The 81,498-nt window shown below is 72.9% G+C and carries 61 protein-coding genes and 2 pseudogenes; 43 read left to right on the top strand and 20 right to left on the bottom strand.

Annotation, left to right across the window (positions count from 1 at the left end):
- Positions 1-60: 60 nt before the first annotated feature.
- Positions 61-1,854, bottom strand: a complete 1,794-nt coding sequence (locus ACFWA7_RS15820; protein ID WP_385823410.1) for an FAD-dependent oxidoreductase — start codon at positions 1,852-1,854, stop codon at positions 61-63.
- Positions 1,855-2,020: 166 nt separating this feature from the next.
- Here ACFWA7_RS15820 and ACFWA7_RS15815 point away from each other — a divergent pair, with 166 nt between their 5' ends.
- Together ACFWA7_RS15815 and phsA are read left to right on the top strand one after the other, a co-directional pair.
- Entirely contained in the window at positions 2,021-2,437 is a 417-nt protein-coding gene (locus tag ACFWA7_RS15815; protein WP_385533417.1) for a YchJ family protein, read from the top strand.
- 67 nt (positions 2,438-2,504) lie between these two features.
- Entirely contained in the window at positions 2,505-4,340 is a 1,836-nt protein-coding gene (gene phsA / locus ACFWA7_RS15810; RefSeq protein ID WP_385823408.1) for an O-aminophenol oxidase PhsA, read from the top strand.
- A gap of 41 nt (positions 4,341-4,381) precedes the next feature.
- On the opposite strand, the gene ACFWA7_RS15805 is transcribed toward phsA, so the two are convergent.
- Entirely contained in the window at positions 4,382-6,460 is a 2,079-nt protein-coding gene (locus tag ACFWA7_RS15805; protein ID WP_385533422.1) for an MDR family MFS transporter, read from the bottom strand.
- Positions 6,461-7,719: 1,259 nt separating this feature from the next.
- On the opposite strand from ACFWA7_RS15805, the gene ACFWA7_RS15800 reads away from it, so the two are divergent.
- From ACFWA7_RS15800 to ACFWA7_RS15775, 6 genes are read left to right on the top strand one after another with little or no spacing between them, the layout of a single operon-like run.
- Entirely contained in the window at positions 7,720-14,748 is a 7,029-nt protein-coding gene (locus tag ACFWA7_RS15800; RefSeq protein ID WP_385823406.1) for an SDR family NAD(P)-dependent oxidoreductase, read from the top strand.
- 1 nt (position 14,749) lies between these two features.
- A complete protein-coding gene (locus tag ACFWA7_RS15795; protein WP_385823404.1) occupies positions 14,750-19,243 on the top strand; it encodes a beta-ketoacyl synthase N-terminal-like domain-containing protein in 4,494 nt (1,497 codons plus the stop codon).
- On the top strand, positions 19,240-19,590 hold the full coding sequence (locus ACFWA7_RS15790) for an acyl carrier protein (RefSeq protein ID WP_385533431.1): 351 nt from the start codon (positions 19,240-19,242) through the stop codon (positions 19,588-19,590). Before ACFWA7_RS15795 ends, ACFWA7_RS15790 begins: the two co-directional genes overlap by 4 nt.
- Positions 19,584-20,453 (top strand): alpha/beta fold hydrolase, encoded by an 870-nt coding sequence (locus ACFWA7_RS15785; protein ID WP_385823402.1) that lies wholly within the window; start codon positions 19,584-19,586, stop codon positions 20,451-20,453. The genes ACFWA7_RS15790 and ACFWA7_RS15785 overlap by 7 nt, the downstream gene beginning before the upstream one ends.
- Positions 20,450-21,682 carry a glycosyltransferase gene (locus ACFWA7_RS15780; protein WP_385823400.1) on the top strand — a complete coding sequence of 411 codons (1,233 nt, stop codon included), beginning with the start codon at positions 20,450-20,452 and terminating at the stop codon, positions 21,680-21,682. Before ACFWA7_RS15785 ends, ACFWA7_RS15780 begins: the two co-directional genes overlap by 4 nt.
- Positions 21,669-22,727: a class I SAM-dependent methyltransferase gene (locus tag ACFWA7_RS15775; RefSeq protein ID WP_385533438.1), complete on the top strand. Its 1,059-nt coding sequence runs from the start codon at positions 21,669-21,671 to the stop codon at positions 22,725-22,727. Before ACFWA7_RS15780 ends, ACFWA7_RS15775 begins: the two co-directional genes overlap by 14 nt.
- A 9-nt stretch (positions 22,728-22,736) precedes the next feature.
- Here the strand turns inward: ACFWA7_RS15775 and ACFWA7_RS15770 are convergent, their stop codons facing one another.
- Positions 22,737-23,807: an ATP-dependent DNA ligase gene (locus ACFWA7_RS15770; protein WP_385823398.1), complete on the bottom strand. Its 1,071-nt coding sequence runs from the start codon at positions 23,805-23,807 to the stop codon at positions 22,737-22,739.
- Between the two features lie 65 nt (positions 23,808-23,872).
- Between ACFWA7_RS15770 and ligD the strand changes: the two genes are divergently transcribed.
- Positions 23,873-24,898, top strand: a complete 1,026-nt coding sequence (ligD, locus tag ACFWA7_RS15765; protein WP_385823396.1) for a non-homologous end-joining DNA ligase — start codon at positions 23,873-23,875, stop codon at positions 24,896-24,898.
- Between the two features lie 7 nt (positions 24,899-24,905).
- On the opposite strand, the gene ACFWA7_RS15760 is transcribed toward ligD, so the two are convergent.
- Both ACFWA7_RS15760 and ACFWA7_RS15755 read right to left on the bottom strand, forming a co-directional pair.
- The gene (locus ACFWA7_RS15760) at positions 24,906-26,552 is read right to left on the bottom strand and encodes a serine/threonine-protein kinase (protein ID WP_385823394.1); all 1,647 of its coding nucleotides are present in this window, start codon (positions 26,550-26,552) and stop codon (positions 24,906-24,908) included.
- A gap of 370 nt (positions 26,553-26,922) precedes the next feature.
- Entirely contained in the window at positions 26,923-27,669 is a 747-nt protein-coding gene (locus ACFWA7_RS15755) for an IclR family transcriptional regulator (RefSeq protein WP_385533450.1), read from the bottom strand.
- Between the two features lie 120 nt (positions 27,670-27,789).
- Between ACFWA7_RS15755 and ACFWA7_RS15750 the strand changes: the two genes are divergently transcribed.
- From ACFWA7_RS15750 to ACFWA7_RS15735, 4 genes and pseudogenes are all read left to right on the top strand, one after another.
- Entirely contained in the window at positions 27,790-27,993 is a 204-nt protein-coding gene (locus ACFWA7_RS15750; protein ID WP_385823392.1) for a hypothetical protein, read from the top strand.
- 167 nt (positions 27,994-28,160) lie between these two features.
- Complete coding sequence (locus tag ACFWA7_RS15745; RefSeq protein WP_371655689.1) at positions 28,161-28,427, top strand: WhiB family transcriptional regulator; 267 nt, start codon at positions 28,161-28,163, stop codon at positions 28,425-28,427.
- Positions 28,428-28,569: 142 nt separating this feature from the next.
- A pseudogene (locus ACFWA7_RS15740) lies at positions 28,570-28,674 on the top strand (hypothetical protein); the annotation flags it as partial.
- Positions 28,675-28,735: 61 nt separating this feature from the next.
- Positions 28,736-28,909, top strand: a complete 174-nt coding sequence (locus ACFWA7_RS15735) for a GMC oxidoreductase (protein ID WP_385823390.1) — start codon at positions 28,736-28,738, stop codon at positions 28,907-28,909.
- A 106-nt stretch (positions 28,910-29,015) separates the two neighbouring features.
- Here the strand turns inward: ACFWA7_RS15735 and ACFWA7_RS15730 are convergent, their stop codons facing one another.
- From ACFWA7_RS15730 to ACFWA7_RS15720, 3 genes are all read right to left on the bottom strand, one after another.
- Positions 29,016-29,990 carry an acyl-ACP desaturase gene (locus ACFWA7_RS15730; RefSeq protein ID WP_385533457.1) on the bottom strand — a complete coding sequence of 325 codons (975 nt, stop codon included), beginning with the start codon at positions 29,988-29,990 and terminating at the stop codon, positions 29,016-29,018.
- Between the two features lie 175 nt (positions 29,991-30,165).
- Positions 30,166-31,806 carry an ABC-F family ATP-binding cassette domain-containing protein gene (locus tag ACFWA7_RS15725; protein ID WP_385823388.1) on the bottom strand — a complete coding sequence of 547 codons (1,641 nt, stop codon included), beginning with the start codon at positions 31,804-31,806 and terminating at the stop codon, positions 30,166-30,168.
- Between the two features lie 301 nt (positions 31,807-32,107).
- Positions 32,108-32,524 carry an SsgA family sporulation/cell division regulator gene (locus ACFWA7_RS15720; RefSeq protein WP_385533463.1) on the bottom strand — a complete coding sequence of 139 codons (417 nt, stop codon included), beginning with the start codon at positions 32,522-32,524 and terminating at the stop codon, positions 32,108-32,110.
- Between the two features lie 243 nt (positions 32,525-32,767).
- Between ACFWA7_RS15720 and ACFWA7_RS15715 the strand changes: the two genes are divergently transcribed.
- Positions 32,768-33,865: a WD40/YVTN/BNR-like repeat-containing protein gene (locus ACFWA7_RS15715; protein ID WP_385823386.1), complete on the top strand. Its 1,098-nt coding sequence runs from the start codon at positions 32,768-32,770 to the stop codon at positions 33,863-33,865.
- Here ACFWA7_RS15715 and ACFWA7_RS15710 read toward each other — a convergent pair.
- Positions 33,862-34,161, bottom strand: a complete 300-nt coding sequence (locus tag ACFWA7_RS15710) for a YciI family protein (protein ID WP_385823384.1) — start codon at positions 34,159-34,161, stop codon at positions 33,862-33,864. The genes ACFWA7_RS15715 and ACFWA7_RS15710 overlap by 4 nt on opposite strands.
- A gap of 215 nt (positions 34,162-34,376) precedes the next feature.
- Between ACFWA7_RS15710 and ACFWA7_RS15705 the strand changes: the two genes are divergently transcribed.
- Positions 34,377-35,078 (top strand): endonuclease V, encoded by a 702-nt coding sequence (locus ACFWA7_RS15705; protein ID WP_385533472.1) that lies wholly within the window; start codon positions 34,377-34,379, stop codon positions 35,076-35,078.
- A 118-nt stretch (positions 35,079-35,196) separates the two neighbouring features.
- Here ACFWA7_RS15705 and ACFWA7_RS15700 read toward each other — a convergent pair whose 3' ends face one another.
- Entirely contained in the window at positions 35,197-36,351 is a 1,155-nt protein-coding gene (locus ACFWA7_RS15700) for a saccharopine dehydrogenase family protein (RefSeq protein ID WP_385823419.1), read from the bottom strand.
- 262 nt (positions 36,352-36,613) lie between these two features.
- Between ACFWA7_RS15700 and ACFWA7_RS15695 the strand changes: the two genes are divergently transcribed.
- From ACFWA7_RS15695 to ACFWA7_RS15675, 5 genes are all read left to right on the top strand, one after another.
- Complete coding sequence (locus ACFWA7_RS15695; protein ID WP_385533474.1) at positions 36,614-36,997, top strand: MmcQ/YjbR family DNA-binding protein; 384 nt, start codon at positions 36,614-36,616, stop codon at positions 36,995-36,997.
- A gap of 134 nt (positions 36,998-37,131) precedes the next feature.
- On the top strand, positions 37,132-38,286 hold the full coding sequence (locus ACFWA7_RS15690) for a CaiB/BaiF CoA transferase family protein (RefSeq protein ID WP_385533476.1): 1,155 nt from the start codon (positions 37,132-37,134) through the stop codon (positions 38,284-38,286).
- A complete protein-coding gene (locus ACFWA7_RS15685) occupies positions 38,283-39,425 on the top strand; it encodes an acyl-CoA dehydrogenase family protein (RefSeq protein WP_385533479.1) in 1,143 nt (380 codons plus the stop codon). The genes ACFWA7_RS15690 and ACFWA7_RS15685 overlap by 4 nt, the downstream gene beginning before the upstream one ends.
- Positions 39,426-39,446: 21 nt before the next feature.
- Positions 39,447-40,661, top strand: coding sequence for an acetyl-CoA C-acetyltransferase (locus tag ACFWA7_RS15680; protein ID WP_385533482.1), 1,215 nt, complete (start codon positions 39,447-39,449; stop codon positions 40,659-40,661).
- A gap of 49 nt (positions 40,662-40,710) precedes the next feature.
- On the top strand, positions 40,711-42,885 hold the full coding sequence (locus ACFWA7_RS15675; RefSeq protein WP_385823417.1) for a 3-hydroxyacyl-CoA dehydrogenase NAD-binding domain-containing protein: 2,175 nt from the start codon (positions 40,711-40,713) through the stop codon (positions 42,883-42,885).
- 86 nt (positions 42,886-42,971) lie between these two features.
- Here the strand turns inward: ACFWA7_RS15675 and ACFWA7_RS15670 are convergent, their stop codons facing one another.
- Positions 42,972-43,709: a MerR family transcriptional regulator gene (locus tag ACFWA7_RS15670; protein ID WP_385533484.1), complete on the bottom strand. Its 738-nt coding sequence runs from the start codon at positions 43,707-43,709 to the stop codon at positions 42,972-42,974.
- Between the two features lie 99 nt (positions 43,710-43,808).
- A complete protein-coding gene (gene sph / locus ACFWA7_RS15665; protein ID WP_385533487.1) occupies positions 43,809-44,798 on the bottom strand; it encodes a sphingomyelin phosphodiesterase in 990 nt (329 codons plus the stop codon).
- 240 nt (positions 44,799-45,038) lie between these two features.
- On the opposite strand from sph, the gene ACFWA7_RS15660 reads away from it, so the two are divergent.
- The gene (locus tag ACFWA7_RS15660) at positions 45,039-45,896 is read left to right on the top strand and encodes an oxygenase MpaB family protein (RefSeq protein ID WP_385533490.1); all 858 of its coding nucleotides are present in this window, start codon (positions 45,039-45,041) and stop codon (positions 45,894-45,896) included.
- A 22-nt stretch (positions 45,897-45,918) separates the two neighbouring features.
- Here the strand turns inward: ACFWA7_RS15660 and ACFWA7_RS15655 are convergent, their stop codons facing one another.
- Together ACFWA7_RS15655 and ACFWA7_RS15650 are read right to left on the bottom strand one after the other, a co-directional pair.
- Positions 45,919-46,953, bottom strand: coding sequence for a LacI family DNA-binding transcriptional regulator (locus tag ACFWA7_RS15655; RefSeq protein ID WP_385823382.1), 1,035 nt, complete (start codon positions 46,951-46,953; stop codon positions 45,919-45,921).
- A 139-nt stretch (positions 46,954-47,092) separates the two neighbouring features.
- The gene (locus tag ACFWA7_RS15650) at positions 47,093-48,586 is read right to left on the bottom strand and encodes a M1 family metallopeptidase (protein ID WP_385823380.1); all 1,494 of its coding nucleotides are present in this window, start codon (positions 48,584-48,586) and stop codon (positions 47,093-47,095) included.
- Between the two features lie 190 nt (positions 48,587-48,776).
- Between ACFWA7_RS15650 and ACFWA7_RS15645 the strand changes: the two genes are divergently transcribed.
- Together ACFWA7_RS15645 and ACFWA7_RS15640 are read left to right on the top strand one after the other, a co-directional pair.
- Positions 48,777-50,771, top strand: coding sequence for a Xaa-Pro dipeptidyl-peptidase (locus ACFWA7_RS15645; RefSeq protein WP_385533498.1), 1,995 nt, complete (start codon positions 48,777-48,779; stop codon positions 50,769-50,771).
- Positions 50,768-52,067 (top strand): annotated as a pseudogene (locus ACFWA7_RS15640) (M14 family metallocarboxypeptidase). Before ACFWA7_RS15645 ends, ACFWA7_RS15640 begins: the two are co-directional and overlap by 4 nt.
- Positions 52,068-52,076: 9 nt before the next feature.
- On the opposite strand, the gene ACFWA7_RS15635 reads toward ACFWA7_RS15640, so the two are convergent.
- On the bottom strand, positions 52,077-53,048 hold the full coding sequence (locus ACFWA7_RS15635) for an NAD(P)/FAD-dependent oxidoreductase (RefSeq protein ID WP_385823378.1): 972 nt from the start codon (positions 53,046-53,048) through the stop codon (positions 52,077-52,079).
- Positions 53,049-53,113: 65 nt separating this feature from the next.
- On the opposite strand from ACFWA7_RS15635, the gene ACFWA7_RS15630 reads away from it, so the two are divergent.
- The gene (locus ACFWA7_RS15630) at positions 53,114-54,130 is read left to right on the top strand and encodes an oxidoreductase (protein WP_385823376.1); all 1,017 of its coding nucleotides are present in this window, start codon (positions 53,114-53,116) and stop codon (positions 54,128-54,130) included.
- 109 nt (positions 54,131-54,239) lie between these two features.
- The gene (locus ACFWA7_RS15625; protein ID WP_385533508.1) at positions 54,240-55,877 is read left to right on the top strand and encodes an ABC-F family ATP-binding cassette domain-containing protein; all 1,638 of its coding nucleotides are present in this window, start codon (positions 54,240-54,242) and stop codon (positions 55,875-55,877) included.
- 564 nt (positions 55,878-56,441) lie between these two features.
- Here the strand turns inward: ACFWA7_RS15625 and ACFWA7_RS15620 are convergent.
- Positions 56,442-58,829, bottom strand: a complete 2,388-nt coding sequence (locus ACFWA7_RS15620) for a Tex family protein (RefSeq protein WP_385823415.1) — start codon at positions 58,827-58,829, stop codon at positions 56,442-56,444.
- A 66-nt stretch (positions 58,830-58,895) separates the two neighbouring features.
- On the bottom strand, positions 58,896-59,759 hold the full coding sequence (locus ACFWA7_RS15615; RefSeq protein ID WP_385533511.1) for a hypothetical protein: 864 nt from the start codon (positions 59,757-59,759) through the stop codon (positions 58,896-58,898).
- 122 nt (positions 59,760-59,881) lie between these two features.
- Between ACFWA7_RS15615 and ACFWA7_RS15610 the strand changes: the two genes are divergently transcribed.
- Positions 59,882-60,844, top strand: a complete 963-nt coding sequence (locus ACFWA7_RS15610; protein WP_385533514.1) for a GlxA family transcriptional regulator — start codon at positions 59,882-59,884, stop codon at positions 60,842-60,844.
- A gap of 32 nt (positions 60,845-60,876) precedes the next feature.
- Positions 60,877-61,512: a DJ-1/PfpI family protein gene (locus tag ACFWA7_RS15605; protein ID WP_385823374.1), complete on the top strand. Its 636-nt coding sequence runs from the start codon at positions 60,877-60,879 to the stop codon at positions 61,510-61,512.
- A 20-nt stretch (positions 61,513-61,532) separates the two neighbouring features.
- On the opposite strand, the gene ACFWA7_RS15600 is transcribed toward ACFWA7_RS15605, so the two are convergent.
- On the bottom strand, positions 61,533-62,288 hold the full coding sequence (locus ACFWA7_RS15600) for an enoyl-CoA hydratase/isomerase family protein (RefSeq protein WP_385533520.1): 756 nt from the start codon (positions 62,286-62,288) through the stop codon (positions 61,533-61,535).
- A 666-nt stretch (positions 62,289-62,954) separates the two neighbouring features.
- Between ACFWA7_RS15600 and ACFWA7_RS15595 the strand changes: the two genes are divergently transcribed.
- Positions 62,955-63,455, top strand: coding sequence for an ATP-binding protein (locus tag ACFWA7_RS15595; RefSeq protein ID WP_385823372.1), 501 nt, complete (start codon positions 62,955-62,957; stop codon positions 63,453-63,455).
- Here the strand turns inward: ACFWA7_RS15595 and idi are convergent.
- The gene (gene idi, locus ACFWA7_RS15590) at positions 63,430-64,023 is read right to left on the bottom strand and encodes an isopentenyl-diphosphate Delta-isomerase (protein ID WP_385533524.1); all 594 of its coding nucleotides are present in this window, start codon (positions 64,021-64,023) and stop codon (positions 63,430-63,432) included. The two genes, ACFWA7_RS15595 and idi, sit on opposite strands and share 26 nt — an antisense overlap.
- Positions 64,024-64,215: 192 nt before the next feature.
- Complete coding sequence (locus ACFWA7_RS15585) at positions 64,216-65,157, bottom strand: cation diffusion facilitator family transporter (protein WP_385823370.1); 942 nt, start codon at positions 65,155-65,157, stop codon at positions 64,216-64,218.
- Between the two features lie 442 nt (positions 65,158-65,599).
- Here ACFWA7_RS15585 and ACFWA7_RS15580 point away from each other — a divergent pair, with 442 nt between their 5' ends.
- The 15 genes from ACFWA7_RS15580 to ACFWA7_RS15510 form a co-directional block, all read left to right on the top strand.
- Complete coding sequence (locus tag ACFWA7_RS15580) at positions 65,600-67,438, top strand: DUF5941 domain-containing protein (protein WP_385823412.1); 1,839 nt, start codon at positions 65,600-65,602, stop codon at positions 67,436-67,438.
- On the top strand, positions 67,435-68,172 hold the full coding sequence (locus ACFWA7_RS15575) for a sugar phosphate nucleotidyltransferase (RefSeq protein WP_385533533.1): 738 nt from the start codon (positions 67,435-67,437) through the stop codon (positions 68,170-68,172). The genes ACFWA7_RS15580 and ACFWA7_RS15575 overlap by 4 nt, the downstream gene beginning before the upstream one ends.
- On the top strand, positions 68,160-69,221 hold the full coding sequence (locus ACFWA7_RS15570) for an iron-containing alcohol dehydrogenase family protein (RefSeq protein WP_385533536.1): 1,062 nt from the start codon (positions 68,160-68,162) through the stop codon (positions 69,219-69,221). The genes ACFWA7_RS15575 and ACFWA7_RS15570 overlap by 13 nt, the downstream gene beginning before the upstream one ends.
- Positions 69,199-69,978: a CDP-alcohol phosphatidyltransferase family protein gene (locus ACFWA7_RS15565; protein ID WP_385533539.1), complete on the top strand. Its 780-nt coding sequence runs from the start codon at positions 69,199-69,201 to the stop codon at positions 69,976-69,978. Before ACFWA7_RS15570 ends, ACFWA7_RS15565 begins: the two co-directional genes overlap by 23 nt.
- The gene (locus tag ACFWA7_RS15560) at positions 69,975-70,859 is read left to right on the top strand and encodes a glycosyltransferase family 2 protein (RefSeq protein ID WP_385533541.1); all 885 of its coding nucleotides are present in this window, start codon (positions 69,975-69,977) and stop codon (positions 70,857-70,859) included. The genes ACFWA7_RS15565 and ACFWA7_RS15560 overlap by 4 nt, the downstream gene beginning before the upstream one ends.
- 100 nt (positions 70,860-70,959) lie before the next feature.
- Positions 70,960-71,841, top strand: coding sequence for an ABC transporter permease (locus ACFWA7_RS15555; RefSeq protein WP_385533544.1), 882 nt, complete (start codon positions 70,960-70,962; stop codon positions 71,839-71,841).
- Positions 71,834-72,637, top strand: coding sequence for an ABC transporter ATP-binding protein (locus tag ACFWA7_RS15550; RefSeq protein ID WP_385533545.1), 804 nt, complete (start codon positions 71,834-71,836; stop codon positions 72,635-72,637). Before ACFWA7_RS15555 ends, ACFWA7_RS15550 begins: the two co-directional genes overlap by 8 nt.
- A gap of 428 nt (positions 72,638-73,065) precedes the next feature.
- The gene (gene hpnC / locus ACFWA7_RS15545; RefSeq protein WP_385533548.1) at positions 73,066-73,959 is read left to right on the top strand and encodes a squalene synthase HpnC; all 894 of its coding nucleotides are present in this window, start codon (positions 73,066-73,068) and stop codon (positions 73,957-73,959) included.
- Positions 73,956-74,906 (top strand): presqualene diphosphate synthase HpnD, encoded by a 951-nt coding sequence (gene hpnD, locus ACFWA7_RS15540; protein ID WP_385823368.1) that lies wholly within the window; start codon positions 73,956-73,958, stop codon positions 74,904-74,906. The genes hpnC and hpnD overlap by 4 nt, the downstream gene beginning before the upstream one ends.
- A 136-nt stretch (positions 74,907-75,042) precedes the next feature.
- Positions 75,043-76,440: a hydroxysqualene dehydroxylase HpnE gene (gene hpnE, locus ACFWA7_RS15535; protein ID WP_385533554.1), complete on the top strand. Its 1,398-nt coding sequence runs from the start codon at positions 75,043-75,045 to the stop codon at positions 76,438-76,440.
- A complete protein-coding gene (locus ACFWA7_RS15530; protein ID WP_385823366.1) occupies positions 76,437-77,540 on the top strand; it encodes a polyprenyl synthetase family protein in 1,104 nt (367 codons plus the stop codon). The genes hpnE and ACFWA7_RS15530 overlap by 4 nt, the downstream gene beginning before the upstream one ends.
- A gap of 111 nt (positions 77,541-77,651) precedes the next feature.
- A complete protein-coding gene (gene shc, locus ACFWA7_RS15525; protein ID WP_385533560.1) occupies positions 77,652-79,637 on the top strand; it encodes a squalene--hopene cyclase in 1,986 nt (661 codons plus the stop codon).
- A complete protein-coding gene (locus tag ACFWA7_RS15520; protein WP_385533563.1) occupies positions 79,637-80,290 on the top strand; it encodes a 1-hydroxy-2-methyl-2-butenyl 4-diphosphate reductase in 654 nt (217 codons plus the stop codon). The genes shc and ACFWA7_RS15520 overlap by 1 nt, the downstream gene beginning before the upstream one ends.
- 5 nt (positions 80,291-80,295) lie before the next feature.
- Positions 80,296-81,318: an adenosyl-hopene transferase HpnH gene (hpnH, locus tag ACFWA7_RS15515; RefSeq protein ID WP_385533566.1), complete on the top strand. Its 1,023-nt coding sequence runs from the start codon at positions 80,296-80,298 to the stop codon at positions 81,316-81,318.
- Between the two features lie 4 nt (positions 81,319-81,322).
- A partial coding sequence (locus ACFWA7_RS15510) for a flavodoxin-dependent (E)-4-hydroxy-3-methylbut-2-enyl-diphosphate synthase (protein WP_385533604.1) occupies positions 81,323-81,498 on the top strand: 176 nt, incomplete at its 3' end.

The following is an 81,498-nucleotide window of genomic DNA, read 5'->3' as shown; positions in this document are numbered from 1 at the left end:
GATCCCCCGGACGGCCGCCGCCCGGCGCCCCGTTGGGGCCCCGGCGGCGGCCGAGCCGTGTCAGCCCACGTCGAAGACGTTGGGCAGCCCGAGGCGGTAGCGGAAGCGGTCGTCGCGTTTGAACAGATCCAGCTCCGGGGCACTGTAGAGCGAGGCCACCGGGCAGCGCGGGGCGGCCGAACCGGCCCGGTCGAGCAGCGCGTTGGCGGCGAGGCGGCCCGAGGTGTTGGCGCCCTCCATCGTCGCCAGGTCGATGGGGACGGCCACGTAGTCGCCCGCCAGATAGAAGTTGGGGATCCTGGTGCCCGCCGAGGGGCGGTTGTGGAACGTGCCGACCGGGTGGATGAGCAGCTCGTCCTCGTTCCTCGGCTCGGGGGTGCCGATGCCGGAGACGCCCGGGTCCAGGAACCACGAGTGCAGCCTGCCGTCGCTGAGCACGGTCCTGCCGGTGTCGTTGACCGCGGCCTTCAGCTGCGCCCACACCTCGCGCGCGACCTCCTCGCGGGTGCACTGCTTGGCCGTCTTCCCGTACAGCATCCCGGGCTTGTCCCACTCGGAGATGTCCACCGAGAGGCAGTCCACCACCGTGCCGTCGCCGTAGTCGGTGCGGAAGTCGTGGTGCGGCCAGTGCTCGGCCTGGGCGATCGCGGTGAGCGACCAGGGGGAGTCGATGCAGTCGAAGTGGCCGTGCACCCCGTCGGGCCGCTCGGTCAGATAGAACTGGATGCCGGTCATCCAGTCGGTGCGCAGCTTGTCGCAGCGGGCCAGCTGCGGGTCGGCCGCGCGCATCGCGGCGCTCCAGGCGGGCCGGGCGTGCTCCACCGGGAGCGCGCAGACGTAGTGGTCGGCGCTCACCGTGCGGCGCACCCCGCCCAGGTCCTCGACCACCGCCCCCGTCACCTTCGTGCCGTCGTACGCGAACTCCCGCAGGGTCCAGCCCAGTTGGAACTCCACGCCGAGGGTGCGCAGATGGGCGGCCCAGGGGTCGATCCAGGCCTCGTTGGTGGGCGCGTTGAGGATGCGGTCGAGGGGGCCGTCCGCGCCCCGGCCGAGTGCGTTGAAGACGAACGCCTCCAGGAGCGAGCCCACCGTGCGGGTGCTGGCCTCCTCCGCCTTGGTCGCCACGATGTTGCGGGTGACGCCGACGGCGAGGATGCGCTGGTACTCGTAACTCATCTTGCCCGCCTTGGTGAACGTCCACCAGGGCGTGGCCTCCCACTGGTCGTTGCGGCGCTCGTCGCAGCTGGTCAGGAAGGTGACGAGGCGGTCGGCGAAGTACGCGACCTCGCGCGCGGGCAGCCGCTGGAAGGTGCCGAGCACCCCGGTGAGGGCGCGCCGCAGCGCGTCCAGGGTGAGCTGCCGCGGGGTGCCGGACCAGGGCAGCGGCAGACGCAGGTCCTCGTGGCCGGTCCGGGCGAACATCATCTCCTTGGGTGCGATCAGGTTGTCCCAGACGCCGTGCGCGTTGCCGGGGAAGGGGATCCGGCGCATCGTGTCCGGCAGGTTGTGGTAGATCCCGGGGATGAACCGGAAGCCGTGCTCGGCCGGGAGCGGGCCGCGGCCGCCCCGGGCGCTGTCCGGCACGTCCATGCTGCGCGCCTTGCCGCCGAGCGCCCGGCGCTCGTAGAGCGTGACGCGGAAGCCGCGTTCGGCCAGTTCGTGGGCGGCGGTCAGACCGGCGACCCCGCCGCCGAGCACCACCACCGACTGCCCGGCCGCCGGGGCGGCCCCCGGGCGTGCCGCGGCCGCGGCGGGGACCGCCGCGTCGAGCCCCAGGGCGGTGGCCGCGCCCGCCGCCGTCCCCGCGACGAACGTGCGCCTCGTACTGCCCGAAGTGCTGCCCGAACGCTCCATGGTGCCCCCTATTACCGGTGGTAACGGTCACGTCGGCGCAGGAGCATACGGATGCGGCGGTCAAGCCGGAAGAGGCAATCGAGCCCAGTGTTCCGTGGGTGCACGGCAGTTGCGGCCGCCACCGGCCGTGCCGTGCGCGGCCGGGTGGATGTGGTCAGATAGGGGCATGGCTCGACGCACTCCCCGCCCCGCCCGCCCCCAGCCCCCCAAGGACTGCCCCTGCGGGCTGCCCGCGCCGTACGCCGAGTGCTGCGGCCGCTACCACGCCGGGCAGGCGGCGCCCACCGCCGAAGCGCTGATGCGCTCCCGCTTCAGCGCCTTCGCGGTGCACGACGAGCCGTATCTGCTGCGCACCTGGCACCCCGACCACCGGCCCGCCGGCGTCGACTTCGACCCGGGGATGCGCTGGACCCGTCTGGAGATCCTGGACACCAAGGACGGCAGCGCCTTCCACACCACCGGCGAGGTCGCCTTCCGCGCCCACTACACCGAGGGCGGCGGCGAGGGCTCGCTGCACGAGCGGAGCCGCTTCGTCCGGCACGAGGGCGCCTGGGTGTATCTGGACGCGGTGTTCACGGGCTGAACCGGATCGGCGCTCTCGGCGTCCTTCCCCATGTATGCGGTCGTAATTGTCCGGATCAGGGGGAAAAATGTCCGACATCGCCGGGGACGAACTCGTCCCGTACACCGACCGGTTACCGATTCCCGAGGTGCTGCGGCCCGCGAAGGCCGATGTGCGCCGTGAGACCGAGATCGCCGTCCGCCCCACCTGGGTGCGGCTGCACAGCCAGCTGCCGCCCACCTTGATGTGGGGCTACAACGGCACGGTGCCCGGCCCCACCATCGAGGTGCGGCGCGGCCTGCGCGTGCGCATCGCCTGGACCAACCGGGTGCCGCGCGGCAGCGAGTACCCGGTCACCGCCGTCGAGGTGCCGCTGCGCCCGCAGGGCACCCCGCCCGCCACCACCGAGGCAGGCCGCGGGGGCGTCGGGGCCAGTGCGGACGTGGCCGCGCTGCCCGCCTGGACCGTCACACACCTGCACGGCGCCCAGACCGGCGGCGGCAACGACGGCTGGGCAGACAACGCGGTGGGGGAGGGCGACGCCCAGCTCTCCGAGTACCCGAACGACCACCAGGCCGTGCAGTGGTGGTACCACGACCACGCCATGAACATCACCCGGTTCAACGTGTACGCCGGGCTGGTCGGCACATATCTGGTGCGCGACGACGAGGAGGACGCCCTGCGACTGCCGTGCGGGGAGCGGGAGATGCCGCTGATCCTCGCCGACCGCAACCTCGACACCGACGAGGACGGGCGCCTCAACGGGCGGCTGCTGCACAAGACGATCGTCGTCGACCCGAAGAACGCCGAGACGGGCCGGCCGGTCTCGGCCCCCTTCACCGGCCCGTTCACCACGGTCAACGGGGTCATCTGGCCGTACCTCGACACCGACGCCGCCTGGTACCGCTTCCGGCTCGTCAACGCCTCCAACGCGCGCATCTACGACCTGGTGCTCCTCGACGAGGAGGACAACCCGGTGCCCGGCGTGCTCCACCAGATCGGCAGCGACGGCGGACTGCTGCCCGCCCCGGTGACGGTCGGCTTCGACGCGGCGCTGCCGGTGCTGACCGTGGCACCCGCCGAGCGCATGGACCTGCTCGTCGACTTCCGCGAGCTGGCCGGCCGCAGCCTGCGCCTGGTCAACAAGGGAGCGGGAAAGCCCGCAGGGGTGCCCGACCCGGTGAACAACGTCCGCTATCCCCAGGTGATGGAGTTCCGGGTACGCGAGTGCCCCGAGCCCGACGCCTTCGTCCTGCCGCAGGTGCTCTCCGGCTCCTTCCGGCGGTACGAGCACGCGCGGCTGCACCACGGCCACCGGCTGGTCGTGCTCACCCCGCCCGGCACCGTCGGGGGCGGCGGCCACCCGGAGATCTGGGAGATGGCCGAGGTCGCCGAAGGCCCGACCGGTCCGGCGGAGGGGGTGATCCGGCTCCAGGGCGCCGACGGCACGGTGAAGACGTACCGGCGGATCTCCCGCACCTTCAACGACGGCCTCGGGTTCACCGTCGCCGAGGGCACCTTCGAGCAGTGGAGCTTCCTCAACCTCGGCGGTCCGGTCCACCCGATGCACATCCACCTCGCCGACTTCCAGCTGATGGGCCGTGACGCGTACACCGTGGACGGCTTCGACGCGAAGCTGGGCGGCACCCGCGAGCCGGTGGCCTACGACGCGGGCCGGCCGGTCCCGCTCGCGCCCAACGAGCGCGGCTTGAAGGACGTCTTCCGGGTCCCGGCGGGGCAGCTGGTGCGGGTGCTCGGCCGCTTCGACGGGGCGTACGGGCGGTTCATGTACCACTGCCATCTGCTGGAGCACGAGGACATGGGCATGATGCGGCCGTTCGTGGTGGCTCCGCCGGAGGCGCTCACGTTCGACCACGCGGGCGGGCACGGCGGCCACGACGGCCACGGGGGACGTTCGGGCTGAGGCACGGGGGCTCCTCGGGTCGGGGTAGGGGCGCGGCCGGGTCAGGACCGGGTCGCACCCACCGTCTCGCGGTCGGCCGGGGGCAGACCGTTGGCCAGGTCCTCGGCGAGCAGCCGCTTGGCGATGGCGTCGGCGGCGGCCCGCAGCTCCGCGCTGCGCGGCCGGCCCCGGTCCCGCTCCAGCTGCTCGTTGAGCCAGTCCGACCAGGACGCGCTGATCGCGCCGACCTCGCGCCGCCCGCCCTCGGTGAGCGAGAAGTAGGTGCCCTCGCGGGTGAGGAACCCTTCGTCGACCATCCGCTGGAAGACCGGCACCAGCACCTCCGGCGGCACATGCCGACGGGCCGCGATCAGGCCGAGGCTCGCGTGCCCGACCATCCTGGTGAACAGCTCGACCTGCATCACCGCCCAGGCGCCCGCCATGTCGAGGCGGGAGTCGGAGCGGGTCACGATGTGGCGCGCGGTGTCGATGCCCGTACTGCGGACGATCTTGCCGACCGACAGCTCCAGGAGTTTCTGCGAGTCGCCGGTCGACGGCTGCGCGAAGCCCTCGCCCATGTCGGTCGAGGAGGAGCGGGCGGTGTCGCGCAGCTCGACCTGCTTGAGGAACAGCGCCACCACGAACCCGACGGCCGCCACCGGCACGGTCCACAGGAACACGGTGTGCAGCGAGTCCGCGTACGCCTGGACGATCGGCTCGGCCGTGGCCGAGGGCAGCGACTTGAGGCCCTCGGGGGACTGCGCGGCCCTCGCGAGCGCTGCCGGGTCCGCCCCGCCCGCCTTCGCCGCCGCCGCGATCCCGTCCGACAGGTTCGGCTTGAGGGTGTTGGTGTAGATGGTGCCGAAGACCGCGGTACCGAACGAGCTGCCCAGCGTACGGAAGAAGGTCACGCCCGATGTCGCGGTGCCGAGGTCGGCGTAGTCGACGGTGTTCTGCACGGCGATCGTCAGGACCTGCATGCACAGTCCGATGCCGAGGCCGAACACGAACATGTACAGCGACTCCAGCCAGGCGCCGCTGTCCGGTCCCATCAGCGAGAGCAGATAGAGCCCCACGCCCATCACCAGGGAGCCCACGATGGGGAAGATCCGGTACTGGCCGGTCTTGCTGACCACGTTGCCGCTGAAGATCGACGCGATCAGCAGCCCGACCACCATCGGCAGGGTGCGCACGCCCGAGACGGTCGCGGAGTCGCCGTCCACGTACTGGAGGTAGGTCGGCAGGAACGTCATCGCGCCCAGCATCGCGAAGCCCACGATGAAGCTGAGGACCGAGCAGACCGTGAAGACGGGGTTGCGGAACAGCCGCATCGGCAGCATCGGCTCGACGGCCCGGGTCTCCACCCAGCAGAACAGGGCCAGCGAGGCCACACCGCCCGCGAAGAGCGCGAGGATGGTGGGCGAGGTCCAGGCGTACTCGTTGCCGCCCCAGCTCGTCGCCAGGATCAGGGCGCTCGCCCCGGCCGCGACCAGGCCGATGCCGAGGTAGTCGATCACCGGCTTGGCGACCGACCGGATCGAGGGGATGTTGCGGGCGGCGGCGATGACCACCAGGACCGCGATGGGGACGTTCACATAGAACGCCCAGCGCCAGCTCAGATGGTCCGTGAACAGCCCGCCGAGCAGCGGCCCGATGACGGTGGACACGCCGAACACCGCGCCGATCGCGCCCTGGTACTTGCCGCGCTCGCGCAGCGGGATCACATCCGCGATCAGCGCCATCGCGGTGACCATCAGACCGCCCGCGCCGATGCCCTGGAGCGCCCGCCAGGCGATGAGCAGCGACATGTTGGTCGCGAGGCCGCACAGGAACGAGCCGGTGATGAAGACGACCGCCGAGACCTGGAAGACCACCTTGCGGCCGAAGAGGTCGCCGAACTTGCCGACCAGCGCGGTCGCGACGGTCTCCGCGAGCAGGTACGAGGTGACCACCCAGGACATGTGCGCGGCGCCGCCGAGGTCCGAGACGATCGTCGGCAGCGCGGTGCCCACGATCGTCTGGTCCAGCGCGGCCAGCAGCATCCCGAGCATGATCGTGCCGAAGACGATGTTCCGCCGGCGGACGTCCAGCACGGGCGGCGCGGTCGGTGCCGAAGGTGCGGTGTCGCTGGCAGTGGTCACACTGGCACCCTCACACCACCGCAGGTGGGGCGCATGCCCTGTAGGCCGTGCGGGTGAGCCCGCGGGCGGCCTCGCGGCGGTTCAGCCGGGCGGCGCCGCGCGGGCTCCGTCCGGCTCGCACGGGTACCGGCGCGCCCGTGCGCCGCAGCCCCGGCAGCGCCGGGACCGACGCGAGGAAGACCAGGGTGGTCGGGACGAAGGGCCAGGTGAAGGGACGGCTGGCGGCCGGGGGCAGAAGCGCGGGGGCGCGGGCCAGGCCGGGGCAAGAGGTGCGCTCCGGTCGGAACCTCCCACCCTCACCCGCCCGGCTCGGCGGATCCGGTGGGATTGATTTCTCGTTACGCGACGGTAGGTTGACGTCCCAGTAATTTCTCCGCACCACCCGCAAGTGCTCCGTACCACTCCGCCCTGAGCCGCGCAGAGGAGTCGACGCATGGGCGTACGGAAGGATCTGAGGACGGCCGTGCGCCGTGGTGGTCTCACCGGGCGCGCCCGGGCCCCTGAAGGCCAAGCGGCGGGCGGTGGCCGCCGCGTACGCCCACGAGATCGGGGAGCCGTACGGGCAGCGGTGACCGAGCAGGCGGGCGTGATCGCTTTCCGACTCCGACAGCCCGGCAGCGATTGCAATATGACGGCGCGTCAGATATGACGGAACGTCAGAGAAGGTGGGGAGCCCATGGGGAAGCCGGGACGGCCGATGAGGGCGCGGCGGGGCGCCAGGTCCTGTCGTCGGACTGGCGCCTGCCCCGCGACGCCTGGTAGGCGCGCTCGCCGCGTTGTCGGATCGCCCGAGTACGTCCAGCACACGGGCGATCCTCCGCCGTGCGATCGCACGCACCGGACGCCGCGGGGCCCGCCCTCCGGGCGGGCGGCGCCAGTTCGACGACAGGACCTAGGCGCCCTGGCAGGCGCTCCCCACGATCGGTAAGGTCGGCCCCGGCCGGGCGGCAGCCGGCCGCACCGCCCCGCAACGCACCACGCTCGCCCCGGTCCTCCCCGTCGGGCGGCGCCGTCGAGAGTCCCCGCCCCACCGTGCGACCCTGCGCCACCGCAAGTCCCGGCAGCGGTACGAGTCACGGCACCAGCGCAAGTCCCCGTATCAGCGCACCTCCGGCAGTGGTACGAGCTCCACCGGCGTCCCGGCGCCGCCGGACGGCCCGCCCCCCCGGCCGTCCGGCGGGCCCGCCGCCCCCGAGCCCCCGGCGCTCACCGCTGCCGTCACCCCCCTCGCAGCTCCATCGGTCTGATTCGGAGTGTTCATGACGCCCGTAGCGCCGAACCCTGAACTTGTCATCGGATTGAGCCCGTTAGGCCTGCCCGACCCGCGTCCGGTCGCCGCGGTCCGCCGGGCCGGCGGACTCGGAGTGCTGGATCTCGGGGCGGGCGACCGCCGCGCCAGGGAGGCGCTCGCACGCGTACGGAGCTGGACGGCGGGCGCGTTCGCCGTCCGGGTCGGGCCGTCCTGCGCGCTGACGCCAGAGGAGGTGGCCGAGGAGTGCGGCGGCGCCCTTCCGTCCGTGCTGCTGCTCGCCGCCGACGCGGACTGGAAAATCAGCCAACTGGCCGCCAAATGCCGGGTGTTGGCGGAAGTTGGAGACCGGGAGGAGGCTCGCCGGGCCGCGGCGGACGGCGCGTACGGGCTCGTGGCGCGCGGCAGCGAGTGCGGCGGCCGCAGTGGCGAGCTGAGCACGTTCGTCCTCCTCCAGGCGCTGCTCGCCGACCCGGCGTACGACCTGCCCGTGTGGGCCTGCGGGGGCATCGGTCCCCGTACGGCGGCGGCGGCCGTGGCCGGCGGCGCTGCCGGGGTCGTCCTCGACACCCAGCTGGCCCTGCTCGCCGAGTCCGGGATCGCGGACGAGGCGGCGGCCGCACTGCGCACGACGGACGGGTCCGGGACGAGCGTCGTCGGCGGCGTCCGGGCGCTGCGGAACGCGCGCACGGGCCTCCGACTCCCCGTCGGCCAGGACGGGTTCCTCGCCGCCCGGTTCGCCGAACGGTGGGGCACCGTGGCCGGTGCCGTGCGCGGGGTGCGCGAGGCCATTCTGGCCGCCGTGGGCGACCCGGCCGTGGCGCGGACCCTGGCGGCGGGCTCCACGATGGCGGACGCGCTCGGCACCCGTCTGCCGGTCGTGCAGGGCCCGATGACGCGGGTCAGCGACCGGGCGGGCTTCGCGGCGGCCGTGGCGCGCGAAGGGGCGCTGCCGATGCTGGCGCTCGCCCTGTCCGACGGCGAGCAGAGCCGCGCCCTCCTCGAACGGACCCGCGACGAACTGGGCGAACGGCCCTGGGGTGTGGGCATCCTCGGCTTCACGGACAGCCGGATCAGAGCGGAACAGCTGGCGGCCGTACGGGCGGTCCGGCCCACGCACGCGATCATCGCCGGGGGACGCCCCTCCCAGGCGGCCGACCTGGAGGCGGCCGGGATCAAGACGTTCCTGCACGTGCCGTCGGCCACGCTGCTCACCCAGTTCATTGACATGGGCATGCGTAGGTTTGTCTTCGAAGGCGCCGAATGCGGCGGACATGTCGGACCGCGCAACAGCTTTCCGCTCTGGGAAGCACAGCTGGCGGTGGTCGAGGAGTACGTGGCCCGCGCGCCCGGTACCGCGGGCGACTTCCAGGTGCTGCTCGCGGGCGGCATCCACGACGAGCGCTCCTCGGCCATGGCCGCCGCGCTCACCGCCCCGCTCGCCGCGCGCGGGGTCGCGGTCGGCGTCCTGATGGGCACCGCGTACCTCTTCACGGCCGAGGCGGTCGAATGCGGCGCGATCCAGCCGGTGTTCCAGCGCCAGGTGATCGCCGCCGGGGCCACCGCGCTCCTGGAGAGCGCCCCGGGCCACGCCACCCGCTGCGTCACCAGCCCGTACACCGCCGACTACGCGGCCGCCCGCGCGCGCCTGCACGCCGACGGCACCCCCGGCCGCCAGGCGTGGGAGGAGCTGGAGCGGCTGAACATCGGGCGGCTGCGGATCGCCAGCAAGGGAGTGGAGCGGGAGGGCGGCGAGCTGCGGCCCGTCTCCGAGCAACGCCAGCTGGACGCCGGGATGTTCATGGCCGGGGAGGTGGCCGTGCTGCGCTCGGCGGCCACGACCGTCGGCGCGCTGCACGACGCCGTGAGCCGGGGCGCCGCCGCCTTCGCCGGGCGGCGCGCGGCCGAGCTGGGCGAAGCCACCGGCACGGCCGAGGGCGTCGTCGAGGAGCCCGCCGCGCAGCCGCTCGACATCGCTGTCGTGGGCATGGCCTGCATGTTTCCGCAGGCCCCCGATCTGGCGACGTACTGGGCGAACGTCGTCGGCGGCGTCGACGCGGTCACCGAAGTCCCCGCCGACCGCTGGGACCCGGAGATCTACCACGACGCCACGGGGGAGCGCGCCGGTACGACCGCGTCGCGGTGGGGAGGCTTCCTGCCGCCGATCCCCTTCGACCCGTTCGCGTACGGCATCCCGCCCGCCTCGCTCGGCAGCATCGAACCCGTACAGCTGCTCGCCCTCGAAGCGGCCCGGCGGGCGCTGGAGGACGCCGGGTACGGCGACCGGCCCTTCGACCGCTCCCGTACGTCCGTGGTCTTCGGGGCCGAGTCCGGCAGCGACCTGTCCGGCGCGACCACCCTGCGCACGGTCCTGCCCGCCTATCTGGGGGAGATACCGGCCGCCGTCGAGGAGCAGTTGCCGACGCTCACCGAGGACTCCTTCCCCGGCATGCTCGCCAATGTCATCGCGGGCCGGATCGCCAACCGCCTCGACCTCGGCGGCGCCAACTACACGGTCGACGCGGCCTGCGCCTCCTCGCTCGCCGCGCTCGACGTGGCCTGCAAGGAACTTGCCTCCGGAACCAGCGAGTTGGTGCTCTGCGGCGGCGCCGATCTGCACAACGGGATCAACGACTACCTGCTGTTCTCGTCGGTGCGCGCCCTCTCCCCGACCGGTCGCTCCCGTACGTTCGACGCCTCCGCCGACGGCACCGTGCTCGGCGAGGGCGTGGCCTGCGTCGCGCTGAAGCGCCTGGCCGACGCCGAACGGGACGGCGACCGCGTCTACGCCGTGGTCAAGGGCATCGGCAGCGCCAGCGACGGCCGCTCCCTCGGGCTCACCGCGCCCCGGCCCGAGGGCCAGCGGGCCGCGCTGGAACGGGCGTACCGGGCGGCCGGGGTGTCGCCCGCCCGGGTCGGCCTGGTCGAGGCGCACGGCACCGGGACCGTGGTCGGCGACCGCACCGAACTGGCCACGCTGACCGCCGTGTTCACCGAGTCGGGCGCGGCGCCGGGCGGCTGCGCCCTCGGCTCGGTCAAGTCCCAGCTGGGCCACACCAAGTGCGCGGCGGGCCTGGCGGGCCTGATCAAGGCGGCGATGGCCCTGCACACCGGCATCACCCCGCCCACGCTCCACCTCAAGCAGCCGAACGCGGCCTGGGACGCCGCGACCAGCCCCTTCGCCTTCCACGCCGAGGCCCGGCCGTGGGCGGCACCGGTGGCCGAACGGATCGCCGGGGTCAGCGCGTTCGGCTTCGGCGGCACCAACTTCCACGCGGTGCTCCGCGCCCACGACGCGGACGCGCCACCGGCCCAGGGGTACGAGGCATGGCCCGCCGAACTGTTCCTGTTCCGGGGCGCCGACACGGCGGCGGCCGGACGGGAGGCGCGGTGGCTGCTGGGCGCGCTGGGTGAGCCGGGTGAGCCGGGCACGGGCCTGCGGCTGCGGGACGCGGCGCTGGTGGCGTCCCGGCGCGCCGAAACCCGCCCGGGACCGGTGCGGATCGCGGTCGTCGCGGAGAGCGTGGACGAGCTGCGCGGGCTCCTGCGGAAGGCGGGGGCCGGGGAGCGGGGGCGGGGGGTGTATCTGGCCGACGGGTCCGGGACGGACGGGCCCGAGTCGGGCGGCCTCTCCGGTGCGCCCGGGACGGACGCACTCGGGACGGACGCACTCGGGACGGACGCACTCGGGACGGACGGGCCCGGGACGGACGGGCCCGGGACGGACGGGCCCGGGACGGACGGGCCCGGGACGGACGGGCCCGGGACGGACGGGCCCGGGACGGACGGGTCCGAGTCGGGCGGCCTCTCCGGCGCACTGGGGACGGACGCACTCGGGACGGACGCGCCCGCGACGGACGAGCCCGGGGACAGCGCCCTCGGAGCCGACCCCAAGGTCGCCTTCCTCTTCCCCGGGCAGGGCAGCCAGCGGCCCGGCATGCTCGCCGAGCTCCTCGTCGCGTTCCCGGAGGCCGCGCAACTGGTGCGGCAGGGCGGGGCGTACGCCCATGCGCTCTATCCGCCGAAGGCCTTCGGCCCGGGTGCGGCCGACCGCCAGCAGGAGGCGCTGAAGGACACGCGGATGGCTCAACCAGCCCTGGGAATAGTCGGGCTGACGGCGAGTCACGTGTTGGAACGGGTAGGCGTAAGGCCCGACATGGCGGGCGGGCACTCCTACGGGGAACTCGTGGCCCTGGCGGCCGCCGGAGCCCTGACCCCGGACGCGCTGCTCGATCTGAGCGCCCGCCGGGCCGAGTCGATCCTGGATTCGCTCGGGGAGGACCACGGCGCCATGGCGGCGGTCACGGCCGCCCCCGCCGACGTGGAGCGCGTCCTCACCGAGGCGGGGCTGAGAGACCGGGTCGTCGCCGCCAACCGCAACGGCCCCCGGCAGACCATCGTCTCCGGCCCCACCGCCCTGGTGGACGAGGCGATGGACCACCTCCGGGGCGCGGGACACCACGTACGGCGCATCCCGGTCGCCTGCGCCTTCCACAGTCCGCTGGTCGCCGGTGCGGGCGAACGGTTCGCCCCGGTCCTGGCCCGGCACACGGTCAGGGCGCCGGAGTTCCCGGTCTGGGCCAACCGGACGGCCGCCGTCTATCCGGCCCGGCCCGATGGCGTACGCGCCGAACTGGCCGCGCAGATCGGATCCCCGGTGCGGTTCGCCGAGCAGGTCGAGGCGATGTACGCGGCGGGGGCGAGGGTCTTCGTCGAGGCGGGCCCCGGCACGGTGCTCACCGGCCTCGTCGGTCAGATCCTGGGCGACCGCCCGCACCTGGCGGTCGCCTGCGAGCCCCGCCCCGGCGCCGGGCTGCGCGGCCTGCTGGAGTCGCTGGCGCGGCTCGCGGTCGCGGGTGTGCCGGTACGCGCCGGGCGGCTCCTCCAGGGCCGGGGCGCGGTGACGGCGCGGCCGGAGCCGCCCGGCTGGACCGTGGACGGCCAACTGGTCCGCACCCGCTCCGGCGACCTGCTGCCCGGAGCCCTGCAACCGGCCCGACGGGTCAGTCTGGAGACGAGCACGGTGACGCGCGACAGCGATGCCCAGCATGACCTCATCGCCGACTTCCTGCGTACGACGCGCGAGCTGGTCGCGGCCCAACGGGACGTCCTGCTCACGCACTTGGGGGCGACGGGCGCGGCCGCCTCCCCGCCGCCGGTCCCTCCTCGTACGGAGGCCGCTCCGCAGGCCGTGCCCGCGGCCGTGTCCGAGGAGGCCCCGCCCGCCGAGGCCCCGCGCCCGGTCGTGGTGGACATCGAGCAGGCCGTGCTCACCGTCATCAGCGAACGCACCGGCTATCCGGCCGACATGATCGAACCCGATCTGGACCTCGAAGCGGATCTGAGCATCGACTCCATCAAGCGCACCGAGATCGTGGGTGAGCTGGCCCGCCACCTCGCGGGGACCCGTACCTTCGACGACGCGGAGATGGAGGAGCTGTCGCGGGCCAGGACGGTCGCCGCGATCACGGCGTGGATCACCGGGCACGAGACTCCGGCCGAGCCGAAGCCCATGCCCGAGCAGCCCGCGCTCGGCGAACCCGAACCGGTCCACGGCGTCGCCCCGCACCGCTTCCTCCTTGAAAAGACGCCCCTCGAACTGCCGCCCACCCCGCCGGACGCCTCTCTCCACGGCAGGCGCTTCGCCCTGCTCGGGGGCGGTGCCACCGCCGAGGAGCTCGCGGCCCGGCTGGTGGACAGGGGCGCGGAGGCTCTCTCGTACGACACCGACCGGCGGCTCGACCCGGCCGACGGCCCCCTCGACGGGGTCTTCCATCTGGGGGCCGTCGCCCCCGCGGCCCCGGCCGACGGCGGCGGGGCGCTGCTCCCCGGGGCCTTCGAGGTCTTCCGGGCCGCCCTGCGCCTCGGACCCCGGTGGCTGATCTGCGGCAGGACCGCGCCCGGCGCCGGAGAGGACGCGGGGGCGGGCCTGCACGGGCTGTTCCGGACCATCGGGCGGGAGTACGATGACGTCGCCTCCCGTGTCGTCGACCTCGACCCGGCGGCCCCGGCCGGGCAGCGGGCCGACTTCCTGCTGGCCGAGCTGTACGCCGAGGACCGCGCCCCCGTCGTCGTACGCACCGCCGCCGGGCGGTACGGGCACGCGCTCGTGGAGCGCGGCCTCGGCGCTCTGGCGCGGACCGGGGCCGGGCCCGCCGGGGACGGGGCCGCCGAAGCGGCGGCGCTCGGGCTCGACCGGGACTCCGTCGTCGTGCTCGCCGGCGGCGCGCGCGGGATCACCGCCGACTTCGCCCTGGCGCTCGCGGCGGCCTCCCACTGCCGGATCGAGCTCCTCGGCCGGACCCCGCTGCCCGCCGCACCCGAGGACCCGGAGCTCGCGGGCGCCGGCGACGCGGCCGCGCTGCGGGCGGTGTTCGCCGCCCGGGGCGACCTGGCCCCCGCCGCCATCGAGCGCGAGGTCAGGAACGTCCTCGCGGGCCGTGAAGTCGCCCACACCCTGGACCGGCTGGGGCGGCTCGGCAGCCCCGCCGCGTACCGCGTCGCCGACATGTGCGACGGCGGGGCCGTGGCCCAGGCGGTCAAGGAGATCCAGGCGGAGCAGGGGCGCATCGACGTGGTGGTGTACGCGGCGGGCGTGATCGAGGACCGGCTCATCGAGGAGAAGGACCCCGAGTCGTTCCGACGGGTGTACGCGACGAAGGTGGACGGCGCCCGCGCTCTGCTCGACGCCGCCTCCCAGCTCCCCCACGGCCCCCGGACGGCCGTGCTGTTCGGCAGCGTCTCCGCCGTACTCGGCAACCAGGGACAGTGCGACTACGCCGCCGCCAACGACGCGCTCGCGGGCCTGGGCGAGCGGTGGGCGCGGCGCACCGGGCGGCGGGCGCTGACCGTGCACTGGGGGCCGTGGGCGCCGTCCGCAGTGCACGGCGGCATGGTCACCCCGCACCTCGCCCGCGAGTACGCCCGGCGCGGTGTGGCCCTCATCGACCGCGAGGAGGGGGCGCTCGCCCTGCTGCGGGAGCTGGCCTGGGGCGACGAGTCGGCCACGTCCGTCGTCTACACGGCATCGGGCTGGTGAGATGGCCGACGACAGGCAAACCGTGGGGGAGCGTCAAGTCCCCGTCGCCATCGTCGGCATGGCCGTCCTGCTGCCCGGCGCCAAGGACCTGGACGCGTACTGGCGCAACCTCGTCGACGGTGTGGACGCCGTACGGGAGGTGCCCGAGGGGCGTTGGGACCCGGTCTACTACCGGCCCGGCGACCCCGGCGGCGCCGCCGACCGGATCTACTGCCGGCGCGGCGGCTTCGTGGACGGCCTCGCCGAGATCGACGCCGCCCGCTTCGGCATCATGCCGAGCTCGGTCGCGGGCACCGAGCCCGACCAGCTCATCGCGCTCTCGGTCGCGGCCCGGGCGATCGCGGACGCGGGCGGCGAGGAGCGGCTGCCCGAGCGCGGCCGGGTCGGGGTGGTCCTGGGCCGGGGCGGCTACCTCAACCCGGGCCTCGTCCGACTCGACCAACGGGTGCGCACGGCACACCAGTTGACGCACACCCTGGGCGAGCTGCTGCCCCACCTCGCCCCGGACCAGCTCGACCGGGTACGGGCCGCCTTCACCGAGACGCTGGGGCCCGAGCACCCGGAGTCGGCCATCGGGCTCGTCCCCAACCTGGCGGCGTCCCGCATCGCCAACCGCCTGGACCTGCGGGGCCCGGCGTACACGGTGGACGCGGCCTGCGCGTCCTCGCTGATCGCGGTCGACCAGGCGATCGGCGAACTGGCCTCGGGCCGCTGCGACCTGATGCTCGCGGGCGGCGTCCACCACTGCCACGACATCACGCTGTGGAGCGTCTTCGCCCAGCTGCGCGCCCTCTCGCCGAGCCAGCGCAGCCGCCCCTTCCACGCGGCGGCCGACGGCATCCTCATCGGCGAGGGCACCGGTGTCGTCGCCCTCAAGCGCCTCGCGGACGCCGAACGCGACGGCGACCGTGTGTACGCGGTGATCCGTGGCACCGGCGTCGCGGGCGACGGCCGCGCCGCCGCTCTGATGAACCCCGACCCGGGCGGCCAGACCCGAGCGGTCCGGCAGGCCTGGCGAGCGGCGGGCCTCGACCCGCGCGGCCCCGGCTCCCTCGGCCTCCTCGAAGCGCACGGCACCGGCACCCCGGCGGGCGACGCGGCCGAACTGGCCACACTGGCCGAGGTGTTCGGGCCTGGCGCGGACGGCGCGCCCGCGCCCGTCATCGGCTCGGTGAAGTCGATGATCGGCCACTGCATGCCCGCGGCGGGCGTCGCCGGACTGGTGAAGGCGGCCCTCGCCGTGCACCACGCGACCCTGCTGCCGACCCTGCACTGCGACGATCCGCACCCCGCCCTCGCCCGCACCCGGTTCCGCCCGGCGGCGGTCGCCCGCCCGTGGGAGGGGCCGCTGCGCCGGGCCGCCGTCAACGCGTTCGGGTTCGGCGGGATCAACGCCCATGTGGTCCTTGAGCAGGCACCGGGAGCCGTGCCCGCCCCACGCCGGGCGGCCGTGCGCGAACCGGAGCGGGTGCTGCGCCTGACGGCCGCCACGGCGGAGGACCTGGCGCGGCTCCTGGACGCGGACGACGCGACGGTACGGGAGCGGGGCGCCGCCCCGTGTCCGCAGGACACCCCGGACATCCCCGCCGCCCGGCTCGGCATCGTCGATCCGATCGCCAAGCGGCTGGCGCTCGCCCGTCGTGCGGTGGCCCAGGGCCGCTCGTGGCGCGGCCGCAGCGACGTGTGGTTCGCCCCGCGTCCGCTGCTGGGGAAGGCGGGCGGGGGCAAGGTGGCGTTCGTCTTCCCCGGTCTGGAGGCCGAGTTCGCGCCCCGGGTGGACGAGGTGGCCGAGCACTACGGGCTGCGGCTGCCGGGCCGTGCGTACACCGAGGCGACCGACGTCGCCCGGCACGGGCTCGGCGTCCTCCGCGTCGGCCGGGTCCTCGACGAGGCCCTGCGCGCGCTCGGCGTCCGGCCCGACGGGGTCGCCGGACACAGCGTCGGGGAGTGGACGGCGATGATCGCGGGCGGCATGTTCGCGGCCGGCAAGGCCGATGACTTCTTCGCCTCCTTCGACCCCGACTCGCTCCGGGTGCCGGGCCTGGCGTTCGCGGCGATCGGCGCCCCGGCGGCCCGGGTGACCGAGGCGCTCACCGACTGGCCCGATCTCGTCCTCTCGCACGACAACTCGCCCGGCCAGTCGATGGTGTGCGGCCCGGAGCAGCCGGTCGAGGAGTTCGCGGCGAAGCTCCGGGCCGAGCGCGTGATCTGCCAGGTGCTCCCGTTCCGCTCCGGCTTCCACACGCCGATGCTCGCCCCGTATCTGGGCCCCATGAAGAGGGGCGTGGACGCGGCGGAGATCCTTCCGCAGCGCGTCCCTGTCTGGTCCGGCACCACGGCGGCGCCGTTCCCGGCCGACCCCGGCGAGGTCCGCGCCCTGTTCGTCCGCCACCTCCTGGAGCCGGTACGGTTCCGGCCGCTCGTCGACGCCATGTACGCGGCGGGCTTCCGGGCCTTCGTCCAGGTGGGCACGGGCCGACTGACCTCGCTGATCGACGACACCCTCAAGACCCGCGACCACCTCACGCTGTCCGCCAACTCGCCCCGGCGCGGCGGCCTCGCGCAGTTGCTGCGGGTGGAGACGGGGCTGTGGGCGGAGGGGTACGCGCTCTCACCCGCCCGGCCGGACGGGCCGCGCTCCTCCGCCGCCCCGATCCCCCTCGACCTCGGAGCCGCGCTGGTCCCCCTCGACCCCCACCGCCTGGACGAGTTACGTGCCGAGCTGAGCCCCCGTACCGGGGGAAGGGCCGAACACCCGGGATCCACAGGCATGTTGGGAGACACGCTCACCCGCCGCCACCCCGTCGCCGCCGAGCTCGACGCGCTGATGCGGGAGACGGCGGACAGCGTGAAGGCCGTACTGGAGGCGGCGACGGCCCCGCCGAGGCCGACCACCGGCACACCGGCCGCACCGCAGAGAGCGCCCGCACCTGAAACGGCCGCCCCGCCCCCTGAGCACCGCACTCAACTCCGCGTCTCCACCGCCGACATGCCCTACCTCCTCGACCACTGCTTCTTCCCGCAGCGGCCCGGCTGGCCCGATCCCGCCGACCGGCATCCGGTCGTCCCCGCCACCACCGTCCTGCACCATCTGATGGCCGCCGCCGAACGGGCCGTGCCCGGGCAGCGGGCCGTCGCCGTCCATGACGTGCGGCTGGAGAAGTGGGTCAACGCCATCCCGGCCGTGGACGTGACGATCACCGCCCGGCCGGACGGTCCCGGACGGTGGGCCGTCGCGTTCGGGCCGTACGCCCGCGCGAGCGTCCACCTGGCCCCCGCCTACCCGGCCCCGCCGCCCGCGCCACCGCTGGACGCGGCCGACGAGCGCCCGCCCGGCATCGCGGCGGCCCAGCTGTACGAGGACCGGTGGATGTTCCACGGACCCGCCTTCCAGGGCGTCACCGCGCTGCGAGGGCTCGGGCCCGGCCACGTCCGGGGCACGATCACCACGCCGTCCGCGCCGGGCGCGCTCCTCGACAACGTGGGCCAACTCCTCGGCTACTGGCTGATGTCGACCCACCCCACCCGGACGGTGATCTTCCCCGTCGCCCTGGCGGCGGCCCGCTTCTTCGGGCCGCCCCCGCCCAGCGGGACCCCCGTCGACTGCCACGCCGTCATCACCTCGCTCACCGAGGACACCCTCCTCGCCGACGTCCGGCTCACCCTGCCCGACGGGACGGTGTGGGCGGAGCTCACCGGCTGGCGCGACCGCCGGTTCTCCGGGCTCGACGCACGCAGGTCCGGCGGCTATCCGGAACACCTCGCCCTCGCCGAGGCCCAGCCCGGCGGCTGGTGCCTGCTGCGGGACGTGTGGCCTGACCTGGCCTCCCGCGACCTGCTGATGCGCATGCAGCTGGGCCGGGCCGAGCGCGAGGCGTACGAGACGAAGCCGCCGCGCGGCCGTCGGCAGTGGCTGCTCGGCCGGATCGCAGCCAAGGACGCGGTACGGCGGTGGCTGTGGGAGCGCGGCGAGGGCGCGGTGTTTCCGGCCGAGATCGAGATCGTGAACGAGGAGTCGGGGCGGCCCCGTGCCGTGGGGGTGCACGGCCGTACGCTCCCGGCGCTCGACCTGTCCCTCGCCCACCGGGGCGACCTCGCGGTCGCACTCGTACGCCCGGCCGGGCCCGGCCCGTATCCGTACGACACCGGTGTCGGCATCGACGTCGAAGAGATCACGGACCGCACCCCCGAGACCCGCCGCGTCGCCCTCGGCCCCCGCGAACTCGTCCTCCTGGACCGGCTCGTCACCGGGACCGGGGAGTCCGAGGCCCTGTGGTTCACCCGGTTCTGGGCGGCCAAGGAGGCCGCCGCCAAGGCGGAGGGCACCGGGTTCGGCGGGCGGCCGCACGCCTTCGAAGTGACCGGTGCGGCCCCCGGCTCCCTCACCGTCACCGTCGACGGCCGCCGCCACCACGTCCATTGCACGCTCGTCGACCCCACCCATGTCGTGGCCTGGACCACGTCTGCGACGACCCTCAAGGAGAACACCCAGTGACCACCAGCGAACGGCTGCCCGGCCCCGTCCCGCTCGCCCCGCCGGACGAGGAGCAGGTCCTGGCCGAGATCGCCGGGCTGATCGTGGAGGTGCTCGGGGACTACGCCCCCGACCCCGCCGACATCCGCCCCGACACCCTGTTCGGAGACGACCTGGAGCTGGAGAGCATCGACCTCGTGATGCTCTCCGGGCATCTGGAGGAGCGGTACGGCGAGCGGGTCAACTTCGCCGAGTTCGTCGCCGGTCTGGAGATCGACGCGATCATCGCGCTCACCGTGGGACAGCTCGTCGCGCACGTGGTGCGGTGCCTGGGCGGGACTCCCGGACCAGGAGCCGTCCGATGGTGATGATCCGCGCCAACGGGCTCGGGCTGCACGTCCAGCGGCTGGCCCCCAGGGGCCGGCGCCCGCACGGAACGGCCGTGTTCATCCACGGCGCCTTCATCGACAGCCTCGCCAGCTACTACTTCACCCTCGGCCCGGTCTTCGCCGCCGCCGGATACGAAGCCGTCATGTACGACCTGCGCGGGCACGGCCGCAGCGAACGCCCGCCGTCCGGCTACACGCTGGAGGACTTCGCCGCCGACCTGGACGCGCTGCTCGACGAGCTGGACATCGACGCGCCGGTCCACCTCGTCGGCAACTCCTTCGGCGGCACGGTCGCCCTCGACTACGTGGTGCACCGGCCCGAGCGCGTCGCCACCGTCACCGTGATCGAGTCCGGTCCCGCCAGCCGGACCTGGTCGGACACCATGTCGGCGGCGCTGCGGCACGCCGGGGGCATGGCGGAGGACGACGCGCTGCTGTGGTTCACCGAGCAGTACGGCACGCTCTCCTCGACCCGTACCGGCGACACCCGCCACGACGCCCACATCCGCCGGCTCGGCCAGGCGGCGGGGCGGCTGGTGCGGTCCACCACCATCGCCGAGGACATTCCCGGCGGCCGGGTCCTCACCGACCAGCAGCTCGGCCGGGTGCGCTGCCCGGTGCTGCTGATCAACGGCCAGGAGGGCCTGGTGGCCGCCGAGGCCGCCCGGCTGCGGTCGCTGCTGCCGCGCTGCCGGGTCGCGGTGGTGCCGGGGCAGAAGCACTCGGTCCTCGTCGAGGCGTCCGACGCCGTCGGGGAGCTGGCCCTGAGCTGGATCCGCGACCACCCCCTGCCCGAGCACACCGCCGCGGCCGGGCCGAGCGAACCGGGCCCGGCCCGGTGAGCCGCTTCCTGTTCGTGGTGCCGCCGCTGACCGGCCACATCAACCCGGCCGCCGCCGTCGCCGCCGAGCTGACCGCCCGGGGCCACGAGGTGGCGTGGGCGGGCCGCCCGGAGGTCGTGGGGCGGCTTGTGGGGGAGCGGCCCCGGGTGTACGAGTGCGCCGGGCCGGACGGCATCGGCGGACGGCCGCCCGACCTGCGCGGAGTGGCGGCGCTGAAGTTCCTGTGGGCCGGCTTCCTCGGCCCGCTCGCCGGGGCGATGGCGCCCGGGGTGGCGGCGGCGGTCGCCGCGTTCCGGCCGGACGTGGTGGTGGCCGACCAGCAGACCGTGGCGGGCGCCCTGGTGGCGGAGCGGCTCGGCGTGCCCTTCGCGACCTCGTCGACCACATCGGCCGAACTCACCGACAGCATGGCCGGAATGCCGGGCGTGCACAGCTGGCTCACCGGGCTGCTCGGCGAGCTGAGGCAGCGCATCGGCGATCCGGCCGCCACCCACGACCCGCGCTTCTCCCCGGCTCTCACCCTCGCCTTCACCACCCCGGAGCTGACCGGCCCGTACACCACACCTCAGACGGATCTGCGCTTCGTCGGGCCGGCGCTGGCCGCCCGGCGCTCCGCCTCCGGGGACTTCCCCTGGCAGTGGCTGGACCTGGCGCCGGGGACGGCGGCGGTCCTGATCACGCTGGGGACGGCCAACACGGATGCGGGCGGCCGCTTCCTCACCGAGAGCGTCGCGGCGGTCCGCGCCCGCACCGGCCGGCTGCGGGCGGTGGTCTGCGACCCCGGAGGGCTGCTCGGGGCGATGCCGCCCGGCCCCGATGTGCTGATCAGGACGGAGCTGCCGCAAGTCGCCCTGCTTGAGCGGATGTCGGCGGTCGTCTGCCACGCGGGGCACAACACCGTCACCGAGGCGCTGTGGCACGGGGTGCCGCTGGTGGTCGCGCCGATCCGGGACGACCAGCCGGTCGTGGCGGCCCAAGTGGTGGGCGCCGGGGCCGGGTTGAGGGTGAAGTTCGCGCGGGCGGGGCGCGAGCAGATCGGCGCGGCCCTGGACGCGGTGGTGACCGAGCCCGGCTACCGGGACGCGGCCCGACGCGTCCGGGACGCGTTCCGCGCCGCCGGCGGCGAGTCGGCCGCCGCCACGCACCTCGAAAAGCTCGCCGCCGCGGCACCCGTCGCAGGACACCCCCGACAGAGCCCGACCGAGAGGGACGCACATGCCCGACAGTGAACGGATCGCCGACCTCCGCCCGTCGTACCAGGACGAGCTGGCCCGTGGCACGGGCCGCTTCTTCCTGCCGGCGCGCACCGACTGCCCGTGGTGCCTGGGCACGGACCTGCGCCGCAAGTTCCGCACCACGGACCTCATCCAGGGCAAACCCGGCGAGTTCGTCCTCGACCAGTGCCGCGGTTGCGGTCACATCTTCCAGAACCCGCGGCTGAGCCAGGAGGGCCTGGACTTCTACTACCGGGACTTCTACGACGGCCTCGGCGCCGAGACCACCGCGAAGATGTTCGAGGGCAACGGCAGCAAGAAGCGGTTCCGCCGCAGCGCCCGGGCGCTGCGGCGCGTCGCCCTGCCCGGCCGGTGGCTGGACGTCGGCACCTCGCTCGGCCACTTCTGCGCCACCGCCAAAGAAGTGCTGCCCGACACCGGGTTCGACGGTCTCGACATGGGCGAGGGTGTCGAACTCGCGGCCAAGGAGGGCCGGATCGAGGAGGCCTACCGGGGCCTTTTCGTGGACGTCGCCGACGAGATGGCGGGCCGCTACGACGCGGTCAGCATGTTCCACTACCTGGAGCACACCCTCGACCCGCACCGCGAACTCGCCGCCGCGCATACGGCGTTGGCCCCCGGCGGCCATCTGCTGATCGAGGTCCCCGATCCCGAGTCGCTGTCGGGGCGGCTGCTCGGCCGGCTCTGGCTGCCCTGGTTCCAGCCCCAGCACCTGAACCTCGTCCCGATGGGCAATCTGTGCCGGCGGCTGCGCGACCTCGGCTTCACCGTCGTGGTGGCCGAGCGGCGCGACGCCCACATCCCCGCCGACCTGGTGTGCGCCACCTGGTTCCTCTTCGACCGGCTGCTGCCGCGCGACGACGCGCCCTGGCGGGCCCGCCGCCCCGGCCGCGCCGCACGGGCCGTCCGGTTCGCGCTGGTGTGGGCGGCCGTGCCGGTGCTGATCGCGGTGTACGGACTCGACCAGCTGCTCAACCCGCTGGTGCGGCGGACCCGGTTCTCCAACGCGTACCGGGTGATCGCCCGCCGCGACGGGTGAGCGCGCCGGTCACCCGCCCGACAGCACCTCCGCCAGGTCGTAGCGGACCGGTTCCTCCAGCTGGGTGTACGTACAGCTGCCGGCGGACCGGTCCGGGCGCCAGCGGCGGAACTGGGCGGTGTGCCGGAAGCGGTCGCCCTCCATGTGGTCGTAGGCCACCTCGCACACCCGCTCCGGCCGCAGCGCCACCCACGACAGGTCCTTCTTGCCCGTCCAGCGGCTCTGCGCGCCCGGCAGCCGGGCGCCCTCGTGGGCGGCCGCGTCCAGCCAGGCCGCCCAGGGGTGCCCGCCGCCCACCGGGTCGTCCATCAGGAGCGGCGCCAGCTCCTCGACGAGCTCGGCCCGCCGCTTCATCGGGAAGGCCGCGCAGACGCCGACGTGCTGGAGGGCGCCGGAGCCGTCGTACAGGCCGAGCAGGAGCGATCCGAGGACCGGGCCGCTCTTGTGGAAGCGGTAGCCCGCCACCACCACGTCGGCCGTGCGCTCGTGCTTGATCTTGTACATCAGCCGGGCGTCCGGGCGGTAGCGCAGATCGAGCGGCTTGGCCACCACCCCGTCGAGCCCGGCTCCCTCGTACCGCTCGAACCATTCCTGGGCCTCTTCGGCGTCCGTGGTGGCGGGCGCCAGGTGCACCGGCGCCGTGACGCCCTCCAGGGCCCCGGTCAGGGCCGCCCGGCGCTCGCTCAGCGGGGTGTCGAGCAGCGAGTCGTCCCCGAGGGCCAGCAGGTCGAAGGCGACGAAGCTGGCCGGGGTCCGCTCGGCCAGCAGGTTCACCCGGGAGGCGGCCGGGTGGATGCGCTCGGTGAGCCGGTCGAAGTCGAGGCGGCCCTCGTGGACGATGACGATCTCGCCGTCCACCACACAGCGCTGCGGCAGCCGCTCCTTGAGGGCCTCGGCGAGCTCGGGGAAGTAGCGGGTCAGCGGCTTGCCGTTGCGGCTGCCGATGACGATCTCGTCGCCGTCGCGGTGCACGATCGCACGGAAGCCGTCCCACTTCGCCTCGTACTGCATCCCGGGCGGAATCCTGGCGACCGACTTGGCGAGCATCGGCTTCATGGGTGGCATCACCGGCAGATCCATGCCATTGATTCTCACCGGACTGTGCCGATATGCGCCATTTGCGGCTCACGCCTACCGTGGCCTGCATGGGCACGAGCAAGGGCGAGGCCGTCGAGCTGGACGTGGCCGGACGCGCCGTCCGGCTGTCCAACCCGAACAAGGTGTACTTCCCGGAGCGCGGCTACACCAAGCTGGACGTGGCCACGTACTACCTGGCCGTCGCCGACGGGATCACCCGCGCCCTGCGCGACCGCCCGACCACCCTGGAGCGCTACCCGGACGGCGTCGACGGCGAGTCCTTCTTCCAGAAGCGCGCCCCCAAGAACCTGCCCGAGTGGATCCCGACCGCCCGTATCTCCTTCCCCAGCGGCCGCCACGCCGACGAGATCTGCCCGACCGAGCCCGCCGCCGTCCTGTGGGCCGCCAACCTGGGCTGTCTCACCTTCCACCCGTGGCCGGTGCGGCGAGAGGCCACCGACCACCCGGACGAACTCCGCATCGACCTGGACCCCCAGCCCGGCACCGACTTCGACGACGCGGTCCCGGTCGCCCACGAACTGCGCGCCCTGCTCGACGAGTCGGGCATCAGGGGCTGGCCCAAGACGTCCGGCGGCCGCGGCATCCACGTCTTCGTCCCGATCGAGCCCCGCTGGACCTTCACCGAGGTGCGCCGCTGCGCCATCGCCCTCGGACGCGAGCTGGAGCGGCGCATGGCGGGGAAGGTCACCACCGCGTGGTGGAAGGAGGAGCGCGGCGAGCGGATCTTCGTGGACTACAACCAGACGGCCCGCGACCGCACCATCGCCTCCGCCTACTCGGTCCGCCCCAAGCCGCACGCCCCGGTCTCCGCGCCGCTGCGCTGGGACGAGCTCGACGACGTCCACCCCGAGGACTTCGACCTGAAGACCATGCCCGCGCGGTACGCCGAGGTGGGAGACATCCACGCGGACATGGAGGACCACGCCTTCGGCCTGGAGCCGCTCCTCGAACTGGCCGCCCGCGACGAGCAGGACCACCGGCTGGGCGACATGCCGTATCCGCCGGACTACCCCAAGATGCCGGGGGAGCCCCTGCGGGTGCAGCCGAGCCGGGCCAGGAAGAAGGAGTCCTAGCGACGCGTCATTGCGTGTCGAGGTCGGCCGTGACGATGGTGCCGTGGCCAACGGTGTACGTGCCGGCGAAGAACTTGTGCGTTCCGTCCGTCTGCAGCGCGTCGAGCCGCACGCCCACGGTGTCCCCGGAGACGGACTCGGCGGTGACCGTATCGGAGACGGTGGTGGAGAGGCCCTTGACGTAGGAGTCGTACGTGCCGCCCAGGTTCTTCCCCCCGAGCTCCCATGCGCGCGCGTAGTCCTTGGCGTTGATGGCGGCGAAGTAGTCCTCGACGACCTGCTGGGCGGGTGCGGTCGTGGCGGTCGTGGCGTTTGTGGCGGTCGGGGTGGTCGGGGTGGTCGGGGCGGTCGGTGGGACTGATGTCGGTGCGGGGCTGGATTGTGCCGGTGCCGGGATCTCGCCGGCCCGGCTGGGAGGGGTTTGTGTGGCCGTCCGGGTGACAACGCTCTGCGAGATGGCGGGCGCGGGCTGCGGGGTGTCCCGGGAGCCCAGGGTCATCACCGCGGCTGCGCCGCCGCCCGCCAGTACCGCGGCCAGTGCGGCCCCGGCGATCAGCAGCGACTTGCGCCGTCTGCGCCGGCCGTCGCCCGCGCCGCCCGGATGGTCGCCGTAGTCGCCCGAGGCCACCCGTACGGTCGGCGGGGTGGCCGCCCGATGGTCGTCGTATGCCGCCTGGCCGGACCCGGCCCGGTCGCCCGACGCGTAGCGCGGCGGCACCGGCGTGCGCGGTGGCGTCTGGGTCGCGTCCGGGGCGAAGCGCTCCTTGCCGCCGCTGTCCGTCGGCGGCGCCACCTGCGTGGGCGGATGCTCCGCCGCCCCGGGCGCGCTCACCGGCAGCCCGGCCGCCACATCGCCCAGCATCCGCTGTGCCTGCTCGGCTGTGACCCGCTCGTTCGGGTCCTTGCGCAGCAGCGCTTCTATGACCGGGGCGAGCGGGCCCGCGTGCCGGGGCTGAGGAAGCTCCTCGGCTACCACCGCCTGCAAGGTGCTCATCGTCGTGGTGCGGCGGAACGGTGACTGCCCTTCCACCGCGGCGTACAGCGTCACGCCGAGCGACCACAGATCGGACTCCGGGCCCGGCCGGTGGCCCATGGCACGCTCCGGGGCGAGGTAGTCCGGCGAACCGACGACGTCGCCGGTGCGGGTCAGGCCGCTGGAACCCCCCATGACGGCGATGCCGAAATCGCCGAGCAGCACCCGGCCGCCGCGCTCAAGCAGCACGTTGGCCGGTTTGACGTCCCGGTGGAGAACCCCGAGCTGGTGCGCCCGGTCCAGCGCCGACAGCAACTGCGCTCCGAGCCGGGCCGCGTCCCGTGGCAGCAGTGTCCCCTCGGTGGCAATGACGTCGGCGAGCGACTGGCCGTCGATCAGCTCCATCACGATCCAGGGTCGGCCGTCCTCTTCCAGCACATCGAATACGGTGACGACCCCCGGGTGTTTGACCCGCGCCGCGGCCCGTGCCTCCTGCTCCATGCGGGCGTGCAGCACCGCGAGCTCCTCGCGCGGCAGGCCGCTGACCGTCAGCTCCTTCACCGCCACCTCACGGCTGAGCCCCTGATCCTGCGCCCGCCACACAGTGCCCATCCCGCCGTGGCCGAGCTGTTCGACGAGGAGATACCGGCCGGCCAGCAGCCGTTGCGCATCGGCACTCATGGTGCTCCCGAGGCGTGATCGGGCAGGCGGGGGCACCGTGCAGATGGTGTACGCGTCGTCATGGTTCCTCACTTCCGCCGTCATGCGGCCGAGGATCCCGCCCCCTTCCATGCTGAGCCGCCTGCTCGGCGTTGTCGCGCCGAACCGCACTGCGCAGGCCATGCGTCGGAAGAAGAGTGCTCGTGATGACTCGGCGCCGCGGTCGCCTTCTGCCGGCCCGCGACGGGCCGCCCCCGGCTCCGGACGGCTCCGAAGCGGCCTGGACCCGTTGCCTGGGCCCTGTCGTCACCTTCCCGTCTGCCCCGCGCCCGCCGCCGGGCGGACGACGGGAAAGGTGACGGCAGGACCCGGGCGGCCCCCGGCCGCCCCGCTACGCCAGGGGCGGCCGGCGCTCGGCCGGGGGCAGCAGCAGTATCTCCAGCGCCTGGGCGCACGCGCGCGCCTGCGCCAGGAACCAGACGGCCCGCTCGTCCGTCATCACCACCGGCGCGGCCCGCAGCGACAGGGCGAAGCGGGCGTGGCCGGCACGGTCGAGGACCGGCACGGCCAGGGTGCGCGTCCCGTACGCCGCGCCGTACGCGCCGGGGACCGTCTCGCTCTCCTCGCGCGCGAAGCCGTCGGCCCGTACGTCCGCCAACTCCTCGTCCAGGGCCGCCGCTTCGTCCGGCCCGGGCCAGGCGAGCAGCACCCGGCCCGGCGCGGTCGAGCGCAGCGGGCGGCGCAGCCCGGCCATCGGGGGCACCGGGCCGCCCGCGACGGTCACCACGTGCGGGCCGCTGCGCAGCGCGAGGTCGGCGGCGGCGCCGGTCCGCGCGGCCAGGTCGGCCAGTTCGGGGGCGGCCAGGTGCAGCCCGCGCTGGTGGTACGAGAGGCGGCCGAGCTCGGTCATGGCGGGCCCGAGCCGGTAGCGCGCGGTCCGCACGTCCTGCTCCAGGAAGCCCGCCCCGACGAGCGTGCGGGCCAGCCGGTGCGCGGTGGAGACGGGTAACCCCAGACGCCGGGAGAGATCGGACGCGCTGAGGTCGGGGCCGTTGTCGTGGAAGGCGTGCAGCACCTCCAGGGCGCGCTGCACGGCCTGCGCGCCGGTCGGTGTGCGCACCGTGGTGGCGTCGGTCATATCGGCTCCCTGCCGGGTCGTGATCGTCGAAGGCTCCACACTACGGCCGGGCCATCTGGTCGCTCAGGGCAACGGCGAAGGCGGCCGGAACCGCTCCGGCCGTACTTCGAGGCGGACGACGTGGACGCGACCGTGGCCAGGGAGCAGGCGCGCGGCGGTGCGGTCCGGATGGCGCCGGTCGAGGTGGCGGGCGCGGGCGGCCCCGCCATGGCGGCCGAGCCGTTCGGGGCGCGCTTCGCCCTGATCAAGAGCGAGCCGCAGGACGGGGGCGGGGGAGTGAACGGGCAGGACGGGGGCGGCCGAGGGGCGTCGGGGCAGCCGTAATCGGCCAAAGACCGTGCGGCGCCAGGCCGCCCAGGCGGTGGCCTGCTCGCCGCGTGCCCCGCCGGCGCCGGGCGCGGCGCCGTTCGGGTGATCGCTTGACGCAAGCGGCGGGGGGCGTTCAACGATCATTGACCGGACGTTGATCCGGCCGGGCCAGCATGGATGTCATGTCGATCAACACCACTATCGCCGGGCAGGAACTCGCCTGGCAGGAGACCGCGTTGTGCGCCCAGGCGGGGCCCGAGTTCTTCTTCCCCGCCCCCGGGAGCTCGACGCGGGAAGCCAAGCAGCTCTGCGGCAGCTGTGAGGAGCGCCAGGCCTGCCTGGAGTACGCGCTGGCGAACGACGAGCGGTTCGGCGTCTGGGGCGGCCTCTCCGAGCAGGAGAGACTCCAGCTCCAGCGCAGCCGCGAACTCCAGCGCAGCCGGGCCTGACAGACCGAGCCACGAACCCGGCCGCCTCAGGAACGGCCGGGTTCCGCCGGCGGACGCGCGAGCCCGTTTCGGGGGCGGGCCGCGCGTCCGCGCTCTGGCACGTCCGGCCTACCTCACCGCCGAGGAGGACCTGCGCCGGCTGATGGTGGGGGTGCGCCGGGCGGAGCAGCTGCTCGCGACCGCGGCCCTGGCCGAGCACACGTCGGGGCCGCTGGCGCCCTACCCGGGCGTCGTCGACGACGAGGCGCTCGCGGCGGCGGTGCGCGGCTCCGCCGGGACGCTGTACCACCCGGTGGGCACCTTGCCGGATGGGCAGCGACGAGGGCTCGGTCACCGACCCCCGGCTCCGCGTGCGCGGCGCCGGGGGTCTGCGGGTGGTCGACGCCTCCGCCATGCCGCGCATCACGCGCGGCCACACGCACGCCCCGGCGGGCGCCCTCGCCGAGAAGGCGGCGGAGCTGATCCGGGAGGACGCGCGCTGATCCGGGAGGACGCGCGGTAGCGAGGATCAGCGGACCCGGCAGGTGAAGGCCGGGCGGCCGCGCTCACGCCGAACGGGGCAGGCCCCCCGTGCCGGGACCGTGGCCGTCAGGCCTTGCCGCGGGCCACCATCCGGGCCTTGCGCGCGGCGAGCTTCTCGTCGAACTTGCTCGCCTCCGCGTCGAGGCCGCCCATGTACAGGCCGAGCTCCTCCTGCGCCTTGAGACCCTCCGGGCCGAGCCCGTCGATCTCCAGGACCTTCAGGAAGCGCAGCACGGGCTGGATCACGTCGTCGTGGTGGATGCGCAGGTTGTAGATCTCGCCGATCGCCATCTGCGCGGCGGCCCGCTCGAAGCCGGGCATGCCGTGGCCGGGCATCCGGAAGCCGACGACCACGTCGCGTACCGCCTGCATGGTCAGGTCGGGAGCCATCTCGAAGGCGGCGCCCAGCAGGTTGCGGTAGAAGACCATGTGCAGGTTCTCGTCGGTCGCGATCCGCGCCAGCATGCGGTCGCAGACCGGGTCGCCCGACTGGTGGCCGGTGTTCCGGTGCGAGATGCGGGTGGCGAGCTCCTGGAAGGCCACGTACGCGACGGAGTGGAGCATCGAGTGCCGGTTGTCGGACTCGAAGCCCTCCGCCATGTGCGCCATACGGAACTGCTCCAGCTTGTCCGGGTCCACGGCGCGCGAGGCGAGCAGGTAGTCGCGCATCACGATGCCGTGCCGGCCCTCCTCGGCGGTCCAGCGGTGCACCCAGGTGCCCCAGGCGCCGTCGCGCCCGAAGAGGCTGGCGATCTCGTGGTGGTAGCTCGGCAGGTTGTCCTCGGTGAGGAGGTTCACCACCAGCGCGATCTTTCCTATGTCGGTGACCTTGGACTGCTGCGGCTCCCACGCCTCGCCGTCCTCGAAGAGGCCCGGGAAGTTGCGCGCGTCCGACCACGGCACATAGTCGTGCGGCATCCAGTCCTTGGCCACCTTGAGGTGCCGGTTGAGCTCCTTCTCGACGACCTCCTCCAGCGCGTACAGCAGTCGGGCGTCGGTCCACACGTCCGAACTGCCGAGGTGGGGGGAGGTGATCGTCACGAGGGTGCTCCAGGGGGACGGGAAGAGGGGACGGGCTACCTACGGCTACGTAGGTTACGAGACCGTAGGTTAAGCGCGCAGTAAGCCCCAGCCAAGTCCCGTCCTCCTCCCCCTTGACTACTCTCCGTTATTTTTGCAGGTCATAGCGTTTTAAACAGAGACAAGTCGGACAACCTCAATGGCCCTCCCTCACCTCCTCGGCCGTCGTGTCGCGCAGCTCACCGTCGAGCAGCAGCCACCGGGTGACCCCGATCGACTCCAGGAACGGCACATCGTGGCTCGCCACGATCAGGGCGCCCTCGAAGGCGGCCAGCGCGTCGGTGAGCCGCCGCACGCTCGCCATGTCCAGGTTGTTCGTCGGCTCGTCCAGCATCAACAGCCGCGGCGCGGGCTCGGCGAGCAGCAGCGCCGCGAGCGAGGCCCGGAAGCGCTCGCCCCCCGAGAGGGTCCCGGCCGGGCGGTCGGCCCGGGCCCCCTTGAACAGGAAGCGGGCGAGCCGCGCCCGGATCGCGTTGCCGGTGGCGCCGGGCGCGTACCGCGCCACGTTCTCCACCACGCTCAGCTCGTCGTCCAGCACATCGAGGCGCTGTGGCAGGAACCGCAGCGGCACATGCGCCTCCGCCTCGCCGGCCGCCGGTGCGAGCTGCCCGGCGAGCGCCCGCAGCAGGGTCGTCTTGCCGGCCCCGTTGCGGCCGACGAGCGCGATCCGCTCCGGTCCGTGGATCTCCAGGTTGCCCAACGCCCGCTCCGCGTACGGCAGCCGGAGGTCACGCAGGGTCAGGACGCCCTGGCCCGGGTGGACCTTGGTGTACGGGAGCTCGATGCGGATCTCGTCGTCGTCCCGGACCGCGTCGGCCGCCTCGGTGAGCCGGCCCTGGGCCTGGGCGAGGCGCTCGGTCTGGAGGATGCGGTGCTTGCCCGCCGACACCTGGGCCTCGCTCCTGCGCCCGTTGGCGACGATCTTCGGCACCCGCTTGTTCTCGTAGCTCTTCTGGGCGAACCGTTTGCGCCTGGCCAACTTGACGTGGGCGTCCGCGAGTTCGCGCCTCTGCCGCTGGACGTCGGCCTCGGCGGTCCGCACCATCCGCTCGGCCGCCTCCTGCTCCACGGCCAGCGCCTCCTCGTACGCCGAGAGGTTTCCGCCGTACCAGGAGACCTCGCCGTCGTGCAGATCCGCGATCTGGTCGACCCGGTCGAGGAGTTCGCGGTCGTGGCTCACCACGACCATCACTCCGGGCCAGGCCGCGACGGCGTCGTGGAGCCGCCGACGGGCCCGCAGATCCAGGTTGTTGGTCGGCTCGTCGAGCAGCAGGACGTCGGGGCGGCGCAGCAGCAGCGCGGCAAGGCGCAGCAGCACCGACTCGCCGCCGGAGAGCTCCCCGATGGTCCGGTCGAGACCGACGGCGTCCAGGCCGAGCTGTCCGAGCGCCGCCCGGGCCCGCTCCTCCACGTCCCAGTCGTCGCCGACCGCCGTGAAGTGCTCCTCGCGGATGTCGCCCGCCTCGATGGCGTGCAGCGCGGCCCGTACCCGGTCGATGCCGAGGGCCTCGTCGACCCGCATTTCGGTGGCCAGGGTCAGGTTCTGCGGCAGATAGCCGATCTCGCCCGCCGTGGCGACCCGGCCGCCTGCCGGGGTGAGTTCACCGGCGAGCAGGCGCAGCAGCGTTGACTTTCCCGATCCGTTGAGGCCGATCAGACCGGTGCGGCCGGGGCCGACGGCCAGTTGGAAGCCGGCGAACACCGAGGTGCCGTCGGGCCAGGCGAAGGAGAGGTCGGAACAGCTGATGTGCGTCGAGGACGCGGAGTAAGCAGACATGGATGTCTCCCGGTTGCGGGGAAGGGCGGGGGCAACGGGAACTGAGACACCGGTGTCAGGGCAGCAGGAGAAAAGAAAAGAGGCCCTGGTCGTGGAGGACGGCTCGGAGGCAGGTCACACCGCGCGCGCGACACGGAAGGGAGTGCGCGAAACGGTGTCTCAGGTGCCTCAGACGAGCAACGTCCTACTCCGATCGACGACAACAGGGCCGAAATGAACGTACGACGTGTCGTCGGCCGGGTGCAAACGATTTACGGCACGCGGTCGGCCGGCGCGGCGGCGGGTGCCGGCGGCGGGGCGGTCAGCACGCGTCGCGCAGCAGCACGGTGAGGTCCTCGTCGAGGTCGAGGTAGTGGTGCTCGTGGCCGGGGGGCACCATCAGCTGGGTGCGCTTGAGGAAGCGGCGCAGCTCGGAGGTGCGGATATGCACCATCGCGGTGCCCTCGGGGGCGTGGAACTCCACGACCGTGCGGTCGAACCCGTACGGCCGGACCCGCACGTCGCCCATCCCCACCGAGGCGTCGACCCCCGCCTCAAGGAGTTCGCGCGCGAACGCCCAGCAGACCTCCACCCCTTCGAGGGTGGCGGGCGCGGGGAAGACCATCCGCACGGCGAAGGGGTCCTCGCGGTCGTAGCTCAGCACCGCGGGGACGGTCTGCACCCGCGGGTCGGACGCGATCAGGCGGGCCTCGACGGCTTGCTCGATGACAGTGGACACGCCCTGTTCCCCTAACCTCACGACCGGGTACTTCTCTTCCTGCTGCTCACGAAGACGGCAGAAAACACGGTTGCGTGCACAAGAGCCGAGGGTGAGCTGTGTCACCTGATCGCTACGTGTGCGTCACCTACCGGTGCGTCACCGACCGTTCTTACGCGGTGCTCAACGGCTCCGGATTGATGTCGATACGGTCGAATTTCGCCCTCTGGACGCCCTACGCGAGGTCGGCTAGCTTCCAGCGCCATGAAGCCCATGGGGAAGACGAGACGCATGCTGACGGTGGGGCTGGGCGGGGTCGCGCTGGCGGCCGCGCTGACCGCACCGGCCCAGGCGCACGGCAACGGCGAGCAGCACGGCGACGGCCGCCCGGCACCGGCCTGGCAGCCGACGCAGACCGGTACGGACGCGCGGTTCCGCGGCCTCGCGGCGGTCAGCCGGACCACCGCGTGGGTGGCCGGCACGAAGGGCAGGGTGCTGCGGACCACCGACGGCGGGCGCAGCTGGCGCGATGTCTCGCCTCCGGGCGCGGGCGGGCTGGAGTTCCGCGACGTGGAGGCCTTCGACCGGCAGCGGGCCGTGGTGCTCGCCATCGGCGAGGGCGAGGCGTCCCGCGTCTACCGGACCGAGGACGGCGGCGCCACCTGGAAGGAGTCGTTCCGCAACCCCGACCCCAAGGCGTTCTACGACTGCCTCACCTTCTTCGACCACCGCCACGGCCTGGCGGTGAGCGACCCGGTCGACGGCAAGTACCGCATCCTTTCCACCGCCGACGGCGGCCGCTCCTGGAAGGTGCTGCCGAATACCGGGATGCCCGAGGCGCAGCCCGGCGAGGCCTCCTTCGCGGCGAGCGGCCAGTGCCTGGTGAGCTCCGGGCCGTACGACGTGTGGCTGGCCACCGGCGGCGCCGCCACCGCGCGCGTCCTGCACTCCGCCGACCGCGGTCTGACCTGGACGGCGGCCGCGTCGACGGTCCCGGCCGGGGACCCGGCGCGCGGCGTCTTCGGGCTCGCCTTCCGCGACCGTACGCACGGGATCGCGGTCGGCGGCGACTACCGGGCCGGACAGGCCTCGCCCCGGGCGTCCGAGGTCACCGGGAACGGCGGCCGCGGCTGGCTCCCGGCGGCGGCCCCGGTCGCGGCCTACCGCTCCGGCGTCGCCTGGCTGCCGCACAGCCGGTCGGCCGCCCTCGCGGTGGGGCCCACCGGCACCGACGCCACCACCGACGGCGGCCGCACCTGGCGGACCGTCGACACCGGCTCGTACGACACCGTGGACTGCGCGCCGGACCGCGGCTGCTGGGCGGCGGGCGAGAAGGGCCGGGTGGCCCGGCTGGCCCGCTAGGCGGGCAACTCCTGCCGCAATGAGGCCAGTTCGGGGGCGACCTTGGTCGCGTAGAACTCGGTGATCCGGTACGCGCAGACGCCGTTGACGCTGAAGGGGTCGGTCGCCGTGACCTTCTCGATCGCCGCGCGGTCGTCCCCGACGGCCAGGATGATCCCGCCCTCGCGGGGCTCCTTGCGGCCGGAGGCGATGAACACTCCGGCCTCGTACAGCCCGTTCAGCCAGCGGACGTGCTCGGCGAGCAGCTCGTCGACGCGCTCGATGGGGGCGGTGTAGGTCAGGTCCAGTATGAACATGATCGTCAGGCTACTCCGGCCCGCGTCCAGGGTCTGTCGTCAAATTCCCGCCGTCGCCCGAAGGGCGGCCCCGCGGCGTCTGGTGCGCGCTCTCGGCGTGCCGGGCGGAGGTCCTCGTACTGGACGTACTTGGGCTTTCGCCCGGTGCGGCGAGAGCACGCACCAGGCGTCGCGGGGCGGGCGGGAATTTGACGACAGACCCTAGGGTGAGGGGCATGGTGACGCTCACAGACATCCCCGAGGGCTGGCCCGCCGACGAGGCGCGGGCGCTGGCCGTGCAGGACGAACTGCGCGGCCGGGTCGTGCTCGACGAGCCCGGCCCGCCCCCCGGCACCGGGCTGGTCACGGGCGTGGACGTGGCGTACGACGACGAGCGGGACGTCGTCGCCGCGGCCGCCGTCGTCCTGGACGCGGCCACCCTGGAGGTCGTCGAGGAGTCCACCGCAGTCGGCCGGGTCGCCTTCCCGTACGTGCCCGGGCTGCTCGCCTTCCGCGAGATCCCCACGGTCATGGCGGCCCTCGGCGCGCTGACCATTGACCCGGGCCTGGTGGTGTGCGACGGGTACGGGCTCGCCCACCCGCGCCGCTTCGGCCTCGCCTCCCACCTCGGCGTCCTCACCGGGCTCGCGGTGATCGGCGTCGCCAAGAACCCGTTCACCTTCGCGTACGAGCAGCCGGGCACCCGGCGCGGCGAGGCCTCGGCGCTGGTGGCCGGGCACGGCGAGGAGGTCGGCCGGGCGCTGCGCACCCAGGACGCCGTCAAGCCGGTGTTCGTGTCCGTGGGCCACCGGGTGAGCCTGGACAACGCGTGCGCCCACGTCCTGCGCTTGACCCCGAGCTACCGCCTCCCGGAGTCGACGCGTCGAGCGGACGCGCTGTGCAGAGAGGCGTTGCGTACGGTGCTGCGGCCGGCGTAGGCACACGCCGGCCGGGCTTGTCGAACACGATACGGTGTGGCGCCCCTTCAGGGGCGCGGGGAACCGCGCCCCTGCCGAGCGCGGTCCGCAGCCGAACAACCGCGCCCCCGCGATGCGCTCAGCGCGCGTGGGCCACCCGGAAGCGGATACCGGCTTTCTGGATCCGGGCCAGCAGGGCGTCGCCCATCGCCGTGACGGTGGTCAACTGCCCCGCCGCCGACGGCAGCTCGTCGAACGCCAGACTGAGCGCCCCCTCCGCGAGGATCTTCGCGGTCTCGCCGTACCCCGGGTCGCCGCCCGAGACCTCGGTGAACACCCGGCGCCCGCCGCCCTCGCCGACGAAGCGCAGCGAGAACCAGCTGCGGTCGCGGCGCTCCTGGTCGGGGCCGCTGCCCGGCTCGTAACGGTTGATCAGCCACCGCCGCGCGGCGGGCAGTTGGGCCACACCGAACGCCGCGCCCGCCCCGGCCACCGCGCCGAGCGCCAGCGGCAGCCGGCGCACGGCCGCGAAGTGGCGGTAGCGGAAGTCGGGGCCGTAGCGGGCGCTCGCCGAGGCCGAGCGGGCCACCACCATCGGGTCGAGGACCGGCAGCGGCAGCGCCCAGGCGCCCGTCTCGCGGCTGAAGTGCGGTGTGCCCAGCGGGGCACGGGCCCGGCGCCCGACGAGCCGGGGCTCGTGCAGCCGCCGCTCCCGGGCCGCCCGCAGCTGCTGCGGGCCGCGCCCCATCGCGGTGAGCGCGGAGGCCAGGGTGCCGCCGGAGAACGTCGCGTTGGAGCGTACGAAGCCATCCACGCGCAGCGGCACGCCCTGGGGCAGCTGCTGGACCGTGTAGTACACACCCAGGTCGCAGGGTACCGAGTCGAAGCCGCAGGCGTGCACCAGGCGCGCGCCGGTCTCCCGGGCCCGCGTGTCGTGGCGTACGTACATCGTGTCCACGAACTCCGGCTCGCCGGTCAGATCGAGGTAGTCGGTCCCCGCCTCGGCGCACGCGGCGACCAGGCCCTCGCCGTACCAGACGTACGGGCCGACCGTGGTGGCCACCACGCGTGCGGACTCGGCGAGCGCGCGCAGCGACTCGGGGTCGGCCGAGTCCGCGGCGATCAGGGGGAGCGAGGCGCACGCCGGGTCGATCGCGGCCAGCTTCTCGCGCAGCCGCTCCAGTTTGGCGGCCGACCGCCCGGCCAGCGCCCAGCGGCACCCCTGGGGCGCGTGCGCGGCCAGATACTCCGCCGTGAGGGTGCCCACGAAGCCCGTGGCCCCGAACAGCACGATGTCGTACGGCCTCGCCGCCCGCCGCGCCTGCTGCTGCGCCGACCGCTCTGCCCGTTGCGACCGTTCCGACTGTTCCAAGGGGATTTCCTCCGCTTCTGCCCTGGTCGCGCTCCCGCGCCGCTGCCGGTGGCTGAGGCGAGGGCCTGGCCGGCGGATCTGGTCGGCACGCGCACCGAAAACGCGCCGGGGCCGAAGCCGGCCGAATCCGCCGGACAGACCCTAGCGTGAGAAGCGGTGTCGCGGGTGATCAAGGAGGACGGACATGGGAGCACCACCGAAGGCCGCGCTGGCGAAAAGGGAGAAGGTGCGGGCGTTCGCCCTGGGCCTGCCGGGGGCCGTCGAGGAGTACCCCTGGGGCGAGACCGTGGTCAAGGTCAACAAGAAGATCTTCGTTTTCCTCGGCGTCGGTGACGGCAGCTACCCGCTGGGCATGGGCGTCAAGCTGACGGACGAGGCCACGCACGCGCACGCCCTGACCTCGCCGGGCGCCCAGCCGTCCGGGTACGGCCTGGGCAAGTCGGGGTGGGTGCGGGTGCCGCTGGCCGGGAAGGGCGCGCCGAGGGCGGATCTGCTGTGTGAGTGGGTGGAGGAGAGCTATCGGACGATCGCCACGAAGAAGCTGATCGCGGAGCTCGACGCCGACTGAGCCGGGCCGGTGGAACACTGGCGGACCACTCGGTGGAAACCAAGCGCTTGCTCGCGCAAGGGGCTTGTGCGAAGTGGAACGTGTTCTTAGCATCACTGCTGTTACATCAGTTGTGTCACAGTGCTGGGGGCTCGATGACAGGTTCAGGGAACGGCCCGCTCACCGGGGTGCGCGTGGTCGAGCTGGCGGGGATCGGGCCCGGCCCGTTCGCCGCGATGCTCCTGGCCGACCTCGGCGCCGATGTGGTCAGGGTCGACCGTCCCGGCGGCGCGGGCCTGGCCGTCGACCCCGCGTACGACCTGACCAACCGCAACAAGCGCTCCGTGCTGATCGACCTGAAGTCCGAGGACGGCCCCCGCCGCGTCCTCGACCTGGTCGAACGGGCCGACATCCTCGTCGAGGGCTACCGCCCCGGCGTCGCCGAACGACTCGGCGTCGGGCCCGGCGAGTGCCTGGCCCGCAACCCGAAGCTGGTCTACGGACGGATGACCGGCTGGGGCCAGGACGGCCCGCTCGCGGCCCGCGCCGGACACGACATCGCATACATCGCCGTCACCGGCACCCTCGGAATGATCGGCAAGCCGGACGAGGGCCCGACCGTCCCGGCCAACCTCGTCGGTGACTACGCGGGCGGCTCGCTCTACCTCGTCGTCGGCGTCCTCGCCGCCCTCCAGCACGCCCGGACGACGGGGGAGGGGCAGGTCGTGGACGCCGCGATCGTGGACGGCGCCGCCCACCTCGCCACCATGATCCACGGCATGCTGGCGGCCGGCGGCTGGCAGGACCGGCGTGGCGCCAACCTGCTCGACGGCGGCTGCCCGTTCTACGGCACCTACGAGACCTCCGACGGTGAGTACATGGCCGTCGGCTCGCTTGAGCAGCGGTTCTACGACGAGTTCATCCGCCTCCTGGGGCTCGACGCGGTCGCCCCGGCCCGTAAGGACCTGGCCCGGTGGGACGAGCTGCGCACCGCCATCACCGAGCGGTTCCGCACCCGTACGCGCGAGGAGTGGACGGCCGTCTTCGAGGGGTCGGACGCGTGCGTGGCGCCCGTGCTCTCGCTCCGCGAGGCGCCCGCCCACCCCCATCTGGCCGCCCGCGCCACCTTCGTCGAGCACGGCGGCCTCACCCAGCCGGCGCCCGCGCCCCGGTTCTCGGCCACCCCGGGCTCGGTCCGCCGTCCACCCGCCCTGCCCGGCGCCGACACCGCCGAGGTCGCCCGCGACTGGGGCGTGCCGGAGCTCGCCGCGGCCGGGAGCGCCAAGTCCACAGAGGAGAACGACCGTTGAAGCGGCAGATCTTCACCGCCGAGCACGACGCCTTCCGCGAGACCGTCCGCACCTTCCTCGCCAAGGAGGTCCTGCCGCACTACGAGCAGTGGGAGAAGGACGGCATCGTCTCGCGCGAGGCCTGGTCGGCCGCCGGGCGCCAGGGGCTGCTGGGGCTCGCGGTGGACGAGGAGTACGGGGGCGGCGGCAACGCCGACTTCCGCTACAGCGTGGTCCTCGCCGAGGAGTTCACCCGGGCCGGCGCCGCGGGCCTCGCGCTCGGGCTGCACAACGACATCATCGGGCCGTATCTGACCGGGCTCGCCACCGAGGAGCAGAAGCGGCGCTGGCTGCCGGGCTTCTGCGACGGCTCCCTGATCACGGCGATCGCCATGACCGAGCCCGGCGCCGGATCCGACCTCCAGGGCATCGCCACGCACGCCGAGGACAAGGGCGACCACTGGCTGCTCAACGGCTCCAAGACCTTCATCTCCAACGGCATCCTCGCGGACCTGGTGATCGTCGTCGCCAGGACCACGCCCGAGGGCGGCGCCCACGGGCTCTCCCTGCTGGTCGTCGAGCGGGGCACGGAAGGCTTCGAGCGCGGCCGCAACCTCGACAAGATCGGCCAGAAGTCCCAGGACACGGCCGAGCTGTTCTTCAACGACGTACGGGTTCCCAAGGAGAACCTCCTCGGCGAACTCAACGGCGCCTTCGTCCACCTGATGACGAACCTGGCGCAGGAGCGCATCGCCATCGCCGTCGCCGGGATCGCCGCCGCCGAGCACCTGCTGGAGATCACCACGCGGTACGTGAAGGAGCGCGAGGCCTTCGGGCGGCCGCTGGCCACCAAGCAGCACATCCGTTTCGAGATCGCCGAGATGGCCACCGAGTGCGCCGTCACCCGTTCGTTCATCGACCGCTGCATCGTGGATCACTCGAACGGGGAACTCGACGCCGTGCACGCCTCGATGGCCAAGTGGTGGGCCACCGAGCTCCAGAAGCGCGCCGCCGACCGCTGTCTGCAACTGCACGGCGGCTACGGCTATATGACCGAGTACCGCGTCGCCAGGGCTTTCACGGACGGACGCATCCAGACCATCTACGGCGGGACCACCGAGATCATGAAGGAGATCATCGGTCGTTCCCTGCTCGGCTAACCCTCCTTGAAAGGCTTTTCAGTGAGCACCGAAGCGTATGTGTACGACGCGATCCGCACCCCGCGCGGCCGGGGCAAGGCCAACGGCTCCCTGCACGGCACCAAGCCGATCGACCTCGTCGTCGGGCTGATCCACGAGATCCGCGGGCGCTTCCCCGGCCTCGACCCGGCGGCGATCGACGACATCGTCCTCGGTGTGGTCGGCCCGGTCGGGGACCAGGGTTCCGACATCGCCCGGATCGCGGCGATCGCCGCCGGGCTGCCGGACACCGTCGCCGGAGTCCAGGAGAACCGCTTCTGTGCCTCGGGCCTTGAGGCGGTCAACCTGGCCGCCGCCAAGGTCCGTTCGGGCTGGGAGGACCTGGTGCTCGCGGGCGGCGTCGAGTCGATGTCGCGGGTGCCGATGGCTTCGGACGGCGGCGCCTGGTTCGCCGACCCGATGACCAACTTCGACACCAACTTCGCCCCGCAGGGCATCGGCGCCGACCTCATCGCCACGATCGAGGGCTTCTCGCGGCGCGACGTCGACGAGTACGCGGCGCTCTCCCAGGAGCGGGCCGCCGAGGCCTGGAAGGACGGCCGCTTCGCCCGGTCCGTCGTCCCCGTCAAGGACCGCAACGGCCTGGTCGTCCTCGACCACGACGAGCACATGCGCCCCGGCACCACCGCCGACTCGCTCGCGTCCCTGAAGCCGTCGTTCGCCGCCATCGGTGAGATGGGCGGCTTCGACGCGGTGGCGCTCCAGAAGTACCACTGGGTGGAGAAGATCGACCACGTCCACCACGCGGGCAACTCCTCCGGCATCGTCGACGGCGCCGCCCTGGTCGCCATCGGCTCGCGCGAGGTCGGCGAGCGCTACGGCCTCACCCCGCGCGCCCGTATCGTCTCGGCGGCCGTCTCCGGCTCCGAGCCGACCATCATGCTCACCGGCCCCGCCCCCGCCACCCGCAAGGCGCTCGCCAAGGCCGGACTCACCATCGACGACATCGACCTCGTCGAGATCAACGAGGCGTTCGCCGGAGTGGTGCTGCGCTTCGCCCGGGACATGGGCCTCTCGCTCGACAAGATCAACGTCAACGGCGGCGCCATCGCCCTGGGCCACCCGCTGGGCGCCACCGGCGCGATGATCCTCGGCACGCTCGTCGACGAGCTGGAGCGCCGCGACCAGCGCTACGGCCTCGCCACGCTGTGCGTGGGCGGCGGGATGGGCATCGCCACCGTCGTCGAGCGTCTCTGACCGTCCTCTTCCCGGCCAACCCCGTTACGGAGCAGCAGCAATGGCAGTTATTTCGACGAGTACCACCATCCGCTGGGAACAGGACGAGACCGGCGTCGTCACCCTCGTACTCGACGACCCCAACCAGTCCGCCAACACGATGAACCGGGCCTTCAAGGACTCCATCGCGGCGATCGCCGACCGCGCCGAGGCCGAGAAGGACTCCATCCGGGGCATCGTCTACACCTCCGCCAAGAAGACCTTCTTCGCGGGCGGCGACCTCAAGGACATGATCCAGGTCGGCCCGGAGAACGCCCAGCAGGCCTTCGACACCGGCACCGCCATCAAGAACTCGCTGCGCCGCATCGAGACCCTGGGCAAGCCGGTCGTCGCCGCCATCAACGGCGCCGCGCTCGGCGGCGGTTACGAGATCGCGCTCGCCAGCCACCACCGCGTCGCGCTCGACGCCCCCGGCTCCAAGATCGGCCTGCCCGAGGTGACGCTCGGCCTGCTCCCGGCGGGCGGCGGCGTGACCCGTACCGTACGGCTGATGGGCATCGCGGACGCGCTCCTCAAGGTGCTGCTCCAGGGCACCCAGTACTCCCCGCGGCGGGCGCTTGAGAACGGCCTGGTGCACGAGGTCGCGGCGACGCCCGAGGAGATGCTCGCCAAGGCCCGCGCCTTCATCGACGCCCACCCCGAGTCCCAGCAGCCCTGGGACGCCCCGGGCTACCGGATCCCGGGCGGCACCCCGTCGAGCCCCAAGTTCGCCGCCAACCTGCCCGCCTTCCCGGCCAACCTGAAGAAGCAGCTGAACGGCGCCCCCTACCCGGCCCCGCGCAACATCCTCGCGGCCGCCGTCGAGGGCTCCCAGGTCGACTTCGAGACCGCGCTGACCATCGAGGCCCGCTACTTCACCGAGCTGGTCACCGGGCAGACCGCGAAGAACATGATCCAGGCGTTCTTCTTCGACCTCCAGGCCGTCAACTCCGGCGCCAACCGCCCCAAGGGCATCGTGGAGCGCCCGGTCCGCAAGGTCGCCGTCCTCGGCGCCGGCATGATGGGCGCGGGCATCGCGTACTCGTGCGCCCGGGCCGGCATCGAGGTCGTCCTCAAGGACGTCTCGCCGGAGGCCGCGCGCAACGGCAAGGCGTACTCCGAGAAGCTCCTCGCCAAGGCGCTCTCCCGGGGCCGCACCACCGAGGCCGAGCGCGACGAGCTGCTCGCCCGGATCACCCCCACCGCCACCCCGCAGGACCTGGCGGGCTGCGACGCGGTCATCGAGGCCGTCTTCGAGAGCACCGAGCTCAAGCACAAGGTGTTCCAGGAGATCCAGGACATCGTCGAGCCGGACGCGCTGCTCTGCTCCAACACCTCGACCCTGCCGATCACCGGCCTGGCCGAGGGCGTCTCGCGCCAGGAGGACTTCATCGGGCTGCACTTCTTCTCGCCCGTCGACAAGATGCCGCTCGTCGAGATCATCAAGGGCGAGCGCACCGGCGAGGAGGCGCTGGCCCGCGCCTTCGACCTGGTCCGCCAGATCAGGAAGACCCCGATCGTGGTGAACGACTCGCGCGGCTTCTTCACCTCGCGGGTCATCGGCCAGTTCATCAACGAGGGCGTCGCGATGCTCGGCGAGGGCGTCGAGCCCGCGTCGATCGAGCAGGCGGCGGGCCAGGCGGGCTACCCCGCCAAGGTGCTCTCGCTGATGGACGAGCTGACCCTCACCCTGCCCCGCAAGATCCGCGACGAGACGCGGCGGGCGGTCGAGGAGGCCGGCGGCGTCTGGCCCGGCCACCCGGCGGACGCGGTCATCGACCGCATGGTCGACGAGTTCGGCCGCACCGGCCGCAGCGGCGGCGCGGGCTTCTACGAGTACGACGGCGACGGCAAGCGCGTCCGCCTCTGGCCGGGGCTGCGCGAGCACTTCGGCAAGCCGGGCGCGGAGGTCCCCTTCGAGGACATGAAGGAGCGGATGCTCTTCGCGGAGTCCCTCGACACCGTCCGCCTCTTCGAGGAGGGCGTGCTCACCTCGGTCGCCGACGCCAACATCGGCTCCATCATGGGCATCGGCTTCCCGGCCTGGACGGGCGGCGTGATGCAGTACATCAACGGGTACGAGGGTGGTCTGCCGGGCTTCGTGGCCCGCGCCCGCGAGCTGGCCGAGCGCTACGGCGACCGGTTCCTGCCGCCCGCGCTGCTCGTGGAGAAGGCGGAGAAGGACGAGAAGTTCGCCGACGCGTAAGCGAGGGGCGAGGGGCGAGGGGCGAGGGGCCGGGGGGCCGGGGACGGCGTTCCCGGCCCCTCGCCCCCTCGGTCCCCTCGTTCCGGCTATTCCGCTTCCGCGCGGAACGCCGCCCGCAGCTCCTCCTTGAGCGAGCGCTGGAACGCCGTGACCAGCGCCTGCACCACCATGGGCTGCATATGGGCCGACAGCGACCGCATCGCCGCCACATGGTCGGGGTCCGACTCCCGCTCCCGGTACGGGTTCCACACCTCGTCCCGGAACAGCCGCGTCAGCTCGTGCGCGGCCGAGCGGGTGTGTTCCAGCAGTACGGTCCGCGCCGCCAGGATCGTCTCGTGCGCGATCGGCACGTCCAGGAGCTGCACCCCGAGCGCGAGCAGGCCCGGGTCGACCAGGAACGCGTCGGTCTTCCCCTCGGTCCGCTCAAGGACGCTCATCGCGGCCAGCCGGTCGAGGTCCGTGTCGGACAGCGCCCGCCCGGCCCGCCGCTCCAGCTCGGCCCGGGTCGCCTCCTCGGCCGCGTCCGGGGCCCAGGAGGCGACCACGGCGCGGTGGATGGCCAGGTCGTGCGCGCTGAGGTCGGGCGGCAGCTGCTCCAGATACCGCTCGATCGCGGCCAGCGTCATCCCGTGGTGCTGCAACTCCTCGATCAGCGCGAGCCGGGACAGGTGCGCCGGACCGTAGTGGCCGACGCGGCGCGGCCCGATCGCGGGCGGCGGCAGCAGGCCGCGCGTGCTGTAGAAACGGATGGTGCGGACGGTGACCCCGGCCCGCGCGGCCAGTTCGTCGACCGTCAGGGTCGGCTCCTCGGTCTCCGTCGCCATGGCGGTGCCTCGTTTCCCCGGGTGCGCGGACTGCGACGCAACAGTATTGCTGTCTCACCACTGTTGTCACCCACCCGGGAACGGACCGCCCCGGCCGGCTCAGCCGCCCGCGACCAGCGGGTAGTGGTCGGAGAGGTTGGTGTACGTGTAGCTCTTGCCCCAGCTGCTCACCGTCCAGGGCGCCGACTGCTCCTTGACGACGTTGTTGTTCCAGCCGGAGGGACGCGCGTGCCCCTGGTAGTGCAGCACGTAGTCGAGGTCCTCGCGCGCCTCCCCGGGGTAGCGGTAGGCGGCGATCGAGTTGTCGACGGTGTCGAACGAGTACGTGTGGCCGGTGCGCGAGTCCGCCGCGACCAGGCCGCCGTCGGTGAGCATCGAGGCGTACTCGGAGCTGTGCGAGTCGACGTTGAGGTCACCGGCGAGCATGACCTCCTCGTTCGCCGGGATGTTCTTGGCGCCGAGGAACGACTTGACCGCCTTGAGCTGGAGCGAGCGGTCCTTGGCGGCCTCGCCCGCACCGCACCCGGAGTCGGTGGACTGCAGATGGGTGCCGACGACGTGCACCTTGGCGCCGTTGACATTGAGCACGACGTACGCGATGCCCTTGTTGGACCACCAGTCGGCCCCGCAGGCGTCCTTGAAGATCACCTGCTCCTTGCGCAGGATCGGCCACTTGCTGAGCACGGCGACGCCGCCGTCCTCGGGGGTGGTCGAGGAGTACGAGCCGCTCGTCGCGTCCCAGCCGTCCTTGCTCCGGCCGACGACCGGCGTCTGGTACGGGTACTGGGCGGCGGCGTTCCGCTTCAGCGCGTCCGACGTGGAGTTGTCGAACGCCTCCTGGAGGACGACGACGTCGTTGCCCTGGAAGAAGGACGCGGCGGGTATCGCCTGGGCGCGGTGCTCCTGGCCCCAGTTCGGGTACAGACTGGTGCTCATCATGAACGTGTTGTAGGTCAGGACCTTGAGCCGGGGCGCGTCCGCCGCAGCTGTGGCGGCCGATGCCGAAGGGGTGGCGGCGGCCAGCGTGGCGGCGGCGAGCGCGGTGGCGAGGGCCGCGCCGGGGACACGGCGAAGCGCGGAGTGCGGCACTGGAACTCCCGTGGGTGGAGTGGGGGGTTGGACTGGCGGGCACATCAAATCAGCCACAGTTACTTCGGGGTAACCGTCCGGTGGCGCATTTCTTGCCGAGGCCCTACGAGCGGGCGATCTTGCGCGGAGACGTTCGGTGCGAGAGGGCATCCAGGGGACGCGGGACGACAGAGGTGCTCTGTCGGGCAAGGGGTGACAGAGAGGGAATTGTGTCATCTGTCATCTGGTAAATCTGGATACATGATCGAAGGCCGTACGCCGTCCGACCCCGTCCCGCCTCCGCCCGGCGGCGTCCTGTGGAGCCTCGCCGGCGACGTGCGGATGCTGCTCACGCTGCCCGCCGCACTCACCCTCCAGGTCGCGCACCCGGCCGTCGGCGCCGGGGTCGACGAGCACTCCGTGTTCCGGACCGACCCCTGGGGGCGCGGCGAGCGCTCCCTGCGCTCCCTCCAGCTCTGGGTGTACGGCGGCGAGGCGGCCGTCGAGGAGGGGCGGCGGCTGCGCCGGCTGCACCGGACCATCCAGGGCACCGACACCCGGGGCCGCCGCTACCACGCGCTGACCCCGGCGAACTACGCCTGGGTGCACGCCACCGGCTACCCCGTCTTCGCCCACTCCCAGAAGTATCTGAACCGCCCCCTCGCCGAGGCCCAGGAGCGGCAGATGTACGCGGAGTGGCTCCAGGTGGGGCGCATCCTGGGCATCCACGACCGGGACATGCCGCAGACCATCGAGGAGTTCTGGCCGTACTACCGCAAGATGCTGGGCGCCGAGATCGCCTCGAACGCGGTCGTCGAGGAGCTGGTGTCCGTCGACGCGAAGGTCCCGGCCCCCGACCGGGGCCCGCTGCCCGTCCGGCTGCTGCTCCGGCTGTTCTGGCCGGTGCTCCTGCCGCCCATGGCCCGCTTCCGGCGGTTCGTGACCGTCGGGTTCCTGCCGCCGGACGCGCGCGAGGCGCTGGGCCTGGAGTGGACCGACGCGCAGGAGCGGAAGCTGCGCCGGTTCGGCCGCGTGGTGCGGGCCGTCGTGCCCGTACTGCCCGAGCGGCTGCGCTACCTGCCGCTCGCCCGGGACGCGAGGGCGCGGTTCAGGCGCTGACCGAAGCCCCCGGCCACTTCCCTCAGGCCGAAGCCCGGTGCACCAGCGCCGTCTCCGTGATCACCGACGTCGGGGTGTCGGCCGGGCCCTCGGCCAGGCCCCTCAGCAGCAGCCGGGCCATCAGCCGGCCCATGCCCTCTATGTCCTGGCGGACCGTGGTCAGCGGAGGGTCGGTCGTCTCGGCGACCCCGCGCATGTCGTCGAAGCCGACCAGGGCCACGTCCTCGGGCACCCGGCGCCCGCGCTCGCGCAGCACCCGCAGGGCGCCCGACGCCATCAGATCGTTCGCGGCGAACACCGCGTCCAGGTCCGGGCGTCGCTCCAGCAGCCGGGCCATCGCGCGGGCCCCGCTCTCCTCGGTGAAGGCGCCGTCCGCGATCAGCTCCGGATCGGCGCCGGGCAGGACGTCGTGGAACCCGTCGAGCCGGTCCGTCGCCGACGTCTGGTCGCGCGGGCCCGCGATATGGGCGATACGGGTACGGCCGAGCGAGAGCAGATGGCGTACGGCCTCCCGGGCGCCGCCCCGGTTGTCGGCGTCCACGTACGGGACGGGCCGCTCTCCCGGTGCCGTCGGCCAGCTCGGGCGGCCCCCGTACACCGTCGGCATCCCCGTCCTGCGGGCGATCGCGGGCAGCGGGTCGTCGGTGTGCAGCGAGAAGGCGAGCGCGCCGTCGACGTGGCCGCCCGCCAGATAGCGCGCGACCCGGTCGTAGTCGCCCGGCCCCTCCACCAGGAGCAGCACCAACTGCATGTCCTGCGCGGTGAGTTCCTTGCTGATGCCCCGGACCTGCTGCGAGAAGAACGGGTCGGAGAAGATCCTGATCTCCGGCTCGGCGATGATCACGGCGACGGCGCCGGTGCGGCGGGTGACCAGGGTCCGGGCCGCGTGGTTGGGGACGTACCCCAGCTCCTCGACCGCCTGGCGCACCTTGTCGACGAGCGGTGGCCGCACCCCCGCGCCGCCGTTGACGACCCGGGAGGCCGTGGCCCGCGAGACGCCGGCGCGCGCGGCGACGGCTTCCAGTGTGGGGCGGGACCCAGGGTGCGGCTCGGTCAACGGGGGTGCTCCTCGTACGCGGCGGCGGTGTGCCACGCATAGCGTACGAGGTAAGCCCCGCGCCCCTTAAGGGGCGCGGGGAACTGCGCGACCAGCCACAGACGGCCCGCAGCCGAATCACCGCACCTCCAGCGGAGCGTTACCCGTGGATCTCGTTGGTCGCCGCGATCTTCTTCCAGGACTTCGGCTGCGCCGCCGGCGCAGCGGCCGGACCGGCCGCCGGCTTCGCCCTCTTCGCGGCCGGGGCGGCCGGCTTGACGGGCTGGTACAGCCAGGTGTCGAAGAGCCCGGCGAGCGGCTTGCCGGAGATCTTCTCGGCGTACTGCACGAAGTCGCCCACCTTGGCGTTGCCGTACTGGTGGGCCGTCGGCCAGCCCTTCAGGAGCGCGAAGAAGGTCTGGTCGCCGACCGTGTTGCGCAGCGCCTGGAGGGCGAGCGCGCCCCGGTCGTAGACGGCGAGGTCGAACTGGTTCTCCGCGCCCGGGTCGCCCGGCTTCACCTTCCAGAACGCGTCGTCGGCCGGGTGCTGCGCGTACACGTAGTCCGCGAGCTCCTGCGCGGTGCCCTCGCCCTCCTTCTCCGACCAGAGCCACTGGGCGTAGCGGGCGAAGCCCTCGTTGTTCCAGATGTCCTTCCAGCCGTCCACCGAGACGCTGTCGCCGTACCACTGGTGGGCCAGTTCGTGGACGACCACCGAGGCGTTGGCGCCGTTCGCGAACTGCCTGGGGCTGTAGTACGGCCGCGTCTGGGTCTCCAGGGCGAAGCCGGTGGTCACGTTCGGCACATAGCCGCCGACCGAGTTGAACGGGTACGGGCCGTAGAGGTCGCTCAGCCACTCGGCGACCTCCTTGGTGCGCTCGATGCTGGCGCGCGCGGCGCCGTCGTTGTCGCCGAGGTCCTTGCTGTACGCGTTGATGACCGGCAGGCCGCTCGCGGTGGTGTCGGTGGTGATGTCGAACCTGCCGATCGCCAGCGTCGTCAGATAGGTGGCCTGCGGCTTGTTGGAGCGCCAGTTGTACCGCGTCCAGCCCCGCGCGGAACTCTGCGACTGGAGCGTGCCGTTGCTGATCGCCTGGGTGCCTTCGGGCACGAGCACCGACACGTCGTACGTGGCCTTGTCCAGCGGGTGGTCGTTGGACGGGAACCACCACACGGCCGAGTCGGGCTCCTGCGCCGCCACACCGCCGTCCGGGGTGCGGTGCCAGGCCGTGTACCCGTCGACGCTGAGCTCGGACGGCTTGCCCGCGTACTTCACCACCACCGAGACCGGCTTGCCCTTGGCCAGCGGCGCGGCCGGGGTGATCTCCAGCTCCTGGGTGCCGGACCTGGTGTACTTCGCCTTGGTTCCGTTGACCCTGATCTCGCTCACCGCGAGCCCGAAGTCGAGGTTGAAACGGGAGAGGCTCTGCGTGGTGGTGGCCAGGATCGTCGCCGTGCCCTCCAGGAGGTCGGTGGCGGGCTGGTACTTCAGTCTCAGGTCGTAGTGGGAAACGTCGTAACCGCCATTGCCGCTGCTCGGGTAGTAGGGGTCGCCGATACCCGGGGCGCCCGGTGCGAAGTCCGTCGCGGATGCCGGGATCGCCAGCAGCAGGGACGCGGCGAGCACGCTCGGGGCGAGGATTTTGCGGTGCACGAGTGCTCCAAGTCGTCGGGGTGAACGATCTCTTCGGACCCTATTCAGCGCCCGCCCGGTAGGTCATGTCCATGGCCCCTCCTGTCACACGATCGCCATTGCGCCGACATGTTGACCTGATCGTCCCGGAGCGCTTCTGGACCGCGCCTGCCCCCTTTTGCACGGGAGTTGACGGGAGTACCGTCCGCCCATGCCGATTCCTGCGCGGTCCAGCCGCACAAGGTTCAGATCGCTCCGGTCGCCCCGTTGGGCGCGCCTGCTCGTAGTGGCGGCCGCGGCCGCCCTGACGGCCCTGTTCCTCTCCCCGGCGGGCGCCCAGGCCGCCCGCGCCAGGGAAAGCACGCCCGTCTACTCGTACGAGAACGCGATACGCGAATCCGTCTGGGTCGACACCCGGCTCGACGAGGACGGCGACGGCAGAAGCGACCGGGTCGCCGTCGACATAGTCCGCCCCCGCGAGCCCGCGAGCCAGGGCCGCAAGGTTCCGGTCATCATGGACGCCTCGCCGTACTACGCCTGCTGCGGGCGCGGCAACGAGAGCCAGCTCAAGACGTATGACCCGCAGGGCAACGTCGTCCAGATGCCGCTCTTCTACGACAACTACTTCGTGCCGCGCGGCTACGCCTTCGTCGGCGTCGACCTGGCCGGAACCAATCGCTCGGACGGCTGCGTCGACATCGGCGGACCCTCCGACATCCAGTCCGCCAAAGCGGTCGTCGACTGGCTGAACGGCCGCGCCCGCGGCTACACCACACGGACCGGCGGCCAGCGGGCGAGCGCGGGCTGGACCAACGGCCGCACCGGAATGATCGGCAAGAGCTGGGACGGCACCATAGCCAACGGCGTGGCCGCCACCGGCGTCGAAGGCCTCAGGACGATCGTCCCGATCAGCGCCATATCCTCCTGGTACGACTACTACTTCGCCAAGGGCGCCCCGCTCTACGACTCCGGGCCCGACTGGCTCTCCAACGTGGTGGAGAACCCCCAGGCGCAGGCCCACTGCGGTGCCGTACAGCGGAAGCTGGTCGAAGGGGCGCCGCGCACCGGCGACTGGACGCCGCTGTGGAGCGGGCGCGACTACGTGGCCGACGCGGGCGACGTCAAGGCGAGCGTGTTCGTGGTGCACGGCATGCAGGACCTGAACGTACGGACCAAGAACTTCGGCCAGTGGTGGGACGCGCTGGCGGCACACGGCGTCGAGCGCAAGATCTGGCTCTCCCAGACCGGGCACGTCGACCCCTTCGACTACCGCCGCGCCGACTGGGTCCCCACCCTCCACAAGTGGTTCGACCACTACCTCCTCGGCTACGACAACGGCATCGAGCGCGCGCCGATGGCCGACATCGAGCGCCACCCCGACCAGTGGTCCACCGACCGCACCTGGCCCCCGGCCGGCACCCGTGACGCCGTACTGCGCCCGGTCACCGGCTCCGCGCCCGGCGTCGGCCGCCTCGCCCTGGACCCGGCGCCCGCCGGCGCGACCGAGACGTTCACCGACGACCCCCAGCTGGACGAGGCGGGCTGGTCCGCCGCCGTGGACCGGTCCACCCCGGAGAAGGCCGGGTTCGTGACCCAGCCGCTCGGCTCCGACCTGCGGCTGTCCGGCTCCTCGAAGGTGACCGTCACCGCGACCCCGACCACCACCAGCGCCCACCTCTCGGCGGTCCTGGTCGACCTGGGCCCCGACACCATCCGCAACTACGGCGGCGACGGCGAGGGCATCCTCACCGGCACCACCCGCACCTGCTGGGGCGCGAGCACGGCCGGGGACAGCGCCTGCTTCAAGGTGACCTCGGCCGACACCAAGGCAGTCGACCACACCGTGTTCAGCCGCGGCTGGGCCGACCTCGGCAACTACGCGGGCGGCACCGGGCAGCCGCTCACCCCGGGCAAGCCGTACACGATCACCCTCGACCTGCACGCCACCGACCACGTCGTCCCGGCCGGCCACCGCCTCGCGCTGATCGTGGCGGGCACCGACAAGAACCTCATCGACCCGCCCGCGAGCCGCCCCACCCTCACCCTCGACCTCGCCCGCACCTCGGCGAAGCTGCCGCTCCTCGGCGGTACGGGGGCGTTCCGGCGGGCCACGTCCGCCGCCCCGCACCACCTCGCGCCGCAGGTCCCGCACCCGGCCGGCGTCGAGGTCCCGCGCCTGCTCCGCCCGGTCCCGGAGGCGCGATGAGAGGCCGCACCCCGCTCCTCGGCGTCACCGTAGCCGCACTCGCCGTGCCCCTGGTGACGGTCCCGGCGCGGGCGACCGCGAGCCCGCCCCGTACCGGCTTCGAGGTGAGCGCCGGGGCGCGCTGGACCGGTGAGCGCCGGGGCGCGCTGGACCGGTGAGCGCGAGGAGCAGGACTTCCTGGCGGCCCTCGCCCAGGGCAGCAGCCAAGCCTCGGTCCTGCGCATCGGCACCACCACGCAGGGCCGCCCGCTCCAGCTCGTCCGCGTCGGCAGCGGGCACACCGCGAACCGGGTCCTGCTGGTGTGCAGCCAGCACGGCGACGAGCCGGCCGGCCGCGAGGCCTGTCTGGTCACCGTCCGCGACCTCGCCTACGCGAAGGACCGGGCGACCCGGCAGCTCCTGGCGCACACCACGCTCTACGTCGTACCGACCGCCAACCCGGACGGCAGGGCCGCCGACACCCGCGTCAACGCCGACGGCGTCGACATCAACCGCGACCACATCGCCCTGCGGACGCCCGAGGCACGGGCCGTGGCGGCGGTCCTGCGCGACGAACAGCCCGACGTCGTCTACGACCTGCACGAGTACGGGTCCACGCCCAAGTGCTACGACAGGGACCTGTTCGACCTGTGGCCGCGCAACCTCAACACCGCCCCGGCGGTGCACGAGGAGGCCAGGACGCTGTCGAGCGCGTACGTACGGGAGGCCGCCCGGGCGGACGGGTTCTCCACCGGTACCTACGGCATCTGGACCGACCCCGTCACCGGTGACCCGGTCAAACAGGTCGCGGGCGACGGCCAGGAGCGGATCCTGCGCAACACGGCGGGCGTCAAACACGCCGTGGGCCTGCTCATCGAGAGCCGCGTGGACGCGGCGAGCGACGCCGAGAAGACCGACCCGGCACTCAACAACCGGCGCCGGGTGGTCTCCCAGCTGAGCGGACTGCGCGGGCTGCTGAGCTTCACGGCGGAGCGCAGGCGCGGCATCGAGGCGGCGACCTCGGCCGCCCGGCTGGCCGGATACCGCGACCGGGGGCCGGTCTACGTCGGGGGCGCGGACAACGAGCCCGCCACCCCCGCGCAGACCCTCGCCGAGCCCCCGTGCGGCTACCGCCTCACCGCCGCCCAGTACGCCGAGGTGAAGGACCGGCTCGCCCTGCACGGCATCAGGGCGAGGCGGTCCGGCGACGGCGCGTTCGTCCCGCTGCGCCAGCCGCTGCGGGCGCTCGTGCCCCTGCTGCTCGACGCCCGTGCGCAGTACGGGCTGACGGCGGCCGAACCCGTACGGCGCTGCTGAGACGGGTTCTCACCGGAGGGGAGTGCGGGAGGCGGCCAGTGCGGCCGCCTCCCGCGCACACCCCCAGGCGACGGTGACCCCGGCGCCGCCGTGCCCGTAGTTGTGCACCAACAGGCCGCCGGACGCGGTGGCTTCGGCCTCGATCCGCACCCCCGCGTCCCGCACCGGCCGCAGCCCCACCCGGTGGGCGAGCACCCGCGCCCCGGCGATCTCCGGACGCACCAGGGCGCACCGCGCCACGATCTCCTCGGCGACGCGCGGGTCCGGGGTGAGGTCCCAGTCGTCGTCCTGCGCGGTGCCGCCGAGCAGCAGCCCGTAGGGCTGGGGGAAGAAGTAGGTCGTATCGCTGGAGGAGTGGTCGACGGAGGTGTACCACTCGGTCACCCCGGGGTTCTCGACGACCACCAACTGGCCGCGCACCGGCCGCATCCCGGCGTCGGGCACGAGCGTACGGGCGCCCAGGCCCGTGCAGTTGACCACGACCGGCGCGTCCGACCAGGGGCCTCCCCTGGTCGAACGGAGTGGAGAGTGCGGGGAAGCGTCGAGCGCACGCCTCTCCACCGTCCCGCCCGCCGCCTCCAGACGCTCTCGCAGCCAGGCCAGGTGCACCGGCATGTCGATCAGCGGTATCCGGGCGTGCACCCCCTGCGCCGACTGGCGCAGCCCGTCCACCTCGGCCGCCCACGGCCCCAGTTCGGAGAGCCGGATGCCCGACTGCAGCCCCTCGACGAGCCGCACCCCGGTCCGCCCGGGATCGGCGGCCATCTCCTCGTACACCCGCAAGGAGGCGAGCGCCCACTCGCCGACGAGCCCGGCGGGCTCGATGCGGTACGGCCACCACAGCGCCCCCGCCACCGCCGACGTCGTCTCCCCGACCGGATCCCGGCTCCACACGCTCACTTGGCGGCCCGACTCCGCCAGGACCACCGCCGTGGTCAGACCGATGACTCCGCCACCCAGCACGATCATCTGTTCGCTCATGCCGGGACGGTAGCGGAATGGGTGACGTCGTGCTCGGATCAGCCGCGGAGGGGAATACTCAGGACATGTCTGCCGCGTACGCGACCTTCGGACTCGCCCCCGCGATGCGGGCAGGCGATATCGCGGGGGCCCATTCTCCCCAACTGCACCGCGACTTCATGGACTTCGTCGTCGACGGACGGCCGCTGCTGCTCCAACTCGCCGACCTGGACGCCGTCTCACCGCTCGCGGCGGACGTGCCGCCCGCCATCCTCGGCGCCCAGGTGCGCAGCCTGCTCCTGGAGACCGAACCGCCGCTGGCCCACGGGCGGTACGTGGTCTATGCCTGCCCGGAGTGCGAGGACCTGGCGTGCGGCGCGGTCACCGCCGTCATCGAGCGCTCGGGCGACGACATCATCTGGCGCGACTTCGCCTGGCAGACCGGGCCCGTGCCGGATCTGCGACTCAACGGCTACCACGGGATAGGGCCGTTCCGCTTCCGCGCCCAGGAGTACAGAGCCGCCCTGGAGCGGCTGCTCTCCGACGAGCCGCCCCGGCGCCGGGTCCTGCTGATCGGGGCCCGCGCGACCGTCCTCGGCAAGCTCGCGGCGGCCCTGCGCTCGATCGGCATCGGCGCGGACATCGCGCACGACGTGACCGACGCGATCCCGCAGGAGCTCGCCACCTACGGGGCGGTCGCCTTCGGCCGCGCGATCCCGGAGGCCGAACGCGCGGCGGTGCGCGCCGCGTTCGGACGCGCCCACGCGCACCCCGTCTACGTGACGGGTCTGGCCCCCATCACCCCGCTCCTGGTGGCCCAGCTGGAACAGGCCCTGGACCGCACACCGCCGGGCCAGCGCCGCCTCACCTACCTCTCCGCCTCCCCGGACGAGGCCCGGCTCGCGGTCGGCGCGACCTGCCGTGTCCGGCTCACCGCGTACCGCCTGGACCGGCTGCACCGCGTCCACACCCAGGAAGTCCTGGACGCGGTCCTCGACCCGGGGCCGCACCGCATCCCGCTGGACGAGCGCGCCCTGCGCGGCGAGTCCTTCCTGGTGGCCCGCACCACGGGCGGGGTGATCACGACCGCGGTGGTGCGCTGAAGCGGTCCACTGGACCGGAGCACGGAACCGGTCCGCCGAGCAGGAGGGCCAGGCCCCGGCCGATACCCGTCGGCCGGCGCCGGCACACCCCAGTAGGATCTATGTCCTCATGACTGCCACTCTCGTCGCCAAGGACCTCGCCGCCGGCCACGGCGACCGCACGCTCTTCGCCGGGCTCGACCTCGTCGTCGCCCCCGGTGACGTCATCGGCCTCGTCGGGGCGAACGGGGCGGGGAAGTCCTCCCTGCTCCGGCTGCTCGCCGGACTCGACACACCGGAGGAGGGCGAGCTGCGGCTCTCCCCGCCGGGCGCCACCGTGGGGCACCTGCCGCAGGAGCCGGACCGGCGCCCCGGCGAGACCGTCCGCGCCTTCCTCGCCCGCCGCACCGGCGTGGCCGCCGCCCAGGAGGCCATGGACACGGCCACCCAGGCCCTGGTCGACGGAGCACCCGGCAGCGACGACGCGTACGCGGAGAGCCTGGAGCGCTGGCTCGACCTCGGCGGCGCCGACCTGGACGAGCGCGCCGAGGAGGTGGCGGCCACCCTCGGCCTCACCATCGGCCTCGACCAGCCGATGACGGCCCTCTCCGGCGGTCAGGCCGCCCGCGCGGGACTGGCCTCGCTGCTGCTCTCGCGGTACGACGTGTTCCTGCTCGACGAGCCCACCAACGACCTCGACCTGGACGGTCTGGAGCGCCTGGAGTCCTTCGTCAAGGGCCTGCGCGCGGGCACGGTCGTGATCAGCCACGACCGCGAGTTCCTCACCCGTACCGTCACCAAGGTGCTCGAACTCGACCTCGCCCAGCAGCAGATCACGCTCTACGGCGGCGGCTACGAGGCGTATCTGGAGGAGCGCGAGACCGCCCGCAGGCACGCCCGCGAGGACTACGACGAGTACGCGGACAAGCGCTCGGCCCTGGAGGGCCGGGCCCAGATGCAGCGCGGCTGGATGGACAAGGGCGTCAAGAACGCCCGCCGCAAGGCCGGCGACAACGACAAGCTCGGCCGGAAGTTCCGCAGCGACGCCAGCGAGAAGCAGGCCTCCAAGGCCCGCCAGACCCAGCGCATGATCGAGCGCCTGGACGTCGTCGACGAGCCCCGCAAGGAGTGGGAGCTCCGTATGGAGATCGCGTCCGCCCCGCGCTCGGGCGCGGTCGTCGCCACTCTCAGCCAGGCCGAGATCCGGCGCGGCGACTACACCTTCGGCCCCGCGTCCCTCCAGATCGACTGGGCCGACCGCGTGGCGATCACCGGCGCCAACGGCGCGGGCAAGTCCACCCTGCTCGCCGCCCTGCTCGGCCGCCTCCCGCTCGACGCGGGGCGGGCTACGCTCGGCTCCGGCGTCGTCGTCGGCGAGGTCGACCAGGCCCGGGGGCTCTTCGTCGGCGAGGAGCCCCTGCTCGACGCGTTCTGCGCGGCCGTCCCCGACACCGAGCCGGCCGAGGTGCGCACGCTCCTCGCCAAGTTCGGCCTGCGGGCCGACCACGTACTGCGCACCGCCGCCTCGCTCTCGCCCGGCGAGCGCACCCGGGCGGCGCTCGCGCTGCTCCAGGGCCGGGGCGTCAACCTGCTCGTCCTCGACGAGCCGACCAACCACCTCGACCTCCCGGCGATCGAGCAGCTGGAGTCCGCCCTCGACTCGTACACCGGCACCCTGCTCCTGGTCACCCACGACCGCCGGATGCTGGACGCGGTGCACACCACCCGGCGCATCGAGGTCGCCGACGGCAAGGTCACCGAGGAGTGATCTGACCGGGCAGCGCCGCGAGCCCCGTTCTGCCAGCCGGTCCCGTATCTGCTGACGCTCGCGCCGAGCGCGACGACGCTGGTCCTGGGCGGCGTCGGCCCGCTCGTCCTGTGGCCGCTCACCCTGGTGCTCGCGGCCCTGGCCATCGGCCCGCTCGTCCTGTGGGGCCCGGTCTACCGCCGCGACCACGCCCCCGGACGCGTCCCGTCCGACGGCGGTGCTGTGGGGCGTGGCGCCGTGGCTGTACGCGTACCACCTCTTCGTGGTCTCGGCGCGCGTCTTCGTCCGCCTGGCCCGCGGCCCGCAACGGCTGGGCCACAACCCGCCGCGACGCGAAACCGATCACGACCGGGCCAGGGGCCCTGGAGGGCCAGGGGCGGGGCGCCCTGCCCTCCCTCTCCACCTGGCTGTGGGCACGCGTGCCGCCAGGGGCGATGGGGGTCTCCGCCCGCTCTTCAAGAGCTTGGGGGAGGGTGGGCACAGCGGCACCCGTCCCCGGGCCACCGCTCCACCTCCCCGGCCCCCGTACCGCGCGCCCTGGCGGCAGACATGCCCACAGCGGCGTCAGCGCTTCCCGCGCCCCCCGGACCCCTTCGCATCCAGCAGCCCCGCCTTCCGCAAGGCATCCGCCATCGCCCCGTTCGCGGGCGCCGGTGCCTGCCGACCACGGTCGCGGTCGCGCTCGCCACCCCGGCGGTCACCGCCGCCCCGGCGCGGCTGCGGGGGCCGCCCACCCCGCTCCTCCCGCTTCGCCCCGCCGCCCGAGGCGCCCGTGCTCGCCTCGTCATCCAGCCGCAGCGTCAGCGAAATCCGCTTGCGCGGCACATCCACGTCCAGGACCTTCACCTTGACGATGTCGCCCGGCTTGACCACCTCGCGGGGGTCCTTCACGAACGTCTTGGACAGGGCCGACACATGCGCGAGCCCGTCCTGGTGCACCCCGATGTCGATGAACGCGCCGAACGCCGCCACGTTCGTCACCACGCCCTCCAGCACCATCCCCGGCTCCAGGTCGCCGATCTTCTCGACGCCGTCCTTGAAGGTCGCCGTCTTGAAGGCGGGCCGCGGGTCGCGACCGGGCTTCTCCAGCTCGCGCAGGATGTCCGTGACGGTCGGCAGACCGAACGTCTCGTCCACGAACGTGTCCGGCCGCAGCGACCGCAGCACCGCCGTGTTGCCGATGAGCGCCGCCACCTCGCTCCCCGTCGACTTCACCATCCGGCGCACCACCGGATACGCCTCGGGGTGCACGCTGGACGAGTCCAGCGGGTCGTCGCCGCCGCGGATCCGCAGGAAGCCCGCGCACTGCTCGTACGCCTTCGGGCCCAGCCGGGCCACGTCCTTGAGCGCCTTGCGGGAGCGGAACGGGCCGTTGGCGTCGCGGTGCGCCACGATGTTCTCGGCGAGCCCGGCGCCGATGCCCGAGACGCGCGAGAGCAGCGGCGCGGACGCGGTGTTGACGTCCACGCCCACCCCGTTCACACAGTCCTCCACGACCGCGTCGAGCGAGCGCGAGAGCTTCACCTCGGAGAGGTCGTGCTGGTACTGGCCGACGCCGATCGACTTGGGGTCGATCTTCACCAGCTCGGCGAGCGGGTCCTGGAGGCGGCGGGCGATGGAGACCGCGCCGCGCAGCGACACGTCCATGTCGGGCAGCTCCTGCGAGGCGAAGGCCGACGCCGAGTACACCGAAGCGCCCGCCTCCGACACCATCACCTTGGTGAGCTTCAGCTCGGGGTGCTCGGTGATCAGTTCACCGGCGAGCTTGTCGGTCTCGCGGGACGCCGTGCCGTTGCCGATGGCGATCAGGTCGACCGCGTGCTCCTCGGCGAGCCGCGCCAGCTTGGCGAGCGCCTCGTCCCACTTGTTCGCCGGGACGTGCGGGTAGATCACGTCCGTCGCCACGACCTTGCCCGTCGCGTCCACGACGGCCACCTTCACGCCCGTACGGAACCCGGGGTCGAGCCCCAGCGTCGCGCGCGTCCCGGCCGGGGCGGCGAGCAGCAGGTCGCGCAGGTTCGAGGCGAAGACCCGCACCGCCTCGTCCTCGGCGGCCGTGCGCAGCCGCAGCCGCAGGTCGATGCCGAGGTGGACGAGGATCCGGGTGCGCCACGCCCAACGGACGGTGTCCGCCAGCCACTTGTCGCCCGGCCGGCCCCGGTCGGCGATGCCGAAGCGGCGCGCCACCATGTTCTCGTACGCGGAGGGGCCGGGGACTTCCGAGGGTTCCTCGGGCTCCAGGACCAGGTCGAGGACGTCCTCCTTCTCGCCGCGCAGCATCGCCAGGACCCGGTGCGAGGGCAGCGCCGTGAACGGCTCGGTGAAGTCGAAGTAGTCGGCGAACTTGGCGCCCGCCTCCTCCTTGCCCGCGCGGACCTTCGCCACGAGGCGGCCCTTCGTCCACATCCGCTCGCGCACCTCGCCGATCAGGTCGGCGTCCTCCGAGAACTGCTCGGTGAGGATGGAGCGGGCGCCCTCCAGGGCCGCCGCCGGGTCCGCTACGCCCTTGTCCGCGTCGACGAACGCGGCCGCGGCGGCGAGCGGGTCCACCGACGGGTCGGTGAGCAGCCCCTGCGCCAGCGGTTCGAGGCCCGCCTCGCGCGCGATCTGTGCCTTGGTGCGCCGCTTGGGCTTGAAGGGCAGATAGATGTCCTCCAGGCGCGCCTTGGTGTCGGCGGCGCGGATCTGCCGCTCCAGCTCCTCGGTGAGCTTGCCCTGCTCGCGTACGGAGTCGAGGACCGCCGCGCGGCGGTCCTCCAGCTCGCGCAGATACCGCAGCCGCTCCTCCAGGGTGCGCAGCTGGGCGTCGTCGAGCATCTCGGTCGCTTCCTTGCGGTAGCGCGCGATGAACGGCACGGTCGACCCGCCGTCGAGCAGCTCGACGGCGGCCTTCACCTGCCGCTCCCGTACGCCGAGTTCCTCGGCGATCCTGCCTTCGATGGACGTCGTCACGATCACGTACCGCCTTCTCGCAGAGCTTGAGGCGCCATTGTGGCAGGCGGCACCGACAATCGGCGGTCAGCCCTTGCCGGAGAGGTCGGCCGGGAACGCGCCCGCCGCCACCGCCGCCATCAGGAATCCCCGGGCCAGTTCGGTCAGCCGGTCCACGCCGTCCGCGCCGAGCAGCTCGTACGGGGCGAGGTCGAGCCGGTCGGTGCGGTCCTCGACCTCGGCGCGCAGTGCGGTGCCCGCCTCGGTCAACTCGCCCTCGGCGTCCAGGATCCCGCGCTCACGCAGCCGTACGGCGGCCGCGTCCCAGTCGGCGCGCCGCCAGCCGCGCGTGCCCAGGATCCAGCGCGGCGCCATGCCCTTGCCGGTGGCGGTGTGGCTGACCAGCGCCTCCAGCGGGTCGAGCCCGGCGTCGAGCAGTACCGCGAGGTGGCCGTCGCCCCGGTGCTCGCGCAGCAGCGTCGCCGCGTGCCAGTAGGCCAGGTGCGGCTCCTCGGGCACCGGCAGGTCGGCGTGGGCGGCGTACAGCGGCCGGGCGTGGCGGGTGCAGCCCTCGGCGGCGCGCAGGGCGAGGCGCGCGGCCTCGGCCATCTCCGGCGAGGCCACCGCCTCGTCACCGAGGAGGCGCCGCAGGGTGCTGTCGACGGCGCGCAGCCGGGCGGCGAGGACCGTCTCGGGGGAGGCGATGTCCCAGACGGCGGGCACGTGCAGGGCGACCAGCTCGTGGTTGAAGTTGTAGAAGGTGGCGGTGACCGTGCCGGGGCCCACCGCGCCCAGTGCGGCGGCGCGCCCGGCGAAGTAGGCGGCGCGCGCGTCCTCGATGCCGATCTCCGCGAGCTCCTTGGCGAAGTCGGGGGAGAAGTAGACGGTCGAGTGCAGCGGGTTGACGGAGTTGTGGCAGCGGCGGCCGGCGCGCGGCGGGAGAGACGTCATACCCGCAGGTTACCGACTGGTCGGTACGCCGTGAAGTCCCGGGGCGGGACGGGCGCGCCGTGGCAGGAAAGGTGGGGTACTCGTCATTGCGGACATCGGGGGTACCCCGAAGAATCGTGGGTATGGCACAGCGATCCGTCCTCATCGTCCTCTTCGAGGGCGTCCAGAGCCTGGACGTCACCGGCCCCATGGAGGTCTTCACCGGCGCCGGCCACTTCGCCGAGGCCGTGGGCGACGAGTACCTCGTCCGCACCGCCACGCTGGACGGCGGCCCGGTCCGCAGCTCCAGCCGCCTCACCCTCGTCCCCGACTTCGCCCTGGCCCAGGCGCCCGAGCCGCACACCCTGCTGGTGCCGGGCGGCCGCGGCACCCGCGACCCGGACCCGGCCCTCATCACCTGGCTGCGCGAGCACGGGCCGCGGGCCGAGCGGCTGGTCTCCGTGTGCACCGGGGCCGCGCTCCTCGCGGAGGCGGGGCTGCTCGACGGGCGCCGCGCGACCACCCACTGGGCGTACTGCGAGTCCCTCGCGCGCCGGCACCCGAAGGTCACCGTCGAGCCCGACCCCATCTACGTACGCGACGGGAACGTGGCCACCTCGGCGGGGGTGACGGCCGGGATCGACCTCTCCCTCGCGCTCGTCGAGGAGGACCTGGGGCGCGAGGCCGCGCTCACCGTGGCCCGGCACCTGGTGGTGTTCCTGCGCCGCCCGGGCAACCAGGCCCAGTTCAGCGCCCAGCTCTCCGCCCAGACCGCCCGGCGCGAGCCGCTGCGCGAGGTGCAGCACTGGATCACCGAGCACCCCGGCGAGGACCTCTCGGTGGAGGCGCTCGCCGCCCGTGCCCGGCTGTCGCCGCGCCACTTCGCCCGTGCCTTCCACGCCGAGACCGGCTCGACACCCGGCCGCTACGTCGAGCGCGTCCGCGTCGAACACGCCCGGCGCCTGCTCGAAGACACCGCCGACGGAGTCGAGGAGATCTCCCGCGCCTGCGGCTACGGCACTCCCGAAGCGATGCGCCGCGCCTTCCTCAAGTCCCTCGGGACCGCTCCCGCCGAGTACCGGCGCCGGTTCCACCCCGCCGACTGACCCGCCGTCCGACCCACTCCGAGAGGAACCCGATGCAGATCGCCATCCTGCTCTACGACCGCTTCACCTCGCTGGACGCCATCGGCCCGTACGAGATGCTCTGCCGCCTGCCCGACGCCGAGACGGTCTTCGTCGCCGAGCAGGCCGGACCGGTGATCAACGACAGGGGCAGTCTGTACATCGTCGCGCAGAAGAGCCTCGACGAGGTGCGCACCCCGGACGTCGTGGTCGTCCCGGGCGGCCCCGGCACCCGGGAGATCCTCGGCAACGAAGCCCTGACCGGTTGGCTGCGCGCGGTCGACGCCGGTACCACCTGGACGACGTCGGTGTGCACCGGCTCGCTGCTGCTCGCGGCGGCCGGGCTGCTGAAAGGCCGGCGCGCCACCACGCACTGGCTCGGCTACGACGCCCTGGCCGCGCTGGGTGCCGAGCCGACCGGCGAGCGGGTGGTCACCGACGGCAAGTACCTCACCGCCGCCGGGGTCTCCTCCGGCATCGACATGGGGCTCACCCTGGTCGGCCGCCTCGCTGGCGACGAGTTCGCGCAGGCCGTGCAACTGCTGACCGAGTACGACCCGCAGCCGCCCTACGACGCGGGCTCGCCCGACAAGGCCCCGGCGGAGCTGGTGGCCAAGCTGCGCTCGGGCGGCCATGTGCTCGTGGAGTAGCCCGGCCCGCCCCGCGCGGTTCAGCCCGAAGCGGTCCAGCCGAAGCGCGGGGCCCTGCGCTCCAGGAACGCGGCGACGCCCTCGGCGGTGTCGCCGCTGCCGCCCGCCTGCTCCCTCCAGTACGCGTCCCGGTCGGTGCGCCCGTTCGCGAACTCCTTGGCCGCCGCCTGGGTCAGCTGCGAGCGGGCGGTCAGGACGCGGGTGAACTCTGCCACCCGCTTGTCCAGTTCACCGGCCGGCAGCACCTCGTCCACCAGGCCGGTCCGCAGCGCCCGCGCCGAGTCGATCAACTCGGCCGAGAACAGCAGGTACTTGGCGGTCGCGGGACCCACCAGGGCGGCCAGGCGCCGGGTCGAGGACGACGCGTAGACGATGCCGAGCCTGGCGGGCGTGATCCCGAACGAGGCACCCTCCTCCGCGAAGCGCAGATCACAGGCGGCCGCGAGCTGACAGCCGCCGCCCACGCAGTAGCCGCGCACGGCGGCCAGCGTCGGCTTGGGGAAGGCGGCGAGCGCCTCCTCGGCCCCCACCGCGAGCGACTGCGGGTCCTCGCCCGGCCCGGGCGCGCGCAGCGAGGAGATGTCGGCGCCCGCGCAGAACGTCGGCCCGGCACCGGTCAGCACCAGGGCCCGTACGTCCCGGTCGGCGGCCAGCTCGTCGAGCAGCGGCGGCAGCGCCCGCCACATCCCGGCCGTCATCGCGTTGCGCTTGGCGGGGTTGCTGATGACGACGGTGGCCACCCCGTCCGCCACGGTGTGCTCCAGCTGCGGCTCCATGCGCCGGATGCTATCCGCGCGGGCCGCTCCTGTGATCAAGAGGGGCCGACCGGCGATGCCGCGGGGAGAGGCTGGAGGAGAGGCTGACGGCCGCACCCGCATCCGCAAGCGACAGCAGGAAGCTCCGCCGCGGTTTCGGACGGCTGAGCGTCCTCGGCGCGGTCCTCGCGCTCGCGGGTCCGGCCGGTCCCGTCTACCCGTCTACCGGCCGGTCCCGTCTACCCGTCGACCGGCCGGTCCCGTCCATACGGGCGTGGCGGCCCTCACCTCGACGCTCCTGTTCGGCTGGCTGCTGCCGACAGGCGGCGTGGTCGGTCTCATGCACGCGATCCCGTCGCGCGGCGCGAACCTCTCGGTCTGCTTTCGACGGCCTGGGCCTGATCGCGCTCGGCGTCGGCGGCCGGCGGATCGTGGGCCTGGTGACGGACGCGCGGGTGGACACCGACGCCGGGGAGTCCGAATCCGTACCGCAGACATCCCAGCAAGCCGTGGCAAAGCCGTCAGGCAGCGATCAGGGGCGCTTTGGGAGGTGACATAGGCGGGCGATTGCGATCAGAAGGCGTCGATACGCGCTGACTTCTGTTCAGTCGCCCGGCCTGGACCATCCCACTCCCGGACACTCGTTACCAAGAGCCCGACAGCCGAGTGCGAGGGTGGTGCCGGAACATGGAGATCCGCGGGAGCGTGCCACCCGACGCCGCGCCGGCCAGGCCGTTCCCGTACGAGGGGGTCTGGCGCTTCACGGCTCCCGCGATCGACGCCTCGGTCCCGCAGGCCCGGCACGCCGTACGCGACCTGCTCCGCCGGCAGGGCGTGCCCATCCACGACGACCTCGTCCAGGGCCTGCTCCTGATCGTCTCCGAGCTGGTCACCAACGCGGTCAAGCACGCGGCCCTGCTCTCCCCGCAGGTGGCCGTGGAGGTAGCCATCGGCGCCGAGTGGATCCGGGTCTCGGTGGAGGACAACCACCCCTACCGCCCCAAGGCGCTGGAGACCGACTACGGGCAGACGGGCGGGCGCGGACTGCTGCTGGTGCGCGAGATCACCTGCGAGGCGGGCGGGGCCTGCGACGTCGAGCAGACCGTGAGCGGCGGCAAGATCATCTGGGTGGCCCTGCCGCTGGCCCCGGTCTCCGGCGCGGTCACCAGCCCGCGGCAGGCCCTGTGAGCTCCCTGACCGCGGGCCGGGCCGCGTCCAGGACCGTCATGAACCACGCGGAGAAGGTGGCCCGCCCGTGCAGCGCGGCCAGCTCCTGCGGCGAGACGACGGCGGTCTCGTAGACCTCCTCCGGGTCCGGCAGCACGGGCGACTGCACCAGACCGACGAAGAGGTGGTTGTACTCCTGCTCCACCAGGCCCGAGTCCGGGTCCGGGTGGTTGTAGCGGACCGTGCCCGCCTCGGCTAGCAGTGAGGGCGAGACGCCCAGCTCCTCGTGGGTGCGCCGGGCGGCCGCCGCGAAGGGGGACTCGCCGGGGTAGGGGTGCCCGCAGCAGGTGTTCGACCAGACGCCGGGGGAGTGGTACTTGCCGAGCGCGCGGCGCTGGAGCAGCAGCTTGCCCGCCGGGTCGAAGAGGAAGACGGAGAACGCCCGGTGCAGCTTGCCGGGGGCCTGGTGGGCGGAGAGCTTCTCCGCGGTGCCGATGGTGTTGCCGCTCTCGTCGACCAGTTCGAGCATGATCTCTTCGGCGGTCCCGTTCGACGAGCTGTTCGCCGTAGTGGCTGGTGTGGTCGGCATAACCATCCTTCGCTTCGGTCCTCAGCTGCCAAGTCTGCCGTACAAAAGCGGCGTGTCCGCACTTCGACGGGCGGCGCATGTCCGTAATGCGTCGGGTGCGCGACACCATCGAAGAAGGGATCGTGCCCATCCGCACCGGAGCGGAATCATCGAACGTGCGAGCGAGCCGGGGGTTGTCCGCCCCGCTGCCGGTCAGTGGCAGAGCCCGGCCTCGTGGGCCGCGTGGCCGCTCGGCTCCAGCTGGAAGGTGCAGTGCTCCACATCGAAGTGATCACCCAGGCAGGCCTGCAGATCGTGCAGCAGCTTCTCGTGGCCCACCGAGTCCAGGACCTCCTGGCTGACCACCACATGGGCCGAGAGCACCGGCATCCCGGAGGTGATCGTCCAGGCGTGCAGGTCATGGACGTCCTCGACGCCCGGCAGGGCCACGATGTGCGCCCGCACCTCGCCCATGTCGACGCCCTTGGGCGCGGCCTCCAGGAGCACGTTCAGCGTCTCCCGCAGCAGCTTCACGGTACGCGGGACGATCATGAGGCCGATCACCAGCGAGGCGATCGGGTCGGCGGCCTGCCAGCCGGTCGTCATGATGATCACGGCCGAGAGCAGTACGGCCACGGAGCCGAGCGCGTCCGCGAGCACCTCCAGGAAGGCGGCGCGCACATTGAGGCTCTCCTGCTGGCCGCCGACCAGGAGCGAGAGCGAGACCATGTTGGCGACCAGACCGATCAGGCCGAAAACGATCGTCGTCGGCCCCGAGGTGTCGGCCGGTTCGACGAACCGCTGGACCGCCTCGTACAGCACGTATCCACCGACGCCGAGCAGCAGCAGACAGTTGGCGAGCGCGGCCAGGATCTCGGCGCGGGCGTAGCCGAACGTCCGGTTGTGACCGGCCGGGCGGTTGGCGAAGTGGATGGCGAGCAGCGCCATCGCGAGCCCGAGGGCGTCCGTCGCCATGTGCGCCGCGTCCGCGACCAGCGCCAGCGAGTCCGCGAGCAGCCCGCCGACGATCTCGACCACCATCACGCCCAGCGTGATGCCCAGGGCCACCCGCAGCCGCCCCCTGTACGCCGCGGCGGCCGTCCCGGTGGGCGGCGGTCCGCCGTGCGCGTGCCCGTGGTCGTGCCCAGCCCCCATGGAAGGCCACCTCTCAGACTGTCGGCAAAGTTGTGCGATCTGCGTACGAGGGGTCAGTGAACTACGGGTGGGGGGTATGGGGCAACACGGCACTGAACACCGTTGTCATATGCTCTGACCTGCGGAAACGCTTTCCCTGCGATGTTTGTACGCCGTTCGCACAGGCGTCGCAGGTCAGAGCGGTGTGCGGCCGTCCGCCGCGGTGCGGAGCCCCGGGGGCGACAGCCGGGGGGCGGTTTGTGGGGCGCGGCCCTGATCGACGATGATGATCCACGCGGCGGTCCCCCGCCGCAGGGCCCGATCGGGGCGTAAACAGGCGATGAACTCCCGGTTCCACGCATCCGATAGCCTCCCGATAGCCTCTGCCGACGTGCCGCCCGCCGTTTGTTTCCGGGCCGGGCCGTCGGCCATCAGCCATGCCAGCTCCAAGGAGTGAGTTCGTCTGTCGACCGCCATCCTGACCGGGCTTCCGGTCCCCGGGTCGCAGCTCGGGCCCGAGCTTCGCTCGCTGGGCTTCGACGTACGGTCCGCCCAGCGGCCCGAGGACCTGCCCGGCCTGCTCGCCGAGGTCCCGCCCGGTGAGCGGGTCGCCCTGGTCGACCCGTCCTTCGTGGGCCACACGCACGCCCTGCGCCTCGCCCTGACCGACCCCCGGTTCCCGGCGGCGGCGGTCACCGGAGCGATGGCTGTCCAGGCGGAGGCCCGCCCCGCGCTCGTGCGCGCGCTCGCGGACCTCGCCGGGCCGCCCGCGCCGACCGCAGCGGGCGCCTCGGTCGCCGTGAACGCCCCGTCCACCGGGACCGGCGTCCTCACCGACCGCGTCGCCTCCGCCCTGGAGGACGGGGGCGTCGCCGTGCACCGCCCGGATCTCGGCTCACTGGTGGCCACCGTGCCCGCCGGGCCCGAGGCCGCCTTCGCCGCCCGCCGGGCCGTCGACGCCGTGGACGACGAGGCCGTCCGGCTGCGTACGGCGGTGAAGTCCCGCGACGGGTTCTTCACCACCTTCTGCATCAGCCCGTACTCGCGCTACCTCGCCCGCTGGTGCGCGCGCCGGGGCCTCACCCCCAACCAGGTCACCACCGCCTCGCTGCTCACCGCGCTGATCGCGGCCGGCTGCGCGGCGACCGGGACCCGGGGCGGCTTCGTCGCGGCCGGCGCGCTGCTGCTCTTCTCCTTCGTCCTGGACTGCACCGACGGGCAGCTCGCCCGCTACTCGCTCCAGTACTCCACGCTCGGCGCCTGGCTGGACGCGACCTTCGACCGGGCCAAGGAGTACGCGTACTACGCGGGCCTGGCGCTCGGCGCGGCCCGCGGCGGCGACGACGTATGGGCGCTGGCGCTCGGCGCGATGGTCCTGCAGACCTGCCGCCACGTCGTGGACTTCTCGTTCAACGAGGCGCACGTCGTGGGCACCGACGCCAGCGCCAACACCAGCCCCACCGCCGCCCTCTCCGACAAGCTCGACTCGGTCGGCTGGACGGTCTGGGTGCGCCGGATGATCGTGCTGCCGATCGGCGAGCGATGGGCGATGATCGCGGTCCTCACCGCCGTCACCACGCCCCGTACCGTCTTCTGCGTACTGCTCATCGGGTGCGCGTTCGCGGCCTGCTACACCACGGCCGGGCGCGTGCTGCGCTCGCTGACCCGCCGGGCGACCCGTACCGACCGGGCCGCCCAGGCGCTCGCGGAGCTCGCGGACAGCGGGCCGGTCGCCGAGCTGGTCGCCGCGAAGGGCCCGCGGATCGCGGGTGCCCCGGTGATCGCCGCCGTCGGGGCGGTCGCCCTCGTCGCCGCCGCGCTCACCCAGCCGTTCGGCAGCCGCCAGATGATCGTCGCGGCCGTGTTCTACGCGATCACGTCCGGCCTCGCCGTCGCCGCCCCCCTCAAGGGCGCCCTCGACTGGCTGGTGCCGCCGTTCTTCCGGGCCGCCGAGTACGGCACGGTCCTGGCCCTCGCCGCCCGCTCCGAGGTGGAGGGGGCCCTGCCCGCGGCCTTCGGACTGGTCGCGGCGGTCGCCTACCATCACTACGACACGGTCTACCGCATCAAGGGCGGCTCCGGCGCGCCGCCGCGCTGGCTGGTGCGCGTGGCCGGCGGCCACGAGGGGCGGACGCTGGTGGTCGCGGTGCTCGCCGCGGCCCTCGCCGACCGCGGCACGGACTTCACCCTGGCGCTCACCGCCCTCGCGGTAGGCATCGCGCTCCTGGTGGTCGTGGAGTCCATCCGCTTCTGGGTGTCCTCCGGAGCACCCGCAGTACATGACGAAGGAGAACCCGCATGATCGGCCTCGTACTCGCAGCCGGTGCCGGACGGCGTCTGCGCCCCTACACCGACACGCTCCCGAAGGCCCTCGTGCCCGTCGACGGTGACACCACCATCCTCGACATCACCCTCGGCAACTTCGCCGAGATCGGTCTCACCGAGGTCGCCATCATCGTCGGCTACAAGAAGGAGGCCGTCTACGAGCGCAGAGCCGCGCTTGAGGCGAAGTACGGCCTCAAGCTGACGCTGATCGACAACGACAAGGCCGAGGAGTGGAACAACGCCTACTCCCTGTGGTGCGGCCGTGACTCGATCAAGCACGATGTGATCCTCGCCAACGGCGACACCGTGCACCCGGTCTCCGTCGAGAAGACGCTGCTCGCCGCCCGCGGCGACGGCAAGAAGATCATCCTCGCCCTCGACACGGTGAAGAACCTCGCCGACGAGGAGATGAAGGTCATCGTCGACGACGAGAAGGGCGTCCAGAAGATCACCAAGCTGATGGACCCGGCGACGGCCACCGGCGAGTACATCGGCGTCACCCTCATCGAGGGCTCCGCGGCCGACGAGCTCGCCGACGCGCTGAAGACCACCTTCGAGCGCGACCCCGACCTCTACTACGAGGACGGCTACCAGGAGCTCGTCCACCGCGGTTTCAAGATCGATGTCGCGCCGATCGGCGAGGTCTCCTGGGTCGAGATCGACAACCACGACGACCTCGCGAAGGGCCGTGAGATCGCGTGCCAGTACTGACCCGGCTCATTCCGTCGCCGGTCGTCGTCGACATCAGCCGGGGCGCCCTGGACGACCTGGCGGGCCTCCTGGCCGACCAGCGGATCTCCGCCTCCGGCAAGCTGGCGATCGCGGTCAGCGGCGGCTCGGGCCAGGCGCTGAGCGAGAAGCTGGCGCCGGTGCTCCCGGGCGCCGACTGGTACCCGGTCGCGGACGGCACCATCGACTCGGCGGTGCGGCTCGGCGACGACATCAAGGGCAAGCGGTACGACGCGGTCGTCGGCCTCGGCGGCGGCAAGATCATCGACGTGGCGAAGTACGCCGCGGCGCGGGTCGGGCTGCCCATGGTCGCGGTCGCCACCAACCTCTCGCACGACGGCATCTGCTCGCCGGTCTCGATCCTGGACAACGACAACGGCCGCGGCTCCTACGGCGTGCCCACGCCCATCGCCATGGTCATCGACCTCGACGTCATCCGTGAGGCACCGGTCCGGTTCGTGCGCTCGGGCATCGGCGACGCGATCTCCAACATCTCCGCCATCGCGGACTGGGAGCTCTCGCACGAGGTCAACGGCGAGCCGGTGGACGGCCTGGCCGCCGCCATGGCCCGTACCGCGGGCCAGTCGGTGCTGCGCCACCCCGGGGGCGTGGGCGACGACGAGTTCCTCACCGTCCTGTCCGAGGCGCTGGTGCTCTCCGGCATCGCCATGTCGATCAGCGGGGACACCCGCCCCTCGTCCGGCGCCTGCCACGAGATCAGCCACGCCTTCGACCTGCTCTACCCCAAGCGCTCCGCGCTCCACGGCGAGCAGGTCGGCCTCGGCGCCGCCTTCGCGATGCACCTGCGCGGAGCCGCCGAGCAGTCCGGTCTCTTCACGGAGGTACTGCGGCGGCACGGCCTGCCGGTGCTGCCGCAGGAAATCGGCTTCTCCGCCGACGAGTTCGTCCGGGCGGTGGCCTACGCGCCGCAGACCCGGCCGGGCCGTTTCACGATCCTGGAACACCTCAACCTGTCCACAGCCCAGATCAAGGACGCTTACGCCGACTATGCAAAAGCCATCGGTAGCTGAACTCCGCCCGGTCGTGCACCCTCCGGGCGTCAAGGACCGGCGGAGCGGCGAGCACTGGGGCGGCCGGCTCTACATGCGCGAGATCTCCCTGCGCGTCGACCGGCACCTGGTGAACACGCGGGTCACGCCCAACCAGCTGACCTACGTGATGACCGTTGCCGCCGCCCTCGCGGCCCCGGCCCTCCTGGTGCCGGGGATCTGGGGCGCCGTGCTCGGCGTGGTGATGGTCCAGCTGTATCTGCTGCTCGACTGCGTCGACGGCGAGGTCGCCCGCTGGAAGAAGCAGTACTCGATGACCGGGGTCTACGTCGACCGGGTCGCCGCGTACGTGTGCGACGCCGCGGTCCTGGTCGGCTTCGGTCTGCGCGCGGCCGACATCTGGGGCTCCGGGCGGATCGACTGGCTGTGGGCCTTCCTCGGCACCCTCGCCGCCCTCGGCGCCGTCATGATCAAGTCCGAGACCGACCTCGTCGGCGTCGCCCGTCACCAGCAGGGCAAGCCGCCGGTCAAGGAGACGGCCTCCGAACCGCGTTCGTCCGGCATGGCGCTGGCCCGCCGGGCCGCCGGTGCGCTCAAGTTCCACCGTCTGATCCTCGGGATCGAGGCGTCCCTGCTGATCCTGGTCCTGGCGATCGTGGACCACGTGCGCGACGACTTCTTCTTCTCCCGGCTCGGCGTCGCCGTGCTCGCGGGCATCGCCCTCCTCCAGAGCGTGCTGCACCTGGTGTCCATCCTCGCCTCCAGCAGGCTCAAATGAGTGCCCCGCTGAAGGTCGGCGCGGTCGTCATCACCATGGGCAACCGCCCCGAGGAGCTGCGCGCGCTGCTCGACTCGGTCGCCAAGCAGGACGGCGACCCGGTCGAGGTCGTCGTCGTCGGCAACGGCGCCCCGGTCCCGGACGTCCCGGCGGGCGTGCGGACCGTGGAGCTGCCCGAGAACCTGGGCATCCCCGGCGGGCGCAACATCGGCATCGAGGCGTTCGGCCCGTCCGGCGCCGAGGTCGACATCCTGCTCTTCCTCGACGACGACGGGCTGCTGCCGAACACCGACACGGCCGAGCTGTGCCGCCAGGCGTTCGCCGCCGACCCGAAGCTCGGCATCGTCAGCTTCCGCATCGCGGACCCGGAGACCGGGGTCACCCAGCGCCGCCACGTCCCGCGGCTGCGCGCCTCCGACCCGATGCGCTCCTCGCGCGTGACGACCTTCCTGGGCGGCGCCAACGCCGTACGGACGAAGGTCCTCGCGGAGGTCGGCGGGCTGCCCGACGAGTTCTTCTACGCCCACGAGGAGACCGATCTGGCCTGGCGGGCGCTGGACGCCGGCTGGATGATCGACTACCGCGCGGACATGGTCCTGTTCCACCCCACGACGGCGCCGTCCCGGCACGCGGTCTACCACCGGATGGTGGCCCGTAACCGGGTCTGGCTGGCCCGGCGCAATCTGCCGGCCCTGCTGGTCCCCGTCTATCTGGGGGTCTGGATGCTGCTCACGCTCGCCAGGAAGCCCTCCGGGCCCGCCCTCAAGGCGTGGTTCGGCGGCTTCAAGGAGGGCTGGACCACTCCGTGCGGACCGCGCCGCCCCATGAAGTGGCGTACGGTCTGGCGGCTGACCCGGCTGGGCCGTCCGCCCGTCATCTGACACTCTCTGGTCTGAGCACATCGGGTGTGGGCCGTCGGGCCCTGGGCACTTCGGGTCATGGTCATCGGGCGTACTTCTTTGAAAGCGAAAGTTTCCACTTGTGAGTGACACAACTCTGTCCCCGGCGGACCTCGCCGCCAAGCACGGCCTGGCGGTGAGCGGCGCCCGGCCGGGGCTGTTCGAGTACTGCCGCCAGCTCTGGGGGCGGCGCCACTTCATCCTGTCGTTCTCGCAGGCGAAGCTGACCGCCCAGTACAGCCAGGCGAAGCTCGGCCAGATATGGCAGGTGGCCACCCCGCTCCTCAACGCGCTGGTCTACTACTTCATCTTCGGCGTGCTGATGAACGCCAAGCGGGGCATCCCGTCGGACGTGTACATCCCGTTCCTGGTGACGGGCGTGTTCGTGTTCACCTTCACCCAGAACTCGGTGAACGCGGGCGTCCGGGCGATCTCCGGCAACCTCGGCCTGGTGCGCGCGCTGCACTTCCCGCGCGCCTCGCTGCCCATCTCCTTCGCGCTCCAGCAGCTCCAGCAGCTGCTGTTCTCGATGATCGTCCTGGTCCTCGTGGTGGTCGTGTCGGGCACCATGCCGATGGCGTCGTGGCTGCTGATGGTGCCGGTCCTGGCGCTCCAGTTCGTCTTCAACACCGGACTGGCGATGATCATGGCCCGGCTCGGCAGCAAGACCCCGGACCTGGCCCAGCTGATGCCGTTCATCCTGCGCACCTGGATGTACGCGTCGGGCGTCATGTTCAGCATCGAGGTGGTCCTCCAGGGCAAGCCGCACTGGCTCGCCCAGGTCCTCCAGGTGAACCCCGCCGCGGTCTACATGGACCTGGCCCGGTTCGCCATGATCGACGGATACGGTGCCCACAACCTGCCGCCGCACGTCTGGCTGCTGGCGGTCGGCTGGGCCCTCGTCGTGGGCGCGGCGGGCTTCGTGTACTTCTGGAAGGCAGAGGAGCAGTACGGCCGTGGCTGAGGACAACAACCGGCTCGCCGACGCGAGCGGCGAGCGCATCCCCACCGTCATCGCCGACGACGTGCACATCGTCTACACGGTCAACGGCGCGGGCGGCGGCCGGGGCAGCGCCACCGCCGCGCTGAGCCGGATAGTGAAGGGCGACAAGGGCGAGTCCCGCGGCATGCGCAAGGTGCACGCCGTACGGGGCGTCTCCTTCACCGCGTACCGCGGCGAGGCGATCGGCCTGATCGGCACCAACGGCTCGGGCAAGTCGACCCTGCTGCGGGCGATCGCCGGGCTGCTGCCGCCGGCCAGGGGCCGGGTCTACACCAACGGCCAGCCGTCCCTGCTCGGCGTCAACGCCGCGCTGATGAACGAGCTGACCGGCGAGCGCAACGTGATCCTGGGCGGCCTGGCCATGGGCATGTCGCGCGAGGAGATCAAGGAGCGGTACGAGGGGATCGTCGACTTCTCCGGCATCAACGAGAAGGGCGACTTCATCACCCTGCCGATGCGGACGTACTCCTCGGGCATGGCGGCCCGGCTGCGGTTCTCCATCGCCGCCGCCAAGGACCACGACGTCCTGATGATCGACGAGGCGCTCGCCACCGGTGACCGCAAGTTCCAGATCCGCTCCGAGGAGCGCATCCGCGAACTGCGCAAGCACGCGGGTACGGTCTTCCTGGTCAGCCACAGCATCGGCTCGATCAGGGACACCTGCAACCGGGTGCTCTGGCTGGAGCGGGGCGAGCTCCTGATGGACGGCCCCACCGACGAGGTCGTCAAGGCGTACCAGAAGGAGACCGGCCGCTGACGGCCGTCACCGTTCGAATGATCCCGAAGGCCCCCGTCGATCAACCCCGGCGGGGGCCTTCGCGTCCTTGGGGGCGGCCCGCGGGACGGCCCGGGACGTCAAGGATCCGTCAAGTCGCCTGCGCCGGGGGAAGGTTGGCGCGGATTGAAGTGTTCTTGTAATGCGCGCAACACCCCGACGTGTTGTCGGGCGTTGTACAACGTAAGCTGTACCGGTGTTGATCGTGACGGACGGGCGGGACCGCCCCGGGCAGCCCGCGCGGGAGCCGTCCTCCACTCGGGAGGCTCGGCGGCGTGTCCGAAATGGGATGTTTTAGGTCGGCGGTGTAGAACGGGAGATGTGACGGCAATGGGTACGGGAAATCTCCAGCTACGAGAAACCTCCGCCGTTCCCGTACCGGGCGGCCCCCGGTGACAGGTGTCCGGGACGTGCGCACCGAATCCCCCTCGCGCACCACGCTGGGCAAGGCCACGGAGGAGAACTTCCCGGTGGCCCCCTTCTTTCTGCCGCGCGCCTGGCGCGACGACCTGATGGCCGTGTACGGGTACGCGCGCCTGGTCGACGACATCGGCGACGGCGACCTCGCGCCCGGCGGCGCCGACGCCCGGTACCTGGGCGTGGCCTCCGCCGACGCGGAGGACCGGCTCGTGATGCTCGACGCCTTCGAGGCCGATCTGCGCCGCGTCTTCGACTCCACCCCGCACCACCCGCTGCTCAAGGCCCTGCAGCCCACCGTCCGCCGCCGCTCGCTCACCCCCGGGCCGTTCCTCGGCCTGCTCGCGGCGAACCGGCAGGACCAGCAGGTCAAGCGGTACGAGACCTACGAGGACCTGGTCGCGTACTGCGAGCTGTCGGCCAACCCCGTGGGCCGCCTGGTGCTGGCGATCACCGGCACCGAGAGCCCCGAGCGCGTCCGCCGCTCGGACGCCGTCTGCACGGCGCTCCAGATCGTCGAACACCTCCAGGACGTCACCGAGGACCTCGGCCGGGACCGCATCTACCTGCCTGCCGAGGACATGAAGCGGTTCCACGTCACGGAGGCCGATCTGGCCGCGCCGCGCGGGGGCGCGTCGGTGCGCGCCCTGGTCGCGTTCGAGGCGGAACGCGCCGCACAGCTGCTGAATGAAGGCACCTCCCTGGTGGGTAGCGTCCACGGCAGACTCAGGCTGCTGCTGGCCGGATTCGTGGCCGGGGGGCGCGCCGCGATCGACGCGGTGGCGGCCGCCGGCCACGACGTACTCCCTGGACCTCCCAAGCCCACCAAGTCCAGTCTGCTGCGCGAAGTGGGAGCCGTGTTGCGTAGAGCGCGTAGAGAGGGGTGAGCCGGACCGTGGATCCAGACGCACACGTGTCCGCGCCGGTACAGGCCGCGTACAGCTACTGCGAGGCGGTGACCGGACAGCAGGCGCGCAATTTCGCGTACGGCATCAGGCTGCTGCCGACCGACAAGCGCCAGGCGATGTCCGCGCTCTACGCGTTCTCGCGGCGCGTCGACGACATCGGCGACGGCGCCCTGCCCCCCGAGGCCAAGAAGCAGCGCCTGGAGGACACCCGCGCGCTGCTCGGCCGGATCGCCGAGGGCGCGGTCGAGGAGGACGACACCGACCCGGTGGCCGTGGCGCTCGCGGACGCGGCGCGCCGCTTCCCGATCCCGCTGGACGGGCTCGACGAGCTCATCGACGGCGTCCTGATGGACGTGCACGGCGAGACCTATGAGACCTGGGACGACCTGAAGGTCTACTGCCGGTGTGTCGCGGGGGCCATCGGCCGGCTCTCGCTGGGCGTGTTCGGTACGCAACCGGGCGCACCGGGCGCCGAGCGCGCCGCCGAGTACGCCGACACGCTGGGTCTCGCGCTGCAACTCACCAACATCCTCAGGGACGTTCGCGAGGACGCGGGCAACGGCCGCACCTATCTGCCCGCCGACGACCTGGCGAAGTTCGGGTGCGCCGCGGGCTTCCACACCCCGGTGCCGCCCGCCGGCTCCGACTTCGCGGGCCTGGTCCACTTCGAAGTGCGCCGCGCCCGGGCCCTGTTCGCCGAGGGCTACCGGCTGCTGCCCATGCTCGACCGGCGCAGCGGCGCCTGTGTCGCCGCGATGGCCGGAATCTACCGCCGCCTGCTCGACCGCATCGAGCGCGACCCGGAGGCCGTGCTGCGCGGCCGGGTCTCGCTGCCCGGCCGGGAGAAGGCGTTCGTGGCGGTACGCGGGCTGTCCGGGCTCGACACCCGTACCGTCTCCCGGCAGACCGCCAGGAGGCGCGCCTGATGGCCCATGGGCACCTGGACATGCGGCCGAGGAGCATTACGCGCAGAGGGTGTGCAACCCTCGCTCCGGCAAGGGCGTCCCTGACTGCGACGGCCGGGCGTGCGCACGACACCGGCCCGGCCGGAGGGGAGGGCGCATGACAACCCCGCAGCCCGAACGCGCGGTGGTCGTCGGCGGAGGCCTGGCCGGAATCACCGCCGCGCTCGAACTGGCCGACGCAGGCCTCGGCGTGACCCTGATCGAGGGCCGCCCGCGCCTGGGCGGCCTCGCCTTCTCCTTCCGGCGCGGCGAACTCACCGTCGACAACGGCCAGCACGTCTACCTGCGCTGCTGCACGGCCTACAGCTGGTTCCTGGACCGCGTCGGCGGTACGCGTCTGGCGCCCCTCCAGAGCCGCCTCGACGTGCCCGTCCTGGACGTCGCCCACCCCGGCGGGCCCCGCCTCGGCCGACTGCGCCGCTCGGCCCTGCCCGTCCCGCTGCACCTGGCCAGAAGCCTCGCCACCTATCCGCACCTCTCGCTCGCCGAGCGGGCCTCCGTCGGGCGCGCCGCACTCGCGCTCAAGCGCCTCGACCCGGCCGACCCGGCGCTCGACGGGGTGGACTTCGCGACCTGGCTCGGCCGCCACGGCCAGTCCGCCCGCACCATCGAGGCCCTGTGGGACCTGGTCGGCGTGGCGACCCTGAACGCGACCGCGCCGCACGCCTCCCTGGGGCTCGCCGCGATGGTCTTCAAGACCGGCCTGCTCTCCGAGCCGGGCGCGGCCGACATCGGCTGGGCGCACGTACCGCTGGGCGAGCTGCACGACACGCTGGCCCGCAAGGCGCTCGCCTCGGCCGGGGTCCGCGTCGAGACCCGTACCAAGGCCGAATCCGTCTCCCGTACCGAGAGCGGCGGCTGGCGGGTCGAGGCGAGCGGCGAGACGCTGGACGCCGAGGCGGTCGTGCTGGCCGTCCCGCAGCGCGAGGCGCACGACCTGCTGCCCCAGGGCGCGCTCGACGACCCGGGCAAGCTGCTCGACATCGGCACCGCGCCGATCCTCAACCTCCATGTCGTCTACGACCGCAAGGTGCTGCGGCAGCCGTTCTTCGCCGCCCTCGGCTCGCCCGTGCAGTGGGTCTTCGACCGCACCGAGTCCTCCGGGCTCGCGGGCACTCCCGGCGGCCGGGGCTGCCAGTACCTGGCCGTGTCCCAGTCGGCCGCCGAGGACGAGATCGACGAGCCGGTGGCCGCGCTGCGGGCGCGCTACCTGCCCGAGCTCGAACGGCTGCTGCCCGCCGCTCGCGGCGCGGGAGTACGGGACTTCTTCGTGACCCGGGAGCGTACGGCGACGTTCGCGCCCACCCCCGGCGTCGGCAGGCTGCGGCCGGGCGCGCACACCGATGCGCCCGGCCTGTACCTGGCGGGCGCGTGGACCGCCACCGGCTGGCCCGCGACGATGGAGAGCGCCGTACGCAGCGGATTCAGCGCCGCGGGCGCGGCTCTCGCCGTACTCGGCCGCTCCCATGCCCACCCGCTTCAGGAGGCGGCATGACCGTTAGCACCACTGGAACAAGAGGAGAGACCGTGCCGACTGTGCCTTCGGCGAACTCGGCTGTCGACACCGTGGACGTCGCCGCCCTTCTGGAGCGGGGGCGGACGCTGTCCACGCCGGTGCTGCGCACGGCCGTGGACCGGCTCGCGGCTCCCATGGACACCGTCGCGGCCTACCACTTCGGGTGGATCGACGCCCAGGGCAACCCGGCGGACGGCGACGGCGGCAAGGCCGTGCGGCCCGCGCTCGCGCTCCTCTCCGCCGAGGCGGCCGGTGCCCGGCCCGAGGTCGGCGTGCCCGGCGCGGTCGCGGTCGAGCTCGTCCACAACTTCTCGCTGCTCCACGACGACCTGATGGACGGCGACGAGCAGCGCCGCCACCGGGACACGGTGTGGAAGGTGCACGGCCCGGCGCAGGCGATCCTCGTCGGCGACGCGCTCTTCGCGCTGGCCAACGAGGTCCTCCTGGAACTCGGCACGGTCGAGGCGGGGCGCGCCACGCGCCGGCTGACCACCGCGACCCGCAAGCTGATCGACGGCCAGGCCCAGGACATCTCCTACGAGCACCGCGAGCGGGTCACCGTCGAGGAGTGCCTGGAGATGGAGGGCAACAAGACGGGTGCGCTGCTGGCCTGCGCCTGCTCCATCGGCGCGGTGCTCGGCGGCGCGGACGACAAGACGGCCGACACCCTTGAGGCGTACGGCTACCACCTCGGCCTCGCCTTCCAGGCCGTCGACGACCTGCTCGGCATCTGGGGCGACCCGGAGGCCACCGGCAAGCAGACCTGGAGCGACCTGCGCCAGCGCAAGAAGTCCCTGCCGGTGGTGGCCGCGCTCGCGGCCGGCGGGCCGGCCTCGGAGCGCCTGGGCGAACTGCTCGCCGCCGACGCCAAGAGCAACGACTTCGACACCTTCTCCGAGGAGGAGTTCGCCACCCGGGCGGCGCTCATCGAGGAGGCGGGCGGCCGGGAGTGGACCTCGCAGGAGGCCCGCAGGCAGCATGCCGTGGCGATCGAGGCGCTGGGCGCCGTCGACATGCCCGAGCGGGTGCGGGCGCAGCTGACCGCGCTGGCCGACTTCGTGGTCGTACGGAAGAGATGATCACCATTCGCATATGACGCGACGTCGCCGGAGCGGGCCCGCCAGGGGGCCGCGTCCGACGGAGACCCCAGCACAGCAGAAGAACCACTGCACTTGCATTAAGGGGAAGCCATGACAGCGACGACCGACGGAAGCGCCGGGGCCCCGCGGCCCCCGGCCGCCGAACCGACCGCACCACCACCCGGCGCCGACGAGGTGCTCGACGCCGCCCGGCGGGCGGCGGACCGTGCGGTCGAGCACCTGCTCGGCAGGCAGGACGCCCTCGGCTGGTGGAAGGGCGACCTGGAGACCAACGTCACCATGGACGCCGAGGACCTGCTGCTCCGTCAGTTCCTCGGGATCCAGGACGAGAAGACCGTCCAGGCGGCCGCGCTCTTCATCCGGGGCGAGCAGCGCGACGACGGCACCTGGGCCACGTTCTACGGCGGCCCGTCCGAGCTCTCCGCCACCGTCGAGGCGTACGTGGCGCTGAGGCTCGCCGGGGACCGGCCGGACGACCCGCACATGGTGCGGGCCTCGGCGTGGGTCAGGAGCCAGGGCGGCATCGCTGCCTGCCGGGTCTTCACCCGGATCTGGCTGGCCCTGTTCGGCTGGTGGAAGTGGGACGACCTGCCGGAGCTGCCGCCGGAGCTGATCTTCCTGCCCAAGTGGTTTCCGCTCAACATCTACGACTTCGGCTGCTGGGCCCGGCAGACGATCGTGCCGCTCACGGTGGTCTCCGCCAAGCGGCCGGTGCGGCCCGCGCCCTTCGCGCTCGACGAGCTGCACACCGACGCGCGCGACCCCAACCCCGCCAAGGCGCTCGCCCCCGCCGCGAGCTGGGACGGCGCCTTCCAGCGGCTCGACAAGGCCCTGCACGTCTACCACCGCCTCGCCCCGCGCAGGCTGCGCCGCGCCGCGATGAACACCGCTGCCCGCTGGATCGTCGAGCGCCAGGAGAACGACGGCTGCTGGGGCGGGATCCAGCCGCCCGCCGTCTACTCGGTGATCGCCCTGCACCTGCTCGGCTACGACCTCCAGCACCCGGTGATGCGGGCCGGGCTCGAATCCCTCGACCGGTTCGCGGTGTGGCGCGAGGACGGCGCCCGGATGATCGAGGCCTGCCAGTCCCCGGTGTGGGACACCTGCCTCGCCACCATCGCGCTCGCCGACGCCGGGCTGCCCGCCGACCACCCGGCCCTGGTCAAGGCCGTCGACTGGATGCTCGGCGAGGAGATCGTCCGGCCGGGCGACTGGGCGGTGAAGAAGCCACAACTCCCGCCGGGAGGCTGGGCGTTCGAGTTCCACAACGACAACTACCCGGACATCGACGACACCGCCGAGGTGATCCTCGCGCTGCGCCGGGTGCGCCACCCCGACCCCGATCGGGTCGAAGGTGCCATCCGCCGGGCCGCGCACTGGACGCTCGGCATGCAGTCGAAGAACGGGGCCTGGGCTGCCTTCGACGCCGACAACACCAGCCCGTTCCCCAACCGGCTGCCGTTCTGCGACTTCGGCGAGGTCATCGACCCGCCGTCGGCCGACGTCACCGCGCACGTGGTGGAGATGCTGGCGGTCGAGGGCCGGGCCCATGAGCCGCGCGCCCGGCGGGGCATCGAGTGGCTCCTCGCCGAACAGGAGGCGAGTGGCGCCTGGTTCGGGCGCTGGGGCGTCAACTACGTCTACGGCACCGGCTCGGTGGTGCCGGCGCTGACGGCCGCGGGCATGCCCGCCTCGCACCCGGCGATCCGCCGGGCCGTCGCCTGGCTGGAGTCGGTGCAGAACGAGGACGGCGGCTGGGGCGAGGACCTGCGCTCCTACCGCGAGGAGAGGTGGATCGGGCACGGCGCATCCACCGCCTCCCAGACCGCCTGGGCGCTGCTCGCGCTGCTGGCGGCGGGGGAGCGGGAAGGCAAGGCGGTCGAGCGGGGCGTCGCCTGGCTCGCCGCGACCCAGCTGGCGGACGGCTCCTGGGACGAGCCGTTCTTCACCGGCACCGGGTTCCCCTGGGACTTCTCGATCAACTACCACCTCTACCGCCAGGTGTTCCCGCTCACCGCGCTCGGCCGTTACGTCCATGGAGAACCGTTCTCCCCCAACGGCCGCAAGGGGAAGTGATGGACGTAAGCCCCGCCCTGCCGGAACCCGTACCGCTGCTGGTCGCCTGCGCGCTCACCATCGAGGAGTTGGCGCTGCGCAGCGGCGGCCGGGGCCGGACGCCCGGCCAGGTGGTGACCGTGCTGCGCAGCGGCATGGGACCCAGGGCCGCCGAGCGGGCCGTGCTGCGGGGCCTGGGTACGTCGGTGAACCGGGAGGCGGCCGTGATCGCCTCCGGGTTCTGCGCCGGTCTGGCCCCCGGGATGCACCCCGGGGACCTGGTCGTCGCCTCGGAGACCCGCGACCCGCGCGGCACCACCGCCTGCGTGGGTACGGAGGTGCTGGCCAAGGCGCTGAGCGTGGCGCTGCCCGGCCGCACCGTGCACACCGGTCCGCTCACCGGCTCCGACCACGTGGTGCGTGGTCACGAACGGGCCGAGCTGCGCGCGACCGGGGCGATCGCCGTGGACATGGAGTCCGCGGCGACGCTGTGGAGCGCCGTCGGGGCCGGAGAGCGTCCGGTTGCGGCCGTACGGGTGGTCGTGGACGCTCCAGAACATGAACTCGTCCGGATCGGCACGGTACGCGGTGGAATATCGGCTTTCCGCGTTCTTCGTGCCGTCCTTCCCGCTTTCTTTGAATGGCACCGTTCTTTGCCGCTCCCCAGGAGGTGAGCCAGATGGCCATGCCGCTTCGCCAGTCCATCAGGGTCGGGACCTATCTTTTTGAACAGAAGCTCCGCAAGCGTGAGAAGTTCCCGCTGATCGTCGAGCTGGAGCCGCTCTTCGCGTGCAATCTGAAGTGCGAGGGCTGTGGGAAGATCCAGCATCCGGCCGGGATCCTGAAGCAGCGCATGCCGGTGGCCCAGGCCGTCGGCGCCGTCCTGGAGTCGGGCGCCCCCATGGTCTCCATCGCCGGCGGCGAGCCCCTGATGCACCCTCAGATCGATGAGATCGTGCGCCAGTTGGTGGCGAGGAAGAAGTACGTCTTCCTCTGCACCAATGCCCTGCTGCTGCGCAAGAAGCTGGAGAAGTTCACCCCGTCCCCGTACTTCGCGTTCGCCGTGCACATCGACGGGCTGCGCGAGCGGCACGACGAGTCGGTGGCGAAGGAGGGCGTGTTCGACGAGGCGGTGGCGGCGATCAAGGAGGCCAAGCGCCAGGGCTTCCGGGTCACCACCAACTCCACCTTCTTCAACACCGACACCCCGCAGACGATCATCGAGGTGCTCAACTTCCTCAACGACGACCTCCGGGTCGACGAGATGATGATCTCGCCCGCGTACGCCTACGAGAAGGCGCCCGACCAGGAGCACTTCCTGGGAGTCGAGCAGACCCGCGAGCTCTTCAAGAAGGCGTTCTCCGGGGGCAACCGGCGCCGCTGGCGGCTCAACCACTCCCCGCTCTTCCTGGACTTCCTGGAGGGCAAGGCGGACTTCCCGTGCACGGCCTGGGCGATCCCCAACTACTCGCTCTTCGGCTGGCAGCGGCCCTGCTATCTGATGAGTGACGGGTACGTACCGACGTACCGGCAGCTCGTCGAGGAGACCGACTGGGACAAGTACGGCCGGGGCAAGGACGACCGGTGCGCCAACTGCATGGCGCACTGCGGCTACGAGCCCACCGCCGTCCTCGCGACCATGGGGTCGCTCAAGGAGTCGCTGCGCGCGGTCCGCGAGACCGTGCAGGGAAACCGCGGGTGACGTGATGAGGACCGGAGAGCCCGTCTCCCTGGGTCTCCCCGCGCCGCCGGCCCGGCCGCCGGCGGTGCGCCGCCCCTCGCGGCGCATCCAGGTCGGGTCGGTGGCGGTCGGCGGGGATGCTCCTGTGTCGGTGCAGTCGATGACGACGACGCGTACGTCGGATGTCGGGGCGACGTTGCA

Origin of the sequence: Streptomyces sp. NPDC059994, assembly GCF_042737755.1 — a bacterium.
Lineage (GTDB): Bacteria > Actinomycetota > Actinomycetes > Streptomycetales > Streptomycetaceae > Streptomyces.
Note: the sequence above shows the minus strand (reverse complement) of the source record. Positions and strands in the feature narration are given on the sequence as shown.

Bases quoted from the DNA above. Each gene is read 5' to 3' on its own strand.
- ACFWA7_RS15575 (WP_385533533.1), top strand. From the start codon at position 67,435: ATGATCGGCCTCGTACTCGCAGCCGGTGCCGGACGGCGTCTGCGCCCC.
- ACFWA7_RS15595 (WP_385823372.1), top strand. From the start codon at position 62,955: ATGGAGATCCGCGGGAGCGTGCCACCCGACGCCGCGCCGGCCAGGCCG.
- ACFWA7_RS15820 (WP_385823410.1), bottom strand. From the start codon at position 1,854: ATGGAGCGTTCGGGCAGCACTTCGGGCAGTACGAGGCGCACGTTCGTC.
- ACFWA7_RS15755 (WP_385533450.1), bottom strand. From the start codon at position 27,669: ATGACCGACGCCACCACGGTGCGCACACCGACCGGCGCGCAGGCCGTG.
- ACFWA7_RS15585 (WP_385823370.1), bottom strand. From the start codon at position 65,157: ATGGGGGCTGGGCACGACCACGGGCACGCGCACGGCGGACCGCCGCCC.
- ACFWA7_RS15565 (WP_385533539.1), top strand. From the start codon at position 69,199: ATGCAAAAGCCATCGGTAGCTGAACTCCGCCCGGTCGTGCACCCTCCG.
- phsA (WP_385823408.1), top strand. From the start codon at position 2,505: ATGTCCGACATCGCCGGGGACGAACTCGTCCCGTACACCGACCGGTTA.
- ACFWA7_RS15725 (WP_385823388.1), bottom strand. From the start codon at position 31,806: ATGTCTGCTTACTCCGCGTCCTCGACGCACATCAGCTGTTCCGACCTC.
- ACFWA7_RS15710 (WP_385823384.1), bottom strand. From the start codon at position 34,161: ATGTTCATACTGGACCTGACCTACACCGCCCCCATCGAGCGCGTCGAC.
- ACFWA7_RS15560 (WP_385533541.1), top strand. From the start codon at position 69,975: ATGAGTGCCCCGCTGAAGGTCGGCGCGGTCGTCATCACCATGGGCAAC.
- ACFWA7_RS15695 (WP_385533474.1), top strand. From the start codon at position 36,614: ATGGGAGCACCACCGAAGGCCGCGCTGGCGAAAAGGGAGAAGGTGCGG.
- ACFWA7_RS15670 (WP_385533484.1), bottom strand. From the start codon at position 43,709: ATGGCGACGGAGACCGAGGAGCCGACCCTGACGGTCGACGAACTGGCC.
- ACFWA7_RS15520 (WP_385533563.1), top strand. From the start codon at position 79,637: ATGGACGTAAGCCCCGCCCTGCCGGAACCCGTACCGCTGCTGGTCGCC.
- ACFWA7_RS15760 (WP_385823394.1), bottom strand. From the start codon at position 26,552: ATGAGTGCCGATGCGCAACGGCTGCTGGCCGGCCGGTATCTCCTCGTC.
- ACFWA7_RS15615 (WP_385533511.1), bottom strand. From the start codon at position 59,759: ATGACGTCTCTCCCGCCGCGCGCCGGCCGCCGCTGCCACAACTCCGTC.
- ACFWA7_RS15745 (WP_371655689.1), top strand. From the start codon at position 28,161: ATGTCGATCAACACCACTATCGCCGGGCAGGAACTCGCCTGGCAGGAG.
- ACFWA7_RS15605 (WP_385823374.1), top strand. From the start codon at position 60,877: ATGCAGATCGCCATCCTGCTCTACGACCGCTTCACCTCGCTGGACGCC.
- ACFWA7_RS15635 (WP_385823378.1), bottom strand. From the start codon at position 53,048: ATGAGCGAACAGATGATCGTGCTGGGTGGCGGAGTCATCGGTCTGACC.
- ACFWA7_RS15705 (WP_385533472.1), top strand. From the start codon at position 34,377: ATGGTGACGCTCACAGACATCCCCGAGGGCTGGCCCGCCGACGAGGCG.
- ACFWA7_RS15775 (WP_385533438.1), top strand. From the start codon at position 21,669: ATGCCCGACAGTGAACGGATCGCCGACCTCCGCCCGTCGTACCAGGAC.
- hpnE (WP_385533554.1), top strand. From the start codon at position 75,043: ATGACAACCCCGCAGCCCGAACGCGCGGTGGTCGTCGGCGGAGGCCTG.
- ACFWA7_RS15815 (WP_385533417.1), top strand. From the start codon at position 2,021: ATGGCTCGACGCACTCCCCGCCCCGCCCGCCCCCAGCCCCCCAAGGAC.
- ACFWA7_RS15785 (WP_385823402.1), top strand. From the start codon at position 19,584: ATGGTGATGATCCGCGCCAACGGGCTCGGGCTGCACGTCCAGCGGCTG.
- ACFWA7_RS15630 (WP_385823376.1), top strand. From the start codon at position 53,114: ATGTCTGCCGCGTACGCGACCTTCGGACTCGCCCCCGCGATGCGGGCA.
- shc (WP_385533560.1), top strand. From the start codon at position 77,652: ATGACAGCGACGACCGACGGAAGCGCCGGGGCCCCGCGGCCCCCGGCC.
- ACFWA7_RS15645 (WP_385533498.1), top strand. From the start codon at position 48,777: ATGCCGATTCCTGCGCGGTCCAGCCGCACAAGGTTCAGATCGCTCCGG.
- ACFWA7_RS15770 (WP_385823398.1), bottom strand. From the start codon at position 23,807: ATGGATCTGCCGGTGATGCCACCCATGAAGCCGATGCTCGCCAAGTCG.
- ACFWA7_RS15800 (WP_385823406.1), top strand. From the start codon at position 7,720: ATGACGCCCGTAGCGCCGAACCCTGAACTTGTCATCGGATTGAGCCCG.
- hpnH (WP_385533566.1), top strand. From the start codon at position 80,296: ATGGCCATGCCGCTTCGCCAGTCCATCAGGGTCGGGACCTATCTTTTT.
- ACFWA7_RS15600 (WP_385533520.1), bottom strand. From the start codon at position 62,288: ATGGAGCCGCAGCTGGAGCACACCGTGGCGGACGGGGTGGCCACCGTC.
- ligD (WP_385823396.1), top strand. From the start codon at position 23,873: ATGGGCACGAGCAAGGGCGAGGCCGTCGAGCTGGACGTGGCCGGACGC.
- ACFWA7_RS15610 (WP_385533514.1), top strand. From the start codon at position 59,882: ATGGCACAGCGATCCGTCCTCATCGTCCTCTTCGAGGGCGTCCAGAGC.
- idi (WP_385533524.1), bottom strand. From the start codon at position 64,023: ATGCCGACCACACCAGCCACTACGGCGAACAGCTCGTCGAACGGGACC.
- ACFWA7_RS15690 (WP_385533476.1), top strand. From the start codon at position 37,132: ATGACAGGTTCAGGGAACGGCCCGCTCACCGGGGTGCGCGTGGTCGAG.
- ACFWA7_RS15795 (WP_385823404.1), top strand. From the start codon at position 14,750: ATGGCCGACGACAGGCAAACCGTGGGGGAGCGTCAAGTCCCCGTCGCC.
- ACFWA7_RS15625 (WP_385533508.1), top strand. From the start codon at position 54,240: ATGACTGCCACTCTCGTCGCCAAGGACCTCGCCGCCGGCCACGGCGAC.
- ACFWA7_RS15735 (WP_385823390.1), top strand. From the start codon at position 28,736: ATGGGCAGCGACGAGGGCTCGGTCACCGACCCCCGGCTCCGCGTGCGC.
- ACFWA7_RS15715 (WP_385823386.1), top strand. From the start codon at position 32,768: ATGAAGCCCATGGGGAAGACGAGACGCATGCTGACGGTGGGGCTGGGC.
- ACFWA7_RS15530 (WP_385823366.1), top strand. From the start codon at position 76,437: ATGACCGTTAGCACCACTGGAACAAGAGGAGAGACCGTGCCGACTGTG.
- ACFWA7_RS15660 (WP_385533490.1), top strand. From the start codon at position 45,039: ATGATCGAAGGCCGTACGCCGTCCGACCCCGTCCCGCCTCCGCCCGGC.